102 protein-coding genes and 3 pseudogenes (2 of these 105 cut by a window edge) are annotated in these 113,340 nt (G+C 72.9%); 51 read left to right on the top strand and 54 right to left on the bottom strand.

The window, feature by feature from the left end:
- The 3 genes from AB0C12_RS36165 to AB0C12_RS36155 form a co-directional block, all read right to left on the bottom strand.
- On the bottom strand, positions 1-399 hold the beginning of the coding sequence (locus AB0C12_RS36165) for a zinc-binding dehydrogenase (protein ID WP_360554785.1). The gene continues 876 nt to the left of window position 1, outside the view; 399 of the gene's 1,275 nt are visible here — the first part of the coding sequence; it begins with the start codon at positions 397-399; its stop codon lies beyond the left edge, outside the window.
- A 40-nt stretch (positions 400-439) separates the two neighbouring features.
- Positions 440-1,081: an isochorismatase family cysteine hydrolase gene (locus AB0C12_RS36160; RefSeq protein WP_360554783.1), complete on the bottom strand. Its 642-nt coding sequence runs from the start codon at positions 1,079-1,081 to the stop codon at positions 440-442.
- Between the two features lie 123 nt (positions 1,082-1,204).
- Entirely contained in the window at positions 1,205-2,119 is a 915-nt protein-coding gene (locus tag AB0C12_RS36155; RefSeq protein ID WP_360554781.1) for a nucleoside hydrolase, read from the bottom strand.
- A 67-nt stretch (positions 2,120-2,186) separates the two neighbouring features.
- Between AB0C12_RS36155 and AB0C12_RS36150 the strand changes: the two genes are divergently transcribed.
- Positions 2,187-3,143, top strand: a complete 957-nt coding sequence (locus AB0C12_RS36150) for a TIGR03885 family FMN-dependent LLM class oxidoreductase (RefSeq protein ID WP_360554780.1) — start codon at positions 2,187-2,189, stop codon at positions 3,141-3,143.
- A gap of 3 nt (positions 3,144-3,146) precedes the next feature.
- Here the strand turns inward: AB0C12_RS36150 and AB0C12_RS36145 are convergent, their stop codons facing one another.
- The 4 genes from AB0C12_RS36145 to AB0C12_RS36130 form a co-directional block, all read right to left on the bottom strand.
- On the bottom strand, positions 3,147-3,809 hold the full coding sequence (locus tag AB0C12_RS36145) for a lysophospholipid acyltransferase family protein (RefSeq protein WP_360554778.1): 663 nt from the start codon (positions 3,807-3,809) through the stop codon (positions 3,147-3,149).
- 1 nt (position 3,810) lies between these two features.
- Entirely contained in the window at positions 3,811-4,368 is a 558-nt protein-coding gene (locus AB0C12_RS36140) for a TetR/AcrR family transcriptional regulator (protein WP_360554776.1), read from the bottom strand.
- 132 nt (positions 4,369-4,500) lie between these two features.
- Positions 4,501-5,538, bottom strand: coding sequence for a hypothetical protein (locus AB0C12_RS36135; protein WP_360554775.1), 1,038 nt, complete (start codon positions 5,536-5,538; stop codon positions 4,501-4,503).
- 77 nt (positions 5,539-5,615) lie between these two features.
- Positions 5,616-6,005: a VOC family protein gene (locus AB0C12_RS36130; protein ID WP_360554774.1), complete on the bottom strand. Its 390-nt coding sequence runs from the start codon at positions 6,003-6,005 to the stop codon at positions 5,616-5,618.
- Between the two features lie 85 nt (positions 6,006-6,090).
- Here AB0C12_RS36130 and AB0C12_RS36125 point away from each other — a divergent pair, with 85 nt between their 5' ends.
- The 3 genes from AB0C12_RS36125 (at position 6,091) to AB0C12_RS36115 (ending at position 10,032) form a co-directional block, all read left to right on the top strand.
- Positions 6,091-6,417, top strand: a complete 327-nt coding sequence (locus AB0C12_RS36125) for a hypothetical protein (protein WP_360554773.1) — start codon at positions 6,091-6,093, stop codon at positions 6,415-6,417.
- Between the two features lie 194 nt (positions 6,418-6,611).
- Positions 6,612-7,814, top strand: coding sequence for an alginate lyase family protein (locus AB0C12_RS36120; protein WP_360554771.1), 1,203 nt, complete (start codon positions 6,612-6,614; stop codon positions 7,812-7,814).
- Between the two features lie 16 nt (positions 7,815-7,830).
- A complete protein-coding gene (locus AB0C12_RS36115) occupies positions 7,831-10,032 on the top strand; it encodes an RICIN domain-containing protein (RefSeq protein ID WP_360554769.1) in 2,202 nt (733 codons plus the stop codon).
- A 58-nt stretch (positions 10,033-10,090) separates the two neighbouring features.
- On the opposite strand, the gene AB0C12_RS36110 is transcribed toward AB0C12_RS36115, so the two are convergent.
- From AB0C12_RS36110 to AB0C12_RS36095, 4 genes are read right to left on the bottom strand one after another with little or no spacing between them, the layout of a single operon-like run.
- A complete protein-coding gene (locus AB0C12_RS36110) occupies positions 10,091-10,864 on the bottom strand; it encodes an ABC transporter permease (RefSeq protein WP_360554768.1) in 774 nt (257 codons plus the stop codon).
- Positions 10,861-11,781 carry an ATP-binding cassette domain-containing protein gene (locus tag AB0C12_RS36105; RefSeq protein ID WP_360554766.1) on the bottom strand — a complete coding sequence of 307 codons (921 nt, stop codon included), beginning with the start codon at positions 11,779-11,781 and terminating at the stop codon, positions 10,861-10,863. The genes AB0C12_RS36110 and AB0C12_RS36105 overlap by 4 nt, the downstream gene beginning before the upstream one ends.
- On the bottom strand, positions 11,778-12,644 hold the full coding sequence (locus AB0C12_RS36100) for a DUF4097 family beta strand repeat-containing protein (RefSeq protein WP_360554765.1): 867 nt from the start codon (positions 12,642-12,644) through the stop codon (positions 11,778-11,780). Before AB0C12_RS36100 ends, AB0C12_RS36105 begins: the two co-directional genes overlap by 4 nt.
- 35 nt (positions 12,645-12,679) lie before the next feature.
- Entirely contained in the window at positions 12,680-13,180 is a 501-nt protein-coding gene (locus AB0C12_RS36095; RefSeq protein ID WP_360554764.1) for a hypothetical protein, read from the bottom strand.
- Between the two features lie 121 nt (positions 13,181-13,301).
- Between AB0C12_RS36095 and AB0C12_RS36090 the strand changes: the two genes are divergently transcribed.
- The 4 genes and pseudogenes from AB0C12_RS36090 to AB0C12_RS36075 all read left to right on the top strand — a co-directional run.
- Positions 13,302-14,195, top strand: coding sequence for an acyl-CoA dehydrogenase family protein (locus AB0C12_RS36090; RefSeq protein ID WP_360554762.1), 894 nt, complete (start codon positions 13,302-13,304; stop codon positions 14,193-14,195).
- The gene (locus AB0C12_RS36085; protein ID WP_360554760.1) at positions 14,189-14,911 is read left to right on the top strand and encodes a PIG-L family deacetylase; all 723 of its coding nucleotides are present in this window, start codon (positions 14,189-14,191) and stop codon (positions 14,909-14,911) included. Before AB0C12_RS36090 ends, AB0C12_RS36085 begins: the two co-directional genes overlap by 7 nt.
- Positions 14,908-15,516, top strand: a complete 609-nt coding sequence (locus AB0C12_RS36080) for a class I SAM-dependent methyltransferase (RefSeq protein ID WP_360554759.1) — start codon at positions 14,908-14,910, stop codon at positions 15,514-15,516. Before AB0C12_RS36085 ends, AB0C12_RS36080 begins: the two co-directional genes overlap by 4 nt.
- Positions 15,510-16,094: pseudogene (locus tag AB0C12_RS36075) on the top strand (glycosyltransferase); the annotation flags it as partial. The gene AB0C12_RS36080 and the pseudogene AB0C12_RS36075, both read left to right, overlap by 7 nt.
- Positions 16,095-16,369: 275 nt before the next feature.
- On the opposite strand, the gene AB0C12_RS36070 reads toward AB0C12_RS36075, so the two are convergent.
- Positions 16,370-17,149, bottom strand: a complete 780-nt coding sequence (locus AB0C12_RS36070) for a manganese catalase family protein (RefSeq protein WP_360554757.1) — start codon at positions 17,147-17,149, stop codon at positions 16,370-16,372.
- A gap of 56 nt (positions 17,150-17,205) precedes the next feature.
- Positions 17,206-17,853 carry a sensor histidine kinase gene (locus AB0C12_RS36065; protein ID WP_360554755.1) on the bottom strand — a complete coding sequence of 216 codons (648 nt, stop codon included), beginning with the start codon at positions 17,851-17,853 and terminating at the stop codon, positions 17,206-17,208.
- A 30-nt stretch (positions 17,854-17,883) separates the two neighbouring features.
- Between AB0C12_RS36065 and AB0C12_RS36060 the strand changes: the two genes are divergently transcribed.
- On the top strand, positions 17,884-18,522 hold the full coding sequence (locus AB0C12_RS36060) for a response regulator transcription factor (protein WP_360554753.1): 639 nt from the start codon (positions 17,884-17,886) through the stop codon (positions 18,520-18,522).
- Between the two features lie 36 nt (positions 18,523-18,558).
- On the opposite strand, the gene AB0C12_RS36055 is transcribed toward AB0C12_RS36060, so the two are convergent.
- From AB0C12_RS36055 to AB0C12_RS36035, 5 genes are all read right to left on the bottom strand, one after another.
- Entirely contained in the window at positions 18,559-19,821 is a 1,263-nt protein-coding gene (locus tag AB0C12_RS36055) for an Nramp family divalent metal transporter (protein ID WP_360554752.1), read from the bottom strand.
- 66 nt (positions 19,822-19,887) lie between these two features.
- Complete coding sequence (locus AB0C12_RS36050) at positions 19,888-22,476, bottom strand: NACHT domain-containing protein (protein WP_360554750.1); 2,589 nt, start codon at positions 22,474-22,476, stop codon at positions 19,888-19,890.
- 47 nt (positions 22,477-22,523) lie between these two features.
- Positions 22,524-23,162: a hypothetical protein gene (locus AB0C12_RS36045; protein WP_360554748.1), complete on the bottom strand. Its 639-nt coding sequence runs from the start codon at positions 23,160-23,162 to the stop codon at positions 22,524-22,526.
- Between the two features lie 69 nt (positions 23,163-23,231).
- Entirely contained in the window at positions 23,232-24,011 is a 780-nt protein-coding gene (locus AB0C12_RS36040; protein WP_360554747.1) for a cytochrome c oxidase assembly protein, read from the bottom strand.
- Positions 24,008-24,502: a DUF2243 domain-containing protein gene (locus AB0C12_RS36035; RefSeq protein WP_360554745.1), complete on the bottom strand. Its 495-nt coding sequence runs from the start codon at positions 24,500-24,502 to the stop codon at positions 24,008-24,010. The genes AB0C12_RS36040 and AB0C12_RS36035 overlap by 4 nt, the downstream gene beginning before the upstream one ends.
- A gap of 143 nt (positions 24,503-24,645) precedes the next feature.
- Here AB0C12_RS36035 and AB0C12_RS36030 point away from each other — a divergent pair, with 143 nt between their 5' ends.
- Positions 24,646-25,560, top strand: coding sequence for a manganese catalase family protein (locus AB0C12_RS36030; protein WP_360554744.1), 915 nt, complete (start codon positions 24,646-24,648; stop codon positions 25,558-25,560).
- Here the strand turns inward: AB0C12_RS36030 and AB0C12_RS36025 are convergent.
- Both AB0C12_RS36025 and AB0C12_RS36020 read right to left on the bottom strand, forming a co-directional pair.
- Positions 25,458-26,006 (bottom strand): hypothetical protein, encoded by a 549-nt coding sequence (locus tag AB0C12_RS36025; protein WP_360554742.1) that lies wholly within the window; start codon positions 26,004-26,006, stop codon positions 25,458-25,460. The two genes, AB0C12_RS36030 and AB0C12_RS36025, sit on opposite strands and share 103 nt — an antisense overlap.
- 147 nt (positions 26,007-26,153) lie before the next feature.
- Positions 26,154-26,600, bottom strand: a complete 447-nt coding sequence (locus AB0C12_RS36020; RefSeq protein WP_360554741.1) for a DUF4383 domain-containing protein — start codon at positions 26,598-26,600, stop codon at positions 26,154-26,156.
- A gap of 159 nt (positions 26,601-26,759) precedes the next feature.
- Between AB0C12_RS36020 and AB0C12_RS36015 the strand changes: the two genes are divergently transcribed.
- From AB0C12_RS36015 to AB0C12_RS36000, 4 genes are read left to right on the top strand one after another with little or no spacing between them, the layout of a single operon-like run.
- A complete protein-coding gene (locus AB0C12_RS36015) occupies positions 26,760-28,499 on the top strand; it encodes a hypothetical protein (RefSeq protein ID WP_360554739.1) in 1,740 nt (579 codons plus the stop codon).
- 13 nt (positions 28,500-28,512) lie between these two features.
- The gene (locus AB0C12_RS36010) at positions 28,513-29,193 is read left to right on the top strand and encodes a DUF1326 domain-containing protein (RefSeq protein WP_360554738.1); all 681 of its coding nucleotides are present in this window, start codon (positions 28,513-28,515) and stop codon (positions 29,191-29,193) included.
- Positions 29,190-29,936, top strand: a complete 747-nt coding sequence (locus tag AB0C12_RS36005; RefSeq protein ID WP_360554736.1) for a DUF2182 domain-containing protein — start codon at positions 29,190-29,192, stop codon at positions 29,934-29,936. The genes AB0C12_RS36010 and AB0C12_RS36005 overlap by 4 nt, the downstream gene beginning before the upstream one ends.
- Positions 29,937-29,953: 17 nt before the next feature.
- Positions 29,954-34,534 carry a multicopper oxidase domain-containing protein gene (locus tag AB0C12_RS36000; protein ID WP_360554735.1) on the top strand — a complete coding sequence of 1,527 codons (4,581 nt, stop codon included), beginning with the start codon at positions 29,954-29,956 and terminating at the stop codon, positions 34,532-34,534.
- Between the two features lie 12 nt (positions 34,535-34,546).
- Here AB0C12_RS36000 and AB0C12_RS35995 read toward each other — a convergent pair whose 3' ends face one another.
- The 3 genes from AB0C12_RS35995 to AB0C12_RS35985 all read right to left on the bottom strand — a co-directional run bounded on the left by AB0C12_RS35995 (position 34,547) and on the right by AB0C12_RS35985 (position 38,620).
- Positions 34,547-35,437 (bottom strand): RICIN domain-containing protein, encoded by an 891-nt coding sequence (locus AB0C12_RS35995; protein WP_360554734.1) that lies wholly within the window; start codon positions 35,435-35,437, stop codon positions 34,547-34,549.
- A 199-nt stretch (positions 35,438-35,636) separates the two neighbouring features.
- On the bottom strand, positions 35,637-37,973 hold the full coding sequence (locus AB0C12_RS35990) for a VIT domain-containing protein (protein WP_360554732.1): 2,337 nt from the start codon (positions 37,971-37,973) through the stop codon (positions 35,637-35,639).
- A complete protein-coding gene (locus AB0C12_RS35985; protein WP_360554839.1) occupies positions 37,970-38,620 on the bottom strand; it encodes a MerR family transcriptional regulator in 651 nt (216 codons plus the stop codon). The genes AB0C12_RS35990 and AB0C12_RS35985 overlap by 4 nt, the downstream gene beginning before the upstream one ends.
- 102 nt (positions 38,621-38,722) lie before the next feature.
- Between AB0C12_RS35985 and AB0C12_RS35980 the strand changes: the two genes are divergently transcribed.
- Positions 38,723-40,342: a sensor domain-containing diguanylate cyclase gene (locus tag AB0C12_RS35980; RefSeq protein ID WP_360554730.1), complete on the top strand. Its 1,620-nt coding sequence runs from the start codon at positions 38,723-38,725 to the stop codon at positions 40,340-40,342.
- Between the two features lie 97 nt (positions 40,343-40,439).
- Here the strand turns inward: AB0C12_RS35980 and AB0C12_RS35975 are convergent, their stop codons facing one another.
- Together AB0C12_RS35975 and AB0C12_RS35970 are read right to left on the bottom strand one after the other, a co-directional pair.
- Positions 40,440-41,111 carry a hypothetical protein gene (locus AB0C12_RS35975; RefSeq protein ID WP_360554728.1) on the bottom strand — a complete coding sequence of 224 codons (672 nt, stop codon included), beginning with the start codon at positions 41,109-41,111 and terminating at the stop codon, positions 40,440-40,442.
- Positions 41,112-41,211: 100 nt separating this feature from the next.
- The gene (locus tag AB0C12_RS35970; protein ID WP_360554727.1) at positions 41,212-41,823 is read right to left on the bottom strand and encodes a hypothetical protein; all 612 of its coding nucleotides are present in this window, start codon (positions 41,821-41,823) and stop codon (positions 41,212-41,214) included.
- 103 nt (positions 41,824-41,926) lie between these two features.
- On the opposite strand from AB0C12_RS35970, the gene AB0C12_RS35965 reads away from it, so the two are divergent.
- Positions 41,927-42,727 carry a cyclase family protein gene (locus tag AB0C12_RS35965; protein WP_360554725.1) on the top strand — a complete coding sequence of 267 codons (801 nt, stop codon included), beginning with the start codon at positions 41,927-41,929 and terminating at the stop codon, positions 42,725-42,727.
- Here AB0C12_RS35965 and AB0C12_RS35960 read toward each other — a convergent pair.
- The 4 genes from AB0C12_RS35960 to AB0C12_RS35945 form a co-directional block, all read right to left on the bottom strand.
- Entirely contained in the window at positions 42,700-44,808 is a 2,109-nt protein-coding gene (locus AB0C12_RS35960) for a peptidase M6 immune inhibitor A (protein WP_360554723.1), read from the bottom strand. The two genes, AB0C12_RS35965 and AB0C12_RS35960, sit on opposite strands and share 28 nt — an antisense overlap.
- 86 nt (positions 44,809-44,894) lie before the next feature.
- Entirely contained in the window at positions 44,895-45,161 is a 267-nt protein-coding gene (locus AB0C12_RS35955; protein ID WP_360554721.1) for a hypothetical protein, read from the bottom strand.
- 37 nt (positions 45,162-45,198) lie between these two features.
- On the bottom strand, positions 45,199-45,999 hold the full coding sequence (locus AB0C12_RS35950; protein WP_360554719.1) for an ABC transporter permease: 801 nt from the start codon (positions 45,997-45,999) through the stop codon (positions 45,199-45,201).
- Positions 45,996-46,895: an ABC transporter ATP-binding protein gene (locus tag AB0C12_RS35945; protein ID WP_360554717.1), complete on the bottom strand. Its 900-nt coding sequence runs from the start codon at positions 46,893-46,895 to the stop codon at positions 45,996-45,998. The genes AB0C12_RS35950 and AB0C12_RS35945 overlap by 4 nt, the downstream gene beginning before the upstream one ends.
- 164 nt (positions 46,896-47,059) lie before the next feature.
- Between AB0C12_RS35945 and AB0C12_RS35940 the strand changes: the two genes are divergently transcribed.
- The 4 genes from AB0C12_RS35940 (at position 47,060) to AB0C12_RS35925 (ending at position 50,754) form a co-directional block, all read left to right on the top strand.
- The gene (locus AB0C12_RS35940) at positions 47,060-47,899 is read left to right on the top strand and encodes a formate/nitrite transporter family protein (RefSeq protein ID WP_360554715.1); all 840 of its coding nucleotides are present in this window, start codon (positions 47,060-47,062) and stop codon (positions 47,897-47,899) included.
- A gap of 80 nt (positions 47,900-47,979) precedes the next feature.
- Positions 47,980-49,248: a histidine kinase gene (locus AB0C12_RS35935; protein WP_360554838.1), complete on the top strand. Its 1,269-nt coding sequence runs from the start codon at positions 47,980-47,982 to the stop codon at positions 49,246-49,248.
- Complete coding sequence (locus AB0C12_RS35930; protein WP_360554836.1) at positions 49,212-49,904, top strand: response regulator transcription factor; 693 nt, start codon at positions 49,212-49,214, stop codon at positions 49,902-49,904. Before AB0C12_RS35935 ends, AB0C12_RS35930 begins: the two co-directional genes overlap by 37 nt.
- 145 nt (positions 49,905-50,049) lie before the next feature.
- Positions 50,050-50,754, top strand: a complete 705-nt coding sequence (locus AB0C12_RS35925) for a VOC family protein (protein WP_360554713.1) — start codon at positions 50,050-50,052, stop codon at positions 50,752-50,754.
- On the opposite strand, the gene AB0C12_RS35920 is transcribed toward AB0C12_RS35925, so the two are convergent.
- Together AB0C12_RS35920 and AB0C12_RS35915 are read right to left on the bottom strand one after the other, a co-directional pair.
- On the bottom strand, positions 50,751-51,578 hold the full coding sequence (locus AB0C12_RS35920) for a polysaccharide deacetylase family protein (protein ID WP_360554711.1): 828 nt from the start codon (positions 51,576-51,578) through the stop codon (positions 50,751-50,753). The genes AB0C12_RS35925 and AB0C12_RS35920 overlap by 4 nt on opposite strands.
- A 223-nt stretch (positions 51,579-51,801) precedes the next feature.
- Positions 51,802-53,034, bottom strand: coding sequence for a dipeptidase (locus AB0C12_RS35915; RefSeq protein WP_360554709.1), 1,233 nt, complete (start codon positions 53,032-53,034; stop codon positions 51,802-51,804).
- 261 nt (positions 53,035-53,295) lie between these two features.
- Between AB0C12_RS35915 and AB0C12_RS35910 the strand changes: the two genes are divergently transcribed.
- Positions 53,296-55,071, top strand: coding sequence for a DNRLRE domain-containing protein (locus AB0C12_RS35910; protein ID WP_360554707.1), 1,776 nt, complete (start codon positions 53,296-53,298; stop codon positions 55,069-55,071).
- A 58-nt stretch (positions 55,072-55,129) separates the two neighbouring features.
- On the opposite strand, the gene AB0C12_RS35905 is transcribed toward AB0C12_RS35910, so the two are convergent.
- The gene (locus AB0C12_RS35905) at positions 55,130-56,983 is read right to left on the bottom strand and encodes a diguanylate cyclase (RefSeq protein ID WP_360554705.1); all 1,854 of its coding nucleotides are present in this window, start codon (positions 56,981-56,983) and stop codon (positions 55,130-55,132) included.
- A gap of 232 nt (positions 56,984-57,215) precedes the next feature.
- On the opposite strand from AB0C12_RS35905, the gene AB0C12_RS35900 reads away from it, so the two are divergent.
- Positions 57,216-59,921 carry an EAL domain-containing protein gene (locus AB0C12_RS35900; RefSeq protein WP_360554704.1) on the top strand — a complete coding sequence of 902 codons (2,706 nt, stop codon included), beginning with the start codon at positions 57,216-57,218 and terminating at the stop codon, positions 59,919-59,921.
- A gap of 2 nt (positions 59,922-59,923) precedes the next feature.
- On the opposite strand, the gene AB0C12_RS35895 is transcribed toward AB0C12_RS35900, so the two are convergent.
- Together AB0C12_RS35895 and AB0C12_RS35890 are read right to left on the bottom strand one after the other, a co-directional pair.
- On the bottom strand, positions 59,924-60,415 hold the full coding sequence (locus AB0C12_RS35895; RefSeq protein ID WP_360554703.1) for an anthrone oxygenase family protein: 492 nt from the start codon (positions 60,413-60,415) through the stop codon (positions 59,924-59,926).
- 32 nt (positions 60,416-60,447) lie between these two features.
- A complete protein-coding gene (locus AB0C12_RS35890) occupies positions 60,448-61,653 on the bottom strand; it encodes a helix-turn-helix domain-containing protein (RefSeq protein ID WP_360554702.1) in 1,206 nt (401 codons plus the stop codon).
- An 85-nt stretch (positions 61,654-61,738) separates the two neighbouring features.
- On the opposite strand from AB0C12_RS35890, the gene AB0C12_RS35885 reads away from it, so the two are divergent.
- Positions 61,739-63,397, top strand: a complete 1,659-nt coding sequence (locus AB0C12_RS35885; protein WP_360554701.1) for an FAD-binding dehydrogenase — start codon at positions 61,739-61,741, stop codon at positions 63,395-63,397.
- Between the two features lie 228 nt (positions 63,398-63,625).
- Here the strand turns inward: AB0C12_RS35885 and AB0C12_RS35880 are convergent, their stop codons facing one another.
- Complete coding sequence (locus AB0C12_RS35880; protein ID WP_360554699.1) at positions 63,626-64,123, bottom strand: MarR family transcriptional regulator; 498 nt, start codon at positions 64,121-64,123, stop codon at positions 63,626-63,628.
- A 98-nt stretch (positions 64,124-64,221) separates the two neighbouring features.
- Between AB0C12_RS35880 and AB0C12_RS35875 the strand changes: the two genes are divergently transcribed.
- The 4 genes from AB0C12_RS35875 to AB0C12_RS35860 all read left to right on the top strand — a co-directional run bounded on the left by AB0C12_RS35875 (position 64,222) and on the right by AB0C12_RS35860 (position 68,410).
- Entirely contained in the window at positions 64,222-64,596 is a 375-nt protein-coding gene (locus AB0C12_RS35875; protein WP_360554697.1) for a DoxX family protein, read from the top strand.
- An 81-nt stretch (positions 64,597-64,677) separates the two neighbouring features.
- Positions 64,678-66,309, top strand: a complete 1,632-nt coding sequence (pgi, locus tag AB0C12_RS35870) for a glucose-6-phosphate isomerase (protein ID WP_360554695.1) — start codon at positions 64,678-64,680, stop codon at positions 66,307-66,309.
- A 48-nt stretch (positions 66,310-66,357) separates the two neighbouring features.
- Positions 66,358-67,452 carry a winged helix DNA-binding domain-containing protein gene (locus AB0C12_RS35865; protein WP_360554694.1) on the top strand — a complete coding sequence of 365 codons (1,095 nt, stop codon included), beginning with the start codon at positions 66,358-66,360 and terminating at the stop codon, positions 67,450-67,452.
- A 103-nt stretch (positions 67,453-67,555) separates the two neighbouring features.
- On the top strand, positions 67,556-68,410 hold the full coding sequence (locus tag AB0C12_RS35860; RefSeq protein WP_360554692.1) for an IS481 family transposase: 855 nt from the start codon (positions 67,556-67,558) through the stop codon (positions 68,408-68,410).
- Between the two features lie 22 nt (positions 68,411-68,432).
- Here AB0C12_RS35860 and AB0C12_RS35855 read toward each other — a convergent pair whose 3' ends face one another.
- Positions 68,433-69,386: an FAD-dependent oxidoreductase gene (locus tag AB0C12_RS35855; protein WP_360554691.1), complete on the bottom strand. Its 954-nt coding sequence runs from the start codon at positions 69,384-69,386 to the stop codon at positions 68,433-68,435.
- A gap of 137 nt (positions 69,387-69,523) precedes the next feature.
- Between AB0C12_RS35855 and AB0C12_RS35850 the strand changes: the two genes are divergently transcribed.
- On the top strand, positions 69,524-70,423 hold the full coding sequence (locus AB0C12_RS35850; protein ID WP_360554690.1) for an SCO2521 family protein: 900 nt from the start codon (positions 69,524-69,526) through the stop codon (positions 70,421-70,423).
- 19 nt (positions 70,424-70,442) lie between these two features.
- Here the strand turns inward: AB0C12_RS35850 and AB0C12_RS35845 are convergent, their stop codons facing one another.
- Genes AB0C12_RS35845 through AB0C12_RS35830 form a run of 4 tightly spaced genes read right to left on the bottom strand, consistent with a single transcriptional unit; the run spans position 70,443 to position 74,918 of the window.
- Complete coding sequence (locus AB0C12_RS35845; protein WP_360554688.1) at positions 70,443-71,399, bottom strand: SCO2522 family protein; 957 nt, start codon at positions 71,397-71,399, stop codon at positions 70,443-70,445.
- Positions 71,396-72,307, bottom strand: coding sequence for an SCO2523 family variant P-loop protein (locus AB0C12_RS35840; protein ID WP_360554686.1), 912 nt, complete (start codon positions 72,305-72,307; stop codon positions 71,396-71,398). The genes AB0C12_RS35845 and AB0C12_RS35840 overlap by 4 nt, the downstream gene beginning before the upstream one ends.
- Positions 72,308-72,309: 2 nt before the next feature.
- Positions 72,310-74,157 (bottom strand): SCO2524 family protein, encoded by a 1,848-nt coding sequence (locus tag AB0C12_RS35835; protein ID WP_360554684.1) that lies wholly within the window; start codon positions 74,155-74,157, stop codon positions 72,310-72,312.
- A gap of 32 nt (positions 74,158-74,189) precedes the next feature.
- A complete protein-coding gene (locus AB0C12_RS35830; RefSeq protein ID WP_360554682.1) occupies positions 74,190-74,918 on the bottom strand; it encodes an SCO2525 family SAM-dependent methyltransferase in 729 nt (242 codons plus the stop codon).
- Between the two features lie 398 nt (positions 74,919-75,316).
- On the opposite strand from AB0C12_RS35830, the gene AB0C12_RS35825 reads away from it, so the two are divergent.
- Positions 75,317-76,675, top strand: coding sequence for a glycosyl hydrolase family 18 protein (locus AB0C12_RS35825; protein ID WP_360554680.1), 1,359 nt, complete (start codon positions 75,317-75,319; stop codon positions 76,673-76,675).
- A gap of 40 nt (positions 76,676-76,715) precedes the next feature.
- Here the strand turns inward: AB0C12_RS35825 and AB0C12_RS35820 are convergent, their stop codons facing one another.
- Positions 76,716-77,645, bottom strand: a complete 930-nt coding sequence (locus AB0C12_RS35820; protein WP_360554678.1) for a hypothetical protein — start codon at positions 77,643-77,645, stop codon at positions 76,716-76,718.
- Between the two features lie 196 nt (positions 77,646-77,841).
- On the opposite strand from AB0C12_RS35820, the gene AB0C12_RS35815 reads away from it, so the two are divergent.
- The 3 genes from AB0C12_RS35815 (at position 77,842) to AB0C12_RS35805 (ending at position 80,321) form a co-directional block, all read left to right on the top strand.
- Positions 77,842-78,942, top strand: a complete 1,101-nt coding sequence (locus tag AB0C12_RS35815) for an LLM class flavin-dependent oxidoreductase (protein ID WP_360554676.1) — start codon at positions 77,842-77,844, stop codon at positions 78,940-78,942.
- Positions 78,939-79,553 carry an FMN reductase gene (locus tag AB0C12_RS35810; protein ID WP_360554675.1) on the top strand — a complete coding sequence of 205 codons (615 nt, stop codon included), beginning with the start codon at positions 78,939-78,941 and terminating at the stop codon, positions 79,551-79,553. Before AB0C12_RS35815 ends, AB0C12_RS35810 begins: the two co-directional genes overlap by 4 nt.
- A gap of 204 nt (positions 79,554-79,757) precedes the next feature.
- Entirely contained in the window at positions 79,758-80,321 is a 564-nt protein-coding gene (locus tag AB0C12_RS35805; RefSeq protein ID WP_360554673.1) for a histidine phosphatase family protein, read from the top strand.
- Between the two features lie 9 nt (positions 80,322-80,330).
- On the opposite strand, the pseudogene AB0C12_RS35800 reads toward AB0C12_RS35805, so the two are convergent.
- Positions 80,331-80,795 (bottom strand): annotated as a pseudogene (locus AB0C12_RS35800) (SDR family oxidoreductase); the annotation flags it as partial.
- 11 nt (positions 80,796-80,806) lie between these two features.
- Here AB0C12_RS35800 and AB0C12_RS35795 point away from each other — a divergent pair.
- Positions 80,807-80,971 (top strand): annotated as a pseudogene (locus AB0C12_RS35795) (winged helix-turn-helix transcriptional regulator); the annotation flags it as partial.
- A gap of 79 nt (positions 80,972-81,050) precedes the next feature.
- A complete protein-coding gene (locus AB0C12_RS35790) occupies positions 81,051-81,335 on the top strand; it encodes a hypothetical protein (RefSeq protein ID WP_360554843.1) in 285 nt (94 codons plus the stop codon).
- Positions 81,336-81,449: 114 nt separating this feature from the next.
- Here AB0C12_RS35790 and AB0C12_RS35785 read toward each other — a convergent pair whose 3' ends face one another.
- Both AB0C12_RS35785 and AB0C12_RS35780 read right to left on the bottom strand, forming a co-directional pair.
- Positions 81,450-83,015, bottom strand: a complete 1,566-nt coding sequence (locus AB0C12_RS35785) for an MFS transporter (protein ID WP_360554672.1) — start codon at positions 83,013-83,015, stop codon at positions 81,450-81,452.
- Complete coding sequence (locus tag AB0C12_RS35780; RefSeq protein WP_360554670.1) at positions 83,012-83,602, bottom strand: class I SAM-dependent methyltransferase; 591 nt, start codon at positions 83,600-83,602, stop codon at positions 83,012-83,014. Before AB0C12_RS35780 ends, AB0C12_RS35785 begins: the two co-directional genes overlap by 4 nt.
- A gap of 66 nt (positions 83,603-83,668) precedes the next feature.
- On the opposite strand from AB0C12_RS35780, the gene AB0C12_RS35775 reads away from it, so the two are divergent.
- Positions 83,669-84,265, top strand: coding sequence for an XRE family transcriptional regulator (locus AB0C12_RS35775; protein ID WP_360554668.1), 597 nt, complete (start codon positions 83,669-83,671; stop codon positions 84,263-84,265).
- Here the strand turns inward: AB0C12_RS35775 and AB0C12_RS35770 are convergent.
- Positions 84,253-85,368, bottom strand: coding sequence for an ROK family transcriptional regulator (locus tag AB0C12_RS35770; RefSeq protein ID WP_360554667.1), 1,116 nt, complete (start codon positions 85,366-85,368; stop codon positions 84,253-84,255). The two genes, AB0C12_RS35775 and AB0C12_RS35770, sit on opposite strands and share 13 nt — an antisense overlap.
- A 43-nt stretch (positions 85,369-85,411) precedes the next feature.
- Here AB0C12_RS35770 and AB0C12_RS35765 point away from each other — a divergent pair, with 43 nt between their 5' ends.
- Together AB0C12_RS35765 and AB0C12_RS35760 are read left to right on the top strand one after the other, a co-directional pair.
- Positions 85,412-86,632, top strand: coding sequence for an MFS transporter (locus AB0C12_RS35765; protein WP_360554665.1), 1,221 nt, complete (start codon positions 85,412-85,414; stop codon positions 86,630-86,632).
- A gap of 60 nt (positions 86,633-86,692) precedes the next feature.
- Positions 86,693-87,184, top strand: a complete 492-nt coding sequence (locus tag AB0C12_RS35760; RefSeq protein WP_360554663.1) for a hypothetical protein — start codon at positions 86,693-86,695, stop codon at positions 87,182-87,184.
- On the opposite strand, the gene AB0C12_RS35755 is transcribed toward AB0C12_RS35760, so the two are convergent.
- On the bottom strand, positions 87,177-89,606 hold the full coding sequence (locus tag AB0C12_RS35755) for a glycoside hydrolase family 3 C-terminal domain-containing protein (protein WP_360554661.1): 2,430 nt from the start codon (positions 89,604-89,606) through the stop codon (positions 87,177-87,179). The two genes, AB0C12_RS35760 and AB0C12_RS35755, sit on opposite strands and share 8 nt — an antisense overlap.
- 93 nt (positions 89,607-89,699) lie before the next feature.
- Between AB0C12_RS35755 and AB0C12_RS35750 the strand changes: the two genes are divergently transcribed.
- On the top strand, positions 89,700-90,701 hold the full coding sequence (locus AB0C12_RS35750) for a LacI family DNA-binding transcriptional regulator (RefSeq protein ID WP_360554659.1): 1,002 nt from the start codon (positions 89,700-89,702) through the stop codon (positions 90,699-90,701).
- A 351-nt stretch (positions 90,702-91,052) separates the two neighbouring features.
- Here AB0C12_RS35750 and AB0C12_RS35745 read toward each other — a convergent pair whose 3' ends face one another.
- Positions 91,053-92,036, bottom strand: coding sequence for an asparaginase (locus tag AB0C12_RS35745; protein WP_360554657.1), 984 nt, complete (start codon positions 92,034-92,036; stop codon positions 91,053-91,055).
- Positions 92,037-92,150: 114 nt separating this feature from the next.
- On the opposite strand from AB0C12_RS35745, the gene AB0C12_RS35740 reads away from it, so the two are divergent.
- Positions 92,151-92,615: a hypothetical protein gene (locus AB0C12_RS35740; protein WP_360554656.1), complete on the top strand. Its 465-nt coding sequence runs from the start codon at positions 92,151-92,153 to the stop codon at positions 92,613-92,615.
- Between the two features lie 53 nt (positions 92,616-92,668).
- On the opposite strand, the gene AB0C12_RS35735 is transcribed toward AB0C12_RS35740, so the two are convergent.
- Positions 92,669-93,232 (bottom strand): hypothetical protein, encoded by a 564-nt coding sequence (locus AB0C12_RS35735; RefSeq protein ID WP_360554655.1) that lies wholly within the window; start codon positions 93,230-93,232, stop codon positions 92,669-92,671.
- 167 nt (positions 93,233-93,399) lie between these two features.
- On the opposite strand from AB0C12_RS35735, the gene AB0C12_RS35730 reads away from it, so the two are divergent.
- The 9 genes from AB0C12_RS35730 (at position 93,400) to AB0C12_RS35690 (ending at position 101,734) form a co-directional block, all read left to right on the top strand.
- The gene (locus AB0C12_RS35730) at positions 93,400-94,680 is read left to right on the top strand and encodes an efflux RND transporter periplasmic adaptor subunit (protein ID WP_360554654.1); all 1,281 of its coding nucleotides are present in this window, start codon (positions 93,400-93,402) and stop codon (positions 94,678-94,680) included.
- Between the two features lie 71 nt (positions 94,681-94,751).
- The gene (locus AB0C12_RS35725) at positions 94,752-95,504 is read left to right on the top strand and encodes a response regulator transcription factor (RefSeq protein ID WP_360554653.1); all 753 of its coding nucleotides are present in this window, start codon (positions 94,752-94,754) and stop codon (positions 95,502-95,504) included.
- A gap of 7 nt (positions 95,505-95,511) precedes the next feature.
- The gene (locus tag AB0C12_RS35720) at positions 95,512-97,041 is read left to right on the top strand and encodes a HAMP domain-containing sensor histidine kinase (RefSeq protein ID WP_360554652.1); all 1,530 of its coding nucleotides are present in this window, start codon (positions 95,512-95,514) and stop codon (positions 97,039-97,041) included.
- 69 nt (positions 97,042-97,110) lie between these two features.
- Entirely contained in the window at positions 97,111-98,301 is a 1,191-nt protein-coding gene (locus AB0C12_RS35715) for an HlyD family efflux transporter periplasmic adaptor subunit (protein ID WP_360554651.1), read from the top strand.
- Positions 98,298-99,035, top strand: coding sequence for an ABC transporter ATP-binding protein (locus tag AB0C12_RS35710; RefSeq protein WP_360554649.1), 738 nt, complete (start codon positions 98,298-98,300; stop codon positions 99,033-99,035). Before AB0C12_RS35715 ends, AB0C12_RS35710 begins: the two co-directional genes overlap by 4 nt.
- 73 nt (positions 99,036-99,108) lie before the next feature.
- Positions 99,109-100,305 (top strand): ABC transporter permease, encoded by a 1,197-nt coding sequence (locus AB0C12_RS35705; protein ID WP_360554648.1) that lies wholly within the window; start codon positions 99,109-99,111, stop codon positions 100,303-100,305.
- A gap of 7 nt (positions 100,306-100,312) precedes the next feature.
- A complete protein-coding gene (locus tag AB0C12_RS35700; protein WP_360554647.1) occupies positions 100,313-100,855 on the top strand; it encodes a hypothetical protein in 543 nt (180 codons plus the stop codon).
- 31 nt (positions 100,856-100,886) lie between these two features.
- Entirely contained in the window at positions 100,887-101,318 is a 432-nt protein-coding gene (locus AB0C12_RS35695) for an AraC family transcriptional regulator (RefSeq protein WP_360554646.1), read from the top strand.
- 5 nt (positions 101,319-101,323) lie between these two features.
- Positions 101,324-101,734, top strand: a complete 411-nt coding sequence (locus AB0C12_RS35690) for a VOC family protein (protein WP_360554644.1) — start codon at positions 101,324-101,326, stop codon at positions 101,732-101,734.
- 146 nt (positions 101,735-101,880) lie between these two features.
- Here the strand turns inward: AB0C12_RS35690 and AB0C12_RS35685 are convergent, their stop codons facing one another.
- Positions 101,881-102,387 carry a hypothetical protein gene (locus AB0C12_RS35685; RefSeq protein ID WP_360554642.1) on the bottom strand — a complete coding sequence of 169 codons (507 nt, stop codon included), beginning with the start codon at positions 102,385-102,387 and terminating at the stop codon, positions 101,881-101,883.
- Complete coding sequence (locus AB0C12_RS35680) at positions 102,384-103,169, bottom strand: thioesterase family protein (protein ID WP_360554640.1); 786 nt, start codon at positions 103,167-103,169, stop codon at positions 102,384-102,386. Before AB0C12_RS35680 ends, AB0C12_RS35685 begins: the two co-directional genes overlap by 4 nt.
- A gap of 184 nt (positions 103,170-103,353) precedes the next feature.
- On the opposite strand from AB0C12_RS35680, the gene AB0C12_RS35675 reads away from it, so the two are divergent.
- From AB0C12_RS35675 to AB0C12_RS35665, 3 genes are all read left to right on the top strand, one after another.
- On the top strand, positions 103,354-106,134 hold the full coding sequence (locus tag AB0C12_RS35675) for an AAA family ATPase (protein ID WP_360554638.1): 2,781 nt from the start codon (positions 103,354-103,356) through the stop codon (positions 106,132-106,134).
- 89 nt (positions 106,135-106,223) lie between these two features.
- Positions 106,224-108,455 (top strand): M4 family metallopeptidase, encoded by a 2,232-nt coding sequence (locus tag AB0C12_RS35670; RefSeq protein WP_360554636.1) that lies wholly within the window; start codon positions 106,224-106,226, stop codon positions 108,453-108,455.
- A 255-nt stretch (positions 108,456-108,710) separates the two neighbouring features.
- Complete coding sequence (locus tag AB0C12_RS35665) at positions 108,711-108,956, top strand: hypothetical protein (RefSeq protein WP_360554635.1); 246 nt, start codon at positions 108,711-108,713, stop codon at positions 108,954-108,956.
- A 60-nt stretch (positions 108,957-109,016) separates the two neighbouring features.
- Here the strand turns inward: AB0C12_RS35665 and AB0C12_RS35660 are convergent, their stop codons facing one another.
- The 4 genes from AB0C12_RS35660 to AB0C12_RS35645 all read right to left on the bottom strand — a co-directional run.
- Positions 109,017-110,015 (bottom strand): TerC family protein, encoded by a 999-nt coding sequence (locus AB0C12_RS35660; RefSeq protein WP_360554634.1) that lies wholly within the window; start codon positions 110,013-110,015, stop codon positions 109,017-109,019.
- Positions 110,016-110,120: 105 nt separating this feature from the next.
- On the bottom strand, positions 110,121-110,891 hold the full coding sequence (locus tag AB0C12_RS35655; RefSeq protein ID WP_360554632.1) for a class III extradiol ring-cleavage dioxygenase: 771 nt from the start codon (positions 110,889-110,891) through the stop codon (positions 110,121-110,123).
- Between the two features lie 63 nt (positions 110,892-110,954).
- On the bottom strand, positions 110,955-112,175 hold the full coding sequence (locus AB0C12_RS35650) for a DUF1501 domain-containing protein (RefSeq protein ID WP_360554630.1): 1,221 nt from the start codon (positions 112,173-112,175) through the stop codon (positions 110,955-110,957).
- 52 nt (positions 112,176-112,227) lie between these two features.
- Positions 112,228-113,340, bottom strand: the 3' portion of a protein-coding gene (locus AB0C12_RS35645) for a DUF1800 domain-containing protein (protein ID WP_360554629.1). 177 nt of this gene lie beyond the right edge of the window; 1,113 of the gene's 1,290 nt are visible here — the last part of the coding sequence; the start codon falls outside the window, past its right edge; its stop codon occupies positions 112,228-112,230.

The raw sequence follows: 113,340 nt of genomic DNA, 5'->3' as shown, positions 1-113,340 counted from the left end.
CCGGCACAACGGGAAACCGCGGTGCACGCAGGAGAGCACCGGGTCCACGACGACCCGGTCACCCGCGGACACCGAGGTGACACCCGGCCCGGCCGACTCGACCACGGCGACGATCTCGTGCCCCAGGATCTGCCGTCGCGCGGTGTAGTACGCGCTGAGCACCAGCGACGACCTGGCGCGGGCGACGGCCGTGTCGCTGCCGCAGATGCCGGACAGCTCCGGACGCAGCAGCACCCAGCCGGGGGCGCGGGGCAGCACCGGCACGGGCACGTCCGCGCGCAGGGCGAGCAGGCCGGCCGCGCCCCGGCCGGCGTCACCGCCGAGGCCCCCAGGCAGCGCCCGGGCGGCCGCGGTGGCCAGATAGCGGGGGATCGACAGGTCGGCCAGGACGGCTCGCATGATGCTCCCTTCCGGGCCTCGGCGGGGTCCGCGCCCGGTCTCAGGCCGGCGTGGTGACCCGGGCGACGATCTCCGCGGTGGGCGCGAGCACGACGCCGATCCCCGCGACCTCCCGGAAGCCCTGCTCGGTGGCCTGGGAGATGGCGTCGGTGGCCAGCACGACCCGGTAGTCCCGCTCGGTGGCCTGCGTCATGCTGGCCCGCGGGCAGTTGGGCAGGTTGCACCCGGCGAAGACCACGGTGTCGACACCGCGCTCACGCAGCAGCTCGTCGAGCCGGGTGCGGTAGAACGCGCCCCAGCGCGGTTTGAACAGGGCGTACTCGCCGGGGCCGAGCTCCTGCGCCCGCCCGTCGAGCAGCAGCTTGTCGTCCAGGCCGGGCCCGTCGCCGGGCAGCAGGCCGGGGGCGAGCAACCGGCCGTCGGTGCCGGGGCGGACGAGCTCGCCACCGCCGTCGATCAGGGTGCGCCGCACCCGCTCGACGTCGTCTCCCTGGTACAGCCGGACGATGTGGACGATAGGCCGGTGGGCGGCCCGGAACGCGTCGATCAGCGCGCGCAGCGACGGGATGATCTCGGTGGTGCCGGCCAGCCCGTACGGCCGCCCGGACAGGAAGTCGCGCTGCATGTCGATGGTGACCAAGGCGGACGAATCCCAGTGCGGGGCCAGGTGCGGATCGGTCATGCGGGCCCTCCGATGCGGTGGGACGACGCCAGCAGCATATCGACGGTCCCCGGCGCGCGGCCGTCGTCGGCCGGCGGGTCAGCTCGGCCGCCCGGCCGGGGCCCCCTCGCGCGCGGCCGGTGCTCAGCTCGCGGACGCCCCGAGGATGGTCCGCAGGATGACGGGTGCGGCGTCGGCGGTGAGGCTGAGGACCACCCGGATCCGGTGCGCGGCGGTGTCGTCCTCGACCAGGTGCCCGTCCGGCTCGACCCGCAGCCCGATCAGCGGCGCGTCCGCCGGGTGCAGGAGGCCGACGGCGACACCGGCGGCGATCGGATCGTGCAGCGGCACCCGCCGCTCGCCCAGCACCGGCTCGTAGTAGTCGAAGTAGCCGGTCAGGATCGCGCCCAGCGCCGCCGGCAGCGGCGGGCCGGCCGCCAGCGCGGCCCGGTCGGACTCGTCGAAGCGGTGCCGCATGGTGACGTCGAGCGGCACCACCGTCACCGGCCAGGCCGCGTCGAACACAGCGGTGGCCGCGGCGGGGTCGCCGGCGATGTTGGCCTCGGACCGTCCGGTCACGTTGCCCGGCACCCGGACCGCCCCGCCCATGACGGTGACGTCGCGGACCCGGCCGGGCAGCTCCGGGTCGCGGCGCAGCGCCAGCGCCAGGTTGGTCAGTGGCCCGGTGGCCACGATCCGCAGCTCACCGCTGTGCTCGCGGGCCAGCGCGAGCAGCAGCTCGGCGGCGTCCCGATCCTGCGGCTGCCGGGTGGCAGCGGGCAGCTCGATCCCGCCGATGCCGTTGCCGCCGTGCACCCGGTCCGCGCCGCCGTGGAAGTCGCCACCCAGGGGGTGGTGGGCGCCGACGGCGACGGGAATGTCGTCGTGGCCGGCCAGGGTGAGCAGGTCCAGCGTGTTGCGGGCGGCCTGGCCGGCGGCCGTGTTGCCGCTGACCGTGCCGATGCCCGCCACGACGGTTCCGCGCTGGGCGAGCAGCAGGGCGAGGGCCAGTGCGTCGTCCACGCCGGTGTCGCAGTCGAAATAGACCGATCGGGTCACGGCCTCAGGCTAAGCCGTCCGGGTCCGGGGTGGTTGTCCCCGGGCCGGCCTGGGTACGACCTGCGGCATGACGGACTACGGCATCCATGCCTCGCACGAGCAGATCCCGCCCGCCGAGCTCCTCGCCGCCGTGGTCGCCGCCGAACGCGCCGGTTTCGACGCCGCGATGTGTTCCGACCACTTCTCGCCGTGGAGCGCCCGGCAGGGCCAGTCGGCGTTCGCCTGGTCCTGGCTCGGTGCCGCGCTGCAGGCCACGAACCTGTCCTTCGGCGTGGTCAACGCGCCCGGGCAGCGCTACCACCCGGCGATCATCGCCCAGGCCATCGGCACGCTGGGCGCCATGTATCCGGGCCGGTTCTGGACGGCGCTGGGCAGCGGGGAGTACAGCAACGAGCACATCACCGGCGAGCCGTGGCCCCGCAAGGAGGTCCGCGAGGCCCGGCTGCTGGAGTGCGTCGGCGTCATCCGCGACATGCTCGCCGGCGAGGAGGTCACCCGCGACGGCCTGGTCAAGGTCGACCGGGCCAAGCTGTGGACCCGCCCCGAGACTTCCCCGGCCCTGATCGGCGCGGCCGTCAGCACCAGGACGGCGGCCTGGTGCGCCGGCTGGGCCGACGGCCTGGTCACGGTGAACGCCCCGGAGGAGAAGCTGCGCGAGATGATCGCGGCGTACCGGGACGCGGGCGGGCGCGGGCCGATCAGCCTGCAGGTGCACCTGAGCTGGGCGCCGACCGAGGCCGAGGCCGAGCGCATCGCCCACGACCAGTGGCGCAGCAACATCTTCCCGCCGCCGGTCTGCTGGGACCTGGAGACCGTGGACCACTTCGACGTGGTCTCGCAGAACGTGACGGTGGATCAGGTCCGCGAGGTGGTCAACGTCTCGGCCGACCTGGAACGGCACATCGAGTGGCTGCGCGGGTACGCGGCCCTGGGCTTCGACCGGATCTACCTGCACCACGTGGGCCAGGACCTGCTGCCGTTCGTGGAGACCTTCGGCGCGAAGGTGCTGCCGGCCCTGCGCTGAGCCTCACTGCCCGGCGGACAGCTCGTTGTAGCAGCCGGCGTACTCCTGGCCGGACAACTTCTCGATCTCGGCCATGATCTCGTCGGTCGCCGTCCGCCGGGCCCGCGCGGCGTGGGCCGCCGGGGCGGCGAACCGCAGCGGCGCGCCGAACCGCACGGTGACCCGGCCGGGCCGCGGAAACCGCGCCCCGACGGGCTGGATCCGGTCGGTGCCGATCACGGCCACGGGTACGACCGGCGCCCCCGAGGCCAGGGCCAGCCACGCCACCCCCGTACGCCCGCGGTAGAGCCGGCCGTCGCGGGACCGGCTGCCCTCGGGATGGATGCCGAACGCCCGGCCGTCCCGCAGCACACCCAGCGCCGTCTCCAGCGCCGCCTGGGCGGCCCGGTGCTCACCGCGCGGCACGGCGACCGCGCCCAGGCCCAGCAGGGCCGAGCCGCTGAGCCGGCCCAGCAGGCCGGGCCGGGTGAAGTACTCCGCCTTGGCCAGGAACGCCACCGGCCGCGGGGACACCAGCGGAATCAGGAAGCTGTCCAGGAAGGACAGGTGGTTGGCGGCCAGGATGACCGGGCCTTCACGGGGTACGTGCTCGCGGCCCTCGACCACCGTCCGGAACGCCAGCCGGGACACCGGGACGAGCAGGGCACGGGTCAGCTGCGGCAGCATGTCACGACTCCACGTACGCGTCGATCGCCGTGCGCAGCAGCGCGTCGGCGTCCTCGGTCTCGACCGTCATCTGCAGGCTGCCCCAGGACCACAGCTGCGCGATGCCGTGCAGGTTGGCCCAGAGGGCGCCGGCGGCCACGGCGGCGTCGTCGCGGCCGGGCCGGGCCCGCGCGACGAACTCGACCAGGACGGCGAACAGCGGCTTGCTGGCCGCCCGCAGCCCTTCCTGGTTACCGCGCAGCAGTTCGTGCCGGAACATCAGCTCGAACATGCCGCGGTCGGTGCGGGCGAAGTCCAGGTAGAGCCGGCCCAGGGCGAGCAGCCCGGCACGCGGATCGCGCTGTTCGCCGAGGGCGGCGATCCGGTCGGACAGCCGGTCGTAACCCACCCGGGCCACGGCGGCCAGCAGCTCGCGGTGGGTGGGGAAGTAGCGCCGGGGCGCGCCGTGGGACACGCCGGCGCGGCGGGCGATCTCGCGCAGGCTCAGCGCGTCGGTGCCCTCGGCGGTGACGAGCTCGACGCCGGTGGCGACGAGATGCGCACGCAGGTCCTCCGGCATAGACACTGTCTACCAGACGCCGTAGACAGTGTCTATCACGCGCGTCGGAGGTCGAGCTGCAGGAGGATCGAGCGGTGGGTGGGCCGTAACCCAGCGCGTCGTTGATCGGCGCGTGCCCAGTGGCTCCGAGCCCTACGAAACACGGCCTGGTTGGTCGGCAGAGGCGTCGGTGGTGGTCGCCGCAAGGTAGCGGTCGAGGTGATGGATGGTTGTGCTGATCATGTCGGCCACATCATGGCGGTTGACTCTGTCGACGACGAGGCTGAACTGGGTGGCGAGGCGGACCTGTTTGTCGTGGTAGAAGACCGGCCCGGTACTTGGATGGCTCAACAGCCCGCCGTGCCGGTTGGTTCTCAGCGCGTCCGGATCCTTGATCACTTGCTGGATCGCGTCGAACATCATCGCTGGTCGGAGATGGGTCGCGAGTCGGCGTGCTGCTGCCTGGGCGACCGGAGTCGGGTTGCTGAAGCTGACCTCGACGAAGGGGCGAAACAGCCAATCTCGTTGGGGAGCGTCACGGCCGGCGCATCGCAGATCAACGCCGATCCAGGCGTCGTCAGGTGCGCCCAGGTGTCGCCGATAGGCCAGCACCATCGGGTTGCCGGCTTTGGTGCGCGTCGCTTGGGCGTCATCGCCGAGCGCGGCGGCTATGCGGCGGGTGATCAGGTCCGGGACGTACCAGCCGCGGACCTTGCCGATGGTCCGGTCGGCCTCGGTGTCCCAGCCCTGCAGCACGTCGGTGATCTCGACGCTGAGCCAACGGGCATGGCTGTGCCGACTTTGGTGCCAGGCACCGAACAGCTGGACGAGACTGAGTGGCTGCCATGGCTTCGGTGGCGCGGCGGCGTCTCCGTCGAGGGTGCAATACCGCAGTTGCGCTGCCGCGGCCTCAGAGGCGGCCCAGGTTGCGTACCGTTCGAGCTGGCCGTTGTGCTCGTCGGCAGCTCCCTTCAGTTCCAGCACGGCCAGCGGTTCGGTCCCGCCTGATCGGCGGATCAGAAGGTCCGGTCGGCCGCCGCGGCCCCCGATTCGCACTTCCCGCTGCGCGGTGTATTCGTCAGCCGGCAGGCCCAGAATCTGCGCCAGCGGGAGTGCATCCAGTTCGATCAGGTAGGCCAGCAGATCGCTTGCCGTGTTCTCATGGGCCAGGAGTCGGCCGATCGCGGTCATGTCCGCAGGCTAGCGGCCGGTGGCCGGGGCTCTTGTCGATGGCGAGCAACGGGTCCGGCCGCTCGGAGCGGTGATTCTCATGCTGGCGTTGTCCCGGCCGTGACCGGGGGTGCCCATCCCGGCCGGGGGATGAGGCAGAACGGGTGCCCGGCCGGGTCCGCGAACACGCCCGCCCCGGGCCGGGCGGTGGCACCCAGCGCGAGGACGGCGGCTGACGCTTCGGCGACGTCGTCGACCATCACGTCCAGATGGACCTGCTGGGGTGTCGCCGGGTCCGGCCAGGTCGGCGCCGGATTGCCGGGAGCCCGCTGGAAGCCCAGCCCGGAGGCGCGGTCGCTGCTCGCCACGACCGCGAAGTCGTCGTCGTGGTAGGTGACGGGCAGGCCCAGCAGCGCGCTGTAGAACGTGGCCAGGGCCAGTGGCTCCGGGCAGTCCACGATGACGTGGTGCAGACGGCCGATTGCCATGATGCCTCCCACTCCGGCGGCCCGCGGCGTTCGCGGTCTCCCGCCCATCATGTCGAGAACGGCCGGCCGGCACCGACCCCCCGGTATGACGAAGTTTCTGCTGATCCAGCACCACACCGCGATGGGCACCTGGGCGCCGGCCGACGTACGGCGGCATTTCGACTACCAGCGCGACCTGGACGCCGAGCTCACCGCGGCCGGTGAGCTGGTCGAGGCGCAGGGGCTCGGCGGCCGTTCGCATCAGGTCGCGGGGGAGCGGGATGCCCTGCCCGAGCTCGCCGGCTACCGGGTCGTCGATGTGGAGTCCGAGGAACGGGCGCTGCAGATCGCGGCCCGGGCGTCGGCGGCACCGGGGCCGGGCGGCGCACCACTGGGTCTGCGGATCGATGTACGGCAGCTGCTGACCCCGTGAGAGCGCTTTCTCGCCGTAACCGGTTCCGGTGGTCCGAACATGCGCCCCCGCACCGGAAAGCGCTCTCCGTCCACCGAACCTTTCGTCATCCTTAAGTCCGTCGATACGTCCTTGACCGCGTCCCGTTCGTCACGGTTGAGTTCGGCACTGTTAAGTCACCTTCCGGTTCCCCGTTCCCCCATCCGGAGTCCGCAGTGCCTCACTCCCCACGCCGGCTGCTGCTCGCCGCCGGCACCGTGCTCGTCGCCCTCGTGGCCACCACCGGCGTCCGCTTCGTGGCGAACGCGGAAACGGCCCCGGTCCGTGCCACAGCCGCGGCGTTCTCTCACCCCGGCGTGCTGCTCAGCCGTCCTCAGCTCGACTTCGTCAAGGCCAAGGTCGCCGCCAAGGCCCAGCCCTGGACCGCCGCCTACAACCAGATGGCCGCGAGCCGCTACGCCTCGCTGTCGCGTACGCCGAAGCCCCGCGCGACCGTCGAGTGCGGCTCCTACTCCAACCCGAACAACGGCTGCACCGACGAGCGCGAGGACGCGATCGCCGCGTACACCGACGCGCTCACCTGGTACATCACCGGGAACACCGCGTACGCGACCAAGGCCATCGCGCTGATGGATGCCTGGTCGGCCACGCTCAGAACACACACCAACAGCAACGGCCCGCTGCAGACCGCCTGGGCCGGTTCGGTGTGGCCCCGGGCCGCGGAGATCATCAAGCACGCGTACGGGAACTGGCCCAACCAGGCCCGCTTCGCCACCATGCTGCGCACCGTCTACCTGCCGGTGGTGCTGGCCGGCAGCGCCAGCAACGGCAACTGGGAGCTGTCGATGATGGAGGCGGCCGTCGGCATCGCCGTCCACCTCGACGACCGGGCGAGCTACGACCGGGCCGTCGCCCGCTTCAAGCTGCGGGCCGCCGCCTACATCTACGTCACCGCTGACGGCGCCCAGCCGAAGTACCCGCCGGCCGGCGGCATCGACACCCGGGCCGAGCTGATCGGCTACTGGCAGGGTCAGAGCACCTTCGTCGACGGGCTCTCCCAGGAGACCTGCCGCGACTTCGTGCACACCGGATACGGCATCTCCGCGATCGCGCACGTCGCCGAGACCAGCCGCATCCAGGGCGGCGACCTCTACCCCGAGCTGCAGGACCGGCTGCGGCACGCGCTCGGGCTGCACACCAAGCTCGAGAACGGCACCGCGGTGCCGGCCTCGATCTGCGGCGGCACGGTGACCAAGGGTCTCGGCCCGATCAGCGAGGTCGCCTACAACGCCCTGCACAACCGGCTCGGCATCGCGATGGCCAACACCGGCACCTACACCGAGGCCCGGCGCCCGCAGGGCAGCAACAACCTGTTCGTGGCGTGGGAGACGCTCACCCACGCCGGCAACCCCGCCTGATCCCCGAAGGAAATCGATGACCCCCATCCCCCGGAAGCGACGGCGTGTCCTCGCCGTCTCCGTCACCGCTCTGGTCGTCGGCGTGCTCGGCGTCGCCGGCATCACCAACGCCCTGGCCGCCACCACCGGATCCGTGGTGAGCAGCGCCAACGGCAAGTGCCTGGACGTCACCAACGGCTCCACCGCCAACGGCAACCTGCCGCAGATGTGGTCCTGTGCGAGCGGGCCGAACCAGACCTGGACCTACGGCGACGACAAGTCGCTCAAGGGCCTCGGCAAGTGCCTGGACGTGGCCGGCGGCGCCACCACCGACGGCGCCGTCGTGCACATGTGGGACTGCTTCGCCGGGCTGACCAGCCAGCAGTGGACGTACACGGCCGGGCGGGACCTGGTCAACGTCAAGGCCGGCAAGTGCCTCGATATCAAGGACAACAACCTCGCCGACGGCGCCAAGCTCCAGCTGTGGACCTGCGGCGGCGGCGCCAACCAGAAGTGGACGGTCAACGGTGCCTCGACGCCCCCGACCACCCCGCCGGTGACCCCGACGACGGTCCCGCCGGGCAGCGGCAACCCCGATCTGGGCCCGAACGTGACGATCTTCGACCCGTCGATGTCGCAGTCGACCATCCAGAACCGCCTGAACACGGTCTTCAACCAGCAGGTCCGCAACCAGTTCGGCAACGCCCGCTACGCACTGCTGTTCAAGCCCGGTTCGTACAACGTCGACGCCAACGTCGGCTTCTTCACCCAGGTCGCCGGGCTGGGCCTGACCCCGGACGCGGTGAACATCAACGGCGCCGTGCACGCCGAGGCCGACTGGTGGCCGGACGGCTCGCAGAACGCCACCCAGAACTTCTGGCGCTCGGCCGAGGGCCTGTCGGTGACCCCGAACGGCGGCCTCGACCGCTGGGCCGTGTCGCAGGCGGCGCCGTACCGCCGGATGCACGTCCGCGGCAACCTGGCGCTGTCCGACGGCGGCTGGTCGTCCGGCGGGTTCATGGCCGACACGAAGATCGACGGGCAGATCCAGTCCGGCTCGCAGCAGCAGTGGATCACCCGCAACTCGCAGATGGGCAGCTGGAACGGCTCCAACTGGAACCAGGTCTTCGTCGGTGCCCAGGGCGCCCCGGCCAACAGCTTCCCGACGCCGCCGTACACCACGGTCGGCCAGACGCCGGTGGTCGCGGAGAAGCCGTACCTGTACGTCGACTCGGCGGGCGCCTACCAGGTGTTCGTCCCCGCGCTGCGGACCAACTCGGCCGGTACCACCTGGGCCGGCGGCAACCCGGCGGGCCAGTCGCTGCCGATCGGCACGTTCTTCGTCGTCAAGCCCGGTGAGACCGCGGCGAACATCAACGCGGCCCTCGCGTCCGGCAAGAACCTGCTGGTCACGCCCGGCGTCTACAACCTGAACCAGACCATCAACGTGACCCGGCCCAACACCGTCGTGCTCGGCCTTGGCCTGGCCACCTTCGTCCCGCAGAACGGCATCACCGCGATGACCGTGGCCGACGTCGACGGCGTACGGGTCGCCGGGGTGCTCTTCGACGCGGGCACCACCAACTCGTCGGTGCTCATGGAGGTCGGCCCGAACGGCTCGTCGGCGAACCACGCGGCGAACCCGACCGTGCTGTCCGACGTGTTCTTCCGGATCGGCGGCGCGATCGCCGGCAAGGCCTCGGTCAGCCTGCGGATCAACAGCGACCACGTGATCGGTGACCACGCCTGGATCTGGCGCGCCGACCACAGCGACAACGGCACCCACGGCTGGACCGTCAACCCGGCCGCCAACGGCCTCACCGTCAACGGCGACAACGTGACGTTCTACGGCCTGTTCGTCGAGCACTACCAGCAGTACCAGACCATCTGGAACGGCGAGAACGGGCGCACGTACTTCTACCAGAACGAGATGCCCTACGACCCGCCGAACCAGGCCGCCTACATGAACGGCTCGACGCAGGGCTGGGCGGCGTACAAGGTGGCCGACTCGGTGAACAACCACGAGGCGTGGGGCCTGGGGTCGTACGCGTTCTTCAACGTCAATCCCAGCGTCGTCAACGCCCGCGCCTTCGAGGTGCCGGTGAAGCCGGGCATCAGGTTCCACAACATGGTGACCGTCTCGCTGGGCGGCACCGGCACGATCGCCCACGTCATCAACAACACGGGCGCCGCGGTGAACAGCGGGCACCAGGTGACCAACCTGGTCAGCGGCCCCTGATCCGTACCGCACGCTGCGACGGCCCGCCGGTCTGCCGGCGGGCCGTCCGCTTGCGGGGTCAGCGGGCGTTGTAGCGCTTGCGGGCCCAGAGATAGCCGGCCAGGGCGATGGCGGCGCACCAGGCGGTCGCCCACCAGATCGAGTCGCCGACCGTTCCGCCGGTCAGCAGGGCCCGGATCGTCTCCATGATCGGCGTGAACGGCTGGTACTCGGCGAACTGCCGCAGCCCGTCCGGCATCGACTCGGTCGGGACGAAGCCGCTGCCGATGAACGGGAGCAGGGTCAGCAGCAGCGGCGTGTTGCTCGCCTCCTCCACGGTCTTGGCCACCAGCCCCAGCGCGGTGGCCAGCCACGTGACGGCGAACGAGGTCATCGCCAGCACCCCGAGCACGCCCAGCCACGCCGCCGGTCCGGCGCCGGGCCGGAAACCGATCGCGAGCGCCACGGCCAGCACGATGGCCAGGCTGACCAGGGTCTGGATCATGCTGCCGACCACGTGCCCGGTCAGGACCGACACCCGGGCGATCGCCATGGTGCGGAACCGGGCCACGATGCCCTCGGTCATGTCGGTGGCGACCGAGACCGCGGTGCCGGCCGCCGCCCCGCCGACGGTCATCAGCAGGATGCCCGGCACCACGTACGCCAGGTATTCGGTGCGGCCCCCGCCCAGGCCGGCGCCGAGCGTGCCGCCGAACACGAAGACGAACAGCAGCAGGAAGATCACCGGCATCCCGGCCAGGTAGAAGATCATCGCGGGATAGCGCTGCATGTGCCGCAGATTGCGCCGCAGCATGGTGTTCGAGTCGCGGACGGCGAGGCTCAGGGTGGTCATCGCACGGGCTCCTTCGCGGTCAGGGCCAGGAAGACGTCGTCCAGGTCGGGCGTGTGCACGGTCAGGCTCTCCACCTCGGCGCGAGCCTCGTCCAAGGTGGTCAGCAGGGCGCGCAGCGTGCGCACGCTGCCGTCCCCGGGCACCTGGATGGTGAGCTGGGCGGAGTCGACGGCGGCGGTATCGAGGGCCACCGCCGCCGCCCGCAGCGCCGGTCCGTCGGCGAAGCGCAGGGTGATGTGCCCGCCCGGTACCAGCCGTTTGAGCTCGTCGGCCGTGCCCTCGGCGACCAGCCGCCCGCCGTCGAGCACCGCGATCCGGTCGGCGAGCTGGTCCGCCTCCTCCAGGTACTGGGTGGTCAGGAAGATCGTCACGCCGTCGGCCACCAGCGCCCGGACGGTCTGCCACATCGCCTGCCGGCTGCGCGGGTCCAGCCCGGCGGTCGGTTCGTCGAGGAACACCAGCCGCGGCTCACCGACCAGGCCCATCGCGATGTCCAGCCGCCGCCGCATGCCGCCCGAGTACGCCGACGCCTGCTTGCCGGCCGCGTCGGTCAGGTCGAACTGCTCCAGCAGCTCGTCCGCCCGGCGCCGGCCCCGGGCCCGGCCCAGGTGGTGCAGGTCGGCCATGAGAATGAGGTTCTCCCGGCCGGTGAGCAGCCCGTCGACGGCGGCGAACTGTCCGGTGACCCCGATCGCCGCCCGCACCGCGTCCGGCTCGGTCGCCGGGTCGTGGCCGGCCACCCGGATCTCGCCGGCGTCGGCGTCGATCAGGGTGGACAGGATCTGCACGGTGGTGGTCTTGCCGGCGCCGTTCGGGCCCAGCAGGGCGAAGATCGAGCCCGGTGGGACGTGCAGGTCGATGCCGTCCAGGACGGTGTGGTCGCCGTACGCCTTGCGCAGGCCGGTCACGGTGATCATCGGAGCTCCTCGGAGTCGCCGCGGCGCACGATGATGTCGCCGAAGGAGGTGCGGGCGCGCACCTGGACGTTGTCCTCGCCGGGCTCCGGGGCGCCGGTGCCGTCGAGGTGGTTGAGCACCTTGCCGAACTGGGTGTGCAGGTCGAGGTACGCGGCCGTGCCCGCCGCGATGCCGACCTCCAGCTCACCCATCGAGCTGCGCACCGAGACCGTGCCGCGGTGCACGGCCCCGATCCGGATGCTGCCGTTGGCGGTGGCGGCGTCCACCGAGCCCCCGACGTGCCCGGCGACGACGCCCCCGTTGGCCATCTTGGCGTGCAGGTCGCCGCCGGTGGAGTCCACCTGGCTGTCACCGTTGGAGTTCTTCAGCACCACGGCGCCGGTGACCGTGCCGAGCCGGATCGTCCCGCTCCCGGTCGTGGCCCGGGCGGCACCGGTCACCGAGCGCGCGACGACGGAGCCGGCGCTGGTGTTCACCTCCAGCGGCCCGGTGTGCTGCAGCTCCACGTCACCGGCGGCGGTGCGGACCGCGGTCTCGCCCAGCGTGCCGGTGCAGTGGAACGAGCCGAGGGCCGCGTCGGCGCGCAGCTGCGAGCCGGTCGGCAGTGAGATCTCGATGTCGATCGACCCGCTGCGGCGCAGGATCCCCAGGGTCTTGAGCGTCTTCGGGGTCTTGACCAGCAGCTGCCCGTCGGTCAACTGGACCTGGGTCTGCTCGGCGGCGCGCAGGTCGGCGGGGGCGGAGGGGTCGCTGGGCCGGACCTCGACGACGGTGTCCGCGCGGTCGGTGGCGGTGATCCGCACGTCGGCGACGAGCAGCTCGAGCGTCGCCCGGATCGGCGCGGGGGTGTCGAAGGTGGGCATGTCCTGGTCCTTTCGCGGAGGGGAGCCGGGCACGGTCAGCGGGCCCAGCCGGTGTAGCGCTGCCCGCCGAGCGGGGCGCGGGAGGTGCGCGGCCGGTCACCGGCCTGTACGGCGGCGGTGCTGGCCCGGACCAGCCAGGCGTTGACCGAGAGGCCCTCGCGGCCGGCCGCCTCCTCGATCCGGGTCTTGAGCTGGTCCGGCAGCCGGAAGTTGATCCGCGACACGGCTCCGTCGTCGGGGATGTCGGTGGTCTCGACCGGCTCGGGTGCCGTCGGCTCCACCGGGTGCTCGGCCGGGGGTGGCGTCACGACAAAGCCGGGGGAGCCGCCCCGCAGCCGCAGCTCGACCGAGCCCGGGGCCAGGTCGCGGGTGATCTCGTCCGCCGCCGCGGACAGGGCGTCGAGCAGGGCGAGCCGGAAGGCCGACTCCATCGGCGCGGTCAGCCGCTCGGCCAGCTCGCGGGCGTCGGAGCCGCCGAGCTCGGCCGCACCGGCGAGCTCCTCGCGGAGCCGTGCGACATATGACGTGAGGTCCATGACGCCATGATGGCACCATCGTGGCGCCATGTAAAGCCACCGTGGCATCATCGAAGCGCCAGGGGGTTGCGTCGTTTGCTGCGTCGTTTGCGGCCGGTCCGGCCCGGGTAGGGAAGCGCTCGTGCTCGAAGTCGCTGATCTCCCCCTACCCGGGTCCGGCCGAACCCTGGAACGGTTCGAGCGGCTCGCGGCCATCGCCCGCCGGGACCCGGTCGCGGCCCGGCTCTGCGAAGGCCATGCCGACGCCGTCGCGATCCGGGCCGAGCTCGGTGACTCCGGCCCGCCCGCGCCGGACCAGAGCTGGGGCGTCTGGGCCGCCGCGCCGGCGTCGGTGACCGCCGTCGAGAAGGACGGCGAATGGACGCTGAGCGGCGACCGCCCGTGGTGCTCGGGCGCGGGCTCGTGCACCCACGCCCTGGTCACCGCCACCGCGCCGGACGGCGTCCGGCTGTTCGCCGTATCGAACCGCGCGCCCTGGGCGGTGCCGCTCGACGGGACGTGGCCCGCGGTCGGCATGGCCGGCAGTGACAGCCGTACCGTCCGCTTCACCGACGCCCCGGCCCGGCCGGTGGGCGGCCCCGGCTCCTATGTCGGCCGGCCCGGCTTCTGGCACGGCGGTGTCGGCGTCGCGGCCTGCTGGTACGGCGGCGCCACCGGCGTCGCGGACACCCTGCTGCACCGGGCGCGCGGCCCGCACGCCCTGGCCCACCTCGGCGCCGTCGACGTGCTGTTGCGCTCGGCCCGGGCGGTGCTGCGCGAGGCCGCCGCCCGCATCGACGCCGAGCCGGCCGCGGACGCCGAGCAGCTCGCCGTGCGGGTCCGGTGCACGGTCGAGTCGGCGGCGTCCGAGGTCATCGACCGGGTCGGCCGTGCGCTGGGCGCCGGGCCGCTGGGCCACGACGAGGCGCACGCCCGGCGGGTGAGCGACCTGACCGTGTACCTGCGGCAGAGCCATGCCGAAGCCGACCTCGCCCGTCTCGGCGCACTGCTGAAGGAGGAACCACCCGCATGGTGACCGTGATCGAGGGTGCCGGCACGGACGACACCCGCTGGCGCTCCTGGCCGGCCGTCGGCGGCTGGCCGGCGCTGACCGTCGACCCGCCCGGCCCGCCGCTGGTGGTCGCCCCGCACCCGGACGACGAGGTGCTCGGGGTCGGCGGCCTGCTGGCGCTGCTGGGCGAGGCCGAGGTGGTGGCGGTGACCGACGGCGAGGCCTCCCATCCCGGCTCCACAGTGCACACCCAGGCCGAGCTCGCGGCCCTGCGCCGGGAGGAGACCGCCGAGGCGCTGCGCCGGCTCGGCGTCGGCGGCACCCCCGTGGTGCATCTGGGCCAGCCGGACGGTGGCATCGACGAGGACGCGCTGACCGCTGCCCTGACCGAACGGCTCACGCCCGGCCGCTGGTGCCTGGCCACCTGGCGCGGCGACGGGCACCCCGATCACGAGAGTGTCGGCCGGGCCGCCGCGGCCGCCTGCGCCGTCACCGGGGCCCGGCTGCTGGAGTACCCGATCTGGACCTGGCACTGGGCGCAGCCCGGCGATGACCGGGTGCCCTGGGACCGGGCCCGCCGCCTCGACCTCCCGAACGCCGCGCGCCACGCCAAGGAGGCGGCGATCCAGGCGTTCCCGAGCCAGATCGCGGACCTGGGGCCCGAGCCGGCCGACGCGGCCATCCTGCCGCCGCACGTGCTGGCCCGCTTCCGCCGGCCGTTCGAGGTGGTGTTCGCGTGAGCACCCCCTTGGGCTACTTCGAGCAGATGTACGCCGACAGCCCCGACCCGTGGGACTTCGAGTCCCGCTGGTACGACAACCGCAAGCACCAGCTCACCGTGGCCGCGCTGCCCCGCGCCCGTTACCGTTCCGCGTTCGAGCCGGGCTGCTCGACCGGCACGCTGACCGCCCGGCTGGCCCCGCGCTGCGCCGCCCTGCTCGCCGTGGACGCGGTCGAGTCCGCGGTGGCCACCACCGCGCACCGGCTGGCCGCCCAGCCGCACGTCACCGTGGCCCGGGCCCGGATGCCCTACGACTGGCCCCGGCAGACCTTCGACCTGATCGTGCTCTCCGAGCTCGGCTACTACTTCGACGACACCGACCTGGACGCGCTCATCGCCCAGAGCGTCGCCGCGCTGGAGCCCGGCGGCGATCTGGTCGCGGTGCACTGGCGGCGGCCGGTCGCCGAGCACGCCCGCCCCGGCGATGAGGTCCACGCCCGGCTCGACGCCACCCCGGGCCTGGAACTGACGGCACAGCACGTCGAGGCCGACTTCCTCCTGGAGGTCTACGCGCGTACGCCCCCGGCGGCCCGTTCGGTCGCCGAGCGCGAGGGTCTGTGCTGAGCCGGATCGCCGTCGTCGTGCCCGCCCACGACGAGCAGGAACTGCTCCCGTACTGTCTGGCCGCGCTGCGGATCGCCGTCGCCGAGAGCGCCGCCGCGGTCGAGGTGATCGTCGTGGCCGATGACTGTGCCGACGCCACGGCGGAGGTCGCGGCCGCCGCGGGGGCCGCGGTGGTGCCGGTGGCCGCGGGAAACGTGGGGCAGGCGAGGGCGGCCGGGATGGCGTACGCGCTGCGGCACGGCACCGCGGGGCTGTGGCTGGCCACCACCGATGCGGACAGCCGGGTCGGGCCCGGCTGGCTGGAGTGGCACGCCCGGCACGCGGCGCGCGGCACCGAGGTGCTCGTCGGCACGGTCGAGGTGCCGGACTGGTCGCCGTGGCCGGTCGCCGTCCGGCACGCCTACGAGCAGCGCTACCGGGCGGTGCCGCGGCACGTGCACGGGGCCAACCTCGGGTGCGCCGCGGCGGCGTACGCGGGCCTGGGCGGTTTTGCCGGAGTCCGGCACGACGAGGACCGTGACCTGGTCACGCGGGCCACGGCGGCCGGGTTGCGGGTCGTCTACGACACCGCGAGCCCGGTGCTCACCAGCGCCCGCCGCAGTGCCCGGGCGCCCGCGGGCTTCGCCGCCCACCTGGCCTCGGTGGCCGACGAGGTGTCAGGGCGCCGGCACGGCACGGACCACGCCGCGGTGGCGCCGGGCGTGGCGGATCACCGGCACGGCCCAGACCGCCAGGACGGCCACGGCCAGCACCGCGGTGCGCGCGTCCCAGCGGCCGTGCAGCACCAGGGCCAGCAGGTACGCCAGCGCGACGAACGTGCGGAAGGGAGCGTTGCGCACGACGGGAACTCCAATCACGAGCAGTACAGTCGGGGATCGGCCGGGGGCAGCACCGGTGGCCGGCCCTCGGCGGACGGGGTGGACTCGTACGTCAGCCCGTTGGCCCACCGGCCGGCCGCGGCGTCCTCGCCGTCGGAGAAGCTCAGGTAGGTCCGGGCGTACGCGTCGTCGGGCCCGGCGTCGGGGAACGCCTCCGGCACCGGCATGTGCTCGATGCCGTCCTCGCGCAGTTCCTCGATGGCGGCCAGCCACACGTTCTGGTGCATGGTGTCGCGGGCGAGCAGGTACCGCAGCATCTGCTTGACCCCGGGGTCGCCGGTCATGTGGAACAGCCGGGCCAGCCGCAGCCGGCTCTGCGCCTCGGCGCTGACGTTGAGGTGGAAGTCGGCGAGCAGGCTGCCGCTGGCGGTCACGTAGGAGCCGCTCCACGGCACCCCGTTGCTGTCGGCCAGCAGCGGACCGGACCCGGCCTGCACGAGGTGGGCGGAGTAGATCTCGGCGCACTGGGCCGGGTTGTCCTCGTTCTCGTTCGCGGTCAGCGGCGCGTCCTGCAGCAGCCGGGTGATCATGGTGCTCAGCATCTCCACGTGGGCGAGTTCCTCAGTGCCCATGTCGAGCAGCAGGTCGCGGTACTTGCCCGGCAGCCGGCAGGTCCAGCCCTGCATGAGGTACTGATGGGAGATGGTCAGCGCCCCCCACCGGCCGCCGAGGGCGTCCTGCAGGCGCCGCGCGAAGGCGGCGTCCGGGCCGTCCGGCCGGGCCTCGAACCGCAGTTGCTTGACGTGGTTGAACACGCCTTCACCTTGCCCGTCCGGGCGTCCTCTGCAGGCCAGTGGGTGGCCCGAACGGGTCAACGTCGGCGGCGCGGCAGGATGACCTCCAGGGCCACCCCGCGCGGGGACAGGCCGCGGGCCCGCAGCGTCCCGCCCTGGGCGTCGACCAGGTGCCGCACGACCCACAGTCCCAGGCCTTTCGTGCCCGCCGGGGGCGTGCGCCGGTGCAGTGCGTGCAGCAGGTCCTCGGTCAGTCCGCCCTGGTCGGCCACTGTCAGCCGCAGCCGGCGCCGCCGGACGGCAGCGATCAACCTGATCTCACCGGGGGAGTAGCGGGCGGCGTTCGACAGCAGGTTCAGCAGGATCTGCCGGGTGTGCCGGCCCGGGACCAGGCAGCGGCCCGCGCCGGCACTGACCGACACGGCGAGCCGGTCGGTGGGCACGGTCGCGGCGACCGCCGGCAGGACGCGATGCAGCGGTACGGCGGTGTCAGCCGGCTCGGCGAGTCCGGCCGCGGCGGCGGCTGCCTGTTTCAGCACCGCCTCGGCGTGCGACGCGTGTTCACCGGCGAGCCGGGCGAGTTCGCCGCGGCGCAGCTCCGAGGGCTGCGACTCGAGAGCGCGTACCAGTGCGGTCAGCGTGGCCACCGGCGGGCGCAGTTCGTGGCAGACACTGCGCAGCAGCAGGAGCGCGGGGTCGGGCCGTGGCGTCCGCCTCAGACGCATGACTGGACCTCGGGCGGGCATACGCGCGCCATGCAGAAGGACATTCGCGTCATCGTCGTCGACGACCATCCTCTGTTCGTCCGGGGTCTGGAGCTGCTCCTGCCCGAGGTCAGCGACGGCCGGGCCGAGGTGGTGGCGGCCACCGGGGACGCCGCGGCGGCGGCCGGCCTGGTCCGGCGTACGGTGCCCGACCTGGTCCTGGTCGATCTGCACATGCCGCCGCCGGGCGGGGTCCGGGCGATCGCCGCCATCCGGCGGTCCAGCCCGCGGGTGCGGATCGTGGCGATGTCCGGCGACGAGGACCCGGCCCCGGCGCTGGAGGCGCTGCGGGCCGGCGCCGAGGGCTTCCTGCCGAAGACCAGCGAGGTCGCCGACGTGCTGCAACCCCTGCTGTCCATTCTCGACGGCTGGGCGGTGCTGCCGGCCGAACTGCTCGGCACGCTGCTGGGCGCGGGCCGGGGGAGCCGGCCGGCTCCGGTGGACCTGGATGCGCCCGAGCGGCAGCTGCTGCAGCTCATCGCGGCCGGCGCGACGACCACGGAGATCGCTCTGCAGCTGCACGTCTCGGAGCGGACCGTGAAGCGGTTGACCGCGACCCTGCTGCGCAAGCTGCGGGTGTCGAGCCGCACCGAGGCGGCGGCGCTGGCCGGCAGTGCCGGCATCCTCTGACCCACTGACATGGCGAGCGGTTGCCCGACTAAGTCGTCATGAAACGATGAATGTCCTGATCAACAGGAAGACGTTCAGCGCGACGATCAGGGCCGCGACGATCGCCGCCACAACGGTGGTGGCCGGCCGGTTGACGTGCTCACCGAGGATGTCGCGGCGCCGGGTCAGCCAGACCAGCGGGATCAGCGCGAACGGCACGCCGAAGCTGAGCACCACCTGCGACCAGACCAGCGCGGCGGTCGGGTCGGCGCCGAGCATCAACACCAGCAGGGCCGGGGCCATGGTCAGCGCCCGGCGCAGGGTCAGCGGGATGCTGCGGCCGATGAAGCCCTGCATGACCACCTGGCCGGCGTACGTGCCGACGCTGGAGGACGCGAAGCCCGAGGCGAGCAGGGCCAGGGCGAAGGCGAGCGCGGCGTACTGGTCGAGGCTGAGTCCCAACCCGGCGTGGATGCCCTCCAGGGTGTCGGTGCCGGGGATACCGGAGCCGAAGAACAGCCGGGCCGCGATGACGAGCATCGCGAGGTTCACCAGACCCGCCAGACCCAGCGCCACCAGGGTGTCGACGCGCTGGTAGCGCAGCGCCTCCCGCAGCCGCCCCGGTCCGGTGGTGGCCGCGCCCGTACGGGTCTTGGTCAGCGCCGAGTGCAGGTAGATCACGTGCGGCATCACCGTGGCGCCCAGGATGCCGGTGGCCAGCAGCAGGCTGTCGACACCGGCGAAGGACGGCACCATGCCGCCGGCGACACCGGCCGGGTCGGCGCCGGCCCGCCAGGCGTTGTAGAGGAAACCGAGCAGGATCACGCCGAGCAGGCCGGCGATCACCGTCTCGAAGCGGCGTACCCCGCGCTGTTGCAGCCCCAGCAGGGCGAAGGCCACCACGCAGGTGATCAGGCCGCCGACCGGCAGCGGGACCCCGAAGAGCAGGTACAGCGCCAGCGCCCCGCCGATGATCTCGGCCAGATCGGTCGCCATGGCGACCAGCTCGGCCTGCACCCACAGCCCGCGCGACACCGGCCGGGGCAGGTGCTCGCGGCACAGCTCGGCCAGGTCGCGCCCGGTCACCAGGCCCAGCTTGGCCGACAGCGACTGGATCAGCATGGCCATCAGGTTCGCCGCGACGATCACCCAGACCAGCTGGTAGCCGAACGTGGCCCCGCCGGTGAAGTTGGTGGCGAAGTTGCCGGGGTCGGCGTAGGCGATGGCGGCCACGAACGCGGGACCGAACCAGGGAGCCACCCGCGCGGCACGCCGGCGCAGCGGAAGCATGAGCTGGGCGGCGGAATCCAGGACGACCATGGCCTGTCACCTTCCCCGTACGGCGGCACAGCCGGGCCAGCCGCTGACCCGCGGGGGCCAGCACCCTCAGAAGCGGGTGATACGCACGCCGGCCGGCCTTGCCGCGTCGTCCAGTTTGATCTTTCTGGACAGGTGCACGGTGAGCCGGCGGCCGTGCAGCGGCGTCAGGTCGAGGCCCGGAGCGGGATCGGCGACCCACAGGTCCTTGAGCTCTGGCAGGGCCCGGAGCGGGGTGAGGTCGGGGATCTGCCCGGTGTTGCCGAGATAGAGCCAGCGCAGGCGTGGGAGATGCGCCAGGGGCGTCAGATCGGTCACCGCGGTGTCGTCGATGTCGATCTCGGTGAGGGCGGGCAGCCGGGTGAGCGGTGCGAGATCGGACACCCATCGACATCGCCAGAGGCAGAGCCGGGTGACGCTCGTCCCGCTGAGCTGATCCACCAGCGGCCGCAGGCCGCCGGCCGGTTCGGTGGCCTCGGTCAGGTCCAGCCGTTGCAGGTGGGCCAGCGGGGTGAGGAGGCGGCCGTCCCACCCCGCCGGAGGTGAGATGCGGAGATCTGTCAGCGCCGGCAGGCTCGCGAGGAAGTCTCGGCTGACCGTCGTGTTCGGCACGCCGAGAGCGGTCAGGTTGTCCAGACCGGCGAGGGCGGTGAGTTCCTGCTGGGCCGAGAGCCGGAAGAACTGCAGGCTGGTGAGGCTCGGCAGGGCGGCGACCGGGCCCAGATCCAGGAGTCTCTCGTTCACCCAGAGCTGGAGAAAGGCGAGCTCCGTGTGCTTGGCCAGGCTCGCCAGATCGCCGGTGACATCCGCGTTGGCCGAGAATTCCGTCAGGTGTGGCACGTCGGCGAGCTGTGCGAGATCAAGGTTCTGGTTGAGCCACAACCGGGTCCTGGTGAGATGGCGGAGCTTCGGCAACGCGGGGATGAGCGTGGCGTTGTTGATCAACGCCTCGCCGTGGTCCAGGGGAGCGTCGGCGAGGACCCGGTCGGCGTAGTCGTGCGGGTCGAAGTATTCCCAGGCGGTGGTGAGCGCGCGCTGCACGCGAGGGCGCGGGTCGGTGCGGAAACGGGCCAGAACGGCGATGGCCGCAGGCCCGTTGACCAGGGCGACCGTCCGTACGATCGCGGTGGCCTGGGGTTCGCTCACGGTGCCGAGGTCGGCCGGGAGATCCGCGAGAAGTGGTTCGCCCACGGCGGCCAGGGACCGGGCTTCGGCGATGGACCGCGGAAGCAGCCCCCGCAGACTCGAACGGATCTCGCCGAGAATTCCCGGCTCGACTGTCGGCGCGGTCTCCAGGCACGCCGCGGCGAGCAGCCGTAGTCTCCGGGCCCGCTTCGGTTGCCGGTCGGCCAGCCGCAGCAAGCCGTCCAGCAGATGCGTGCGGACGGGAGCGTTGGCGTGACCGGCGGCCAGAATGACGGTCTCGCGCCAGGTGTCGAGGTGGGCGTGCTCCAGCAACGCGCCCGCGTGGCCTTGTTCGGCCGCCTCGCGCGCGGCCAGGTATTCCTGGAAGGTGCGGTGGACGAAGTCCATCCGGTCGGGCACCGGCTCCCGCAGGATGCCGCTGCGTTGGACGATGTGCTCGAGCACCGCCTCGGCCGGTGCGGAGATGTGCCGGATGCCGGCCAGCCGGTGGCCGAAGCGCTGGGCGGCCTCGGCCCGGCTGAGCTCGGTGCGGCCGTTCTGCGTCATCCACCAGGCGACTTCCTGCAGCAGCTGGGCCTGGTCCCGGCTGGTGAGTTCGGGCAGTGCGGTGGGCACGCGCCGCTGGGAGTCGCGCCGGTGCAGCAGCATGTCGATCGCGGCCTGGTAGATGTCCATCCGGTTGCGCGGCAGATTGCTGTCGCGGTCGAGGTTCAGCGCGCACAACATCGCGCACAGCAGCGGGCTGGCTGCGAGATTCTGCAGATGGGCGCTCCCGTCGAGTTGGACGAGCAGCCGCTGTTCGTAGCCCGGCAGCAGGTGCGCCTCGCACGGCAGGTCTCCGGCTCGGCGGACAGCGTCGTGCCAGTGCCGGATCAGTGCCTTCACGTCGGCCGGGCCCATGCGTTCGAGGAACACCGAGGTGAACCCCTCGGTGTCCAGCCACCGGGCGGACGCCGCGGCCGGGCGGGAGGTGACCACCATCCGGATGTCGGGGTAGGCGGACAGGAGACCGCGGAGCCATTCCCGCACAGCCCGCCGCTGGGACCCGGGCACCTCGTCGACGCCGTCGATGCAGAGGATCGCCCCGGCGCTCAACCGGCGGTGCACCCAGCCGGGCGGCATGAGCCCGGCGATCGAGGACGCGGTCAGTTCCAGGAACCGTTCCGGCGGTGGCAGGGGTTGGGCGACGTGGTCACGGAGCCGGATCAGAAACGGTGTGCGCCCGTTCCAGCTCTCCAGCGGCCCGGTGAATCCGTGCCGGGCCGCCGTGACCGCGATCCACTGCATCAGCGTGGTCTTGCCGGATCCCGCGTCGCCGCGCAGCAGAACCCGCGCGGCGTCGCCGAGAGCCTGCTCGGCCCGGACCGAGGCGCTGTCGTCCGTCCTGTCCTGGTGCAACTGCCCCGGATCCCAGGGATGCGCACCGCGACGAGGCGTGCGGCCGTTCCCGCCGGTGACCGCGAGGCTGATGTAGGCGATGCTCAACGGGGTGCGCAGCCGGTAGCGGTGCACGTCGACGCCGAACAGCTCCAGGTGGTCCAGGGTGGCGAGCAGCAGGCTCAGATAGTCAGATAGCGATCGCGGAACGCGGCGTCGTGCCCCGTGCCGGTCGGCGCGTCCAGGCTGGTGACCGGCAACCGGGCCAGCATCTCGGTCAGCCCCTCCGCGACGGTGGTCAGCCGTTCGAGGATCTGCACGGTGGCCCGGGCCTGGAACGGACCGAGCTGGATCACCAGCTGGGTCAGGCAGGTGCAGCACTCGTCGAGCACCCGGCCGTACAGGTGGGCTGCCGCTGCGTTCAGGCCGGCCCGCTCGGGGACGTCCGGTAGCTGCCGCCGCAGCCGGGAGGCCATCAGCGCCGGGTCGACGTCGTCGGTGAGCAGTGCCGGGTCCGACAGGTCGGCGGTCCGCAGTGTTTCGGCCACCGCGTCCAGCACCGCGGCCACCTCGTTGTCGGGCAGGGCGTGGTTGCGCCCGCGAACCATCGGCCGCAACCGTTCGTACACGGTGTCGACGATGTCGTCCAGGCGCCGGCCGGCCCGGCGCATCCCGAGGTCATCGGTGACGCCGGCGCCGATCAGCTCGATGAGCGGCGCCTCGCGCTCGCGTCGATCGTGGCGGCGTCCCAGCCAGCGCTTCACCACCGGGGTCACCACCGAGCTCGCGGTGCGCAGCAGTGCCGTCTCGATCACACCCACACCTGGCCTCCTCGGCGCGGTACCGACCGGCCGACGTGCCGGTGTCCCTGCCATCGTCGCGGAGACCGGCTACCCGCGCAGCGGGCCGCTGACCGGGATGACCCGAGCGGACGCCGCCAACCGGGAGCGGGAGATCCTGCGGGCGGCGGTGCGGGACTGGACCACCGCGAAGGCGAGCAGCAGCTCGGCCACATCACCGCCGTAGTACATCAGGGTGGCTCCGGCCTGCCGGTCCGCGACGGTCGCCGGAATCTGGACGTAGGCGCCCGCGTAGAGCAGTTGCGACAGGGTGGCGTGGGCCGCGATCGCCACCCCGAGCAGCACCAGCCGGGCGAGCACCGACGGCCGGTGCGGGGCCGGGTCCGCACCCGCGACCACCCAGGCGACCAGGCCGCCGGACAGGATGAAGTGGATCGTGACCAGCTGGTGCAGCGCCGGTTCGGTGAGCGTCCGGGCGTACAGCGGGGTCAGATAGAGGATCGCCAGGCCGCCGGTGGTCAGCAGCAGCGCGGCGACCGGGTGGGCGACGGCGCGGGCCGGGCGGCTGCGCAGCAGCCGGGTCAGGCGGCGGGCCGTCCGGACCGGCAGGGTACGCAGCACCAGCGTCACCGGCGCACCCAGCACCAGGGCCAGCGGCGCCACCATGGCCACCAGCAGATGCTGCAGCGCGTGCCCGGCGAAGTCGTGCACCGGCAGGACCAGCCCGGCGGTCAGGACGGCAGCACCGGTCTGGAACGCGGCCCCCCGCCAGGCATTCCAGCCCGCGATCCGCAAGCTCTGCCACTCGTAGCCGAGGGCGATCAGCAGCACGAGGAGGGGCAGCCCGTAACCGGGGGCGTGTCCCGTCACCGGACCGGCACGCGGTCGTCCGCGCCGCGCTGCACGGCCCAGCCGGCGAGCACCAGCACCGCCCCCACCGCCAGGAACGCGAGGTCCCACCACAGCCGGCCGGCACCCTCCCGCACGTGGTGCACACCCAGGACCTGGTGGTCGATGATGCCCTCGACCAGGTTGAACAGGCCCCACCCGGCCAGCATCCAGCCCCACAGCGCGCGCGACGTCCAGGCGGCCCGCCGGTCGCGGCTGACCCGCGAGTAGAGCAGCCCGATCCCGCCGAGGACGAACAGCCACGTCACGACGTGGAAGAGCCCGTCCCACAGGGTGTTCATCCGCAGGCCGTCAACGGTGTCCGGGGAGTAGTAGCGCACGCCGATGCGGTCCGAGTCGGTGCCGGTCAGCAGGTGATGCCACTGCAGCAGCTGGTGCAGCAGGATGCCGTCGACGAAGCCGCCGAGGCCGATACCGAGCAGGAGCCCGGGAGCACGCAGAAGTCTCGCCATGCGCTGCGCCTACCCGCGCGGCGGCCGTTCATGTGTGCGCGGCGGGACACCGGTCGGCCCCGAAGGGCCGGGGCGGGGCCCGGCCGGGCCATCGGGCCGGGTAGCCGAGTCGTCGTGCCGATCCCACCGCTATGGAGGTTCTGATGTTCAAGCACGTCGACTACCTGCAGTTCCAGGCCAAGCCGGAGAAGCCGGACGCCCTGCTCGCGGCCAAGATGCAGGAGCTGGTCGGTGGCCAGTTCGGTGAGATGACCGTGATGATGCAGTACCTGTGGCAGGGCTGGTCCTGCCGGGTGCCGGGCAAGTACAAGGACATGATCATGGACATCGCGACCGAGGAGATCGGTCACGTGGAGATGCTCACGACCATGCTGGCCCGGCTGCTCGAGGGCGCGCCGGCCGAGGCGACCGAGAAGGCCGCCGCCGCGAACCCGCTGCTCGCCGCGGTGCTGGGCGGCCAGAGCCCGCAGCACGCGATCGTCAGCGGCGGCGGCGCGCTGCCCCGTGACTCGCAAGGCGTGCCGTGGAACGCCGGCTACATCGCCGCCAGCGGCAACCTGCTCACCGACTTCCGGTCCAACGTGGCCGCCGAGGCGCAGAGCCGGCTCATGACCAGCCGGGTCTACAACATGACCGACGACCGCGGGGTCAAGGACATGCTGCAGTTCAACCTGGCCCGGGACACCTACCACCAGCAGCAGTGGTTGCTCGGCATCGAGAACCTGATCGCCGACGGCCTGGTCGAGGACGAGATCGAGGGCTCGAACCGCGAGGACGAGAAGGAGTTCGCCCGCCGCACGTTCTACAGCTTCGACCCGGCCAGCACCGCCGGTGAGGGCCGCTGGGCGCAGGGCCAGTCGCTGCTCGGCGAGCAGATCGAGTACGTGCCGGACGCTCAGCCGCTGACCGACGACCAGCCGCTCGGGCCGGCCCCGGATCCGAAGCTGTACGTCACCTACGACGGCTCGATGGGCAAGGGCAAGCCGGGCACCGGCGCCGGCGCGCACGCCCAGGGTGTGGCCAACGTGGTCAACAAGATCAAGGGAGCCCTGGACTGAGCACCACCGGGAAAGCCAAGGAGCCGGGTCGCCACGGAGGCGACCCGGCTCCTTTGTGTCCGGCGGACCAGTAGGGCCTTGTCGTGGTCCTGCCTGAGTCCGTCGTGTTCGATGCGCCAGCGTAGTTTCGCCAGCCGGATCAGGCTGCGCTTGGCGGTGGTGGCGGGCAGGTTCGACAGCCAGTACTTGACCGGCTCGGCTGCACCGGCCGGCCATTTTGCGATCAGCCACGCCTCGGGCAGGTCCTGGCCCAGATGCGCCGTCCGGACGGCCGGTCCGGCCGGGCGGACCCGCTGGAACACAAACCGCGAGCTCATCGGCACCGGCCGGCCGTTGCGGCGGCGTGAGCTGTCGCGCCAGGTCACCTGTCGTGCGGCTTGCGGGCCGGCCTGCAGGAGCAGGTAGCGGAGCGTGGGCGAGCCCCAGCCGAGCAACTCGTCGATCATCTCCAGGGCCAGGCGCCATTGTGGAGCCGTATCTGGCAGCGGCGCGGCCTGGCCATGCGCACCGACAAGATCGCCGCGCACTACCAGGCCGCGCTCACCCCGGCCGGGATCCTGCTCTGGACCGAACCATGATCCGAGAGACGGTTCCTAGCGGCGGACGGACTTGGGGGACAGGGCCAGGCCCAGCCCGATCATGCCGAGGCCGAGGACCAGGTGCAGCCAGTCGTCGGCCGTGTTGACCGGCACGAAGTTGGCCGAGCTGTCCTGGCCGACGATCAGGCCGTACAGCCACAGCACGAGGTAGATCGCGCCGCCGGCGATGAGGTACGTGCGGGCGCCGGAGACCGTACGGGCCAGCGCGAAGGCCGCCAGCCCGAACAGCAGGTGGACGATGTTGTGCAGGATCGACACCTGGAAGATGCCGAGCAGCTTGGCCTCCGAGTGGTGCCCGGCGAAGCTCATCGTGTCGAAGTCGCTGGTGATGCCCGGGATGAAGCCCAGGATGCCGACGAGCACGAAGACCGCACCGACGGCGAGCGCGGCGGTCTGGATGCGGGTCCGGGTCCGCGCGGATGCGGAAGAAGTACGGGCCATGGGTCACTCCTTATTGCAAGGGAACGCCCGGATGCCCTCCCGAAGTGCGCACAAACGCAGTTTCGGTGGCGCTTCCGGCGGTATTTCCGGTATCAAACGGGACCTCCCGGTGCTCCTTCTCACCGCTACCACCGGTGCGACACCACGGGAGGAACCGGTATGCAGCACAATCCGAGCCGGCTGTCCGCGCGCGGGCCGATCGACCCGCGTCACGGCTTTCCACGCTGGTACAAGGACACGGCCGGGGTCCGCCTCGAGCCGGCCTTCGATCCGCTCGATCCGCGTACCCCGGCCATGGGCGACCTGCCCGACCCGGCCGCGCCGGTCAGTTTCCCGCGCAACTTCCCCGACGAGGCGTTCTACTTCCTCGCCGAGGCGGAGCTGCCGATCGGCGGCTCCGCCCGGCCGGGCCGGGCCCGGGTCGTGCTGGCCCTGGAGGCCGCCTTCGCCGGCACCGGCGCGGTCGCCGACAGACAGCAGCAGGTCTTCGCGCGGGTCCGGGTGCGCCTCGACGGCGGCATCCCCGGCGCCGCCTACACCTTCACCCACCCGTACGGGCAGACCGACCCGCTCGTGGCCGACGAGAACGGCCGGGTGTTCGTCACCGACGACGTCGGCGCCGCGCCCCTGCTGTTCGACACCGCCGTGACCGACGGCGAGGTGGCACCGTTCCTGCGCTGGAACGCGGACGCGCCCGGCGGCTACCTCGGTGACGGCGGGGTGGAGCACACCGTCACCGGCAGCCCGCTGGGCTTCGACTTCTTCCGCGTCGAGGGCCCCGGCGTGGGTGACGTGGCCGGCGCGACCCCGGACCCGGCCGACCCCGGCAACCTCGACAAGGTCTTCACCGACCTGTTCACGCTCCAGGGCCGGATCTCCACCGTGGCCGGCGCCGAGGCGACCCGCGCGGTGTACTCGCGCAGCTCCGGTCGCCTGGTGCTGGACGTGTTCGCGACCAGCGAGCCGGGCCAGACCCTGCACGCGGCCGGCGCCACCATGACCGGCTCGGGCACGGGCTACCACGTCCGGGCCGCCGCGACCGCCGTGCCGGCCACCGTGGACATCGTCAACACCACCGACCTCCCGCCGACCGTCACCACCATCGCGGTCACCGACGCCGTGACCGTGACCGTCGCCGACTACGACCTCGCCCAGCAGCGGCTCAGCGTCGAGGCGGCCTCGTCCGACCTGGACGACCCGCCGGTGCTGACCGTGGCCGGGTTCGGCCCGCTCACCGCCGGCAAGCAGGAGTTCGCCGCGGTCGACGGGCCGCCCACCACGATCACCGTGACGTCCTCGCACGGCGGCAGCGACACCCGGCACGTGCTGGTCACCGGGCCGGCCGCGGACCCCGACCCGCTCACCGCCGCGGCGGGACCCGACCGGCTGGCGACGGCGGCCGAGGTGGTGACCCTCGACGCGGGTGCCAGCACCGGCGCCGGGCTCGCGTACCACTGGGAACAGATCACCGGGACGCCCGTCACCCTGACCGGCGCCGACGAGGTCCGGGCGACCTTCGTGGCGCCCGCCGCGGGGGCGCTGGAATTCCGGCTCACCGTGCAGTCGGCCGCCGGCAGCGCCACCGACACCGTGTCGGTGCAGGTCAGCCCGTCGGTACCGGGTACCGACACGGTCACCGTCGACCGGGCGGAGTTCCGCACCGACTCCCGGCGCTGGCGCATCGAAGGCACCGCCACCGGGCCGCTGCCGGACCGCGTCACGGTGACTCTCGGCGGCCTGGAGATCGGCAGTGCGCCGGTCGGCACCACCTTCGCCTGGGACGTGCGCCGCACGGTGATCCCCGGTGAGACCGGCCTGACCCCGGCGCCGGGGGCCCGCGTGGACATCACGACCAGCCGGGGCGGTGCCGGGTCGAGTCCCGTCACCATCCGCAACTGAGGGGACAGCGACCATGGGCTACTCGATCACCGGCGTCTTCACCGAGGCCTGCGACTGCACCCTGATCTGTCCCTGCTGGCTCGACGACGCCCCCGACGAGGACCACTGCACCGGGCTGTTCGCCTGGCAGCTCGACGGCGCCGCCACCATCGGCGGCACCGCCGTCGGCGGCCTGCGGGTGGTCAGCGTCTCGACCCACTCCGGCGGCCGCCGGGCCGGCGCCACCACCACCGCGGTCTTCGTCGACGAGGCCGCCGACGACGAGCAGTTCGAGTTGCTCGCCGCGGCCTTCAGTGGCCGGCTGGACGGGCCGCTGGCCGAGCTCGCCGCGGTCAGCGGGGCGGTGCTGCAGCGCAGCCGGGCCCGTATCGAGGTCAGCGCCGACCGCACCGGCTGGCACATCTTCGTCGGCCGGCCGGCCCAGGCGCCGGTGGCCGGGGCCGGGCTGGTCGAGGTGACCGGCAACCCGGCGGTCTTCGGCGGCGAGGACGAGCCGCTGACCCTGACCCACACCGCGCTGGACACCGAGCTCAGCGTGGCCGGCCCCGGACAGGTGGTCGCGCACCGCACCGACCAGCTCGCGGTCCGCGTCCCGGCTCTGCCCGGCGCGTACCTGGACGTGCGCGGCCGCTCGGCCATGCGGGGCCGGTTCCGTTACGTCCACGCCGCCGCGACCGCGGTGGGGCCCCGGTGACTTTCCCGCAGCAGCAGGTCCTTCGGGGGAGGGTCCTGCTCTGGGGCGGCGTCACCGTCATCGCCGTGGCCGCCTGGCCGGCGATGACGGTGACGCACCGCTCCGGGCATCAGCACCCCATGACCGCCGGTCCGGCCCTGACCGGCTGGCTGGTCATGGTGGTCGCGATGATGCTGCCGACGACGCTGCCGCTGCTGGAGCTCATGCGCCGGCTGCTGGCCGCGCGGGGAGCCGCGCCGGCGGTCGTGGCGCTGGTCGCCGCCGGGTACGTGGCCGTCTGGACCGGCACGGGGGCGGTCCTGGTCACGGTCCAGCTGGCGGCCGGCGCCTGGCTCGAACGCCGTTCCTGGGTGCTCGACCATCCGCGGGCCCTGCTCGGCGCGGCCCTGGTGCTGGCCGGCGCGTACCAGTTCAGCGCGGTCAAGGACCGGTGCCTGACCGCCTGCCGGAGCCCCCGCGGGGTCGCCATGCTGCGCTGGCGCGGCGTCCACCCGGCCTGGGCCGAGGCCGCCGACATCGCGGTGCGCTACGCGGTGTCCTGTGTGGGCTGCTGCTGGGCCCTGATGGCCGTCGGCCTGGTCGCCGGGGCCGGCTCGCTGATCGCGATGGCGCTGCTCACCGCGCTGATGGCGGCCGAGCGCCTGACCCGCCACGGTGCCGTGCTGGTCCGCCCGGCCGGCGCCGCGGCTCTCATCGTCGGCTGCGCGCTGCTGCTCGGCGTGGACACGATCTTCACCGCCTGACCCTTCCGGAGATCCCGATGCCTGACCTGACCTACGACGTCGTCGCCGTGCAGTTCCCGATCGTCTACACCAACGACGGCGACCACGATCCCGACGGACTGCTCTACACGCTGCGGGCGTACGTGCCGCTGCTCGACTGGGCCCGGGCCCGGTGGGACGACGACGACCGGTTCCTGCCGCGTACCCACGAACGCATCCAGCATCTGCAGCTCATTGTGGACGGGCTGGACCGCTACGAGCGCATGCGCGGGCGGCTGAGCCCGGGCGACCCGCTGCTGACGTACGGGACCGACCCGGCCGACCTGATCAATGAGCGCGACGACAGCGGGCTGGACCCGCGGCGGCACACGATCACGCAGAACCTGCGGGCGACCGTCGACGAACTGGTCCAGGCGCTCGAGCTGGTCACCGGCGGCACCGTCACCGCGCTCCCCCCGGACCCGGCGACCCGGGCCCAGTGGGCGGCGAGCTTCGCCGCTGGGCTGGTGGCGGCCCGGACCGCGTTCGAGGAACGGCTGGCCAAGCTGGAGGTGGACGACCACGTCGCGCTGCGGCACGTCGCCCGGCAGAGCGGCCTCGGCCTCGACCGGGTGCGCCGGCTGCTGTTCAACGACCACCGCACCGACGTCCGCGGCCTGGGCGAGCGCACGCCGGCCCACGACCGGTTCAACCCGCTGCGCCCGGTGCCGGTGGTGCGCCCGCTGGTGCTGCGGGCCGCCCTCGGCGCCCGCGTCGACGTGCACTTCGAGAACCGGATCCGCGATCGCCGGGTCGGTCTGCACCTGCAGGGCGACGGTGCCGGCTCGGTGCGCACCGGCGACGGCGCGGCGGTGGGCCGCAACGAGCCCACCACGGTACGGCCGGGACAGCACCGCACGTACCACTGGCACGCCGCCCGCGAGGGCGTCTGGGTGGTCAACGACCTCGGCGATGTCCGCGGGACCGAACGGGGAACCGACGCGCACGGGCTGTTCGGCGCGTTCGTCGTCGAGCCGGCCGGCGCCACCTGGCACGACCCCGAGACCGGGGAGCTGCTGACCGGCACGGCGTTCGCCGACGGCCCGTACGCGGACGTGATCGTGCCCGGCGACCGGCCGACGGCCGACTTCGTCGACTTCCACCTCGACGGGGTCCCGCACAACCACCGCGAGTTCACCGTCTTCATGCACGACGAGCCCGAGGTGCACAGCGGCCAGATGCTGATCGGCGAGCACACCGTCATGCCGCTGTCCTACCGGGCCGAACCGATGCCCCAGCGCCTGCCGCACCGGATGCGCCGCCACGCGGAGGCGACCGCCGGCCGGCCTCTGCCGCCGCCCGGCGAGATCGACTTCGCCGCCGTCGCGATCGAGGTCGACGATGACCTCAGCGAGATCTTCCACATCGGCCGCGACCACGAGGGCCGCTTCCTCGAACGCGTCGCCGGCGAGGAACAGCACCACAGCTCCTGGCTGTTCGGTGACCCGGTGACCCCGATCTTCCGCGCCTACAAGGGCGATCCGGCCCGGGTCCGGCTGGTGCACGCCGGTGTCAAGGAGACCCACGTCTTCCACCTCCACGTGCACCAGTGGCGGGCGGTCCCGCAGGACACCGCGCAGCCGTCGGTGTTCCGGCCGGGGGAGCCGCGCGGCTCGCAGCTGATCGACTCGATCACGATCGGCCCGCAGACCGCCGTCACCATCGACCCCCTGTACGGCTCCGGCAGCCGCCAGCGGGCGCCCGGCGACGTCATCTGGCACTGCCACCTGTACCCGCACTTCCACCACGGGATGTGGGGGCTGTGGCGCAGCTTCGACCGGCTGGTCGACGGGTCGGTCAGCGCGTACCCGGACGGCACGCCGGTGCACCCGCTGCGGCCGTTGCCGGGGCGGGACCCGGAGCCGCGTACGGATCAGCAGCCGGGCTTCCCGTGGTTCATCGACGCCGAGTTCCCGCAGAAGGCGCCGCCCCCGCCCGCGGTGACGCGGGAGTTCCTCGGCGGTCGCCGCCGGCTGCTGGGCCTGCCGCCGCACTCGGCGAAGGAACTGGCGGCGTTCGCGCCCGGAGTCGTCGCCGACCCGCGTCCCGGCGCACTCTTCGTGGACCTGGACGGCGACGCCCGCGCCTGGAACGACGCGGCCGGGCTGCCCGCACCCCGGACCCTCAGCTACGAGATCCGGGTCCGCGCCGACGAGGTGCCCTACAACTCCCACGGCTGGCGCGACCCGCGCGGCCACCACTACCAGATCACCAAGGTCACAGTGACCGACCCGGCGGCCGGCGACGGCGCCCCGGTGGAGTTCACGCCGCCGGCCGAGCGGATCGAGCCGTTCTTCCCCCGGGCCAACCACGGTGACATCGTCGAGCTGCGGATGGTCAACGAGCTCGGCACGATCGGCCCGGACGGCTTCGACCTGCCCATCCTGCCGGTCGAGTGCGGCCTGCACGTGCACCTGGTCAAGTTCGACGTGCTGGCGGCCGACGGCTCCTCCACCGGCTTCAACTACCTGTCCGGGGCCAGCTGCCCGGAGGCGGTCGCGGACGCGCCGGCCGAGCCCGGTGACCCGCCGGCCAACGTCGGGTTCCACCGCTGGGTGGTCGACGAGGAGTTCGGGCCGTGCTTCTTCCACGACCACCTGCTGGCCAACTACCGGCAGAAGCACGGGCTGTTCGCCGCGCTGATCGCCGAGCCGGCCGGGTCGCGCTGGCTGCGGCCCGATCAGGAGACCGTCGCGTGGTCGGGGCCGCAGGCTGTGGTGCTGCCGCCGGTGGACAGCGGGCTGCCGCCGTACCGGGAGGCCTGTCTGGCCATCGGGGACTTCGTGCCGCTGGTCGACGCGGACGGCCGCCCGCTGAACCCGCCGCACGAGCTGAGCGGTGACGACGACCCCGGTGCGATGGCGGTCAACTACCGCTGCGCCCCGCTGACCTTCCGCGGCGACGACCCCTCGCAGTGGTTCAGCAGCAGCGGGGACCGGGACGACCCGGACACCGAGATCATCCGGACGTATCCGGGGGAGCGGCTGCGGATCCGGCTCATCCAGGGCTCGCACGAGGAGCAGCACAGCTTCGTCACGCACGGGCTGCGCTGGCGCCGGGAGTGGCACAACGACCGCTCGGTGCTGGTCAACCAGCAGACCATCGGCATCTCCGAGGCGTTCACCCTGGACATCGACCCGGCCGACGCCGGCGGCTACTCCTCCGGCGACCACCTGTGGCACTTCGCCGCGCTGGACGATCTGTGGCTGGGCTGCTGGGGCCTGGTCCGGGCGCTGGCCCCGAGCGCCGGCAACCTCGAGGAGCTGCCCCCGCTGCCCGGCACCATCGAGGACAACGATCTGCCACCCCGGCCCGCGGTGCCCTGGGGAGCCGGCGGGGACCGGGTCCGCGAGTTCGTCGTCACCGCCCGCCGGCACGAGCACGAGTACGACGGCCGCCGGCTCACCGACCCGTGGGGACTGATCTTCGCGACCGCCGCGGGCTGGCGCGACGAACCGGTCGAGGAGGGCTCGGAGCGGATGCGCCGGCGTGCCGTCGGCGTGCACGACACCGGTGAGCCGCTGGTGCTGCGGGCCCGCTCCGGCGAATGGGTACGGGTCATGCTGATCAATGAGCTGCTGCCGGACCCGGACGACCCGGTGCTGCCGCCGTTCGGGGTGGAGCCCGCCCCGCCCCGGCTGCCGCTGGAACGCCTCGACGAACTCGGCAACCCGAGCGGGCGCACTGTCTCGCCGCGGGTGTCGCTGCATCCGAGCCTGCTGCGCTACGACGTGGTCAGCGACGACGGCGCCGACGTGGGTACCAATCACGACGGCACGGTCGGCCCGCTGCCCGCCCACGACGGCGGCCACGGCGGTCACGAGGCGACCGGTCAGGTGATCTTCCGTGATCCGGCGTCGCACGGGCACGAGGAGACGAACTGGCGCGAGTACTGGTGGTACGTCGACGAGCACCTCGCGCCGCCGTCGTACGCCGACGGGCCGGGCCAGGTCTGCGGCCTGCAGGACCGGGCGGACGTGCGCAACCACCGCCACCACGGCCTGATCGGCGCGCTGGTGGTCGAGCCGGACGACGTCACCCCGGCCGACCCGGTCACCGGCCGGGAACGCTGGACCGGCCCGCAGGTGCTGCTGCGCGACGAGCACGGCCGGGTGGTCGCCAACGAGCAGGTGCTGCTGGTCCAGGACGGGCTGCGGCACTTCGTGGCGGGCCACCCGGACCTGCCGGTGCGCGACGTGGTCCCGGGTGACGACCCCGAGGACGCGGGCCAGAAGGGCATCAACTACGGCTCGGCCGTGGTCCACCCGCGCGACGTGCTCACCCGCGACGACCCGCCGACGCCGCTCTGGGAGGCCGAGACCGGGCAGGAGCTGTGGCTGCACGTGGTCGGCGCCGCCGACAAGCCCCGCAACCACACCTTCACCGTGCACGGCATGGCCTGGCCGGCGGCGCCGTGGCAGGGCGACGGCCCGTGGGAGGGCTCGTTCTCCGGCCTGACCGCGGGCACGGCCCGGACGCTGCGGATGACCGCCCGGCACCGCGGCGACCACGCCTACCGGTCAGGGGCTTTCCGCTGGTCGGTGGAGAACGGTCTGTGGGGCATCCTGCGGATCAAGTGAGGGCCGGACCGGTCAGGGCAGCTCCCAGCGCTGCCGGTCGGCGCCCGAACAGCTCTCGATCCGTACGCCGGCCCCCGAGCGGGAACCCGAGCCCGGATCGGTGAGACAGCCGCCGCCGGCCAGGGCGACCAGCGTACGGTCGGCGCCGGCCTGCCACTGCCCGGATCGGCGGCCGTCACAGCCGGCGAGCCGGACGGTGCCGTCGTCGGCCGCCACCGCACACTTGCCGACGACCCGCAGGGTGCCGTCGGTGGCGACGGTCCACACCTGGGCGGCGGTCTCGTTGCAGGTGAAGACCTGGATGTGGTTGCCGTCGACGGCGATCGCGCCGTTGAGGTCCAGGCAGAGCCCGCCGAGGCCGTGGATCCGGCCGACCCGGTCCGCCGGGGGCGGCGCGAGCCGGTCGGTCGGGGCACTGGTGGTCGTCCGGGCCGGGGCCGGGCTCGTGCGGGTGGGGGTCGACGCCGGTGCCGAGGTGGGCGTGGAGCTGGTCGTGCTGCGGCTCCGGGTGGGAGGGGTGGTCCGCGCCGTCACGGCCGGCGGCGGATCGGTGGTGGCCGGGGTCGGCTCCGGGACCGCGACGCTGGGCAGCGGGACGTCCGCCGGCAGGGCCGTCCGGGTGCCCGGCTCCGGGAGCATCGCCCACACGATCGCGGCCACGCCGGTCACGGCCAGCACCACGACCAGGGCCAGCACCAGCAACGGGCGGTGGCGCCGCACTCCCCGCGGCGGGGGAGCGGGCGCCGCGCCGGGCGGCGGGGCGTCAGGCGCGGATGGCGCGACCGGCTCCGCCGCGGCCTCCGGCCACGTGTGATCGGAGGGTTGCGGCGGCGCGCCGCCGGGCTCGTCCCGCAGGTACGGACGCACCAGCAGCGGATCGGCCTCGTCGTCCCGGTCGGTCATCGTGTCCCATCGCCAGTGCCGCGCAAAGATCGCTCTGCACGGTACCTCGGGCGGTCACCCACGGCAGCCCGGCAGCTGCGCCGCCCGGCCGCCTGGCCGCCGCTCAGCCCGGCAGCTTGGCCGGCGAGGCCGGGAACAGCCCGTCTCCGATCAGCCGCACCAGCCGGGCCCGGACCGGGACCGCCCAGGGCGGCGGCGGTCAGCGCTTCCAGAAGGCCTTGCGCTGCGTCGGCGGCGCGAAATTCTCCAGCGTCTCCCGGGCCAGGGCCCACTTGTCCGGCAACCCACCGTCGGCCTTGAGCCGGTCGACGAGATCCCGCAGCGCCTTCAACTCCGCGTCGTCGCGGCCCTCCAGCAGCGCACCCAGCCGGCTGGCCAGGTCGGCCAGCAGATCGCGGCGTTCCCGAGCGGACCGTCCCTCGGCCTCGCGCAGCCGGGTCGCCTCGATCGCGACGATGGCCGTCAGGTCGGCCAGGGTCAGCGGTGAGCTGCCCGGCGCCGCCATCTTGCCGCTGCGGCCCGCCGCCTGCAGGCCGGACGGCATCTGGGCGAACGGCTTGGGCCCGGAACGCATCGACGAGGCCCGCGCCGGCGCGAAGCCACCGATCCGGGGTCCGGCGGCCGGCGGTGGGACCGGCGCCGACATGGACGCCAGCACGATGCCCCCGGCCGCGGGCGCGTCGAACATGTCCCAGCCCGACGGCGACTCCACCGGCTGGGTCACCCGGCGCACCTCGCCGCCTTCGGTCACCACCCGGCTGTCCACCGCGACGAAAGCGGTGAACCGGCACAGCACCCGGTAGCGCAGCGACGTGGCCACGATGGTCTGTTCCAGGTCGCGCTGCCCGGTCAGGTACCGGTCCTCCAGCTCGCGCAGCCGGGCCCGGGCCCACTGCGCGGTGACCGCCGGCTCCGCGCTGTCACGGACCGGGATCTCGCGCACGAACTCCTCGTCGTCGCGGGTGCGGCCACGGACGGTCAGCGTGCCGCCGGCGGTCCCGGTGTAGCGGCCGAACACGACCAGCGGCACCCCGGGGAACACCGTCTGCGCGGGCGCCGGGTCGACGCTGAAGCCGGCCGCGGTGACGGTCACGTCGGTGAGCACCGGTGCGGCGATCCGCCGGTGGATCTGCGCCATCGCCTCGTCGAGCCGGTCCTCGCTCTCCACCAGCTCGCAGCGGCCCGCGCCGAGTGCGGCGAGCCGGCCCAGGAAACCCACGTTGACGGCCCGGTCGATGCCCACGGTGTGCACCCGGGTGGTGCCGATCAGGCCGGTGATCTCGGCCAGGATCTGGTCCTCGTTGCCGACCTGGCCGTCGGTGACGAGCACGAGCACCCGCTCCCGCGAGCCCGAGTCGGCGAGCAGGCTCAGCCCCTCGCGCAGCGGGACGAGCATCTCGGTGCCACCGCGCGCGTCGGCGCGCGACAGGTGTTCGACCGCGCGGAACCTGTTGCGGTCGGTCGCCTCGGACAGGCCGGTGCCGAGCGCGTCCGGCCGGTCGACCTGGTGGTCGAAGGTCAGCACGGCGAACCGGTCGGCGGTGGTGAGGGTGTCGACCACGCGGGCGGCGGCGCGGCGCGCGGCGACCATCTTCCAGCCGCCCATGCTGCCCGAACGGTCCAGCAGCAGCACCACGTCCTTGGGCCGGCCGGCGGTCGCGGCGTCGTCCGGCGGCACCAGTACGACCTGGTACGTCCCCTCGGGCCCGTCCGCCGTGGGGTCGGCGACACACACCGCGCCGGAGCCGTCACCGGCGTACGGCAGCCGCAGGATGAAATCCCGGTCCGCGCGCTCGCCGGGCGTGATCTCCACCCGGCCGCCCTCGCCCGTCACCGTGTGCAGACTGGAGCGGACCTCGCCGAGTCCGAGCCCGGCCGGATCGATGTCGACGCCGATGCTGAGCCGCAGCGGGTTCGGGAAGCCGGGCAGCAGCACCGGGGGAGTGATCCGGGAGGCGTCCGGTACCGCGTCGGTGTCCTGCGCCTGGCCGGAGCCGACCGCGGGCCCGGGCAGCGGCGCCCCGGGCACGTAGCGCGGCGCCACCACCAGCGGGAACCGGAACGTCGCCGCGCCGTCCTCCCAGGGCAGCGGTCCGACCAGCGACAACGCGATGGTGACCCGCTCACCGGGCAGGATGTTGCCGACCCGCATGGTGAACACGTCGGGCCGCTCCTCCTCGGCGATCGAGGCGCGCTGACCGGCCGCGACGGCCTGGTCGTAGTTCTGCCGGGCCTGGGCCCGTTCCTGCAGCTCGGCCTCGACCGTGCGGCCGTCGGCGGTCATCGTCATGCCGGTCACCGCGGCCCGGTCCGGCAGCGGGAAGACGTAGGTCGCCTCGAGCGGGGTGTCGTGCGCGTTGACGTACTCGGCGGTCACCGTGGTGCGGGCGACCAGGCCGCTGATCGCGGCCCGCACGTCGAGACGGTCCAGCGGCAGGTTGCCGCGCTCGGTGAGCAGGGCCCCGAGACCGGCGTCGGGCAGGATGCGGACGCGGCCGAGCTCCGCCGGATCCATCGGCTTGACGGACAAGGTCATGACGGGCTCCCATCGTCGAGGGTGTCGCCGGCGAGCAGGCCACGGGCGGCCAGCAGGTCCAGCAGAGGGCGGGCGGCGGTGGCGATGGCTTCGTAGTCGGCGGCGCCGGGGCGTACCGGAAGGACCAGGATCGCGCCGCCGCCCAGCGCGACGCCACCCACCGGGCGTGCCGCCGCGGGTAGCCCGGCCTTCGCAGCCGCGACCTCCGCCCCAGCGGCGACCGGCTGAGCCGCCGCCGATCCGGCCGCCGGCTCCGGTGCCGCATTCGCTGCCGCCGGCGCGGCCGCCCAGAAGCGGGGCCGTGCCGGGCCGTCGGCCACCACGGCTTCGTCGGTCACGATCAGCAGACTTTCCGGTACGCGGGCAGCAACCGCCAGCTCAGCGTCACTGGCACCGGCCAGCTCAGCCTGGATAGCCGCAAGCGAATGCCCCTCCGCCTGCCGCCGCTTGACCGCCACCAGCTGCAACAGGTGCCGCGGCCCGTACAGAGCGGTCCGCCCGCGCATCCCGGCGGGCCGGTCCACCAGCCCGGTGGTCGTGTACCACCGGATCGCCCGGCGGTCGGGCATGTCGCGCACCCGGCCGTTGGGCGCGCCGGGGTACTCGGCCGCCAGGGCCTGGCGTACCCGCTCGACCAGCTCGTCCATCGTCCACACGCCCACCACCATGACACTGTTAACGTGACACTGTCAACGTCAGGCCCGATGCATTTCTCTTGATCCCGCCCCGGGCCTGCCGATGCAGGACGTATGCCCGACGAAGCGATGGATCCGGCCGCCCGCGACGAGGTCTTCGCCGCCCTGCTCAAGCAGCACCCCGACGCGTTCGTCGGCGCTGTCTCGCCGATGGGGCTGGCCGTGCCGCTGCCCGAGGGTCTGGACATCGGCGGGCTGCGGCCGATCGTCGGGGCGCAGTCGGCCCTGGCCCTGGTGGTCACCGAGGATCAGAAGATCACGGTCGACGCCTGGCAGCGCGCCCTCGGCCAGGGACTCGCGAACTGCCTGATCCACCCGGTCGCCGCGCCCACCGAGCTGGTCCGGCTGCACCTGGTCGACATGACCCACCGGTACGGGGTCTTCCTCATGTTCCTCACCGGCCTGTCCGGACACCCGCACGGCCGGTCGCTGGAGCACGAGCCGATCCGGCCCCGCCTGGTCACCGTGCACAAGGACCAGGTCGCCGTGATCACCTCCGCCGACCCGGAGATCGCCCTGGTGCTGGGCTGGACGGCCGCCGAGCTGACCGGCACCCGCACGCTGGACCTGGTGCACCCGGACGACCAGCAGCGCGCCATCGCGAGCTGGATGGACATGCTGGCCAGCCCGCAAGGTGAGGCGCGCCGGGTCCGGCTGCGGCACCTGCACCGCGACGGGCACCCGATCTGGTTCGAGATCACCAACTACAACCTGCTGGCCGACCCCGGGAACCCGCGGGTGGTCGCGGAGATGCTCGACATCTCCGACGAGATGGCCGCCCAGGAGGCGCTGCGGGCGGGCGAGAAGCTCATGCGCCGGCTCACCGAGACCATCCCGATGGGCATCGTGCAGATCGACGCCGCCCGGCGCATCGTCTACCAGAACGAGCGCGCCGCCCGGGCCATCGGTGCGGGCCTCGGTGACGTGCTCGGCGACGACTACCTGCGCCCGATCGTGCCCGGGGACCGGCCGGACATCGACGCCGCGATCGCCGCGGTGCTGGACGCCGGGTCCGACGTCGACGTCGAGTACGGCCACCGCGGCGAGCGCGGCCTGCGCCGGGTGCGGGCCAACCTGCGGTCGCTGACCGCCGAGGGCGGCGAGGTCACCGGGGCCATCATCTGCCTCACCGACGTGACCGAGGACGTCCGGCTGCGCGACGAGCTCAAGCAGCGGGCCAGCTTCGACGCGCTCACCGGCTGCCGCAACCGCGCCTCCACGCTGAGCGCGCTCGGCGAGGCCCTGGCCGGGCCCGGCCGGACCCGCGGCACCGCGGTGATCTTCATCGACCTCAACGACTTCAAGCAGGTCAACGACCGGTACGGGCACGCGGCCGGCGACCAGCTGCTGACCCACGTGGCGAACCGGCTGCGCGGCGCGGTCCGCGACGGTGACGTGGTCGGACGGTTCGGCGGCGACGAGTTCGTGGTGATCTGCGCCGACGTGGCGACCGCCGAGCGGGCCCGCCGGATCGGGGAGTCGCTGCTGACCGCGCTGGGTGAGGGCTGCCTGGAGGTGGCCGGGGCGCAGCTGCTGCCCCAGGCCAGCATCGGCGTGGCTTGGGGCGACTCGGGCACCTGCGCACCGGACGCCCTCATCGCCCGGGCCGACACGGCGATGTACACGGCCAAGAAGACCCGCACCGGCCGCCTGGCCCTGGCCCTCGCCCAGTAAGAGCGGCCCGCAGCGGGCGGCCCGCAGCGAGCGGCCGCGGGAGAGCGGCCCAGGGAAATCGGCCCAGCACGAGCGGTCCAGGGAGCGGTTGACAGCTTCAGGAGCAGCGGCACAGTCCCAGCTCGGTGACCGGAACCTCGCAGGCCGGGCAGATGCCCGGTCCGGCCTGCCGTGGCGCGGGCAGCGACTGTCCCGGAAGGAAGTGCCGCGGTGCGTTCGCCGCCTTGATCCGCCGCAGCGCCCCAGCCACGTCGTCCTGACTCACCCGCCATCCCTCCGCCCGCAGCCCCCGGACGATCGCCGGCAGGTCCGCGCCACTGTTCCGCAGTTCCGTGACCGCCTCCCGGAATTGCGGCCAGGCGCCGTGCGGAGTCCGTCCCGTGCGCCGCGGTGCCGCTCCGGCCGGACGCGGTGCCGCGAATTGCCGGCGCGCCGCGCATTCGATTCCGGCCAGCGCCACCCGCACATCCTCGCGGGTGACCAGCGCCCATCGGCCGCCTCGGCAGCGGAATTGCTGATAAAGCCCGCCGACGTCGATCCGGGGCCGGTCCTCGCGCATTTCCTCGACCGCCGCGATGATCGCCGGCATCCCCGGCCGGCCGCGCTCGGCGCCGCGCTGGCCTGGTGCTCTATTGATCGAAACCCGCGGCTCCGGTGCGGCCCCGGCGCCGGGCAGCCACTTGCCCGCGTTTCCGGCCCGCCGTTCCTGCCGGGGTACGGACCATTCCCGGCTCCGGTCGTTCCACTGCTTCGCGCCCGTCGATTCCATGGCAACCCCCGGTCGTTTGACGTTGCCATGATCGTAAGTTTGCGGATATCGCGGAGCCCGATAACCGAACAGTTCGCGTCGCCTGACCGAATGGCCGTCCTCAGCTGCAGATGATGAATTCGGCGGCGGGATCGTGCGGCAGTGCGGGCCATCCCGCGATGACGAATGCGGCCCGTTCCCAGGTGCGCTCGGCCGCGACGAACGGGTCCTCCTCGGCCATCCACTCGGCGAAGTCGGCCGGGGTGGTCTCGCCCGCGGCGACGCGTTCGGCGTTGCGCCGGTCGACGTCGTGGTTTTCGGCCTCCACCCACACCACCGCGTCCAGCAGCGGGGTCAGCTCCCGGCGGCCCGCGCCGACGCCCTCGACGATCAGCAGCGTGCAGTCCGCCGGCACCTCGATGGCCCCCGGCCGGCCGGCCGCGTCCCATTGCGGCGGCCGGTACGAGACTGCCTCACCCGCCCGTACGGGCGCCAGCACGCCCTCGGTCAGCAAGGCCGTCCAGTCCAGCACCGCGTGCCGCCAGGCGATGTCGTCGGTGTGCACCACGGCGGCACCGTCCCACAGCTGCGCCAGCCGCCCCGCGAAGGTCGACTTCCCGCTGGAACCCCGCCCGTCCACGGCGAGGATCGGCGGCCGCCCGGCCGGCTCACCCACGGCCCGGCGTACCCGTGTGCGTACCTCGTCCGCCGTCGCCACACGCCAACTTCTCATGGCTTCTTGATTGCCCAGCGCACCTGCGTTGACACCGACCGTGGTGCCGCGATAGCAAGAACCGCGTGTCTTGATCGGGCAGGATGACCGGGACGGGGTGCACATGCGACGACGGGCGATGATGGGTGCGGCGGGAGCCGGATTGGCGGGCGCGTTGATCGGCGGGCCGGCCGCGGCCGGTGGCCGGCGGGGGCTCGCCCTCGACCTGATCAGCCTCTCCCACGTCAACGATCCGGCGACCACCAATGTCTACCCGGGCGACCCGGCCTTCGAGCTGGAGACCATCGCCACCATCGAGCGCGACGGCTTCTACCTGCAGTTCGTCCGCGAGGGCGAGCACACCGGCACGCACTGGGGTGCGCCCGGGCACTTCAACGCGGGGGCCGCCCTGGCCGACGACCTCGAACCGGCCGACCTCTTCCGGCCCGCCGTCAAGATCGACGTACGGCGGCAGTGCGCCCGCGACGCCGACTTCGCCCTGTCGGTCAAGGACCTCAAGGCCTGGGAACGGCGGCACGGCCGGATCCCGGAGGAGTCGATGGTGATCCTCTGGACCGGCTGGGAGTCGCGCTGGGGCACCGACGAGTTCTTCAACTTCGACGCCGACGGGGTCATGCACCAGCCCGGCTTCAGCCTCGAGGCGGTGCAGTGGCTGGTCGACACCGGCCGGCTGGGACACCGGGGTGGCACCGGCACCGACACCTTCAGCCCCGACCTGGGCACCGACACCACGTACGCCGTGTCCCTGCTGGTCTATCAGCGGCACCGGATCAGCCTGGAGATCCTCGCCAACCTCGCCGCCCTGCCCGCCACCGGCGCGTACGTGCTGTGCGGCGGGCAGATCAACAAGGCCGGCTCGGGCTCGACGGCTCTGATCTACGGGGTGCTGCCACCGCCGGGCTGAACGACGCCGTTGGCGGTCAGCGTGTAGCGCGCGTACTGATCGACCTGTTCGGTCGGCTCGTCGAAGGCCACGATCGCGACGACCTTGGGGTAGTCGCGCAGGGCGGCGTAGGCGGCCACGCTGACCTGCCGGGCCCGCCGGCGCTTCTCGTCCAGCCCGACCAGCTTCACGTGCCAGCCGTGCACGGTGGCCGGGACGATCTGGGTGGGTGAGCGCCAGCCGGTCAGCGTGCTGCCGTCGCTGACCGTCACCGAGCCCACGGTCACGTCGTCGATGAGCCAGCCGCCCTCGTTGACGGAGGCGTCGCTGACGTAGCGGAAGCCCAGCAGCACGCGCCGGCCGGCGTACGCCTTCAGGTCGTAGATCTGCGGCTCGAAGACGCCGGACTTCCCGCTGAGCGCCGGCCCGAACGGCGCGTCGACGGTGTGGTCCCCGGCGACGGCCTGGTACGTCTTCCCGCCGTCGGTGGACACGGTGACGTAGCCGTAGTCGTAGCCCAGTTCCGTGGTGTACCTGGCCTTCAGCCGCAGCGTCGGATCGGTGGCCGGCACCTGGACGGGGATGACGGCGGCGACGTCGAGGCTGCTGGCGTTGCCGGAGAACAGCGCGCCGTCCTGCACCGTCCATTGCAGCGGCTTGGGCGGCAGGGTCTTCGCACCCTTGAAGGTCACCGAGGTCAGATCCGCTCCGCGCAGGAACTTGCCGGACGCGGCGCGCAGCCGTACGTAATCGGCGCCGTTCGGCGCGGCGCCCGGGTAGTCGAAGGATGCCGGGTTGGCCAGGTTGACGGTGGCGCGCACGCTCGGCGAGGTCACCTTGCTCTTCGGCGCGCCGGCCATCACGCCGTCGGCGGTGTCCCCGACGATCTTGTCGACCAGGTTCATCGTCTGGAAGTCGTGCAGCACCGCGGACAGCTTGACCCCGGGCCCCAGCGCCGCGGCCACCCCGGCCATACCCTGGTGCTCGCGGTCGCGGTGCAGCCGTTCCAGCACCGCCGGGCCGAAGCGGTCGCGCAGGTAGAGCATGAACTGGTACGCGAGCCCGTAGTCGGCGAGCACTTCGGCCGGCGCGCCCTCGTTCCACAGGTTCAGCGAGTTCTGCGCCCCGCCGCAGTCGCGCGGATTGGTGTTGTAGCGGGTGCGCACCAGCCCGAAGCCCTGGAAGCAGGCCAGGTGGCTGTCGTACCCGGGGTGGTACACGGTGGCGTTGCCGTCGACGTAGCCCACCAGCGTCTGCGCGTAGTCGGACAGGCCCTCGTTGACCCAGACGTCCTCGAACGGGTCCGCGTACGACTGCAGCAGGTGCTGCCACTCGTGGGCGAACGTGCCCTCGTACATCCGGGGGCGGGCGGGCCGGCTGGTGCACAGGTCGCCGGTCGGTTCGTCGGGCGGGGTCGCGCCGGAGCGGTGCCGCCAGTCGTACGCGTCGATCGTCATGACGTTGCGGTCGACCAGCTCGTTGATCTGCGCGGAGAAGAACCCGGCGATGTAGGTCGGCACGTCCGGGAAGTCGTAGTAGTTGTCGTCGCGTACGTTGTCGACCAGAGTGACGGTCTTGCCCCCGGCGCCGGTGTAGTCCGCGCCGGCCAGCATCGCCTTGGTGCCGTCCCGCTCGCGGGGGCTGCTGAAGGCAGTCGTCTCGCGCGGGTAGATCGTCTCCTCGAACTCACGGACCAGGGCGTTGACCTGCCCATCGGTCACTTCGGTGGAAGCGGCGGTGCGGCAGTCCCCGGCCGGGAAGGCGACGTCCTCGGCCACCCACACCTCGATGTGGGCACCGACCGCCCGCAGGGTGTAGTCCTTGCGGTAGAGGCTGCCCTTGACGTCGTCCAGGGCCAGCCACTCGCGGACCGTGCCGACCGCCGGCGTGGGCGCGGCGGCCACCGGTGCCCGGCTCTCGGCGGTCCGGCGGCGCATCGGCAGCCCGGAGACGTCGAGATGCTTGCGGGTGAGCTCCCGGACGTCGGAGGCCGGCGGCGGCACCGGGGCGGCGGGTCCCGGCGGCGCGGCCGAGGCGGACGAGGCCATCGGCAGCAGCGGCAGGATCAGCAGGGCGACCGCGGCGAAACGGAGGCGGGCCATGGAACTCCCTTCGGCGCCGCGCCGGTGAGGCGCGCACAGAAGGCGACGCTACCTGGCGTACCGGGCGAAAAGGGGCAAGACGCGGGCTACTCGAAGAGGGAATGCCGCCGGCCGCCGTCCTCGCGGCGCCGCGCCCGCCGCCGCAGCTGCACCACCACCATGTCCACCAGAGCAGCCAGCGCCCAGGCGGCGAGCAGCCAGCCCGGCACTGTCCAGCCCTGGCGCCACAGCACGATCGCCAGGATGGTGCAGACCACGAAGCCGAAAGCGGCCAGCACCAGCCGCAGGTTCAACGCGCTGTACGGCTCGCCGACGGTGCCCCGCCGGCCGGGCGGCTGGGGACCGATCGGCATGGATCGACCCTAACCGCCCGGACCGGCGGGGAACAGCTCAGGCCACCTCGCGGCGCAGCATCCGCACCGTGCCGGCCACCAGCGGCAGCACCACCCAGACCAGGGCCGCCACGCCGAAGCGGGCCCACTGGTCGCCGGTCATCCCCGGCTCGCTCAGCGGCATCGAGGTCACGTTGATGTCGACCCAGCCGGCCGCCGTGTGCAGCCACTTCACCATCTCGCCGAGCACCGACCAGAGCGTCGGGATGGCGAAGTACAACACGATGGCCAGCGGCGAGTTCATCAGCAGCGCGCCGAACGCCGAGCCCATCAGCACGAACACCACCTGGTTGACCAGCAACTGACCGACCAGGGCGGCCTCGATGTGCCAGCTGCCGTCGCCGCCCGTACCGGCGGCGATCAGATTGCCCACGGCCGCCAGCGCGGCCGTCGCGGCCGTGGTCGCGACGGCGATCAGCACCGCCGCGATCAGCTTCGCCACCAGCACCCGGCCCCGCGCCGGGGTCAGCGTGAAGGTGGTCAGCGCCGTGCGCTGCGACCACTCGCTGGTCATCGACAGGATGCCCAGCACCGGCAGCAGCACCGCGGCGGGCACCAGGCCGAAGGCCAGCATGCCGTCGAAGACCTGCTCGTCGGCCGGTGCGGCCGCGATCACCAGCGCGACCGCGCCGGCCGCGGCCAGCGCGATCACGATCAACAACCACAGGCCCGACCGGGTGTCGGCCAATTTGCGCAGCTCGACCAGGGTGAGCCGGGCCAGCGGGATGCCCGTACGGCGTTCCGCGGACGCGGGAGCAGCACCGGGCGCCGAGGTCGGCGCTGTCTGCACGGCGGTCATCGGACAGCCTCCTTCACCGAGTCACCGGCGGTCAGGGTCAGGAACATCTGCTCGAGCCCGCCGCTGCCGGCCGGCCGCAACTCCAGCAGGACGAGACCGGCGTCGGCCGCCGCCCGCCCGATGGTCTCCGCATCGGCCTGCACGACGACGCCCCCGTCGGTCGTCTTCGTGCCGGGATGCCCGATGCGCCGCAGCACCGTCTCCAGCGCCGCCATGTCCAGCGCCCGCACGACCGTGCCGGACTGGGCCAGCAGCTCGGCCTTGTCTCCCTGGGCGACGATCTTCCCGGCGCCGATGACGACCAGCTTGTCGGCGACCGCCTCCACCTCCCGCAGCAGGTGCGAGGAGAGCAGCACCGTGCCCCCCGCGTCGGCGAAGTTGCGCAGCAGCCCGCGCATCCAGTAGATGCCCTCCGGGTCGAGGCCGTTGGCCGGCTCGTCGAGGATCAGGATGCCGGGATCGCCGAGCATCGCGTACGCGAGCCCCAGCCGCTGCCGCATGCCCAGCGAGTACGCCTTGACCCGCCGTTTCGCGGCCGTGTTGTTCAGCCCGACCCGCTCCAGGCTCTCGTCGACCCTCCGCTTGTCGACGCCCATGGTCAGCGCCGCCAGCGCCAGCACCTCCCGCCCGGTGCGCCCCGAATGCTGCGCCGACGCGTCCAGCAGCACCCCGATCCGCCGCCCCGGATTGCCCAGCCGCCGGTACGGCTGCCCGTCGATCGTGGCGGTGCCCGCGGTGGGCGGCGTCAGCCCGCAGATCATCCGCATCGTGGTGGACTTGCCCGCGCCGTTCGGGCCGAGGAAGCCGGTCACCGTGCCGGGCTCGCAGGTGAACGACACGTCGTCGACGGCCGGGTGGCTCCCGTACCGCTTGCTCAGATGTTCGACCGTGATCATGCCTCTCAGCGTGCCGCCGCCGGCCGGCCGGGCGCGTCGGCCGCCGGTCGGTGTCCGCGAACCTTGGTCTAGCTCCGGCTACGACTTTGGTCGGTACACATCGCAGGAGTAGCCGGGCCATCGACGGGTATGCGCGGGGAACCCAGGGTAGGCGGGAGCGCACGATGGCGATCAAGGAACCGTCGGACATCGCCCACACCGCGGTGGCGGCCGGCGTCAAGAAGGCCGATCTGCGGTGGGACAAGACGCTGGTGGGGTCGTTCCTCGCCGGTGCGTACATCGCCTTCGGCGGGCTCGTGGCCATCGCCGTGTCGTCCGGGCTCGACCCGGAGATCTGGGGCAGCCTGCCCACCCTGTTCACCGGCGCGGCGTTCACGCTCGGCCTGGTGCTGGTCCTGATCGCCGGCTCGCACCTGCTCACCGGCAACATGCTGCTGATCCCGATCAGCGCCATGCAGGGCCGGCTCACCTGGGGCGACATCCTGCGCAACCTCACCCTGGTGCTGATCGGCAACGTCATCGGGGCCGTGTTCGTCGCGTACTTCCTGGCCGTGCAGACCGGCGTGATCGGCCACCTCGGCAGCGACGCCGGCACCTCGGGCGCGATGACCTACGACCGGCTCGCCGGGATCGCCCAGGCCAAGGGCCTGCACGAGAGCAACTGGCAGATCTTCCTGCGCGCGGTCGGCTGCAACTGGCTGGTCTGCCTCGCGGTCTGGGTGTCGCTGGCCGCCGACAACGTCTCGGGCAAGATCCTGGCGATCTTCTTCCCGATCATGGCGTTCGTGGCGATGGGCTTCGACCACGTCGTGGCCAACATGTTCTTCCTGCCGGCCGCGATCTTCGCCGGGGTCCCGGGCCTGGGCTGGGACGACACCCTGCGCAACTGGCTGCTGGCGTTCCTGGGCAACCTGGTCGGCGCCGTTGTCTTCGTCGCCACCTCGTACTGGTACCTGTACCTCAAGGAGGAGCCCTCGCGGGAGGAGCCGCGCGAGGCGACCTGAGCCCCGGACGGCCTTCGACTTTGGTCGGTATCGGGCCGGACCCGCCCACCCGTAGCATGACGGCCGTGGGGGAGCTGACGGTGTCGCGGGCCGGCCGGCCATCGGATTATCGCTGGCTGCAGCCGGCCCAGCTGTGGGACGCGGCCGAGCACCCGCACGCCCGCCGTTCGACCCGCGACTGGATCGTCGACTCGCTGTGCTTCCTCATCGCCGTGAGCTGGGCGCTGCTGGCGGGCACCGACCAGCTCCAGCCGAACCCCGATGTCGTACCGCAGTGGGCCGGCACCCCGCTGTGGCTGGCCTGGGCAGACCTCATCGCCGGGGTGGCCCTCGCGGTGTCCCTCTGGTGGCGCCGCCGCTTCCCGGTTCAGCTCGCCATCTGCGCGACGGTGGGCGCGGCCTTCTCCGTCGCGGCCGCCTTCGCCGGCATCATCCTCTTCTTCACCCTGGCCGTGCACCGTCGCTTCGGGGTGACCGCGGCGGTGGCGGTCGGCTCGCTGGGCGCCAACACGGCCTTCTGCCTGCTGCGCCCGGAGGCCGGCACCAGCGTCGTCGAGTCGCTTGCCTGGAGCACTGTCTTCCTGGCCATCACCCTGCTGTGGGGCATGGTCGTCCGGTCCCGCCGGCAGCTGGTGATGTCGCTGCGGGACCGTGCCGAGCGCGCTGAGTCCGAGCAGCAGCTGCGCGTCAGCCAGGCCCGCGCGATGGAACGCACCCGCATCGCCCGGGAGATGCACGACGTGCTGGCCCACCGGATCTCCCTGCTGAGCCTGCACGCCGGCGCGCTGGAGATCCACCCCGGCGCCGCCCCGGCCGAGGTCGCGGGGGCCGCGGGCGTGATCCGGGCCAGCGCCCACCAGGCCCTGCAGGACCTGCGCGAGGTCATCGGCGTGCTGCGCGAGCCGGCCGCCGACGACGCCCCCGAACGCCCCCAGCCCACCCTGGCCGAGCTGCCCGCGCTGGCCGATGAGTCCCGGGTGGCCGGCATCAAGGTCCACCTCGACCTGCGGGTCGACGACGCGGCCGAGGTGCCGGCGGGGACCGGGCGGGCGGCGTACCGGATCGTGCAGGAAGGTCTCACCAACGCCCGCAAGCACGCACCCGGCACGGCCGTCCGGGTCGGCGTGACCGGCTCGCCGGGCGCCGGCCTGACCATCGACATCCGCAATCCGGCCCCGGTCGGCGGCACCCGCCCGGCCGTGCCGATCCCGGGCACCGGGACCGGCCTGGTCGGCCTGGCCGAACGGGCCACCCTGGCCGGCGGCCGGCTCACCTCCGGGCGGGGCGCCGACGGCGAGTTCACCCTCTCCGCCTGGCTGCCCTGGGGCCAGCCGGGAGCGGCGCAGTGACCTCCCCGCTGCGCGTGCTGATCGTCGACGACGACGCCCTGGTCCGGGCCGGCCTGACGATGATCCTGTCCGGCGCCGACGACATCGCCGTGGTGGGCGAGGCCGCCGACGGCAGCGAGGTCCCGGCGGCGGTGGCCACCCACCACCCCGACGTCGTCCTGATGGACATCCGCATGCCCCGCGTCGACGGCCTGGCCGCCACCGAATCGCTGCGCCGCCGCCCGAGCGCCCCGGAGGTCATCGTCCTGACCACCTTCGACGCCGACGAGTTCGTGCTGCGCGCCCTGCGGGCCGGCGCCAGCGGCTTCCTGCTGAAGGACACCCCGCCGGTGGAGATCCTGCACGCGGTACGCCGGGTGGCCCAGGGCGAGGCGATGCTGTCACCCGTGGTGACCCGCCGCCTGATCGCCCACGTGGCGGCGCCGGAGGCCAACGGCGGACGGCAGCGGGCGCTGAGCGCGCTCGAAGGGCTCAGCGAGCGCGAACGGGAGGTCGCGTTGCTGCTGGGCCAGGGCCGCGCGAACGCGGAGATCGCCACGGAACTGTTCATGAGCGTCGCGACGGTGAAGGCGCACGTCTCCCGCCTGCTGGTCAAGCTCAACCTGAACAACCGCGTCCAGATCGCCCTCCTCGTCCACGACGCCGGGCTGGCCTGACCCTCGGGCTGGACTGACCCCCGGCCTGGCCTGACCTCCGGCCTGGCTTTGCTCGGGCCGCGCGGCGATCCGATTCTGCCGGGCCGCGGCCTGGACCCCGGCCGACGCCGGCCCGGGCCCCGGGCCGGGATGAGACCATGCCGGGATGACCGAGGAGACGATCGACGACGGCGTGGCGCTCAGCGCCGCCCACATCTCGGCGGCGGTCGGCGAGCTCGGCTGGCGCTACGTCCTGGGCACCCTGCGCGCCTCGATCCGGCTGGGTCCGCTGTGGCAGGTGGCGGAGGTCGCCACCGAGCTGATCCGGGCCGCCGGCGCCGGCGCCGACGAGAGCCTCTGGCTCGACCTGCGGCCCGGACGGCTGGAGCTCACCCTGCATCCACCGGACCCGGCCGGACTGACCGCCCGGGAGCTGGCCCACGCCCGCATGATCGCCACCACGGCCGCGGAGATGGGCCTGCCGCTCGCGCCGGACGCCGACGGCCGGCGGTCGGTGCAGGCGCTGGAGATCGCGGTCGACGCGCTCGACATCGCGGAGATCCGGCCGTTCTGGAAGGCCGTGCTCGGCTACACCGACGAGCCGGGCGGCGGCGGCCCGCGCGATCCGATCGTGGACCCGCTCGCGCAGGGCCCGGCGCTGTGGTTCCAGCAGATGACCGGTCCGCGGGCCGAGCGCAACCGGCTGCACCTGGACGTCTCGGTGCCGCACGACGAGGCGCCGGCGCGGATCCGGGCCGCGCTGAGCGCGGGCGGCATCCTGCTGTCGGAGGCCCGGGCGCCGTCCTTCTGGATCCTCGCCGACCCCGAGGGCAACGAAGCCTGCGTCACCACCTGGCAGGGCCGCGACTAGTGCGCCCGGCGCCGCGTCGCGAGCGGCGTCGTGGGGCTACCGGCAGCGGTGGCGACGAGCTCTGAGACGGTCGCGAAGCGGAAGCCGCGGGCCCGCAGCCCTTCGATCATCGCCCCGAGCCGGCGCAGCGCCACCAGCCGCCGGTCCGCGCCGACGTCGTGGGCCAGCACGATGTCACCCGGGCGGACCCCGTCGACGATCGCGCGGACCTGGGCGTCCGGGTCGTCGGCGAAGGCCCGTTCGCGCATCTGCTGGGACCACAGCACGATGTCGTAGCCCAGCGAGTCGGCCGCCAGGAGCGTCGACCCGCCCAGGTGCCCGTACGGTGGCCGCATCAGGGTCGGCGCCCGGCCGGTGACCTCGTGGATCACCTCGTGGGTCCGGGTCAGCTCGGCGGTGACCCCGGCCAGGTCGAGGGTGGCCAGGTCGTCGTGCGACCAGGAGTGGTTGCCGACCTCGTGGCTGTCCAGCCGCCCGCGGACCAGGCCGGCGTGCTCGCGCAGGTTCCGCCCCACCATGAAGAACGTGGCCGGCACCCCGGCCGCCTCCAGCGTGTCCAGCACCATCGGCGTCCACCGCGGCCCCGGCCCGTCGTCGAAGGTGAGCGCCACCACCGGTTCAGCGGTCTCGGCGTAGTACCGCACGGTCACGTCGGCGTGCCGGGCCGCGGCCGGCGTGTCGGCGGCCGCCGCGTAGCCGCCGCCGAGCGGGGGCCGGTCCCACCCGCACCAGCGCGGTATCTCGCCGGCGCCCAGCGCACCCATTCCCGCCCCGGCCACGGCCAGCAGGCCACCGCGCAGCACGGCGCGCCGGCTGGGCCGCATGATCCGGATATTCGCTGCCATTGCTGTTCCCCCGTGTCCGCGCCGCGGGAGCGCGGCGCCACTGGGAGCGTCGCGTTTGCCGTTACCAGCGGGTATCCGGCGCGGGCCGGAGATCCACCCGCGCCGGTTCGGCCATTCGGCCGAGGCACCGCTGTGCTACGCCACGCGGCCCGACAGGCCGGGACAGAGACCGGCCGGGCGCGGGGACAGCGCGGGACCCGCGCTATCGAGCGGGGGAGAGCGGCCACAGCGGCTCCTCGGCCGCCTCCTCCGTCTCCCGCAGCACCCGCAGCACATTGCGCCCGGTGAGCTTCTCCAGCTCCTCCTGGCCCCAGCCCCGCCCGGCCAGCTCGGCCAGCAGCCGCGGATACCCGGACACGTCCTCCAGCCCGACCGGCAGCCGGTCGCACCCGTCGTAGTCCCCGCCCAGCCCGACGTGGTCCACCCCGGCCACCGCCCGCACGTGCTCGACATGGTCGGCCACCTGGGCGATCGTCGCCTCCGGCCGGGGATGTCCGGCCAGCCAGGCCCGGAACGGTTCCGGCGGCGGCGCGTCACCGCCGGGCAGGGCAGTGCCGAATGAACCCCCACCGGTACGCGGGACCGGCACAGCCTCGCGGCCCGGCCGGGGAGCGCTGGGCCAGGGAGCCTGTTCGGCCGGCAACCCGAGCCGCTGCCATTCCGCGTCGGCCGCCGCCGTCCAGGCCACGACCTGCTCCGAGACGAAGACCGGTACGAACGCCACCATGCACACGCCCCCGTTGTCCCGCAGCCGGACCAGGACCTCGTCGTCGACGTTGCGCCGGTGGTCGGTCAGGGCCCGGGCCGACGAGTGGCTGAAGATCACCGGGGCGGTCGCCACGTCCAGCGCCGCGTGCATGGTCGTGGTCGCGACGTGGGACAGGTCGACCAGGACGCCGATGCGCTGCATCTCCGCCACGATGGCCCGGCCCTCGTCGTCCAGCCCGCCCACCGCCGGTACGTCCGCCGCCGAGTCCGCCCACGACGTGTTGTGGTTGTGGGTCAGCGTCACGTAGCGCACCCCGAGGCGCGCGAAGGCCCGCAGCACGCCGAGCGAGGTGGCCAGGCTGTGCCCGCCCTCGATGCCGATCAGGGAGGCGATCCGCCCTGCGCGCTGGGCCGCCTCGACGTCGCCGGCCGAGTACGCGACAGCCAGATCCGCGGGGTACGCGGCCACGAGCCGGTACACCGCGTCGATCTGCTCCATGGTCGCCACCACCGCCTCCGGTTCGCTCAGGTCCGAGGGCACGTACACGGACCAGAACTGGCCGCCGACCCCACCGGCGCGCAGCCGGGCGATGTCGGTGTGGAACTCGGGCCGGTCCGCGGCCAGGCCGTCGACGCGGTAGCCGGCGCGCTCGCGCAACGCCATCGGCAGGTCGTTGTGCCCGTCGATGACGGGGGCGGCACGCAGGGCGAGATCAACGACGGACACCGGCGCTCCTCAGGCTCGTGGGCCGCGGCCCGCGCGGGTGGCGCCGGCCCGGTCCGAACGGACGATGATCACCTGCCGGAGCATAGGGCGGCACCGGGCGGATCGCGCGCGGGCCGGTCCGCGGAATCCTCAAGTCCCGCCATTCGGCTCGTTCGCAACCGGGCGGCACCCGCACGGGCACGGTGCGCGCACCGTACGCCCCGGAATCTTCTCTGCATGCCCGGCCGAGACGCGGCCGGACACACGCGGGGGAGATCCGAATTGCGTCGCAAGAAGCTGCAGAAGTCCGTGACCGCCCTGGCCGCCCTGGTGGCCGGTGCCGGCACCGCGCTGGTCGCCGCGGCGCCCGCGGCGGCCGCCGCCGGTCCGGAGCTGAAGCTCACCGCCGGTGACGACACGTACGTGTCCAGCGGCCGCAAGGACGCCACCTTCGGCGCCGAGGACAAGCTGTCGATCGGCCGCCTCGACGGTGACACCAAGATCGCCTTCCTGAAGTTCCTGGTCCCGGCGGGTACGCAGGTCACCGGCGCCCGGCTGCGGCTGATCACCGTGGGTGACGTGGCCGGCAAGGTGTCGGTGAGCCGGGTGGCCGGCAACGCCTGGACCGAGCAGCGGCTCACCTCGGGCAACGCCCCCGCGCTGGGTACGGTCGTCGCGTCCGCCACTCCGGCCCCCGACGCGGAGGAGCTGTCCTTCGACCTCGGCGCCGCGGTCACCGGCCCCGGCACCTACTCCTTCGCCGTGCAGTCGTCGGCGTCCAACGCGGTCACCCGCCTGCGCTCCGCCGAGGGCAAGTGGGGCGGCCCGGTGCTGACGGTGTCCACCGCCGCCGCCCAGTCGGCGCCGGCCGTGCCGCCGGCCACGCCGATCGAGGACGAGGACATGCCGCCGCCGGCCGTCGAGCCCACCACCCCCGCCACCACGACCCCGGCCCAGCCCGCCCCGACCCAGCCGGCCACCACCGAGCCCACCCCGGCCCAGCCCGCCCCCACCCAGACCACCCCGACCCAGACCACCCCGACCCAGACCAACCCGGCCCAGCCGGCCCCGAGCCAGACCACCCCGACCCAGCCCGCGCCGGTCGACCCGCCCGAGGGTGACTGCGTCACCGGCGCCAAGCTCGTGCCGAGCTGCGGCGTGCTGTGGGGTGCCGCTGCCGGTGGCTTCACCGACGCGCCGCGTGACGAGGCGCTCAAGGACTGGGAGAAGCTCAGCGGCCGCACCGCGAGCATCTTCCACGCGTACCACAAGGGTGACGAGCCGTTTCCGACCAAGTCCGAGATGGCCATGGCCCGCGACGCCGCCAAGCCGCGTGTGCTGCTGCTGAACTGGAAGATCGCCTACGGCTCGAGCTGGGCCAAGGTCGCCAAGGGCGAGCAGGACGCGCGCATCGACCGTTTCGCCGCCCGGATCAAGTCGAGCTTCCCGGAGAAGTTCTTCCTCGTGCTCAACCACGAGCCGGAGAACGACGTCGTGGCCAAGGCCGGCTCCGGCTGGGAGGCCAAGGACTTCGCCGCCATGTACCGCCACACGATCCTGCGCCTGCGGGCCAAGGGTGTCACCAACGCGATCAACGTCATGGCCTACATGGGCAACGAGAAGTGGATGGCGCAGTCGTGGTGGAAGGACCTCTACCCGGGTGACGACGTCGTCGACTGGATGGGCCTCGACTCGTACGTGAGCGCCGAGAAGGGCTACTACCACTTCGGCCTGTTCGGTGACCTGCTCGACCGCAAGCCCGCCAACGGTGGCCTCGGCTGGTACGACTGGGCCACCACCAAGCACGCGAGCAAGCCGATCATGGTTGCCGAGTGGGGCGTCTACCACCGCGTCGGCAAGGTGACCGACAAGGCCGCCGGTTTCCGCAGCGTCCTGCCGGAGCTCAAGAAGCGCCCGGGGATCAAGGCGATCGTCTACTTCGACACCAAGCGCGACGACCAGGGTGACCGCGACATCAGCATCGACAGCACCAAGACGGCCCTGGCCGCGTTCCGTACCCTGGCCGCGGACAAGATGTTCGACGTGAAGCTGCGCTGAGCGTCGTCCACTGTGCTCACGAGCCGCCCGGCGGGCCTGCCGGGCGGCTCGTGCCGGGTCAGCTTCCGGCGACGGCCATCGTGCCCTTGCCGCTGCGCTTCGCCTCGTACATCGCCGCGTCGGCCGCCCGCAGCAGCGTGCGGGCCTGGCCGCCGGGGCCGGTCGCGACGCCGACGCTGGCCCGTACGACCAGCACGTGACCCTCGACCGTGACCGGCTCGGTGAGCGCGGCGACGATCCGCTCGGCGGTGGCGGCGGCCTCGGCCGGCGTCGTGCCGGTCAGGATCACGGCGAACTCGTCGCCGCCGAGCCGGGCCACCGTGTCGCTGCCGGCCCGCACGCAGCCGCGCAGCCGTTCGGCCGCCGTGACCAGCACCCGGTCGCCCACGTGGTGCCCGAGCGTGTCGTTGATGATTTTGAAGTCGTCCAGGTCGACGGCGAGCACCCCGGCGAGCGCGTCGGTGTCCGGCTGCCCGGCCGCGTCGGCGATCCGGCGGTGGAACAGGGTGCGGTTGGCCAGACCGGTCAGCGCGTCATGGGTCGCCTCGTGGTGCAGCTGCTCCTGGAACGCGCGGGCGTCGGTGATGTCGCGGGCGTTGGAGATGAGCCCGCGCACGCTCGGGTCGTCGTGCCGGTCGGTGGCCACCACGTCGAGCCAGCGCCAGGAGCCGTCCTTGTGCCGTACCCGGCCCTGCCAGGAACCGCCGGTCCCGGCGGTCGGCAGGTCCTCGGGATGCAGCAGGTCGCGCAGCACCGTGCCGAGCAGCTCCTCGGGCGCGTAGCCCAGCATCCGGGTCACCGCCGGGCTGATGAACGTCGTCCGGCCCCGCCGGTCGGTGATCACCGTGAGGTCCGAGGAGTGCTGGATCAGCGAGCGGAACCGGCGCTCCTGCTCGCCGAGCCGGCGCAGCAGCACCGCGTTGTCGACGAACGAGGTGATCTGCCGGCCCAGCACCACCAGCGTGACCAGCAGCGAGCCGAGGACCAGCCCCCAGCTACGGACCGACAGCCCGTCCTGGGCCAGGCTGAGCAGGCCCGCCGCGTAGGTGGCCAGCGCCGCCGCGTACGGCAGCAGGCTGAAGGGCCGCCGCCGGGAACGCTGCGACGCGGTGGCGGCGAGGCGCATCTCCACTGTCTGCGCCCGCGGGCAGGCCGCCATGATGACGCAGGGGACGAAGCTCGACAGCATGAACACCGCCGGGTTGGCCTGGGCGGCCAGCCCGTCCACACCGACGCCGAGCGCGGTCAGAGCCACGCCGACCAGGGCGATGCCGGCCGCGACCGGCCGGAACGGGGCCTCACCGCCGAGGATCAGCTTGGTGATGCCGAAGAACACGATCAGCATGAGGGCCGCGAGCACGCCGTTGAGCAGCACCAGGCTGATCGCCGCGCCGACCACGGCGCTGAGCATGAACGACCAGATGAAGCCCGCGGCGGCGGTCATCACGGTGGCCGCGTCCAGCCAGAACACCAGACGTTGCCGGCCGGTGGCCCGGATCGGGTGGGTCAGCATCGCCCACAGCGGCACCGAGACGCCGGCGACGACGAAGATCAGGTGCACGTTCCCGCTGACCAGCCCGGTCACCGTCAGGTCGGTGGCCGACTGCACCGTCTGGACGAGGTCGCCGACGGCGAACAGGGCCGCGGCGATGGTCATCGCCCGCCAGAACCGGCGGGTGGTGGCCGAGGCGTCCGGGTGCCGGTGGACCCGCCACGAGCCGAGCGCCAGAACCACGTCGAGGACCACCTGGATGGGCCAGTAGGCGGCGATCAGGACGGGCAGGCCGGCCACCGGCCACGCGTACCAGGCGGCGCCGAGCACGGCGACGGCCAGCAGCGCCTGCATGCCGCGGTCCCGCAGCAGTGCCATCGGCACCGGCGGGGCGGTCCGTCTGCGCGTGCGCGGAACCATCGCCCGTTCCTCCAGCCTGTCGCTCCCGGTCGGGAATCGCAGCCTGTCCATCGTTCGGCGAACCCCGGACCTGAGACATCACGGGCCGCACCCGGCTGTGATGACCGACGCCGCCGGTCCGCGCGACCGACGGCAAGCTGGGCCGCGAACTTCTCAGGTGGCCGCCCGCCCGCCCGATCTCGACGGTGACGTCACCCCGCCAGGGGGTGACCGGAGGCGGGGGAGGGTTCTGATGATCGTCAGGCACCGGCCTTCCGCCACCGTCGTCGTCGGCGTCACCGTGGTCGTGTTCGCCGCCTGGATGGCCACCGGCCTGGGCGGCGGTGCCGTGACCCGGGCCGTCGCCGACGTCGGCACGCTCCTGATGACCCTGGCCGCCGGCCTGGCCTGCCTGCTCCGCGCCGCCCGCCGGCGCGGCCGCATGAAAGTCGCGTGGGCCGCCATCGGCCTGGGCGCGCTCGCGTACAGCTTCGGCGCGGCCGCGTGGACGGTCACCGAGGTGGTCCAGGGCCGCGAGGTCCCGTTCCCCGGGTTGCCGGACCTCGGCCACCTCGCCATGGTCCCGCTGGTCGCGGCCGGTCTGCTGGCGGTCCCGGTGGGCCGGCAGTCGATGGCGCACCGGATCCGCAGCATCGTCGACGGGCTGATGATCGCCGCCTCGCTGCTGCTGGTGAGCTGGATCGTCGTGCTGGCGCCGCTGCTCGCCGCGGGTGCCGACAGCCGGCTCGGCCGTCTCGTGCTGCTCGGCTATCCGATCGGCGACGTCGTGCTGGTCACCGTGGCCCTCTACGTGCTGGCCCGGCTGCGCCGCGGCGGCCGGGACACCGGGCCGCTGCTGCTCATCGTGGGTGCCACGGTCACGCTCGGCGTCGCCGACAGCGCCAACCTGTACGTGTACCTGCACCAGGACCACCGCGCCGGCGGCATCCTCGACGTCGGCTGGTTCGCGGGCTTCGCACTGGTCCTGCTGGCCGCGCTGCGCCCCGGCACCGCTGTCCACGAGCCCGGTCCGGACGGCGACGCCGCGGGTGACCGGCAGTCGTTCGCGCTCCTGCTGCCGTACGCGGCTGTGCTCACCGCGCTGGCGTGCAGCGTCGTCCACTACGCCGTGTCCGGTGAGGCGGACTCGTTCTTCGCCGGCTGCCGCACCCTGCTCATCGTGCTGATCATCGCCCGCCAGCTGCTGACCCTGCTGGAGAACCGGCACCTGACCCGGCACCTGGAGGCCCGGGTCGCCGAGCGCACCGCCGACCTGCAGGCCAGTGAGCTGCGCTTCCGCGCGCTGGTGATGCAGAGCTCGGAGTCGGTCGCGGTGATCGACGCCGACTCCACCATCCGGTTCCAGAGCGAGTCGGTGGAACGGATCTTCGGCTATCCGGCCTCGGTGCTGCTCGGCCTCCGGCTGCTCGACGTGGCCGGGCGCCGCGCCGCGCCCCGGATCGCCGCCGCCCTGGAGTCGGTCCGCGACCAGCCGCTCGGTGTCGTGGTGGCCGAGGTGCCGCTGCGACACCGGGACGGCCGGATCCGGCTCGCCGAGATGACGATCACCAACCTCGTGCACGACCCGTCGGTCCGCGGCTACGTGCTCAACACCCGCGACATCCACGACGCCACCGAGCTGCAGGAACAGCTCGTGCACGAGGCGTACCACGACGCGCTGACCGGGCTGGCCAGCCGGGCGCTGTTCCGCGAGCGGGCCCTCGAGGCCCTGGCCCGGGACCCCGCCGGCATCGCTGTGCTCCTGCTCGACCTCGACGGCTTCAAGGAGATCAACGACAGTCTCGGGCACGCCGCCGGTGACGCCCTGCTGGTGCAGATCGCCGCCCGGCTGCGCACCGCCGTGCGCGACGGTGACACCGTGGCCCGCTTCGGCGGCGACGAGTTCGGCGTGGTCATCGAGTCGCCCACCGCGCGCGCCGACGCCGAGAGCGTCGCCGGGCGGATCGCGGCGGCCATGGAGGAACCGGTACGGGTCGGGGAGCGGGACCTGCGCGTCGCGGTCAGCATCGGCCTGGCCTGCGGCGCCGACGCCGGCGACATCGACCAGCTGCTGCGCAACGCCGACCTGGCGATGTACCGGGCCAAGGCGGCGGGCGGGGCCGGGCTGGCCGCGTACGATCCGGAGATGCTCGCCGGCCTGGTGCAGCGGCTGGAGCTGGAGGCCGACCTGCGCCTCGCTTTGGAACGCGGGGAGCTGGCCCTGCACTACCAGCCCACCGTCGACCTGCGGACCGGCGAGATCGTCGGCTTCGAGGCGCTGGTCCGCTGGCACCATCCGGCCCGCGGCATGGTGTCCCCGCTGGACTTCATCGGCATCGCCGAGGCGACCGGCCTGATCGTGCCGCTCGGCCGCTGGGTGCTCACCGAGGCGTGCCGGCAGGCGGTGGCCTGGGGCGCGGGCCGCACCCGGCGGCTCAAGATGGCCGTCAACGTGTCGGTGCGGCAGTTCGAGCACGGCGACCTGTCCGAGATGGTGGCCGAGGTGCTGGCCGAGACCGGCATGCCGGTGGACCAGCTGTGCCTGGAGATGACCGAGAGCGTGCTGCTCACCGACACCGACGAGAACCTCACCCAGCTGCAGCGGCTGAAGGCGCTGGGCGTCACCGTGGCCATGGACGATTTCGGTACGGGCTACTCGTCGTTGGCGTACCTGGGCCGCTTCCCGATGGACGTCCTGAAGATCGACCGCTCCTTCGTGGACCGGCTCGGCGGCGACCGCGAGGACGAGGCGCTGGTCCGTACGATCGTGCGGCTGGCCCGCAGCCTCGGCATGAGCACCGTCGCCGAGGGCATCGAGGACGCCGCCCAGCTCGCGGTCCTGCGGGAGCTCGACTGCGACCTGGCCCAGGGCTTCTTCCTGTCCCGCCCGCTGCCCGCCGCCGAGGCGGGCCGGGTGCTCGCCGAAGGCCTGGCCCGGGCGCTGGCCGTCCCGGCCTGAGGTCAGCGGACCTGCCCGCGGACGACCAGCGCCCAGCACAGGCTGCCGAACGCCGCCGTGGTGGCCAGTGCGCGGACCAGGTTCCAGGTCGTCCAGCGGGCCGCGTCGAAGCGCTCGCGGATCTCCGCCAGGTCGGTGATCCGGTCCGGGTCGCCCGCCGCCTTGAGCGCGTCGTTGAGCGGTACGTGCACCACCACGGTGATGACCGCCACCAGGACGTTCAGGGCGACCGCCACCAGCAGCCACGGCAGCAGGCGCCGGTCGGTGTTCAGCCCGGCGGCCGCGGCCGTGCACAGCACTGCCCCGACGAAGCCGGTCATGAACCACGGGTTGATGATGGCCCGGTCGACGGCCTGGAAAGCGCCGACGAACGTGCGGTCGTCGGTGCTGCCCAGCCCCGGCATGACGGTGTGCTGGTAGAGGCCGTAGACGCCCGCCATCAGACCGGTGGTCATGGTCGCTGCCACGAGCGCCGCCACCCTCAGTGTGTACATGTGATCAGTCAACCGGTGCGGTGCCGGGCAGGCTATCGCCGGGACTCCACACTGCATACGCGAGCGTCCAGGCGCTGCTGGTGCAGGGCGATCTGCAGCGCCAGCCGCGCGTCCGGGTCGTCCAGCGAGTCGCCGAACAGCCGCCGGAGCTTGCGCATCCGGTAGCGCACGGTCTGCGGGTGCGCCGGCAGCGCGGCGGCCGCGGCGAGCACCTGCCCCTGGGCCCGCAGCCAGGCCAGCAGGGTGGCGGACAGCACCTCGCGGTCCGCCGGGGCGAGCGGTCGCAGCGGCGTCAGCCACCGCGCCGCGAGCCGGTCACTCAGCCCCGGCTCCCACGCCGTCACCAGTGCGACCAGGTGCTCGTCGCAGCGCAGCAGCGCCCCGGCCGGCAGCATCCCCTCCTGCTGCAACTGCAGGGCCCGGCGCGACAACCGGTACGACAACCGGGCCTCACCCAGCGGAACCGCCGGTCCCAGCGCCGCCCGCCGCCCGGCCAGGGCGGCCGTCAGGTGGGCGAGCCGGCCCGGGGTCGCCGGCTCGGGCAGGATCAGCCGGGTGGCGTCGGCGATGACCGTGGCGATCGTGCCGCTGCCCGCCCGCCGGGCCAGCTGCTCGCCGTCGGTGCCCTCCACGCTGACCACCGCGACCGAGGCCGGCACGGGCCAGCGGGCCGCGTCCGCGGCGGCCGCGATCGCCGCGCCGCCGGGCGGGTCCGGCTGCACGAGCAGCGTGATCAGCCGCCGCCGGGTGGTGTCCCAGTCGCGGCCGTGCTGGCGCTGCTCGTCGAGGTAGCCCTCGGCCGCCGCCCCGGCGAGTGCGTCGATGAAGCCGAACAACGCCGAGGCCAGGACGTACAGCACGGCCGGGGGCAGCTCCCGCTCGACCAGGTACGCCCAGATGGCGCGCCCGCCCAGGGTGAGGATCGAGCGCAGCGCGTCGACGTCGTGACCCTCGCGGAACTCGGTGCGGCCCAGCCCGACGAACACCGCCCGCGGACCCGCGAGCTCCCGGGCCGGCTCCGCCACCGCCCCGACGAACGCGTCCACCGCCGTCTCGACGCCCAGCGTGAGGCCGCGCCCCTGGCCACCGGTGAGCGACCGGCCCTGAGCGCTCATCGCCGTACGCATCGTGCGCAGCACCCGCTCGTGCAATCCGGCGCGCTCGGCCCGCAACCGCTCACCGACGCCCGCCGGCAGCTCCGCGACGCGCGGCTCGATGTCGAGGAAGGCGTCCGGCACGGTTTGTCACCCCGGTGATAAAGCGTGGGCGGAAATCCGCCTCGGTGGACCACCATCTTGGCACGGTGATGCCTAGCGTGAGGGCATGGACGCAGATGTGATCGTGGTCGGGGCGGGACTGGCCGGACTGGCGGCGACCGCCGAGCTCGCCGACGCGGGCCGCCGGGTGCTGCTGCTCGACCAGGAACCCGAGCAGAGCCTGGGCGGGCAGGCGTTCTGGTCGTTCGGGGGCCTGTTCCTGGTCGACTCGCCGGAGCAGCGGCGCATGGGCGTGCGCGACTCGGTCGAGCTGGCCTGGCAGGACTGGCTGGGCAGCGCCGCGTTCGACCGCGAGGAGGACCACTGGCCGCGGCAGTGGGCCCGGGCGTACGTGGACTTCGCCGCCGGTGAGAAGCGGGCCTGGCTGCGGGCCATGGGGCACCGGCTGTTCCCCGTGGTCGGCTGGGCCGAGCGCGGTGGCGGCACCGCCGAGGGGCACGGCAACTCGGTGCCGCGTTTCCACCTGACCTGGGGGACCGGACCCGGCCTGGTCGAGCCGTTCGAGCGCCGGGTGCGCGCGGCGGCCGAGCGGGGACTGGTCCGGTTCGGCTTCCGGCACCGGGTGGACGGCCTGGTCAAGACCGGCGGGGTGGTCACCGGGGTGCGGGGCCGCACGCTGGCGGCCAGCGGGGTCCGGCGCGGCGAGTCCAGCTCGCGGGAGGAGACCGGCGATTTCGCGTACGAGGCGCAGGCGGTGATCGTCACGTCGGGCGGCATCGGCGGCGACCACGACCTGGTCCGCAAGGCCTGGCCGGCCCGGCTCGGGGCCCCGCCCAGGCGGATGGTCGCCGGCGTCCCGGCACACGTGGACGGCCGGATGCTGGGCATCACCGAGCAGGCCGGCGGGCGCGTCGTCAACCCGGACCGGATGTGGCACTACGTCGAGGGCCTGCGCAACTGGGACCCGATCTGGCCGCAGCACGGCATCCGCATCCTGCCCGGCCCGTCGTCGCTGTGGCTGGACGCGACCGGCCGCCGCCTCCCGGCGCCGCTGTTCCCCGGCTTCGACACGCTCGGCACGCTCAAGCATCTGATGGCCACCGGCTACGACTACAGCTGGTTCGTGCTGACCCAGAAGATCATCGAGAAGGAGTTCGCGCTGTCGGGCTCGGAGCAGAACCCCGACCTGACGAACAAGAGCATCCGGCAGGTGCTGGGCCGGGTCCGGGCGGGCGCGACCCCGCCGGTGGAGGCGTTCAAACAGCACGGCGCCGACTTCGTCGTGGCGCCGACGTTGGACGAGCTGGTCACCGGGATGAACAAGCTGGCCGCGGAGAGCGACGGCCCGGCCCTGGAGCTCGACGCGGTACGCCGCACGATCGAGTCCCGCGACCGCGAGATGACCAACCCGTTCAGCAAGGACGCACAGGTCACCGCCATCCACGGGGCCCGGCGCTACCGCGGCGACCGGCTGATCCGGGTGGCCACGCCGCACCGGCTGCTGGACCCGGCGGCGGGCCCGCTGATCGCGGTCCGGCTCAACATCCTGACCCGTAAGACCCTGGGCGGCCTGCACACCGACCTGTCGGCCCGGGTCCTGCAGGCGGACGGCTCACCCCTGCCGGGCGTGTACGCGGCCGGCGAGGTCGCGGGCTTCGGCGGCGGGGGCATGCACGGCTACAACTCCCTGGAAGGCACCTTCCTGGGCGGCTGCCTGTTCTCCGGCCGCACCGCCGGGCGCGCCGCAGCCGCCGCAACCGCCTGACGCCACGGCCGCCGCAACCGCCTGACGACGCGGCCCGCCGCCCGGGGCCGCGTCACGGCGGCCTGGCCGCCCCGGGGCCGCGTCACGGCGGCCTGGCCGCCCCGGGGCCGCGTCACGGCGGCCTGGCCGCCCGGGGCCACCTCGATCCGCCGGGGCGATCAGCCGGCGGCGCGCCCGGTAGCGCGCCGCCGGGAGTCGTCGGACCCGTTGCGGCCGGTGGTGCGGTTGTCAGCCGCGTTCGCCGTACCGTGGGGGTCCTGGGCAGTTTCCCGGTGTGACGCCGCGCAGCACCCGCTCGCTGATCTCGCCCAGCTGGCGCAGCTGCGCCGGGGTGAGCGCGTCGACGACCAGCCGGCGCACGCCGGCCACGTGCTCCGGGGCGATCTGGACGATCTTGGCGTAGCCCTCGTCGGTGAGGATCGCGTTGGTGTAGCGGCCGTCGGCCGGGTCCAGCTCGCGGCGCACCCAGCCGCGCCGTTCCAGCCGCTTGATCAGGTGGGACAGCCGCGACAGCGAGCCCTGGGCGAACTCCGCCAGGGCGCTGATCCGCATGGTGCGCCCGGGGGCCTCGGACAGCCCGGCCATGACGCCGTACTCGAACTGGGTGATGCCGGCCAGGCGCTGCATCTGGCCGTCGAGGGTGGCCGGCAGGACCACCATGAGGGCGGCGAAGCTCTTCCATGCCCGTAGCTGCTGCTCATCGAGCCAGTTCACCTCGTCGCCCACCCGGCCATCGTAGCTGAACGTTCACGTCACTCCAGGTTGACCGTTCAAGTCCCAGGGCCTACGGTTCACTAGAACGTTCAACTTTCGAAGGGCTCTCCATGAACACTGTGCTGTGGATCGTCGCCGGTCTGCTGGCTGCCGCCTTCCTCGTCTCCGGCCTCATGAAGGTCCTGCGGCCCAAGGAGGAGCTCAAGAAGGCCGGCATGGCGTGGGTCGACCTGTTCTCGCCCGGCGCGGTCAAGGCCATCGGCGCGGTGGAGGCCCTCGCCGCGATCGGGCTGATCCTGCCCGCGGCCCTGGACATCGCCCCGATCCTGGTCCCGCTGGCCGCGCTCGGCCTGGGGCTGGTGATGATCGGTGCGGCCATCACCCACGCCCGGATGAACGACTACAAGGGCATGGCGCCCAGCATCGTGCTGTTGCTGCTGGCGGCCTTCGTCGCCTGGGGCCGATTCGGACCGTACGCGTTCTGAACGGTTCCAGTTCGCGGCGAGCCGCTTCGATCCGTGCCACGATGAACGCGATAGTTCTGGTCCAGGCGGGAGTCAAAGGCAATGAGCGAACACGTTTCCGACAGCGCCGAATGGCAGGCAGTGCAGGGGCACGCCGAGAAGTTCTCGAGTGTGCACCTGCGCGAACTGTTCGACAGTGATCCACGGCGCGGCGAGCGGCTCACCGCCCAGGTGGCGGACCTCTACGTGGACTACAGCAAGAACCTGGTCACCGACGAGGTCCTGGCCGCGCTGGTCGCCCTGGCCGAGCGGGCCGGGCTGCGCGAGCGCACAGCGGCCATGTTCGCCGGCGAGCACATCAACGTCACCGAGGACCGGGCCGTGCTGCACACCGCGCTGCGGCTGCCCCGGGACGCCACTCTGGTCGTCGACGGCCAGGACGTCGTCCATGACGTGCACGAGGTGCTGGACCGGATGGGCGCGTTCACCGACCGGGTCCGCTCGGGCGAGTGGACCGGCGCCACCGGGCAGCGGATCAGGACGATCGTCAACATCGGCATCGGCGGGTCGGACCTCGGACCGGTCATGGCGTACGAGACCCTGAAGGCGTACGCCGACGCGGGCCTGGAGTGCCGCTTCATCTCCAACATCGACCCCACCGACCTGTACGCCAAGACCCACGACCTGGACCCGGCCACCACCCTGTTCGTGGTCGTGTCCAAGACCTTCGGCACGCAGGAGACGCTGACCAACGCCACCGAGGCCCGCAACTGGCTGCTGGCCGGGCTGAGCGGCGACCAGAGCGCGGTGGCCAAGCACTTCGTCGCGGTCAGCACCAACGCCCAGCGGGTGGCCGACTTCGGCATCGACACCGAGAACATGTTCGGCTTCTGGGACTGGGTCGGCGGGCGTTACTCGCTGCCCTCGGCGGTCGGCCTGTCGGTGATGCTGGCGATCGGCAAGGAGCGTTTCGGCGAGTTGCTGGCCGGCTACCACGCCGTCGACGAGCACTTCCGCACCACGCCGCTGGAGCGCAACGTGCCGGCCCTGCTCGGGCTGCTGAACGTCTGGTACGACACGTTCCTCGGGGCCCAGTCGCACGCGGTGCTGCCGTACTCGCAGTATCTGCACCGCTTCCCGGCGTACCTGCAGCAGCTGACCATGGAGAGCAACGGCAAGCACGTCCGCCTGGACGGCTCCGCCGTGGACTTCCAGACCGGCGAGGTCTTCTGGGGCGAGCCCGGCACCAACGGCCAGCACGCCTTCTACCAGCTGATCCACCAGGGCACCAAGCTGATCCCGGCCGATTTCATCGGCTTCGCGGTGCCCAACCACGACACCGGCGAGATGCACGACCTGTTCATGTCGAACTTCTTCGCCCAGACCAGCGCGCTGGCGTTCGGCCGCACCGCCGAGCAGATCGAGGCCGAGGGCGTGCCCGCGGAGATCGTGCCGCACAAGGTGATGCCGGGCAACCACCCGACCACCACCATCCTGGCCGAGAAGCTGACCCCGTCGGTGCTGGGCCAGCTCATCGCGCTCTACGAGCACATCACCTTCACCCAGGGCACCATCTGGCAGATCAACTCGTTCGACCAGTGGGGCGTGGAGCTGGGCAAGGTCATGGCCAACCAGCTGGCCCCGCTGCTGACCGCGGCCGAGGCCCCGGGCGCGGACAACGACTCCTCGACCGACACGCTCATCGCCCGGTATCGCACCCAGCGCGGACGCTGACGGCTCAGGGCGCCCCTTTCTGTCGCAGGGGCGCCCTAAGCTGCGTCTGTGGATCTGACGACGACGCAGGCGCTGGCCCTGCGCATGCGCAGTTTGCTGCTCACCCCGCCACACCCGGTCGCGGACGTCGCCGGGGTGGTCGAGTGGTTCGGCGCCATGCAGGCGCAGGACATGGCGAGCGGCCTGTGGTCGCTGGGCGTGCGCCTGCCCGGCTGGACGGTCGGCGACGTCACGGCGGCTCTGGAGCGCCGGGAGGCGATCCGGACGTGGCCGATGCGCGGCACCGTGCACCTGGTGCCGCCGGCCGACGCACGGTGGATGCTCGAGCTGATGGGCGTGCGCGCCCTGGCCGGGGCGGCGAAACGCCGCCAGACCATCGGCCTGTCCGAGGCGACGGCCGAGCACGGCGTCGAGGTCCTGGCCGCGGCCCTGAAAGGCCACCGGCTGACCCGCGCCGAGTGCCTGGCCGCTCTGGCCGAGGCGGGCGTCGAGCTCGGCCCGAACATGGGCTACCACCTCCTCTGGTACGCGAGCCAGAAGGGCGTCTCCTGCATCGCCCCGCACATCGGCAAGGAGCAGACGTTCGTGCTGCTCGACGAGTGGGCGCCCGAGCCCAACCGGCCGGAGCGCACCGAGGCGCTGGGCATCATGGCGCTGCGCTACTTCCGCAGCCACGGGCCGGCGACCCGGGCCGACTTCGCCCGCTGGACCGGCCTGACCATGACCGACACCCGGGCGGGCGTCGCCGCGGCCGGCGACCGGCTCACCACCGTCCGGGTCGACGGCACCGAGATGATCGCCGACCCGGCCCTGCTCGACACCACCCCGGCCGACGTGGCCGGCGACTGGGCCGCCCTGCCCGGCTTCGACGAATACGTCCTGGGCTACAAGGACCGCTCGCTGATGATGGACGACGAGCACCTGGCCGCGGTTGTTCCGGGCGGCAACGGCGTCTTCCGCTCCACCCTGGTCCGCGGCGGCCGGGTGGTCGGCACCTGGACCCGCACCCTGGGCAAGAAGGCGGTGACCATCGAGATCCAGCCGCTGGCCGACCTCGGCCCGGCCGAGCGGGCCCGGGCGGAGGAGATCCTCCAGCCGTACGCGGCCTTCGTCGGCCTGCCCGCCCAGATCCGCTGGCCCTAGCTCTAAAACTGCCGGATATTGTTGACACTTTCGGGTCTCCTATCCGTAGGAGACAGCGTGCCCCCGTCACTCGAACAGAAGCTGGAACGCCAGGCGCAGCCGCTTGGCGGTACTGCGCCACGCCGAGGAAGTCACTGGCAACGTTGCCCGGACCTGCCGCTACTACGGGATCAGCCGGCAGACGTTCTACAAGTGGCTACGCCGCTATCAGGACGAAGGACTGGCAGGCCTGCGTGACCGCTCGAGCGCCCCGCGCCACTGCCCGAACGCCACCCACGCCGACATCGTCAACAAGATCGTCCATCTGCGGCAGAATTATCACTTCGGCCCGGTCAAGATCCAGATGTACCTGAAGCGGTACCACGACATCACGATCACCAGCTCAGCGATCTCCAACATCCTGGTCCGTCTCGGCCTCAACCGGCTTCCCGCATCGCAGCGCTACACCAGCCGCGAGAAACGCTGGAAGCGCCATGAGAAGCCACTGCCCGGCAACCGGCTCCAGATCGACGTGAAGTTCATCGAACCGATCGGTGTTCCCGCCGAGGCGGCCCCGGCCAAGACACCGGTCCTCGGCGCACTGCCTAAGCAGCGACGCCGCGCGAAGTATGACCAGTTCACCGCCATTGACGACTGCACCCGGCTACGCGTGCTGCGCATCTATCCCCGCTGCGATCAGAAGACCGCCATCCACTGGCACGTGCTGGACAAGGGCATCGCGCACACCTACATCAAACCAGCGTCGCCGCACCTCAACGGCAAGGTCGAGCGCTCGCATCGCATCGACGCCGAGGAGTTCTACCGCATGCTCGCCGGTGTCGTCATCGATGACACCGGCGTCTTCAACGACAAGCTGCGCGAGTGGGAGGACTACTACAACTACCATCGCCCGCACGGCGCCCTGGACGGCCAGACGCCCTACGAACGCCTCAAGTGGAAGACCCAGACCCCGGTGTAAGCGATCTTAGGCAGTTGCACACCTAGACCAGGGCCCGGACGATCTCCAGCACGCTGTCCGCGCAGCCCCACGACAGGCTGACCCCGGCGCCGCTGTGCCCGTAGTTGTGCACCACGTGCCGTCCGCCGAGCGGCACGTGCTCGAGCCGGATCTCCGGTCGCTGCGGCCGGATGCCGGTGCGATGCCCGAGCACGCACGCCGCGGCGATGGCGGGCACGATCCCGGCGCACCGGGCGATGATCCGCGCGGCCACCTCCGGATCCGGCTCCGGGTCGCTCTGTCCCTTGTCGGCGTTGCCGCCCAGCAGCAGCACGTCACCCTGGGGGAGCAGGTAGGTCATCTCCTCCAGCTCCTCGGTGTGCTCGGCGAAGAACTCCCGCACCCCCGGATTGCGGACCGCCACGAGCTGCCCGCGGATCGGATCGACGGCCGGGTCGGGCACCAGCTCCCGCGCCCCGACGCCGGTGCAGTTCACCACCACCGGCACCGAGCCCTCGTCGAGCGAACGCACGTAGCCGATCTCCACCGTCCCGCCCGCGGCCACCAGCCGCCGCTCCAGATAGTCCAGGTAGGGCGGCATGTCGATGATCGGCGCGGTGTACCGCCAGCCGCTGCTGAAGTCGTCCGGCAGCTCGGCGGCCGCACACTCGCGGAAGCCGGGCAGGTCGTGCGCCCAACCGGGGGACGGGATGCGCCGGCGCGACGCCTCCACACCGGGCACGAGCTTCACCTCGGGTCGGCCCGCGTCGACCAGGTCGCGGAAGACGTCGTAGCTGCGGGTGCTCCACTGCGGCACCAGCGGGTGGTTGGCGTAGAGGGGGTCCCAGATAGCGCCGGCGGCGGCCGAGGTGGTGTGCTCGGGCCGGCACTGGGTGCGGACCCGCACCCGCAGGCCGGCTTCCGCCAGCGTCACGCCCGTGGTGAGGCCCAGGACGCCGGCGCCGATGACCATGACTTCCGGGCGGACGGGGCTCATGCCTTCACCGTAGAGTCGGAAGGCGACAGCACCCGCCCGCGGCGCTGCTCGTTGCGGCGGCCGGGGGTGATGCGGTCCAATCGCGGATCGGGCGGCGCGCGGGGCGCGGCCGCGACCGGCCTGCCCTGGGAGCGCCGATGCTGATGACCGGCGAGGTCCACACCGCTCTGCTGCGCGGGCCCGGTCCGCTGGGCCCCGGTCCGGCCCGCCGCCTGGTCGACCTGGTGGTCGGCGAGCCCGTGCTGATGTCGCACCGGCCGATCGCCTACGTACGCTCGCCGGCGATTCCGGTCGGTGTCGACTGTGCGATCGCCCCCGCGCGCCGGGAACGAGGGGTCGGCACCGTGCTGCAGCACGCCTCGGTCACCGGCGGCCACGTCGTGCAGGGCTCCGCCGCCGCAGTCCTGGTCCGGGCCGAGGGCAGCGCCCGACGCCCCTGGTCGCACTACCTGACCCGGCCGGGTGTGATCGAGACGCTGGGCCGAGCCACGGGCCACGAGCTCGCCGCCGCCCTCGCCGGTACGGACCGGCCCGGCGACGCCCTCGACCTGGGCGCCATCGCGGGCCGGGTGGCCGACCGCGTCCAGCGGTCGGCTCCGAGCGGCGGCCCAGCCCGGCTCCGGGCCTCGCGGACCCGGCTGCGATGGACGGCCCGCACCGGTGCGGAGCCGGTGGTCCGGTTCTCGGTCCGCTCCGACGGGCTGCGCCTGCTGGAGCTGTCGACCGGCGACGACCCGCTCCAGCCCGCCGCAGCGACCGCCCTCGCCGAGGACGTGGCACTGCACGACTGGTTGTTGAGCACCCTGCTGGAGATGGTCGAAAGGAGCGCGATCGGGGTGATCGAGCGCCGGGCGTCCCTGGAGCGGCTGCTGCCGGCCATCGACTACCTGCTGCACCTGTGGATGCCCGGCGCTCGCGGTCCCGACGTCGTCAACGCGGTCTGGACCGCCCTGGACCGGCGGCCCGGCTTCAGCCGCCACTGGGACACGCTGGTGCACCGGATTCGGGACCAGCTGTCGGTCGCGAGCGGACGGTGACGCCGGCGGCGACCCGCCGCTACAAGAACGCGTAGCGGATCCGGTCGACCACCTCGTCCGGCAAGGTGATGCCTTCCGCACCGGCCCGCTCGCGCACCGGCCCCGCGACGGACGCGGCCACCGCGACCTGGCTCAGGATGGTCCGCACGGCCAGCTCGACCGGCAGGAAGCGGGCGGCCAGCGCGGAGAACGTCCGGTAAGCGCGGAACGGCGCCGCGCCCGCGTTCAGCTGTACCACGGCCGGCATCCGCGACCAGTCGTCCGACCCGTCCGCCGGGTCCCACGGCTGCGGGTCACCGACCGGCTCGCCGAGGTGCCGGATCAGCCCGAGCCGTTGCAACTGCCAGACCGCCGCCAGGAACGGGCACGACCAGCGCGGCTGGTCGGCGGGCCCGTTCCACAGCTCGATGTCGACGAAGATCGAGTGGTGCCGGGCGGCACTCTGCCGGGGTGGCTGCCAGGGGCTGGGGACCGCCATCGCCGATGCGGGCGCCTGTCCGCTGCGTTCCCCGTTGCTCAACCAGCCGCTCACGGCCGTCGGTGGCCGGCTGCCATTGTCATTCTGGGGCGGCTCGGCCACCAGATGCTGCCGCACCAGGGTCGCCACGTCGACGCCGTCGGACACGGCACACCCGGATTCCCGGGCGACGTAGTCGATGGTCAGTCCGGCGGCCGCCGCGGCCGCGATCAGGTCGGCCAGCACCACCCGGGGCGTACTGAACCGGGTGAAGTAGTCGTCGATCAGAAAACAGGTGCTCACCCGCGGCGGTCGTTCCCCGAGCTCGTCGGCGCAGGCCTGGACGGCGGCGGCGACCCATGGGCGAACGGCCTCGAACTGCGCCCGCAGCCGGGCCGGGCCGGCCGCGAAGTCCTCCATGTACAGATGTCCCAGCTCGATGGACAGGTGGGAGAGCGGGACCGCACGCGTCACCGGCGTGGCACTTTCCTCGGTGAAGACGCTGTCATAGGTGCTCACAGGCCGATCCAGGCTTCGTCGTCGACGAGCTTCCCGGCGAGCAGATCGAAGGCGTGCACGGTGCGCTCGTTGGCGATGCGGTGCAGCCACATGTCATCGTCGGAGAGCAGCTGCTCCTGCCACTGCAGCACCGGATCGAGCGGGATCTCGCCCAGCACGGCGCCACGGCCCACGCGGTGCCGGGCCGCCAACTCGTGCAGCCGCTGGTCGCAGAAGTCCAGCCAGGCCAGCTGCTCCGGTCGCAGCCCCGCCTGGTCCGGCGACGAAGGATCGGGCACCGCGGTGCGGACGAACCGGATCGCCGCCGCTAGCGTCGCGGGATCGTGCCCGAGCTGGGCGCCGGACCGCAGGATGCCCTGCTTGCCGTGCACCAGGGAGCTCGCCGCGATGATGTGCTGACGGGTCCAGCGGTGGAACACCAGCCAGCGAGCCTGGATGTCCGGCCGGGTGGCAGTGGCGGCGAGCACGATCTCGGTGGCGTACGACCGTCCCGCGCTGAGGTCCACGATGACGAGGTCGAATTCCTCGTCGGCGCGGATCAGCAGGTCGGCGCAGCGCTCGACGATGCCGGGATGCGCCGGGAACTCGCCGCGGCCCCGGTCGCCGGGATACAGAGCCAGCCGGCCGGCCCCCGCCGGGCGCCCCCGCAGCACATCCCGCTCGGAATCGGCCCAGACGTCGAGACGTCGCGGGGCGGGCCGGCCGTCCATCAGATAGCTGTGCAGCCCGCCGTCCGGTACGCCGGCGAGGGCGCCGGGTAGATCGAAGATGGCGCCGGCGGTCGGCGACCCGAAGTCGAAATCCAGGTAGCAGCAGTCGCCGCCGCGCAGCGCGTGCCGGTAGACCACGTTGCTGCTGGTGACTGACCGACCGGTGCCGCCCTTGTCGGAGGTCGCGAAGACGAGCACTGTCAGAAACCCCCGCCGTCGGCGCGCCGAGCCGCCGACAGCCGGTCGAGCCTGCGCAGCACCTCCTCGGTGACCGCGAGCGCGACACCCGGTCGCTCACCGCGTACCGCCCGGGCCCGGCGCAGTTCGACGCCGAGCCGGTCGAGTTCGAGGCGCAGCTGGGCGCCGCTGTTCGTGGAACCGCGCAGCAGCTCGCGGTCGTAGAGGTGGTCGGCCTCGTGGAGCAGCTCAGCGGCGATCTGGGCCAGCAGGCCGCTGCGCAGCGGCGGTGCGTCGACGATCCGGGCCGCGGTGACCAGGCAGTCCACCACCCGTTTGGTGTAGTACCAGGAGACCTCGGTGCAGTCGACGTCGAGCTGCGGGAAGGCGCCCGCCGGCTGGTCCCACAGACCCCGGGCCGGGCCCTGCCGGATGATCCGCTTGGTCAGGTGGTCCCAGAGCTGGTCGGACAGGTCCAGCAAGCGGCTGCGGGAGCTGCCTTCCGACAGGAGGCCGGCCAGATCGAGCGTGCGCTTGAGCAGCAGCGGCGAGATGTCCGCAACCGTCCAGCAGAGCTGATGTCCGCCCGCGTCCTCGCTGCCGACCAGCGGGAACCGCAGCCCGGGATGATGCGCGGTCAGGGCGGCTTCGCGGTCGGAGGACCGGCGGGTGATCCGGCTGCGGTTCGCGATCTCCTCGAGCACTGCCGCCACCCGGGTCAGGTCGGTGTTGGAGGCGCGGACCGACACCATGTGCTGCAGGACCATGCCGCTGACCATCAGCGTGTAATAGTCGAACTCGATCCCGTCGGTCGTCCGCCAGGGCAGATCCTCCAGCGGCCAGCGGCCCGGGCCGAAGGTGGCCACCGTCGTCCAGTACGACCGGGTCAGCTCCCACCGCAGCTGCAGTGCCTGCGCCAGTTTCGACTGTGCTTCGTCCAGCAGGCCGAGCAGCCGGGTCCGTTCCGAGAACAGCGCCTGGATCGCGTCCAGTGCGACGGTGGTGAAGTAGAGGTACGGCGCGTTCTCGGCGACGCCGTCGCGTTGCCTCCCGATCTCCGCGGTGGTCTCGATAGCCGGCGCCGCTGTGACCAGGCCCCAGGACCAGCCGCATTCGAAGAGCCGGTTGGGATTGTCGAGCTCGCTGCCTTCCGCGGCACCGGATCCGATGGTGACGTCGTCGCGCAGCCGGGCGTTGATCTCCCGGAGCGCCTCCCGCAGGTCCTCGACCACCTGCCGGGTGGGCCGGCGCTCCTGGTTGACCGTGCGGATCAGTTCCCGGCCGAGCTCATCGTCGGCCGAGAAGACATTGACGGCGAAGCTGCGCAACAGTCCGACCATCGCGGCGGTCAGCCGGGTCTTCGCCATCGCCTCCAGCAGGTCCACCTGCGCCACCAGCGCCGGACGGGCGACCACCGTGCGGAAGACCTTGGTGAAACCGATGACGGCCAGCATCAGCGTCACGGAGACGGAATACGAGTCGACGACATCCAGTCCGCGTTGGTGGGCGTCCAGCTCTTCGCCTTCGGACCCGGGCCGGAAGTAGCTGTCACCGGAAAAGACCGGGGTGCCGTCAGGGGCGGTGTAGCGCACCAGGTAGTCGGTCAGGATCCCGACGAGTCGCTGAGGGATCTGAACGTGGTCACCGAGCTCCGACAAGGCGTCGATCACGTCGTTCGCCGCGGCGTCGGGCTGATCCAGCCGGAGGAACGGCACCTCGGTGGCCGGAGCCATCAGGCACAGCAGCTGCTCGGCGTCGCTGATGGAGTTGCTGCCCTCGCGGCCACCGGGGTGCCACCGGCCGTCGGAATAGGAGAGTCGCGCGGTTGCGCGCCAGGCGTCGAGAAGTTGTTGACGAGGCTGGATCCGCATCGGTGTGCCGTCACCTGTCCGTCCGTGAGCCGTTACGCCTTCTTGCGGCCGGTCGCCACCATCATCCCGCAATAGCCGTCCCGCAGACCGTGGCTCTGCACTGTTTGGATCCGCACCTTTTCGGCCACCGGCGCCAGCGCCTGTTGCACATCCGCCTCGTCGACGGAACACGCGGGAAAATCCCGGTTCGCCACCCGATAGCCGGAAGAGTTGCGCATGAAGGCGGCCGCGAAAGGTGCGCGGGGCATCAGCGAGTTCACGAAGGACTGGGTCGCCCGCTCGAACTCGTCGCTGCGAGTGGTGATCGACTCGGCGACGAAGAACATGGTGCCCATATCGTACTCGTCGGGTGTCAGGTGGAAGATGTTTCCCTTCTCCACCTTGGCGCGCCGGCTGAGCAGGTCGAAGGCGTTCCCGACCCGGCCGTAGGCGGCGCGGTCGGCGGCCATGTGCTTCCAGAACTCCCACCAGGACGGGCGCGGCCGCTCGACCTCCTCCTCCAGCCAGGAGCGGTTGGTGACGGCTCGTTCGTAGAGCATGATCTCCGCGGCGAACGGCAACATCGTGAGTGCCGGGTACAGGTTGGTGCCGGCCCCGATGTCGATGGCGCGGGACCGGATCCGCCGCGGAATGTCGTGGGACTGGAAGAAGTCGGCGACGATCTCGATGATCTCGCCGTCGTCGGACCGCAGGACGCTGTAGTTGTGATCGAAATAGGCAGCTGAATCGAACGTGTCCCACGCGAAGTCGGAGTTCGCCACCTGCGTTGCGACGTCTACAGGGGAATCGCGAGGTGGGTCCGAGAAGGTCACGGCATTGCCTCCGGCCATGAGGTACTTCGCTCTTAGGATAAGCCGCCCGAATCGGACACCTTCCTGGATGTGGGGATCGGCCCGCTTCGGGCTGCAAACTTACGACATCAGGGGCCCCGCTCGGTTCGCGCCGCGCAAAAACGGCGTCTGCATTCTGGCCTGGCGCGCCAACGGGTGTCCCCCGATGGGGAACATCGGTGCCGGCCGCGCAGCCCGGAGCGAATCACTTTCGGCGGCCGGCGTCAATCGGCGTCAACCTCCGGGTACTGTTAACAACCCTTGATAATTGATGGGGCGGCCGTGAAGATGTGAAGACCTAGCTGGTCTTCAATACGTCAGGAGCGGCCATGAGTAGACGTCGTACCGTATTCGCGCTCGTAGCCGGTGCCGCCATGACCGTGGCGACAGCCGTTGCTTTCGCCCCGACCAGCATGGCGGGAGTGTCCGGAGCTCCGCTGCAGGCCGCCGCGGTGGTCTGCTCCGCGCCAGGCTGGGCGGAGGGCAACACCTACACCGCCGGCACGCAGGTGACCTACGGTGGCCGCCTTTATTCGGCTCTGGTGACGCACACCGCGTACGCCGGAGCAGGCTGGAACCCCGCCGCCACCCCGTCTCTCTGGCGGGACCTCGGCGCCTGTACCGGCGGAACCCCGACGACGCCGCCCCCGACGACGCCGCCCCCGACCACTCCGCCCCCGACGACGCCGCCGCCCACCACTCCACCGCCGACGACCCCGCCGCCCGGCAGCTCCACCTGCGCGGTCAAGTCGCGGCCGGCCGGCAAGGTGCTCGTCGGCTACTGGGAGAACTGGGACGGCGCGAGCAACGGCGTGCACCCCGGCTTCGGCTGGGTCCCGATCAACGACAGCCGGCTGGGCCAGCACGGCTACAACGTCATCAACGCGGCGTTCCCGGTGATCCGCTCGGACGGCACGGTGCTGTGGGAGGACGGTATGGACGCCGGTGTGAAGGTCTCCACCCCGGCCGAGATGTGCGCGGCCAAGGCCGCCGGCGCGACCCTGCTGATGTCGATCGGCGGCGCGGCGGCCGGTATCGACCTGAGCTCCAGCGCGGTCGCCGACCGGTTCGTGACGACGATCGTGCCGATCCTGCAGCGGTACAACTTCGACGGCATCGACATCGACATCGAGACCGGGCTGACCGGCAGTGGCAGCATCACCACGCTGTCGGCCTCGCAGGCCAACCTGATCCGGATCATCGACGGCGTGCTGGCGCGGATGCCGGCCAACTTCGGGCTGACCATGGCGCCGGAGACCGCGTACGTCACCGGTGGCAGCGTCACGTACGGCTCGATCTGGGGCTCGTACCTGCCGATCATCAAGAAGTACGCGGACAACGGCCGGCTCTGGTGGCTGAACATGCAGTACTACAACGGCAGCATGTACGGCTGCGCCGGTGACTCGTACGGCGCCGGCACGGTCCAGGGCTTCGTCGCCCAGACCACGTGCCTGAACAACGGCCTGGTCATCCAGGGCACGACGATCCGGGTCCCGTACGACAAGCAGGTCCCCGGCCTGCCCGCGCAGGTCGGAGCCGGCGGCGGATACATGACGCCCGCGTTGGTGACCCAGTCGTGGAACAGCTTCAACGGCAGCCTCAAGGGCCTGATGACCTGGTCGGCCAACTGGGACGGCTCGAAGGGCTGGACCTTCGGCGACAACGTGAAGCGGTTGCAGGGCCGCTGATCTCCGGCCGGCCCGCCGTGTGTGGACGGCGGGCCGGCTGTCATTCCTCGCGTGCCGCGTTCCACATGGAGGCGAAGCGCTGCCGGCGTTCCTGCAGCCGGCGCGGTTCCACGACGAGCGTGACGCTCACGTTGGCCTCCCGGTCGAGCCGACTGTCCAGCCGCGACGAGGCGTGCAGCTCGTAACTGGCTGCGTCGTCGAAGAGGATGAAGTCGACGAGGTTCATCTGCAGCAGCGGATCCAGGTCCGAGTGGCGCAGCACCCGGGTCTCGATGCCGATCCGGCGGTGTGGTTCGCGCAGTTCCCGGAGTCGCTCCTCGTTCATGGCGTCCTCGTCGCTCAGCAGGAAGACCCGTCGGATGCGGACGTCGCGTTCGGTGATCGCACGGCGCTGGGCGTGCAGATACTGCTGTCCCAGCCGGCTGGACCAGAATTCGTCGTCGACGTAGGCGGCGGGCCGGGTGAACGAGGTCATGCTGGTCGCGTCGATGGACCGGCTGCTGCACTCGGTCAGGCCCAGCAACCAACTGGGGTCCTCGCCGTCGTCCACGGTCACGCCGTTCTGCAAGCCCTCGAACAGGGTGCTCAGCCGGTTGATCTGATGGTCTGCGAAGCGGCGCGAGAGTTCGTCGTGGGGACTGATCCGGGCCGCCGACTCGACCAGCCGGGTGACGTTGTCGGCCTTGAGGGCGGTGGCCTCGACGCTGGCGTACAGGGCCGTAGCGGCGCTGATGGCGGCGAACCGCCGGTCGACGATGTCCTCGGTGCGGCGGGCGTGCGCACTCTGCTCGCCCGCGAACTGCAGCATCCGGTTGTCGTAGTCGATCAGGACCTGGACGACGAGCACGATGCCGCCGACGAACATCGACATGGTGAGCTGCCAGATCTCGGGCTGCCCGGTGGCGTTGGTCAGCAGGTAGGTGAGTCCGCCGGCGATCACGGTGAACAGGATCCGAGTGCTGATCTTCACTGCCGCTCCTCACGCATCGTGATCGAATCGATGCACTTAGTCAGTCTCACGGAGCGACTGGTGCGATGCAACGGGGCAGGTGTGACCGGGACCCCACTTCCCCCAAGTTCTTTGAATCTGAAATAGTTGACGAGTCAAAGGCGTTGTGCGGGGCAGTGCGGGACGTCAGGTTCCGCCCCGGAGCTCAGGAGCGGTCATGCAGTTCGGGATCTTCACCGTCGGCGATGTCACGCCGGACCCCACCACCGGGCGGCAGCCGACCGAGCACGAGCGGATCAAGGCCATCGTCGCCATCGCGGAGAAGGCCGAGGAGGTCGGTCTCGACGTCTTCGCGCTGGGTGAGCACCACAACGAGCCGTTCGTGCCGTCGTCGCCCACCACCCTGCTCGGCCACGTCGCCGCGCGTACGCAGCGGCTGCTGCTGTCCACGTCCACGACGCTGATCACGACCAACGACCCGGTCAAGATCGCCGAGGACTACGCCATGCTGCAACACCTGGCCGACGGCCGCGTCGACCTGATGATGGGCCGCGGCAACACCGGCCCGGTCTACCCCTGGTTCGGCAAGGACATCCGCGCCGGCATCCCCCTGGCCATCGAGAACTACGCCCTGCTGCACCGCCTCTGGCGCGAGCACACCGTCGACTGGAAGGGCAAGTTCCGCACCCCGCTGCAGTCGTTCACCTCGACCCCGCGCCCGCTCGACGGCATCCCGCCGTTCGTCTGGCACGGCTCGATCCGCAGCCCCGAGATCGCCGAACAGGCCGCTTTCTACGGCGACGGCTTCTTCGCCAACCACATCTTCTGGCCCAAGGAGCACACCCAGCGGATGGTCGCCCTCTACCGCCGGCGCTACGCCCACTACGGCCACGGCTCCGAGGACCAGGCCATCGTCGGCCTCGGCGGCCAGGTGTTCATGCGCAAGAACAGCCAGGACGCGGTCAAGGAGTTCCGGCCGTACTTCGACAACGCGCCGGTCTACGGTCACGGCCCGAGCCTGGAGGACTTCACCCGGGAGACGCCGCTGACCGTGGGCAGCCCGCAGCAGGTCATCGACCGCACGCTGGGCTTCCGCGACTACGCGGGCGACTACCAGCGCCAGCTGTTCCTGCTGGACCACGCCGGGCTGCCCCTGAAGACGGTCCTGGAGCAGCTCGACCTGCTCGGCGAGGAAGTCGTACCGGTGCTGCGCAAGGAATTCGCCGCGCTCAAGCCGGTCCACGTGCCGGACGCGCCGACCCACGCCTCGCTGCTCGAGGCCGCGCGGGCGGAGACGAAGGAGAAGGTGCAGGCATGAAGCAGCGCACCCTCGTCGTGGTCTCGGCGGGGCTGAGCCAGCCGTCGTCCACCCGCCTGCTCGCGGACCGCCTGTCCGCGGCGGCGGTGACGGCGGCCGCCGGCCTCGGCGTCCAGCTGTCGGTGCAGGTGATCGAACTCCGCGACCTGGCCCACGACCTGATGAACCACCTGCTCACCGGCTTCCCGCCGGCACCGCTGAAGCGAGCCCTCGACACGGTCGAGTCGGCCGACGCGATGATCGCGGTCACGCCGATCTTCAACGCGTCCTACAGCGGCCTGTTCAAGTCGTTCTTCGACGTGCTGGGCCAGGACGCCCTGACCGACAAGCCGGTGCTGATCGCGGCGACCGGCGGCTCGGCCCGGCACTCGCTGGCGCTCGACCACGCGGTCCGGCCGATGTTCGCCTACCTGCGGGCCGTCCCGGTGCCGACGGCGGTCTACGCCGCGTCCGAGGACTGGGGCGGCGACGAGAGCGAGGGCCAGCTGCGCGGCCGGATCAGCCGGGCGGCGGGCGAACTGGCCCGCGAGATCGACCGGCGCGAGCCGGTGACGGTCCAGGACCCGTTCGCGCTCACCACCTCGTTCGAAGATCTGCTGGCCGGCGGCTGAGACCGGGAATCGCTGAGATCAAGATCTGAGATCAAGATCTGACCGCGGTCGTGCCTGGTTGCATGGTGCTGACCGTCGCTCCCGCCGAATGCCAGGTCCGTGCATGCTCGGCCGACGGCCGGGCCCATCCATTCCGCCGCCGGGCCGGCGGGATGGATGGGGCGTGGGTGGGGTAGGAACAAGCGGGACCGAACAGGGGGCGTCATGGCGGAGATCGTGCTCATCCGGCACGGGCAGACCGAGTGGAGTGCGGTCGGCAAGCACACCTCGTACACGGATCTGGATCTGACCGGAGCGGGGGAGCAGCAGGCCCGGGTCGCCGGTGAACGCCTGGCCGGCCGCAGCTTCGCGGCCGTCATCTCCAGCCCGCGCAAGCGGGCCCTGCGCACCGCCGAGCTGGCCGGCCTGGCTGTCACGGAGACCACCGAGGACCTCGCCGAGTGGAACTACGGCGAGTACGAGGGCATCACCAGCGCCACCATCCACGAGACCAGCCCGGCCTGGTCGCTCTGGACCGACGGCGCGCCCGGCGGGGAGTCGCCGGCCGAGGTCGGTGAACGGCTGGACCGGGTGCTCGCCCGGGCCCGCACCTTCCTGGACCGGGGCGACGTGGCGCTGATCGCCCACGGGCACTCGCTACGGGTGGCCGGTGCCCGGTGGATCGGGCTGCCGGCCGGCGGCGGCGGGCTGCTGAAGCTGGGCACGGCGACCCTGTCGACGCTGGGCTTCGAGCACGGCAACCAGGTCATCGACACCTGGAACGGCTGAGCGCCGGCCTCAGTCGAGCAGTTCGCCGCAGGTCACGTTGGTGATCGACGCGGTGACCGCGGCGGCCCGGTCACTGGCCAGCCACACGGCGACCTGAGCGACCTCGGCCAGGATCGGCAGGCGCCGCAGCAGCGTCCGGCCGGCCTTGGCGGCGTCGAAGTCCTCGCGGGTGGTGCCCGCGTTGCGGGCGTGGACGTCGAAGACCCGGTCGACCCCGCCGGCGTCCGGTGAGCCCGCGGACCGCAGGCAGGCGACCCGCACCCCGTACGGTCCCAGCTCGATCGCCAGCGCCCGGCTCAGCGCCTCGACGGCCGCGCACTGCACCCCGAAGCTGCCGGCCATCGGGATGCCGGTGCGGTCCGGGCTCGCGGTGAGCATGAGGATCGTCCCGCCACCCCGCGCGGTCATCGGCCGGGCGGCCGCGGTCGCCGTGATGAAGTGGGTGCGCGCCCGGGCGTCGAGGCCGCGGGCGAAATCGTCGGCGGTTGCGGTTCAGCGATCTGCGGGCCGGCCTGCCCGGAGCGAGCCCGAACGTACTGTCCCAGGGGCTGCGCGACCTCGAGCACGTCGGCGTGATCCGGCGGCGCCGCCTGCCGCCGCCGGCCGCCGCGAACATGCATGAGCTGACCGAGCACGGCGCCGAGCTGGAGCCGATCCTGGTCGCCCCTCGGTTCCTGGGCGCTGCGCTCCCCGCTCACACCGTCCGGACACCTGAGCGCCGTGTCGGCCATGCTCACGTTGCGGACCTACTACCGCGCGACCGACGACTGGGCCACGACGCTTCAGGTGCACCTGGGCGACCGCTCCTACGTGGCCCGGATCGCCGGGGAGCGCGTCGAGGTGAGTGGCGGTCAGGCCGCAGCGGAGACCACTGTGGAGATCGATCCGGGCACGCTGGTCGCGCTCCTGGTCGGGGAACGGGAGCTGGCCGACGCGGCGGAGGTGCGGGTTACCGGGGATGTCGCCGCGTTCCGGCGGGTGCTGGCCGGCATCAACATGGCCGGCGGCCGGTGAGCGTGGCCGGCCGGCCTTTGCCGGCGTTCGGCGCGGTGGGCCCGGCCGGCCGTGGCGGCGTTCGGCGCGGTGGGGCTCGCCGGCCGTGGCGCCGGTCGGCGCGGTGGGTCCGGCTCATCGGCCGACCGCGTCGCTGGTCGGAGCCGCTGCGGGTGACGGGCCGGCCGGCGCGGTGCGCAGGGGCCCTCGTGCCAGGACGTAGACGAACAGCACCGCCATGACGCCGACCCCGGCCCACATGGACTGCTGCCAGCCCTCCACGAAGGACTCCTGGGCCGCCCGGACCAGTTCCGGTGCGTGACTGCCGGCCCTGTCGGCGGCGGCGAGAGCGTTGGCGATGCCCTCGCGGGCGGGGCCGGCGGCGTCGGCCGGGAGGGCGTCGAGCCGGGAATCGACAGCGTTGCGGTAGCCGGCGGAGAGGACCGCGCCGAGCAGGGCGACGCCGAGTGCCGTACCGAATTCTCTGGTGACGTCGTTGAGCGCGGACGCGACGCCCTGGCGTTCGCGGGGCAGGGCGGACGTGATGGCTTCGGTGGCGGGCGTCTGGGTCAGGCCCATGCCGAGCCCCATGGCCAGCATGCCGGGCAGCACCGAGAGATAGCCGTCCTCGATGGAGACTGACGTGGCCATGAGGGCCAGCCCCACGCCGCCGAGCAGGATGCCGGTCGCCATCGTCGAGCGGCCACCGACGCGGGCGGCCACCCGCGGCGCGAGACCGGAGGCCAGCATCATCATCGCGGCCATCGGCATGAGCGCCAGCGTGGACCGCAGGCCGGACCAGCCGAGCACCGCCTGCAGGAACGGGAACAGCACCACGAAGATCCCGGCCTGTACGCCGAAGACCGTCAGCAACGCCAGAGAGCCACCGGCGAGGCCGCGCTCGCGGAACAGCCGTACGTCCAGCAGCGGAGCCGTCCGGCGCAGTTCCCACGCCACGAAGCCGGCGGTGCCGAGTACGCCGATCACCAGGCTCACCAGGGTCACCGGCGTCGTCCAGCCCTGTACCGGGCCCTCGTGGAGGACCAGGACCAGGCCGACCACGGCGACCACGGAGGCCAGTGAGCCGACGATGTCGAAGCTGTGCGCCGATTCCTCGCGGGAGTCCGGCACCGACCGCAGCGTCAGGGCGACGGCCACCGTGACGAGCATGACCGGCAGCACGAAGAGCCACCGCCAGTCCGCCAGGTCGACCAGGACCGCGGACAGGTACATGCCGAGGATGCCGCCCCCGCCGGCGACCGCGGTCCAGATGCCGATCGCCTTGGAGCGTTGCTCCTCCGGGAACGTCGAGGTGATGACGGCCAGGGTGACCGGCATGATCATCGCGGCGCCCACGCCGCTGAGCAGCCGGGCCGCGATCATGATCTCGGTGGACGGGGCCAGGCCGGCCACCGCGCTCGCCGCGCCGAAGACGACCAGGCCGGCCAGCAGCACCGGCCGCCGGCCCCAGCGGTCGCCCAGGGCGCCGAGCGGCAGCAGCAGCGCGGCGAGGCTGATCGTGTACGTGTTGATGATCCACAGGACGGTGCTCTGCGAGGCGTCGAACGCGACCGCGATCTCCTGCTGCGCGACGTTCAGTCCGGAGACCGAGGCGATGACCGCCATGAGGGCGATGCACACCGCGACCAGGATCGCGCGGCGGCGGCGTGGGTCGTGGATCGTCGTGCCGGTGGCGCTCATCGTCCGGACCGCCGGGTGGCGCGGACCACGACGTCCTGCCGAGGGTGCTCGCTGACCGTACGCGCGTGTTCCTCGGCGGTCGCGATGTACCACTGGGCGCTGTCCAGGCTCGCGGTGATGTCCGCGAGCTTGACCGCCGCTTCGGCGGGCGGGTGGTGCCCGTGTCCCGGTGCTGCCGAGGAGTGCAGGTGGCCGACGATCAGCAGGGTGCCGCCGGGGGCGACCCAGTCGGAGATGCGCTGGTAGAACGCGAGCTGCGGCATCGCCGGGTGCGCGTAGTGCGTGGTGACCAGGTCGAATCGCAGGTCCGGGCGCCAGGTGGTCAGATCGGCCTGGACCCATCGCACGTTCTGGGCGGCCGGCCGCTCGGCGGCGCGGGCGAGGGCGGCGGCGGAGATGTCGGCGGCGGTGACCTGCCAGCCGTGGGAGGCGAGCCAGACCGCCTCGGCGCCGGTGCCGCATCCGGCGTCCAGTGCCGTGCCGGGGATCAGGCTGCTCGTCTCCCGGGCGAGGTAGGGGTGTGGGGCCGGAGCCCCCGGGTGCGCCTGGTGCCAGTGGTGTTCCCAGTAGTTCTGGTCGAATTCCATACCCGTGAGCGTGCGGCGCGACCAGGCAGATGTGCAAAGATCTTTGCCGAATGGAAAACTGAGGGCATGGATGAGGAACTGGACCGCACCCTGGACGCCGTCGGGCCCCGGCTGAAGCAGCTCCGGATGCGCCGCGACATCACGCTCACCGCGCTCGCGGAGGAGACCGGCATCTCGGTCAGCACGCTGTCGCGGCTGGAGGCGGGCCTGCGCCGCCCGACGCTGGAGCAGCTCCTGCCGCTCGCCCGCGCGCACGGCGTCACGATCGACGAGCTCGTCGACGCGCCCCTGACCGGCGACCCGCGGGTCAACCTGCGGCCGATCGCCGGCCGGGACGGAGCCGTCGTGCTGCCGCTGACCCGCCGGCCGGGCGGTATTCAGGCCTACAAGTTCGTCCTGCCCGCCGGCGACGACGACCGGGAGCCCGACCTGCGCACCCACGAGGGCTACGACTGGGCCTACGTCCTGAACGGCACGCTGCGCCTGGTCCTCGGCGAGCACGACCTCATCCTGCAGCCCGGGGAGGCGGCCGAGTTCGACACCCGCACCCCGCACTGGTTCGGGGCCACCAGCGCCGGGCCCGTCGAGTTCCTCAGCCTGGTCGGCCGGCAGGGCGAACGGGCGCACATCCGCGCCGCACCCCGGTCCGCTCAGCCGGACTGAGGTGGCCGGGCGCCCGCCGGCTCCAGCGGGGCCAGGTCGGGGATGCCGTAGCGGGAGTCCAGGACCTGCATCGCGGCGCCGGCCGCGATCACGTCCGCGCCGAGGCTCGACAGCGTGATGCCGGCCGTCTGCCAGTCGGCCCGGGGGACCTGCGTACGGATCGCCGCCTCGGCCTCGGCCCGGTAGATCTCCGCGTGGGTGAGCAGGTTCGCGCCGGCCAGCACCACGTGGGCCACGTCCAGGGTCTGCACCAGGTTGACGATGCCGACGGCCAGGACCCGCGCGGCCGCCCGGATGTCCCCGTCCGCCACCGCCCGGTCGTGGACCGCCTCCAGGCAGCCGCGCCGCCCGCACACGCACGGCGGGCCGGACAGCTCGATGACCGTGTGGCCGAACTCGCCCGCGTTCGTGTGCGACCCGCGATGGGCCGCCCCGCCCAGCCACAGACCGGCCCCGACTCCGGACTCCACCATGATCAGGGCGGCGTCCCGGAAGGCCGGGCCGCGCCGCCAGGCCTCGGCGGTGACCCCGGCCGTGACGTCCTTGTCCAGGTGCACGGGCCGGCCCAGGGCCTGCTCGGCCAGCTCCCGCAGCGGTACGTCGTGCCAGTGCCGCAACCGATGGGCGTCCCGGACGGTGCCCTGGGCATGGTCCAGCGGCCCGATCATGCCGATGCCCACCCCGGTCAGCCGCGCGCCGAGCCGGTGCGCGGCGGCGATCCGGTCCACGCCGGCCGTCAGCTCGTCCAGCAGCGTCCCGGGAGTGAAATCCGCCGGCAGGGGAGTCACCACCGAGTGCCGGACCGCGCCGGCCAGGTCGGTCAGGACCAGCCGGAGGGTGTGGCGGGCCACGTGCGCCCCGATCGCGTACCGGCTGTGCGGGACCAGCTCGTACCGGCTCGCCGGCTTGCCGATCGCCGGTCGGCGCACGCCCGCGGGCGCGATCAGGCCGTGCTCGACCAGCCGGCCCAGCACCTTCGACACCGCCTGCGGGGTCAGCCCGGTGGCGTCGGCGATCGTCGTGCGCTCGAACGCCGGCCGGGTGCGGGCGACGGCCATCACCAGGGCCTCGTTGTAGTCGCGCAGGAACGTGAGATCCGCCATGTCGACACTCTATTACGCAACGGCGTTGCTAAAGTCGGCGCTCGTGGAAGATCTGAGCCGTCGGCACCGCTGGGCCGCCCTGCTCGCGCTGGCCCTGGGCGGGGTGGCGATCGGGCTGACCGAGTTCGCCGCCATGGGGCTGCTGCCCGAGGTGGCCCGCGACCTGCTGCCCGCGGAGTACGCCCGGTCGGCGCCGGACGCGGTCGCGCAGGCCGGGTGGACGATCACCGCGTACGCGCTGGGGGTGGTGGTCGGTGCGCCGACGATCGCCGCGCTGACTGCCCGCGTACCCCGCAAGAAGCTCGTCCTCGGCCTGCTGGTGTTGTTCGCGGCCGGGACCGTCGCGTCGGCGATCGCGCCGACGTTCGAGCTGGTGCTGGTCGCGCGGTTCGTGGCGGCCCTTCCGCACGGGGCCTACTTCGGCGCGGCCGGCCTGCTCGCGGCCACCCTGATGGGCCCGGGCAACGCCGCCCGCGGGTACGCCGCCGTGCTCAGCGGGCTGACGGCGGCCAACGTGGTCGGCGTACCGCTGGTCACCCGGCTCGGGCAGGCAGCCGGCTGGCGGGTCGCGTATCTGGTCATCGCCCTGGTTTTCGGGGCGACCCTGGTCGCCGTGCTGATGATCGTGCCGGCGGTCGCCGCGGTGGCCGACGGCTCACCGCGGGCCGAGCTGCGCTCGCTGCGCAAGCCGCAGGTCTGGCTGGTCGCGGCCACCGCGGCGGTCGGCTTCGCCGGCTTCTTCGCCGTGGACAGCTACATCGCGCCCGTCACGACCGACGTCACCGGCCTGGCCGCGAGCACCGTGCCGTGGGTGCTGGTCGCGGTCGGGCTCGGCATGACCGTCGGCAACGCCCTGGGCGGCTGGTTCGCCGACCGGGACCTGCGGCGCAGCATGCTGATCGGCTTCGGCTCGGTGATCGCCGCGGTGATCTTCTTCGGGCTGGTCGCGGACACGACCCCGGGCCTGTTCGCCGGGGCATTCCTGATCGGCGCGACCAGCCTGTTCCTGGGTCCGGCGCTGCAGGCCCGGCTGATCGCGGTGGCCCCGGGAGCGCAACTGATGGGCGCGGCGGTGAACCAGTCCGCGATGAACGTGGCCAACAGCCTGGGCGCGGCTCTGGGCGGGGTGGTGATCGCGCGCGGCTACGGCTACCTCGCCCCGACCTGGGTGGGGGTGGGCCTCGCGGCGGCCGGGCTGGGGCTGGCGGCGCTGAGCTTCACCGCCGAACGCCGGGCCCGGCGCCCGGTCCCGGCCCCCGTCTGACCGGCCGGGAACCTGGCGGGCATCTCGCGGTGTCACCCATGGAAAGCTCACACTCCAGGGGTGACCATGCGACGGACGGGTTGGGCGGCGCTCAGCGCCACGAGTCTCCTGCTGGCGACGGCTGGATGCACGTCCGACAGCAGCGCGGCCACCGCACCGACGGCATCGCCCATCCCGGGGCCGTGCCGGTCCGAGATCACCCGTGACGCGCTGCCGGTCTGGGCCCGGGCCGGGTTCAGCGACGACGGTTCCGGCGTACCGCATGTCTTCAGTGAGCACGGCGACCTGCTCGCCGTGCTCTTCCGGTACCCGCCCGCCTCCTCCGCCGATCCGCAGGACGGCACGAAGATCCTCTGGGTGTCCCGGCTCCCGCAGGAGCCGATGCAGCCGCTGGTCATCGAGGCGACCCTCGACGGCACGACCACCACCCTGACCCGCGAGGTCCCCGGCGGCCCCGGCCCTTCCTCGATCCAGCTGCCCACCGCCGGCTGCTGGCGGCTGGCTCTGAGCTGGTCCGGGCATCAGGACCGGATGATGCTGCAGTTCAGCTGACCGGCAGTTCGACGGTGGCCCGGATGTCGCCGAGACCCCGCGCGATCAGCAGTTCGCCGCCGGGGCCGACCGAGTCCCACGCTGCGGCCGCGGTGTCCCACCGGCGCCACATCCGGGCGTCCGGCGTGATCGTCACCCGGGTCGAGCCGCCCGCGGGGACGTCGACGCCCTGCCAGCCGACCAGGCGCACCGGCTCGTCGGGGCCGGCCGGCTGGAAGTAGACCTGCACGACCTCGCGGCTGTCCCGGGCGCCCGTGTTGGTCACCGTCACCGTCACGGCCGGGGCTTCGCCGGAGATCAGCCGCGCGTCCGCGTACTCCCAGGTGCTGTAGCCCAGACCGTGACCCAGCCAGAACGCCGGAGCCGCCGGTGCCCGGCCGGCGTAGTGGCCGCGGTAGCCGATGAACCGGCCCTCGGCGTACTCCAGCTTGCCGTCGACCGGGGTGACCGACCACGCGGGTGACGTGCCGTCGGCGGCCGGGAACGTGGTGACGAGCCGGCCCGCCGGCTCGATCTCGCCGAGCAGCGCCGCCGCGATCGCGTGGCCGCCCTCCTGGCCGGGCAGGCCCGCCCAGAGCACGGCGTCGACCCGCGACAACCACGGCATGATCACCGGCGTCGCCGCGTTCACCACCACGACGGTACGGCGGGCAGCCCCGGCCACCGCCTCGATCAGAGCGTCCTGCGCGCCCGGCAGCTGCAGGGTGCTCTTGTCGACCGCCTCGGTCTCCTGCTCCTCGGTGAGGCCGACCACGACCACCGCCACGTCGGCGCCGGCGGCGGCCCGGACCGCGTCGTCGATCACGTCCACGGTCTCCCGGGAGGCCCGGTGGCCGATGAGCCCGAACAGGCCCGCCCCGGCGAACTGGTCGCCGTTGAGCAGGGTGACGGTCGCCTCCAGCAGCTCGCCCTCGCCGACCTCGTAGAGCCGGGTGTGCCACGGCGGCGTGAGCACCTCCTCGCCGAAGCCCTGGCCGGAGACGCGCAGCTGCGGACGCGATTCGGTGTGGCCCACCCGGATCCACCAGTCGCCGACGCCGAGCACGCCGAGCTCGACCCGGCCGGCCCGGGTGATCCGGCCGTGCAGGACCACGGTGGCGACGGTGCCGGTGAAGTCGTCGTCCATGCCGACCATCGTGGTGGCGTTGGCCGCGTGCCGTTGCTCCAGTTCGTTGCCGTCCGCGTCGAGCAGCGTGACCCGGATGCCGGGCTCGCCGGTGAGCGGGTCGACCAGGAAGCCGCCGCGGGCCGGCACCGGCTTGGTGCGGACCTCGACGCCGTCGACGACTGTGACGCGGTCGCCGAGCCGGGTGCTCAGGCCCTCGGCCACGCTCACCTGGTACGGCGGGTTGACCTGGGCCGAGCCGCCACCCATGTCGATGGTCTCGACAGCGTGCCGGCCGATCAGGGCCACGGTCTGCGCCGGCGCCAGCGGCAGGACGGCGTTGTCGTTGCTGAGCACGGTGATGCCCCGCGCGGCGAGCCGGGTCAGCTGCTCCTTGCGGACAGCGCTGTCCGGCGCGGGCAGGCCGGCCGGGTAGTCCCGCGGCGTGCCCAGGGCGCCCACCCGCTCGGCGAGCAGCAGCAGCCGGCCCAGGTGGTCGTCGATCACCGCCTCGTCGACCTCACCGGCGCGGACGGCGGCCACCAGCGCGTCGCCCCACGGGCCGCGCGGGCCGGGCATCACCAGGTCGAGGCCGCCGTTGGCCGCGGGGCCGGCGCTGCGGGTGGCGAACCAGTCGGACATGATCAGGCCGCGGTAGGCCCACTCGCCCTTGAGGATCTCGTTGTTGACGTGGACCTGCTCGGTGGCGGCCCGGCCGTTGACGTCGTTGTAGGCCGCCATCATCGACCAGGCGTCCGCGTCGGTGACGGCGATCTCGAACGGCAGCAGGTACAGCTCGCGCAGCGTCGCCTCGTCCACGACGCTGTCGACGGTGTTGCGGTCGGTCTCGCTCTCGTTGGCCACCAGGTGCTTGAGGGTGGCGCCGACGCCGAGCGCCTGCATGCCGCGCACGTACGCGGCCGCCAGCCGGCCGGTCAGCAGCGGATCCTCGGAGTACGCCTCGAAGAGCCGGCCGCCCAGCGGGGAGCGGTGCAGGTTGATGGTCGGGCCGAGCACCACGTGGATCTGCTGGGCCAGTGCCTCCTCGGCGAGCAGTCGCCCGGTCTCCTCCAGCGCGCCCTCGTCCCAGGAGGACGCCAGCAGGGTGGCGTTCGGGAACAGCGCGACGATCCGGCCGCCGGTGAACTTCAGCCCGCGTACCCCGGTGGGCCCGTCGGAGAGCCGCACCTCGCTCAGGCCGATGGCCGGCTCGGCGGCCAGGGTGAACGAGGTGGCGCCGGTGAGCAGCGCGACCTTGGCCGGCAGTTCCAGGGACTCGAGGAGCGCGGCGTGCTCGGACACGGGTGCTGTGGTCATGGAAGCCTCTTCGCCAGGGGGAGCTGACACGTGTAACTTGCTCGTGTCGGTAACGTAAACGGCAGCGGCCGCGCACGGCAAGAGGTGTCCGTCATGACAGACAGCACGATCCGCCGGGTGACCAGCGCCGACGTCGCGAAGCTGGCCGGGGTCTCCCGGGCCACCGTCAGCTACGTGCTCAACGACACCCCGCACCAGACCATCTCGGCGGCCACCCGCGGCCGGGTCATCGACGCGGCGACCAGCCTCGGATACGCGCCCTCGGCGGCCGCGCGGGCCCTGCGCACCGGCCGTTCCGACGTGGTGCTGTGTCTGCTGCCGGACTGGCCGATCGGCCCCGAGGTCGGCACGCTGCTCGGCAACCTCTCCACCGAACTGGCCCGCAGCGGCATGACCTTCGTGGCGCACCCGGGCAGCCAGGCGGACCGGCCCATCGCGGACCTGTGGAAGGCGATCACCCCGGCCGCGGTGCTGGCGTTCACCGACTTCTCCCCGGCCGAGATCGACGCCATGCGCGCGGCCGGGGTCGCGCTGGTCGTGGGCCTGCTCGGCCGCAGCACCTCCCCGCGCCGCGAGCTGGAGGTGCCCCAGCAGCGCGTCGGCCGCCTGCAGGCGGAACACCTGGTCACGGCCGGGCACACCAGGATCGGGTACGCGTACCCGGACGACGACCGGGTGCGCATCTTCGCCGAGCCCCGCCTCGAAGGCGCGAGGCTGACCTGCGCCGCCCGCGACGTGACCGGGCCGGCGGTCCGCGTCGTGCCCCTGGACGCCGAGGCGGCGGAACCGGCCGTGCGGGCCTGGCACGACGAGGGCGTGACGGCGGTGTGCGCCTACAACGACGACGTGGCGATGGCGGTGCTGGCCGGGATGCGCCGGCTGGGCCTGCACGCCCCGGCGGACCTGGCGATCATCGGTGTCGACGACATCCCGGCGGCGCGGCTGGCCGTACCGGCGCTGACCACGGTGACCACCGACCAGGCGGCGGTGGCCGCCCACCTGGCCACGACGGTGCTGGCGGCGATCAACGGCCGCCCGATCCCGCCGTCCGAGCTGTCCGGGATCGTCCAGGTCGTCCAGCGCGAGTCCGCCTGACCGGCCGCCTGCCGGAACCGGCCCGCCCCGGCCGGGCCGCGTATCGGCCGGGCCGCGTCTTGGCCCGGGTCTTGCACCGGGCTGGGGATCTTGGTTTGGTTCACTGTGCGGCCGGGCCGGGCCGGGTCTTCTTGGTCCGGGCTCGGGTCTTGGTTCGGTTCGCACTGCGGCCGGGCCGGGTCTTGGTCCGGGCCCGAAGTCCTGGTTTGGTTCGCTGCGCGGCCAGGCCGCGTCTTGGTCCGGGCCGGGGTCTTGGTTCGGTTCGCTGCGCGGCCGGGCCGCGCCTTGGTCCGGGTCCTGGACTGGGCCGCGTCACGCTCGGGCCGCGGTCACAAGCCGGCGCCGGACCGCTCAGGCTGCCGAGCCCGCGGCCTCGACGAAGGCAGCCGCGACGCGCTCCCGGTCGCCGCCCCCGGCGAGGACGGCGAGCAGCAGGATCCGGGCCTTGGCCGGATCGAGGAAGCCGGCCGGGATCAGCGCCCGCCCGATCAGGTCCCGCTCGGACCCGGGATAACTGTAGGTGCCGGTCAGCACCGGCCCGGCCGACGTCCGCGACGCCAGCACCACCGGCATCCGCCCGGCCAGCTCCGCGAGCGGCTCCGCCCACCAGTCCGGCAGGTGCCCGGCCCCCAGCGCCGCCACCACCAGCCCGTCGGCTGCGAGATCCCGGTCCGGCGCGTCGGCGCCCAGGGCCGCGACGATCAGCGGTACGCGGGGCAGCACGTCCCCGTCCGGCCGGGCCAGCACCACCCGGCGCCCGGCCGGGGCGAAGAACCGCGCCCGGCCCTCGACGACCTGTCCCACCGGCCCGCCCGTCGCCGACACGAAGGCCGCCACGCTGGTCGTGTGCGTCTTGCGGACCCGCGCCGCCGCGTGGATGTCGTCCGCGAACGTCACCAGCACACCCCGCCCGCGCGCCTGCGGGTCGGCCGCGACCGTCAGGGCCGCCAGCAGGTTCGCCGGCCCGTCCGCCCCGGCCACCAGCGCCGGGCGCATCGCCCCGGTCACCACCACCGGTTCCGGCCGGTCGTGCAGCAGATCCAGCAGGTACGCGCACTCCTCGAGCGTGTCCGTGCCCTGCGTGACCACCACGCCGTCCGCCCCGCCCGCCAGCAGGTCGCCGATGCGCCGCGACAGCGCCACGATGTCCGCCGGGCGCAGGGAGGCGCTGGGTACGTTCGCGACGTCGACGAGCGCCAGGTCGAGTCCCAGCGCGGCCGCTCCGGGCACCGCCGAGACCAGCTCGCCGGCGCTGAGAGCCGGTGCGGCCCCGCCATCGGGCGCCGCTGTCATCGCGATCGTCCCGCCCAGCCCGCACACCACGATCTTCGTCACGGCCGCCACCCTACGCACTGACAACAGACGCACAGGCTGGGCACATGGCCGGCCCAGGCGGACAGCGTTGGGTGGTAGGCAGCACGCGAAGAGCGAGACCTGGGGGTCATTGAGATGCTGGTGCAGCTGAACCGGAACCAGACCAACCGTACGTTCACCCCGAACTCCACCGCGGTGCCGGTGCCCGATCTGAACTCGCTGCGGCGCAGTCCGGTCGTCGCCGTTCTCGGGCAGCGGAGCCGGGTCGCCGCGTTGCGGGCGCACCTGCCGGCCGGGTGGGTGCTGCGCTATCCCGGCAGCCTGGACGGGGTGCGGCCCGGTGAGATCGTGTTGTTCAGCGGGGCCGGCGAGGCCGATGTACTGGCCGCGCGGGCGTTGCTGCCGGTGCGTACCCGGGTTGTCGCGCTGGTCGACGAGGACGCCCCGGCCGCGCTGGTCGCCGCCGTGCTGACCGCCGGCGCGGACGTCTGCGTCCGCGGCGGGCTGGCGGCCATCCTGGCCAGTCACCTGGTCGCCTGTCGCCGCCGGCAGCTCGCCGAGCGGTGGGGCGACCTGCGGGATTCCTCGCCGGCCCACTGAGCCCGGACCGGCGCCGCACGGGGCGACGCCGGTCCGATCGTGGGGACCCGCGATCAGTTCGGGGGAGCGGCGCTCGCGGTGGGGGCCAGGGCCCGGCAGGCCTCGACCGCCTTCCGGACGGCCGGGTCGTTCGTGGCCGGTGCGCCCTGACCCAGGGTGACGCCGTTGTCCTGCAGGCAGTTGCGGTAGGCCGCGCTCATCCCGTTGCCCCGGCCGTTGCCGCCCGGCCGGCCGCTCGGCAGGACCGAGGCGCACGCCTGCCGTGCATTTTCCCACGTCGCGTCGTCGACTCCCGCGGGCTTGCCGAAGCCCCCACCGGGGAAGCCCCCGCCACCGGGGCGGGCGCTGCCGGAGGGTCGCGGCAGGCCGGACGGACCGCCCGAGGGACGGACCCGGGGGCCGCCGGAGGGCATGGTGATCGTGACGCCGTTCTCGGCCAGGCACTCGGTGTACGCGGCGAAGGCGGTGTTGCGCCCGCCGCCGTCCTGGTTGTCACCTCCGGTGGCCGGGGTGCCGTCCGATCCGCCGCCGCACGCGGCCACGGAGAACAGCAGCGCCGCGGATGCGACGACCAGCCCGGCGATGCCTCGGGGGGACGTGATTCTGAGCTGCGGCACGGTCTCTCTCCTCGTTCAAGCGGACACGACGGTCCAGACAAGACCGCTGACCTCGCCGCAACCTCCGGCCGTCCTCGGAATCAGCTATGAGAGTGCGGCCCGGCTCCGAGGCAACTCCGAGGTGGGACCGAGCCGGCGGCGAGGAGCTGCGGCAACACTTCCCGACCATGGGTAACGGCCTGACCGCCTGGCGCGGAGTGAACCGGCGGTGGGCGTGGCTGGTGGCCGGGGCCGTGGTGGCCCTGCTGCTCGCCGCCGGAGTGAACCGCGCGTTGACCGCGGGCGCGGACGAGCGGCCGGCCACCGTGAGCACGGTGCAGGTGGACCGGGGCGCGGTGACGACCGAGGTGGCCACGACCGGCACTGTCGAGCCGGCGCAGACCCGCAGCCTCTCGTTCGCGGCCGACGGCACCGTGGAGAGTGTCAAGGTCCGGGCGGGCACGGTCGTCACGGCCGGGCAGGAGCTCGCCTCGATCGACGACACCGACGCCGCTGAGGCTGTCGACTCCGCGCAGGACACGCTCGCCGACGCACAGGACGCCCTGCCCGACGCCAAGGAGAGCGCCACAGCGAGCCCGGACTCCTGCGGGGTCCTGCCGGCGGCGTATGCCGTTCCGCCGACCACCACGAGCAGCCCGGCGCCGGCCACGACGAACACACCGTCCCCGACCCGTACCGGAGCACCGACCCGGACCGCCACGCCGTCCCGGACCGCCACTCCCGCCCGGACCACCCCGCCGAGCCGCACCACCGCGCCGGCCCGGCCGGGCGGCGCCGCGACGACCTGCGCCCAGGGCGGCGGCGCGAACTCAAGCGGCCGGAGTTCCGGGGGCCGGAATTCCGGGGGAGACCCCGTGCTCAGCGCCCGGCAGCGGGTCAACCAGGCCGAGGTGGCGTTGCGGACCGCCGAGGACCGGCTCGCCGGCACCACCATCACCGCGCCGATCGCCGGGCGGATCCTGTCGGTCGCCGGCCAGGTCGGCAGTCAGGTCAGCGGGGGCGGCGCCTTCCTCACCCTGGCCGACGTCTTCGACATGCAGATCAGCGCCGACTTCCCGGAGGCCGACGCGGACCGGCTGGCGGTGGCCCAGAAGGCCACCGCGACCCTGGCCGGCCGGGCCGGCCAGGACTTCGGCGCGACGGTGGTGCAGGTCGACCCGGTCGGCACCGACGACGGCACGATGGTCCGCTACGGCGTGCTGCTCTCGTTCACCGACGCCCCCGAGGACCTGCTGGTCGGGCAGAGCGCCGCGGTCCGGGTCACCACCGGTTCGGCCGATGAGGTGCTGCGGCTGCCGAGCACCGCCGTGCACGACATCGCCGGTGACACCGGCACGGTGCTGCGCGCGGGACAGCGGGTCACGGTCGGGGTGGGGCTGCGCGGCGACCGGTACACCGAGATCACCTCGGGCCTCGCCGAGGGCGCCGCGGTGGCCCGCAGCTGGTGAGCGCCGCGCGGCCCAGCTCCCTCCTAGCGGATTCATACGCAATTCAAAGGAAGCGCTGATACTTCTTTGCGGTGCATTCCGACAACCGCGGTTCCGTGGCCCTCAGCGATCCGCCGGCCGCCCGGGCGACCCGGGTCCTGGTCGTCGACGACGAGCCCAACATCTCCGCGCTGCTCTCCGCCACGCTGCGGCTGGTCGCCTTCGACGTGCGGGTCGCCGAGTCCGGGCACGGCGCGCTGGTCGCCGTCGAGGACTTCGAGCCGGACCTGGTGGTGCTCGACGTGATGCTGCCCGACCTGGACGGCTTCGACGTGGCCCGGCGGCTGCGCGCCTCCGGGCGGGCCACCCCGGTGCTGTTCCTGACCGCTCGCGACGCGGTCGAGGACCGGGTGGCCGGGCTCACCGCGGGGGCCGACGACTACGTGACCAAGCCGTTCAGCCTGGAGGAGGTGGTGCTGCGGATCCGGGCGATCCTGCGGCGCAGCCGGCCCGAGCTGGTGCCGGGCGACGCCGGGGTGCTGCGCTACGCCGACCTGGAGCTCGACGAGGACGCCCACGAGGTGCGCCGGGCCGGCCGGCTCGTGGACCTCTCGCCGACCGAGTTCAACCTGCTGAAGTACCTGCTGATCAACGCGGGCCGGGTGGTCAGCAAGGCGCAGATCCTGGACCGGGTCTGGAAGTACGACTTCGGCGGCGACGGACGCATCGTCGAGTCCTACGTGTACTACCTGCGCCGCAAGATCGACAAGACCGATCCGCCGCTGATCCACACCGTCCGCGGCGTCGGGTACGCGCTGCGCCTGCCCCGCGGCGGCGAGGAGTGAGCAGGCCATGAGGGCGGGGCTCCGCTGGCGTCCGCGGCGGTGGGGCCACTGGACCCTGCGCTCCCGGCTCGTGCTGGTCGTCGGCGCGCTGGCCGCGATCGCCCTGATCGTGGCCAACCTGGCCGGCCTGGTGCTGATCCGCGGCTACCTGCAGGACCGCATCGACGAGCAGCTGGTCGCCATGTCCCGCCCGTTCGCCGGGTCGCAGCGCCAGGCCCTGCCACCGCCGACCGGCGCCACGCCCCGCAACCGGCAACTGCGCTTCGGCGCCGACTCGGTGGTCTACGTCTACACGCCGGCCGGCTCGCTCGACCCGGACCGCAGTTCCGTCGCCGAGGCGCAACGGCCCGCGGTGGCGTCGCCGGCCGAGGTGCTGGCCCACGCCCGGACCGGGCGGCCGTACACGGTCGCGGCCTCGGACGGCAGCGCGGACTGGCGGCTGCTCGCGGTAATCGTCGCCGACACGGGCGGGGTGGCGGTCATCGGATCGTCGCTGGTCGAGGTGGAGCAGACCGGCGACCGGCTGCTGCTGATCGACGCCGGGGTCACCGTGCTGGTCCTGGTGCTGCTCGGCGCCGGGGCGGCGTTCGTGGTGCGGCTCGGGCTGCGGCCGCTGACCGAGATGCAACGCCTGGCCACCGACATCTCCGCGGGTAACCTCTCCGGCCGGGTGGCCGACACCGATCCGCACACCGAGCCGGGCCGGCTCGGCGGGGCGCTCAACCTGATGCTGGCCCGCATCGAGGCCGAGGTCTCCGCCCGTACGGCCTCCGAGCAGCGGCTGCGGCAGTTCGTCGCGGACGCCTCGCACGAGCTGCGGACCCCGCTGACCTCCATCCGGGGCTTCGCCGAGCTCTACCGGCGCGGCGGCGCCCCGCCCGGACCGCAGCTCGACGAGACCATGAGCCGGATCGAGGGCGAGGCCGGCCGGATGGGTGTCCTGGTCGAGGACCTGCTGATGCTGGCCCGGCTCGACCTCGAACGGCCGCCGGTGCTGCGCCCGGTGGACCTGCTGGAGATCGCCGCCGACACGATCAGGGACGCGTACGCGCGGATGCCGGACCGCCCGGTGCGCCTGGCCGCCCTCGACGACGACTCCGACACGTTCGTGCCGCCGACGGTGCTGGGTGACGAGCACGGGCTGCGCCAGGTGGCCACCAACCTGGTCGCCAACGCGTTGCAGCACACCACGGCCGGGGCCCGCGTCACCGTACGGGTGGGACGCGTCGCCGGGCACCGGCCGGCGCCCGGGGCCGTGCACGCGGGGACGGTCGTCACCGGCGTACCGCTGGCGGTTCTGGAGGTCGGCGACGACGGCCCGGGGGTGCCCGCCGAGCACGCCCCGCGGGTGTTCGAACGGCTCTACCGGGCCGATTCCAGCCGCAGCCGGGGCCGGGGCGGCGGTTCCGGGCTGGGCCTGTCCATCGTCGCGGCGATCGTGCGCGGTCACGGCGGCTGGGTCGAGCTCGACCCGCCCCGGGGTCGCGGGGCCACGTTCCGGGTGCTGCTGCCGACCTCGGATGCCCACGCGGGCTGACGCGGGTTCCGAGGTGGCTCCCAGCCAACCCCGAAGCTCCTCCGAGCAGGTGTCGCCACAGTGTCCGTCATGCCTGTGCCCCGTCTGGGTTCCCTGCGCCGTCCCGCGGTGGCGGTCAACGCCGCCCTGGTTCTCGCGCTCGTCGCCGGTGCCTTCTGGGCGTACGAGACCGTGTCCGGTCCGGACACCGGCAACGCGGCCGCCGCATCCGTGCGGTCCGTACCCGTCCAGCAGGGCACCGTCACCGCCACCGTGACCGCCGACGGCTCCCTGGAGAGCGCCAGCTCGGCCGGCGCGAGCTTCACCACCGGCGGCACCGTCACGTCGATCTCGGTCCGGGTCGGTGACAAGGTGACCAAGGGCCAGGTGCTGGCCAAGGTCGATCCGGCCGCCGCCCGGCGGACCCTGGCGGCCGCCGAGGCCGACCTGGACGCGGCCCGGGATGCGCTGGACCGCGCCGAGGACGCCGGCTCCGACACCTCGTCGGCGCGGAACGAGGTCACCCAGGCCGAGCTGGCCGTGGCCGAGGCCGAGGCGGCGGTGGCCGGGACGACCCTCAAGGCGCCGATGGCCGGCACCGTGGTCGCGGTCAACGGGACGCTCGGCAGCTCGTCGTCGGGCTCTTCCTCCTCGTCGTCCGGGGCCGGCACGCCCGGCGACGGCTCGTCCTCCTCCTCGGCCACCTCGTCGAACAGCGGCTTCATGGACATCGCCGATCTGGGCAAGCTTCAGGTCACCGCCGCCTTCGCCGAGGCCGACGCGACCAAGTTGAAGGAGAAGCAGGCGGCCACCGTCACCTGGAACGCGCTCAGCGGCACCCGGCAGAGCGCCGAGGTGGTCGCCGTCGACCCGCAGGCCACCACGTCCGACAACGTCGTCACGTACGGCGTCACGCTGAGCCTCGACAAGGTCCCCACCGGCGCCAAACCGGGCCAGACGGTCTCCGTCTCGGTGGTCACCGGTGAGGTCAGCGACGCCGTCTACGTCAACGCGGCCGCGGTGATCACGGTGGGCAACCGGCACACCGTCACCGTGCTGGCCGACGGCGTCCAGGAGGTCCGCGCGGTGGAGATCGGCCTCGAAGGTGACCAGGCCACTCAGATCACCTCCGGGCTGACCCCGGGAGAGCAGGTCGTGATCACCACGAGCAGCACGACGACCGGCGGGACCACCGGCGGCTTCCCGGGCGGCGGCTTCCCGGGCGGCGGTCCGCCGGGCGGCGGCTTCCCCGGCGGCGGTACGGGCCGGGGCACCCGATGAGCCGGCCGGTCCTCGACGTCTCCGACCTGACCAAGATCTACGGTACGGGTGAAGCCACCGTGCACGCCCTGCGCGGCGTCTCGATGCTGGTGGAACGCGGCGACTACGTGGCCGTCATGGGCTCGTCCGGCTCCGGCAAGTCCACCCTGATGAACATCCTGGGGGCGCTGGACGGGCCCAGCGCCGGCACGTACCGGCTGGACGGGGTCGACGTCAGCCGGCTCGCCGACCGGCAGCTGGCCCTGGCCCGGAACCGCCTCATCGGCTTCGTCTTCCAGGCGTTCAACCTCATCCCGCGGACCTCGGCGGTGGCCAACGTCGAGCTGCCCCTGGCGTACGCCGGGGTCCGGCCGCGGCAGCGCCGGGAGCGCGCGATGGCCGCCCTCGAGACCGTCGGGCTCGCCGACCGGGCCCGGCACGAGCCCAACCAGCTCTCCGGCGGCCAGCAGCAGCGCGTCGCGGTGGCCCGGGCACTGGTCACCGAGCCGGCCCTGCTGCTGGCCGACGAGCCGACCGGCAACCTGGACACCCGCTCCACCGCCGACGTGCTGGAGGTCTTCGACCGGCTCAGCGCGGCCAGCCGGACCATCGTGCTGATCACCCACGAGCCCGAGGTCGGCGACCGGGCCAAGCGGCTGGTGCGCCTGGTGGACGGCCGGATCGTCACCGACGTACGCCAGTCACCGCTGGACCGGATCCCGGTCGGCGCCCGGCCGGGACGGCACAGCCGATGAGCGAGCTTGCGAGCGAATCATCAACTCTGCGTCCGACGAATGTCATCGCCGGAGCGCCAGCGGAGGCGATGGCATGAGCTTCTTCGAGGTCGTCCGGTTCGCCCTGCGCGGGCTGTCGGCGAACAAGCTGCGCTCGGCGCTGACCATGCTGGGCATCCTGATCGGGGTCGCGGCGGTGATCCTGCTCGTGGCGGTCGGCAACGGCTCCGCGCAGGCGATCAACCAGCGGATCGAGGCGCTGGGCACCAACACCGTCACGGTGATGAGCGCCGGCCGGGGTGGCGCCACCAGCACGGCGCTGACCACCACCATCGCCGACGCGCTGATCGACCCGACGCTGGCCCCGGACGTCGCCTCGGTCTCGCCGGTGGTCAGCGCCGCCGCGACGCTGACCCACGAGGGCACCGACCACGACGTCAGCCAGTTCGTCGGCACCACGCCGAGCTGGTTCGCGTCCTCCAACACACCGGTCGGCACCGGCGCCGGCTTCACCGCCGACGACGAGGCCCAGGGCCGTCGGGTGGTGGTGCTGGGCCGGACCGCGGCCGAGGAGCTCTTCCCCGGCACCGACCCGCTGGACAAGCAGGTCACCGTCGGCGGCGCGCTGTTCACGGTGGTGGGCGTGCTGGCCGAGAAGAGCTCGACCGGTTTCCAGGACGCCAACGACACCGCGATCGCCCCGCTGTCCGCGGTGCGCCAGGTGCTCACCGGGTACGGCGCCCTGACCTCGATCCTGGTGCAGGCGCGCAGCCCGGACCGGGTGGACGCCGTGCAGTCGCAGGTGGCCACGATCCTGAACCAGCGGCTCGACGTCCCCGCCGGGGCCACCACGCCGTACCGGATCCAGAACGCCTCGCAGCTGCTCGCCACCCAGACCGAGACGGCCGACACCTTCACGACTCTGCTCGGCGCCGTCGCCGCGATCAGCCTGCTGGTCGGCGGGATCGGCATCACCAACATCATGCTGGTCACCGTCACGGAGCGGACCCGTGAGATCGGCATCCGCAAGGCTCTGGGCGCACCCCGCCGGGTGATCCTGACCCAGTTCCTGATCGAGGCGACCCTGTTGAGCGTGCTGGGCGGTGCGCTCGGCGTCGCCGCCGCGCTGATCGGCAGCAGCTTCTCCATCGTCGGCGTGAAACCGGTGATCGTGCCCAGTTCGGTCGGGCTCGCGCTGGGCGTGTCCATCGCGATCGGGTTGTTCTTCGGCGGCCTGCCCGCCGGCCGCGCGGCCCGGCTGCGCCCCATCGACGCGTTGCGCTACGAGTGAGGACCCCGTGACCCCTTCTTCCGACGACACCGCCGTCCTGTCCGCCGTCCCGGCCGTCCCCGAGCCGTTCGACGACCGTGACGACGGCCTGGCCAGTGCCCTCGCCAAGGCCGCCCCGCGGCGCTGGTGGAATCGCGGCACGCTGGTGCTGGGTGCGTTCGCGCTGCTGCTGGGCGGCTTCCTCGGCGGCCTGGAGGTGCAGAAGCACTACGGCACCGGCACCGCCACCGCGCCGACGGGCCGCGGCGGCGCCCGGACCGGCGGTTTCCCCGGCGGAGCCTTCGGCGGCGGTGCCGCCCCGACCGCGGCCGCGCCGGCCGGCGCGGGACCGACCACCGGCAAGGTCAAGCTGGTCAACGGCACCACCGTCTACGTCGAGAAGGCGGACGGCGAGGTGGTGACCGTACGGACCGGCGCCGGCACGACGGTGCAGAGCGCCACCAAGGGCAAGCTCAAGGATCTCAAGGCCGGTGACACGGTCAGCGTCCAGGGCACGGCCGACACCGAAGGCACCGTCACCGCGACGACCGTCACGGAGAGCAAGGGCTGACCCGGCCGGTGATCCGTGGTGTCATGGCCTGGTGAGCCGCGCTGTCGAGCAGAGCAACCGCCGGATGCTGCGGGCCCGCGACGCCATGGACCGCGCGTACGCGCAGCCGCTGGACGTCGCCGCCCTGGCCCGGATCGCGCATGTGTCGCCGGCGCACTTCACCCGCACGTTCCGGGCCACCTTCGGTGAGACGCCGCACAGGTACCTGCAGCGACGCCGGGTCGAGCGGGCGATGTTCCTGCTGCGCGAGACCGGCGAGAGCGTGACCGACATCTGCTTCCGGGTCGGCTTCGGCAGCCTGGGCACGTTCAGCCGCACCTTCCGCGACATCGTCGGCCGGTCGCCGCGCGACTACCGCCGGCAGGTCACGGCGACCGGCGTGCCCACCTGCTTCACCAAGGTGTGGACCCGGCCGAGTGAGCAGTTTCGGAGAAGTCCCGCACCGGTCGGGCCGCTAGCGTGAAACCTATGTTCACCGCGATCACCCATTCCCAGATCTACGTCCTGGACCAGGACGAGGCCCTCGGCTTCTACGTCGGCCGGCTCGGCCTGGAGGTCAGCTCCGACGTCGACCTCGGCTTCATGCGCTGGCTCACCGTGCAGGTCCCGGGCCGCCCGGAACGCCAGATCCTGCTGGAGAAGCCGGGCGGCCCCTCGATGTCCTCCGAGACCGCCCACCAGGTCCGCGAGCTGCTGAGCAAGGGTGCCGCCGGCGGCCACCTGATCTTCAGCACCGATGACTGCCGCAAGACCTACGAGACCCTCAAGGGCCTGGGCGTCGAGTTCACCGACGAGCCCACCGAGCGCCCGTACGGCATCGACTGCGGCCTGCGCGACCCCTTCGGCAACGCGATCCGGTTCACCCAGCCGTTGTCCTGACCGACCGGCGTGCGGCCGCGGGCGCCACGACGGAGCTGAGCGCGGACGCGCTCAGTGCCGAGGCCGGCGCCGGATCGAAGGGTGAGCCCTCCGCACGCTCCGGGCCGCCGCCCGCGCGAAGTCCAGCCGGGACAGTCGTCACACGGCTACCAGGGCCAGTCGGCGACCAGGTCCTCGGCGCGTTCGCCGGACCGGACCACGAACACCTCGTCGGCCGAGTCGTCGTAGACGAGCTGGGCCCCGGCGACCGGCGTGAGCGCGCACATCGCGGCCAGGACCGCCGTGCCGTCCGGCTTCCGGAACGACAGGGAACGGACCGCCGCGTCCAGCGGGAGCGGCCGGTCACGGTCGGCGTGGTCCTCGGCCCGGAGGCTGACCTCGCCCAGGTCGCGTCCGTCGGTGCGGGGACAGGCCGACGGGTCAGGACACTCCTCGAGCTGCTCGGCGGCTCCCGTGGCGTCGACGATGAACCACGGCGTCCCGTGGCACCCCGCCGTCCGGAACGCGCGGAGGACATCGCCGACGGACGGCAACGGGCGCGGCGGCGGCGCTTGATCGGGCACGCCGCGGCTGAAGCTCGTGGACTTCGCCCAGTCCGCCATCCCGTCCTCGGCGAGATCGTGCAGCGGCACGGCGTACAGGGACCAGCTCACCGCCGCGGCGCCGGGCGGACCGTCAGGATCTGCTCCGCGCGGCCGACCGGCCCGTCCAGGTCGTGCAGCGTGGTCGTGGTCAGGCCGTGTCCCCGCGGCCCGAACACCACCGACGTGTCCAGGCCGACCCAGCGCCCGCGGGGCTGCCGGTGCAGGTGGATCGTCAGGTCCAGGTTGGGGAAGAGCCATTCCTTGGGGGACTCGCGGATCGCGATCCCGTTGGCCGTGTCCACCAGGGCCAGGTAGCTCGCCAGGTCGCTGACCGGCTCACCGGCCACCAGGTCCAGCCCGGTGGAGATCCAGGCCGTCGTCCGGCCCGGCCGCACCGGGCCGATCGGGCGTACGTCCAGCGTGGTGATGAACTCGCCGGGCCACGCGTCGGACATCGGCCACCGTGGCACCGACTCCGGGCCGGGCAGCGCCGCGACCTCGCCGCCGGCCACCCCGGCCGTGTCCGGCTCGGCCAGGCGCCAGACCCGGGCCCGTACGGCGGGCCGGCCCCGGGCGATCACGACGGCTTCCAGGAGCTCGATGGTGCGTCCCGGCCGTACCGTCTCGACGTGGATCTCGAAGTCCTCCAGCTTGAGCACGCCGAGGATGTCCATGCTGACCCGGGCGACCACCAGGCCGTCGGCGCCGCGGGCGGCGGTGAACTGCTCGACCGCGTGCACGATCAGGCCGGTCATCGGGCTGATGTGCTGCTCGTCGACGGCCCAGGCGCCGCCGGTCGCGGCGGTGGGCCGGAACCGTCCGACGCCGGCCCGCTCGAAGTAGCTGATCATTGCCTGACCCTACGGGCCGTTCCCGGCGTGGATCCGGCCGCCCGGGGACCCGCGGCCGGGAAGAACCGGGGCGCCGGCCGGGTCCGGCCGTAAGAAAAATGACATATGCGCAAGCATTGATGCTTGGCGGCCGGGTTCCTAGGCTGAGCATGCTCGATCAGGCCCAGGGGGTGTTTCGGAGATCATGGCGTCGCCCACCCTCTTCGGCCGGGCGTCGCTGCTGGCCGCGGTCGAGGCCCGGCTCGGCGCCGGCGGCGGGGTGGCGTTGCACGGCCCGGAGGGCATCGGCAAGACCGCTCTGCTGGACGCCGTCGCCGCCGCGGCCTCCGCGCGGGGAGAGCTGGTCGTGCGGCTGCGGCCCGCGCCGGCCGAGCGCCGTCTGCCGTACGCGGGCATCGCCGACCTCGTGGCGCAGCTGCCGCCGGCGTCCCTGGCCGCCCTGCCACCCGCCCACCGCACCGCCCTGGCCGTGTTGCGCCAGGGCACCGCTCCGCGCGCCGGCGCCCCCGCCCTGGCCCGCCGTCTCGTGCTGCCCGGCCTGCTCGCGCACTGCGCCCGTGCCCAGTGTGTGCTGCTGGTGATCGACGACGTGCAGTGGCTCGACGCCGAGTCGGCCGAGCTGATCGGTTTCGCCATGCGGCGCCGCCCGGGTCCGCGGGTGCGGGTGGTCGCCGCCCAGCGGTTCCCCGACCCGGTCGGGCGGCACCGGGCGGCCCGGTTGTGTCCCGCGCCGGTCGCCGATCTGCTGGTCCCGCCGCTGGCCGCCGACGAGCTGACCGCGTTGCTGGAGGCGCGCGGCCTGCCCTGCCGGACGGCCAGCCGGCTGCACGAGGCCAGCGGCGGCAATCCGTTCCTGGCGCTGGCCCTGGGCGGGGCCGTCACCGCTGGTCCGGCCTGGCGCCCGGCGCCGCTGCCCGAGCCGGCCCGGGCGCTGCTGCGGCGTCGCCTCGATGCGCTGCCCGCGCCGGTCATCGGCACGCTGCTCGTCGCCGCGCTGGCCACCGAGCCGACCGTCTCGACGCTGATCCGGGCCGGTCACGAGGACGCGGACCGGGATCTGCGCGCCGCCGCGGCCGCCGGTGTGATCGAGGTGCACGGCGGGACGATCCGGTTCGTGCCGCCCGCGCTCGCCGCCGTGCTGGCCGAGGATGCCGGGGCGGCCCGCCGGGCGGGGGTGCACGACGCTCTGGCGAACGCGGCGCTGGACGAGACCGACAACGTCCGGCACCGGGCGCTGCGCAGCGGGCGGCCGGACGCCGATGTGGCCGTCGATCTGGTGGCCGCCGCCGAGCGGGCGCTGGGCCGTGGCGACGGGCGCACCGCCGCCGAGCTCTATCTGCTGGCCGCCGACCGGTGCCCGCGCAGCCTGGCCGCCGAACGCTTCGACTGGCTCGCCGCCGCGGCCGGCACCGCCCTGACCGCCGGGGTGCCCGCGCTGGCCGGGCGGGCCGCCGAGGCGGTGCTGGCCGCCGCCGACTCGCCGGCCCGGCACCGGGTCGCCGCCCGGCTGGTGGTGATCGACCTGGCCGGGCAGGCGCTCGCCGACATGGGGGAGACCTTCGCCGCCGCGCTGCACGAGGCCGGGGACGACGTCACCCTGATCGGGCCGGTGCGGTTGCGGCTGACCTGGGCCGCGATGCTGGCCGGGGATCCGGGCACCGCGGCGGACTGGGCGGTGGGCGCGGCCGCGGCGGCGCGGCAGGCCGGTGACCCGGCGACCGGGGCGATGGCGCTCAGCGCGCTGGCCCAGATCCAGCGGATCCGCGGCGAAGCGCGCTGGACGCGGACGCTGGAGCAGGCCCTGGCGCTGCCGGCCCCGCAGGCGCCCGGCTGGCTGCACATGGGCCCGCGTTACCTCGCCGCGCGTTTCGCCATGGTCGACGACCGGCTCGACGAGGCCCGGGCCGAACTGCTCACCCTGCTGGCCCTGGCCGAGCACGACCGCACCGGGGAGGCGCTGGTCGAGGTGCTGCGCAGCCTGGCGGAGGTGGCGACCCGGGCGGGCCGGTGCCGCGACGCCCTGCGGTACGCCCACCGGGCCGTCGCCGCCGCCCAGCGGGCCGGGCTGAGCCCCGGACCGACCTGGTACACAGCGGCGGTGGCCGAGCTCGCCGGGGGCAGCCTGGCCGCCGCGGCCGGGTACGCCCGCCGCGGGGTGCGCGCCTCCGAGCAGGAGGGTGACAGCCTCTACCTGCGCCGCAACCTGCACGCCCTGGGCCAGGCCGAGCTGCGCGCCGGTGAGACCCGGGCCGGGGTGGCGGCGCTGCGCCGGCTGCGCGAACCGGCCGGTGGCGCGACCGATCCGATGATCGTGCGCTGGCGCGGTGACCTGGCCGGTGGGCTGGCCGCGCTCGGGGAGCACGACGAGGCGGCGCGGATCCTCGCCGAGGCGCGGGCGGCGGCGGCCCGGCTGGGCGAGAACCCGGGCGTCACCGGCTATCTGGACCGGGCCACCGCTGTCGTGCTGTCCGAGAGCGGCCAGGCCGACGCGGCGGTCGAGCTGTCGGCGGCCGCGGCGGCACACTTCGCCGAGCTGCGCCAGCCGATCGAGCAGGCCCACGCGTTGCTGGTGCAGGGTGGTGCCGAGCGGCGGCGGCGCCGGTACGCGGCCGCCCGGGTGGCGATCGGCGCGGCGCTGGCGCTGTTCCTGGCGGCCGACGCCCGGCCGTGGACCGAGCAGACCGAACGGGCGCTGGCCCGCACCGAGGGCAGTTCCGCGCCGCCGGCCGACCTCGGGCTGACCTCGACCGAGGCGCGGATCGCCGGGCTGGTCCGCGACGGCGCCAGCAACCGGGAGATCGCCAACCAGCTGTACCTGAGCGTCAAGACGGTCGAGGCCACCCTCACCCGGGTCTACCGCAAGCTCGGCGTACGCTCGCGCACCCAGCTCTCGTCCCGGCTGCCGGCGGCCGAGCTCGCACCGACAAGGGTTTTCCCTGATTCGGTGACCGTCGTCGATGCATAGCGTCACTGCTCAGTCAGCCTGGTGCCTCCCGACCCCGGGACACCGCGCCCAGGCCTCGCCCTGACCGGGTCGAGTTAAGGAGTACGAGCGTGGGACGTCAGAAACTCATCACAGCCTCGGTGGCCCTGGCCACCGGCGCGGCGCTGGCGCTGGCGGCGACGCCCGCCGGCGCGAGCCCCCAGCAGGCGCCCAGCCCCAGCCCCGCCCCCGCGGCCCTCGCCGCCGCCTCCGCCGACAGCCTCGTCGACAGCGCCGGCAAGGCCGCCGCACTCCGGCGCTCCGCCGGTGACGACCTCAAGCGCACCGGTGTCGTGCAGGGCACCCGCGGCCTGCAGTACGTGACCTACGCGCGCACCTTCAAGGGCCTGGCCGTGGTCGGCGGCGACGTCGTCGTCACCACGGACGCGGCCGGCACGGTCAAGGACACCGCGGTCGCCGAGACCGCCGCCATCTCCGTCGGCACCACCGCGAAGATCACCGCGGCCCGGGCGGCGGCCATCGCCAAGGCCCGGCTGGCCAAGGTGGACAGTGCGAGCACGCCCGAGCTCAAGGTGCTCGCCGGGGAGAGCCCGAAGCTGGCCTACGAGGCCGTCGTCGAGGGCCGTACGGCGCAGAACAAGCCGAGCAACCTGCACATCTTCGTCGACGCGGCCACCGGTGCGGTGCTCGACGAGATCGACTACGTGCGTGAGGGTTCCGGCAACGGCTACTACTACGGCAACGTGACCATCAACACCTCGGGCTCCGGCTCCTCGTTCTCCATGACCGACTCCACCCGTCCGGGCCTGAAGTGCGGCGGGCAGAACGGGTCGGCGTACACCGGCACCGACGACGCCTGGGGGACGGGCTCCGGCACCAACCTGGAGACGGCCTGCGTCGACGCCCTGTGGGGTGCTCAGCGTGAGGTCGACATGTTCTCCTCGTGGTTCAACCGCAACGGCATCCTGGGCAACGGCAACACGCCGCCGATCCGGGTCGGGCTCGCCGACGTGAACGCGTACTGGAACGGCTCGTACGTCAACTTCGGCCACAACCAGGCGAACACCCGCCAGGCCACCCCGATCGACGTGGTCGGTCACGAGCTCGGCCACGCCGTCTTCCAGACCACCCCGGGCGGCGCGGGCAGCGGCAACGAGAACGGCGGCCTGAACGAGTCCACCGGCGACATCTTCGGCGCGCTGACCGAGGCGTTCGCCAACAGCCCGCTCGACCCGCCGGACTACCAGGTCGGCGAGGAGGTCGACCTGGTCGGCCAGGGCCCGATCCGGTACATGTACAACCCGTCGCTCGCCGGCGACCCGAACTGCTACTCGTCGTCGATCCCGTCGACCGAGGTGCACGCCGCGGCCGGTCCGCTGAACCACTGGTTCTACCTGACCGCCGAGGGCTCGAACCCGACCAACGGCCAGCCCGCCAGCCCGACCTGCAACTCGAGCACGGTGACCGGCCTGGGCATCCGCAAGGCCGGCGAGATCTACTACAACGCGATGCAGTCGAAGACCTCGACCTGGAAGCATGCCGGGGTCCGGACCGCGACGCTGGCCGCCGCGAAGAACCTGTACGCCCCCAGCTGCGCCGAGTTCAACGCCGTCAAGGCGGCCTGGGCCGCGGTCAGCGTCCCCGCGGTGAGCGGCGAGGCCACCTGCACCACCGGTACGCCGACCAACGACTTCTCGGTGTCGGTGTCGCCCACCTCGGGCACCGTCGCGGCCGGCTCGTCGGCCACCACCACCGTGGCCACGGCGACCACCTCCGGTTCGGCGCAGAGCGTGGCGCTGACCGCCGCCGGCCTGCCGAGCGGGGCGACCGCCTCGTTCAGCCCGGCCTCGGTGACCTCCGGCTCGTCGTCGACCCTGACGATCAGCACCACGGCGGCCACGGCGTCGGGCAGCTACCCGATCACCGTCACGGGCACCGGCTCGGCGACGCACACCGCCACCTACACGCTGACGGTCACCGGCGGCACCGGGGGCGGCTGCGCCGGCACCAACGCCACCGACGTGTCCATCCCGGACGCCGGGTCGGCGGTGACCAGCACGATCACGATCGCCGGCTGCGCCCGCTCGGCGTCGTCGACCTCGACGGTCGCGGTGAACATCGTCCACACCTACCGCGGTGACCTGGTCGTCGACCTGGTGGCGCCGGACGGGACCGCGTACCGGCTGAAGAACAGCAGCAGCTCGGACAGCGCGGACAACGTGGCCACGACGTACACGGCGAACCTCTCCTCGGAGGCCGCCAACGGCGCCTGGAAGCTCCAGGTCCGTGACGTCTACAGCGCCGACACCGGCTACATCAACACCTGGACCCTGACTCTCTGATCCGACGCACCACTCCGGAGGCCCGCGGCGAGCGCCGCGGGCCTTCGTTGTGTCCGGAAACACGGCCGCCCGGCGCAATGGTCTGACCAGGACATTGGCGACGGAGAGTGACCTGGGCTACAGAGATCCGGTGGCCGCCATCACTTCTGTAGCTGAGGTTTTACCTGGTCGGTTTGGTGTGGAAGCCCAGAGCCCGGATGGTTGTTGCAGGAAGCGACGACGCTTTCGCCGTCACTCATCGTGAGGAGAAGGATCATGCCTTTCACCACCCAGCTGCGCGACGTCCGCGTGAACCTGGCGAACCGTCGCACCGAGCGGACCGCCCGGCGCCGGCTCAGCGCCGAGCTCGCGGCGTTCCAGACCCCGGCCGAGCGCGCCGAGCTCGACTTCATCCTGGGCCGGCACACGCAGGAGGAGACGCGGGAGATTCGCGAGATCCTCAACCAGCAGGACTACGAGCGGCAGCGGGCCGGCAGCGGCATCGGCGGCTATCGCGGCTGATGCACCACCCCGCGCACACAGAACGGCCCCGGCACTGTCGCCGGGGCCGTTCTCGTCATGTCACTCCTGGTCGGACCGGTCCTCGCGGGCGCGCAGGGCGCCCGCGTGGGCGATCGTGTCCGGGTCCTTGCGCACCTTGATCAGGCTGGCCACGGTCGTGATGACCAGCACCGCGACGATGACGCCGAGCGAGACCGGGGTGCTGACCTCCGGCACCGCCGTGCTGATGTCCTTGTGGGCCCAGTGCAGCACCAGCTTGACGCCGATGAAGGCCAGGATGATCGACAGTCCGGTGGAGAGGTAGACCAGCCGGTCCAGCAGGCCCTTGACCAGGAAGAAGAGCGCCCGCAGGCCGAGCAGGGCGAACGCGTTGGCGGCGAAGACGATGAACGCCTCCTCGGTGACGCCGAAGACCGCGGGGATCGAGTCGAGCGCGAACAGCAGGTCGGCGCTGCCGATCGCGATCAGCGTGATGAACAGCGGGGTGGCCGTCCGCTTGCCGTCGATGCGGGTGAACATCTTGCCGCCGTGGAAGTCCTGGGTGACCGGGAAGAGCCGCTTGGCCCCGCGCACCACGGCGTTGTCGGGATCGGGGTCCTCGTCGCGGTGCCGGAACAGTTGCACCGCCGTGTAGATCAGGATCAGGCCGAAGATCAGGAACATGAACGAGAACAGCGACAACAGCGTCGCGCCCAGCGCGATGAAGATGACCCGCAGCACCAGCGCGATGATGATGCCGAAGGTCAGCACCTCCTGCTGGTACTTCTCCGGCACGGCGAAGGTGCCCATGATGATCACGAAGACGAAGAGGTTGTCGACCGACAGACTCTTCTCGACGATGTAGCCGGCGAAGTACTCCGTGCCGTAGTCCCAGCCGGCGATCGCGGCGAAGACGAAACCGAACGCGATGGCGATCGCGATGTAGAAGACCGACCAGGCGGTGGCCTCACGGAAACCGACGGCGTGCGGGCGCAGCACGCCGAGGGTCAGGTCGAGGGCGAGCAGGGCGACGATGACCGCGATGGTCAGCGTCCAGCCGAGCGCGGTGACCTCCAGCATGGGGAAGGAACCTCCGGGCGTGAGTCAGCAAGGGCGGTTGGCGGAATGTACCCACAAGGTTCCCTGGTCAGGCTGGGAACATCCTGAATTCCCCTCGCCGGTGGCTCAGGCGACCTGGAACGAGCGCTTGGACAGGCCCATCCAGAAGCCCTCGATCGGCTGCTCCGGGCTCCGCTCGGGGTCGGCCGCGGCGCCCAGGGTGAGGAACATCGGCGCGAAGTGCTCGATCGTCGGGTGCGCGTACGGCATCCCGGGGGCCCGCTGCCGGAAGTCGGCCAGCTCGTCGATCGCCCCGCGGGCCAGCGTCTCGGCCGTCCAGGCGTCGAAGTCCCGCGACCAGCCCGGCGCCGCCGCCTCCGGCCGGAAGTCGCGCAGGAACGGCAGCCCGTGGGTGGTGAAGCCGGAGCCGACGATGAGCACACCCTCCTCGCGCAGCGGCGCCAGCCGGCGGCCGATCTCCAGCAGCCGGTCGGGCTCGAGGGTGGGCAGCGACATCTGCAGCACCGGGATGTCGGCGTCCGGGTACATGACCGTGAGCGGCACGTACGCCCCGTGGTCGAGCCCCCGGCCGGTACGGGTGACGCGCTCGCGGTCGGGCATGAGCTTCTCGATCCGCGTGGCCAGCTCGGGTGCGCCGGGCGCCCGGTACTGCACCTCGTAGTAGTGGCGGGGGAAGCCGCCGAAGTCGTAGACCAGCGGCACCGTCTCGGTGGCCCCGAGCATCAGGGGCGCCGACTCCCAGTGCGCGGAGGCCATCAGGATCGCCTTGGGCCGGGGCAGGTCCCGGGCGAGCTCCTGGAGCTGGCCGACCCAGGTGGGATCGTCGACCAGCGGCGGCGCGCCGTGGCTGATGAACAGGGCGGGCATGGCGCTCATGGAGACCTCCGAACTTGACGCTTCAACTACCAGGCTCCACGATACGGCGCTTTAGTTGAGCCGTCAACTAAATGTGAGGCGCCCGCGCCAGCCGTCCAGGATCCGTTCCGGGTCGGCGCCGAGCACGTCGGCGAGCAGCATCGCGTACACGTCGCGGAAGTCGACCGTGTGCCGCAGGTCGCCGTCGTCGAGGTCGGTCAGGCTCGGCGCCTCGCCGTACAGGCCGCCCTTGATGCCGGCGCCGAGCAGCAGGACGTTGGAAGCGGTGCCGTGGTCCGTGCCGTCCGAGGCGTTGGCCTTGACCCGGCGGCCGAACTCCGAGTAGACCGCGACCACCACGTCGCGCCCGGCCTTGGTGCCGGCCATCCGCTCCACGAACGCGGCCAGCGGCTTGTCGAGCTTGGTCAGCAGCGCCTCCTGGGCGGTCTTCTCGTCGGCGTGCAGGTCGAAGCCGCCGAGCGACACCGAGTAGACCCGGGTGGCCGCACCCGCCTCGACGCAGCGGGCCACCAGTGCCAGCTGCTGGTCCAGCGGTGGCGCCTGGCCGCCGGTCGCGGTCGCCTGGCCCTCGGCGTCGTCCTCCTCCGCCTCGGCCGCGACGTCGGTCATCAACCCCTGCACCCGGACCAGGTCGGCGAAGCAGCCCGCCGCCCGCGCCTGGGCCGGCGACTCACCGGCGGCCGCGGTGCCGAAACCGTCGAGGACCGGCTTCGTCACGCCCTTCGGCAGGGTCAGCGCGCCGCCCGGCACGGTCGCTCCCGCACTGGTGGCGCCGGCCAGCAGCGGCGGCAGGACCGGCTCGAACGAGATCGCCAGCCGCGGGTCCCCGCCCGCGGTGTCCAGCCACCGGCCCAGCCAGCCGGTGGTGCCGGGGCGCTCCGGGGCGGCCGTCTGCCAGATGTCCATGGACCGGAAGTGGCTGCGGTCCGGCTTCGGGTAGCCGACGCCGCGGACGACGGCGAGCCGCTGGTCGCCGTACAGTTTGTGCAGGCCTTTCAGTCCTGGGTTGAGCCCGACGCCGTCCTCGAGCGCGAGTACCTGCCCGTCGTCGTAGGCGAGGCCGGGCCGGGCCGCGGCATAGGCCGGATCCGTGTACGGGATGACGGTGTTCAGGCCGTCGTTGCCGCCGTAGAGCGTGACCAGCACGAGGATCCGGCCGGGCTCCCGGTCTCCCGCGGTGGCGAGGATGTCGCGCAGGGCGTAGGCGGAGCCGCCGGCGGCGAGCGCGCCGGCCCCGACGACGCCGCTGGCGGTCAGGAAGCGGCGCCGGGTGATGGTGTCCATGGTTTCGCCTTCGGTCCTTTCAGGGGTGGGGAGCAGCGGTCGGCCGGTCCCTTCAGTGGACGGCGTATTCAGGGCTGGCCAGGCCGAGGGCGAGCAGTCGGCGCGGGTCCGCGGCCGCCGCGCGCAGCACTGCCGCGGTCCGGTCGGTCCAGGCGTCGACGACGAGCAACCGGCCGAGGGCCTCGACGCGGTCGTCGCGGCCGGTGTCCGCCAGGTCCTCGACCGCGGCGCCGGCCAGTGCGGTCAGGGTCTGGCCGTGCTGGAGCCGGGATCGGGCCGACGAGGTCGTCAGCCAGGCCGCGCCGACCGGCCAGCCGCCCACACTCGGCGGCCGGAACGGCACCTGTCCGAGTGCCCGCAGCCCGGCGAGGAGCTGCTTCTGCTTGTTCTCCGGCAGCTTCGCCGGGTTGACGCCGAGCTGGCGGACCGCGCCGACCAGCCACTCGACCGGCTGCTTGACGAGCTGTCCGGTGGTGGCCGCGAAGGCCGGATCTGTGGCCAGCGCCCGCAGCATCGCGCTGGTGCCGGTGCGACCGGCGGCGGCCAGCCGGGCGGTGGTCTCCGGTCCCGGTGCGGTGCCCGAGCCGTAGCGCACCCAGAGGCGCTGGGCCAGGAAGGGCGCGTGCGCCGGGTGCCGGACCAGCAGGTCGGCGTAGGAGTCGACGTCGAAGCGGCCGGTGCTGCCGAGCAGCGTGACCGGCGCGTCGTCGTGGCGGCGGGGGAGCAGCTCCGCGGTGCCGGCCGCCCGGTCGACCTGCCAGCCGGTGAGCACCCGCGCCCCGGCCTTGACGTCGGCCTCGCCGTAGCTGCCGACGCCGAGGGTGAACAGCTCCATCAGCTCCCGGGCGAGATTCTCGTTCGGGGCCTTGCGGGTGTTCTTCTGCCCGTCGAGCCAGAGGATCAGCGCGGGATCACGCAGCATCGCCCGGACCAGCGGCCCGGTCGCCCCGCCGCCGTAGCGCCGGAACGTCTGCTGCTGGGCGAGCATCAACGGCGCCGAGCGGACCTTCTGGGCCGAGGTGGCCCAGTGGCCGTGCCAGAAGAAGGTGAGCTTCTCGGCCGCGCCGGACTCCGTGGCCATCCGGCCCAGCCACCATCGGGTCGCGGTGGTGAGCTGGGCCCGGGCGGCCTGCCGGGCCTTCTGCTTCTCCTCGCGGCTCGCGCC

This window comes from Actinoplanes sp. NPDC048967 (assembly GCF_040649415.1).
GTDB lineage: Bacteria > Actinomycetota > Actinomycetes > Mycobacteriales > Micromonosporaceae > Actinoplanes.
The sequence above is the reverse complement of the archived record's forward strand: the minus strand, read 5'-3'. Positions and strand labels throughout refer to the sequence as shown.

Bases quoted from the DNA above. Each gene is read 5' to 3' on its own strand.
- AB0C12_RS36135 (WP_360554775.1), bottom strand. From the start codon at position 5,538: ATGACCGCGATCGGCCGACTCCTGGCCCATGAGAACACGGCAAGCGAT.
- AB0C12_RS35905 (WP_360554705.1), bottom strand. From the start codon at position 56,983: ATGGTTCCGCGCACGCGCAGACGGACCGCCCCGCCGGTGCCGATGGCA.
- AB0C12_RS36035 (WP_360554745.1), bottom strand. From the start codon at position 24,502: ATGGCGAGACTTCTGCGTGCTCCCGGGCTCCTGCTCGGTATCGGCCTC.
- AB0C12_RS35925 (WP_360554713.1), top strand. From the start codon at position 50,050: ATGACCGAGGAGACGATCGACGACGGCGTGGCGCTCAGCGCCGCCCAC.
- AB0C12_RS35850 (WP_360554690.1), top strand. From the start codon at position 69,524: ATGCTGATGACCGGCGAGGTCCACACCGCTCTGCTGCGCGGGCCCGGT.
- AB0C12_RS36015 (WP_360554739.1), top strand. From the start codon at position 26,760: ATGCAGCACAATCCGAGCCGGCTGTCCGCGCGCGGGCCGATCGACCCG.
- AB0C12_RS36055 (WP_360554752.1), bottom strand. From the start codon at position 19,821: ATGGTCGTCCTGGATTCCGCCGCCCAGCTCATGCTTCCGCTGCGCCGG.
- AB0C12_RS35960 (WP_360554723.1), bottom strand. From the start codon at position 44,808: ATGGCCCGCCTCCGTTTCGCCGCGGTCGCCCTGCTGATCCTGCCGCTG.
- AB0C12_RS35875 (WP_360554697.1), top strand. From the start codon at position 64,222: ATGAACACTGTGCTGTGGATCGTCGCCGGTCTGCTGGCTGCCGCCTTC.
- AB0C12_RS36105 (WP_360554766.1), bottom strand. From the start codon at position 11,781: ATGATCACCGTGACCGGCCTGCGCAAGGCGTACGGCGACCACACCGTC.
- AB0C12_RS36115 (WP_360554769.1), top strand. From the start codon at position 7,831: ATGACCCCCATCCCCCGGAAGCGACGGCGTGTCCTCGCCGTCTCCGTC.
- AB0C12_RS35705 (WP_360554648.1), top strand. From the start codon at position 99,109: ATGAGCTTCTTCGAGGTCGTCCGGTTCGCCCTGCGCGGGCTGTCGGCG.
- AB0C12_RS35710 (WP_360554649.1), top strand. From the start codon at position 98,298: ATGAGCCGGCCGGTCCTCGACGTCTCCGACCTGACCAAGATCTACGGT.
- AB0C12_RS36030 (WP_360554744.1), top strand. From the start codon at position 24,646: ATGTTCAAGCACGTCGACTACCTGCAGTTCCAGGCCAAGCCGGAGAAG.
- AB0C12_RS36100 (WP_360554765.1), bottom strand. From the start codon at position 12,644: ATGCCCACCTTCGACACCCCCGCGCCGATCCGGGCGACGCTCGAGCTG.
- AB0C12_RS35955 (WP_360554721.1), bottom strand. From the start codon at position 45,161: ATGCCGATCGGTCCCCAGCCGCCCGGCCGGCGGGGCACCGTCGGCGAG.
- AB0C12_RS36125 (WP_360554773.1), top strand. From the start codon at position 6,091: ATGACGAAGTTTCTGCTGATCCAGCACCACACCGCGATGGGCACCTGG.
- AB0C12_RS35650 (WP_360554630.1), bottom strand. From the start codon at position 112,175: ATGGACACCATCACCCGGCGCCGCTTCCTGACCGCCAGCGGCGTCGTC.
- AB0C12_RS35775 (WP_360554668.1), top strand. From the start codon at position 83,669: ATGGATGAGGAACTGGACCGCACCCTGGACGCCGTCGGGCCCCGGCTG.
- AB0C12_RS36025 (WP_360554742.1), bottom strand. From the start codon at position 26,006: ATGATCGACGAGTTGCTCGGCTGGGGCTCGCCCACGCTCCGCTACCTG.
- AB0C12_RS35790 (WP_360554843.1), top strand. From the start codon at position 81,051: ATGCTCACGTTGCGGACCTACTACCGCGCGACCGACGACTGGGCCACG.
- AB0C12_RS36095 (WP_360554764.1), bottom strand. From the start codon at position 13,180: ATGGACCTCACGTCATATGTCGCACGGCTCCGCGAGGAGCTCGCCGGT.
- AB0C12_RS35740 (WP_360554656.1), top strand. From the start codon at position 92,151: ATGCTGGTGCAGCTGAACCGGAACCAGACCAACCGTACGTTCACCCCG.
- AB0C12_RS35995 (WP_360554734.1), bottom strand. From the start codon at position 35,437: ATGACCGACCGGGACGACGAGGCCGATCCGCTGCTGGTGCGTCCGTAC.
- AB0C12_RS35660 (WP_360554634.1), bottom strand. From the start codon at position 110,015: ATGCTGGAGGTCACCGCGCTCGGCTGGACGCTGACCATCGCGGTCATC.
- AB0C12_RS35920 (WP_360554711.1), bottom strand. From the start codon at position 51,578: ATGCGGCCCAGCCGGCGCGCCGTGCTGCGCGGTGGCCTGCTGGCCGTG.
- AB0C12_RS36085 (WP_360554760.1), top strand. From the start codon at position 14,189: ATGGTGACCGTGATCGAGGGTGCCGGCACGGACGACACCCGCTGGCGC.
- AB0C12_RS35835 (WP_360554684.1), bottom strand. From the start codon at position 74,157: ATGCGGATCCAGCCTCGTCAACAACTTCTCGACGCCTGGCGCGCAACC.
- AB0C12_RS35990 (WP_360554732.1), bottom strand. From the start codon at position 37,973: ATGACCTTGTCCGTCAAGCCGATGGATCCGGCGGAGCTCGGCCGCGTC.
- AB0C12_RS35785 (WP_360554672.1), bottom strand. From the start codon at position 83,015: ATGAGCGCCACCGGCACGACGATCCACGACCCACGCCGCCGCCGCGCG.
- AB0C12_RS35810 (WP_360554675.1), top strand. From the start codon at position 78,939: ATGAAGCAGCGCACCCTCGTCGTGGTCTCGGCGGGGCTGAGCCAGCCG.
- AB0C12_RS36010 (WP_360554738.1), top strand. From the start codon at position 28,513: ATGGGCTACTCGATCACCGGCGTCTTCACCGAGGCCTGCGACTGCACC.
- AB0C12_RS35945 (WP_360554717.1), bottom strand. From the start codon at position 46,895: ATGATCACGGTCGAACATCTGAGCAAGCGGTACGGGAGCCACCCGGCC.
- AB0C12_RS35885 (WP_360554701.1), top strand. From the start codon at position 61,739: ATGGACGCAGATGTGATCGTGGTCGGGGCGGGACTGGCCGGACTGGCG.
- AB0C12_RS36150 (WP_360554780.1), top strand. From the start codon at position 2,187: ATGACGGACTACGGCATCCATGCCTCGCACGAGCAGATCCCGCCCGCC.
- AB0C12_RS36020 (WP_360554741.1), bottom strand. From the start codon at position 26,600: ATGGCCCGTACTTCTTCCGCATCCGCGCGGACCCGGACCCGCATCCAG.
- AB0C12_RS36130 (WP_360554774.1), bottom strand. From the start codon at position 6,005: ATGGCAATCGGCCGTCTGCACCACGTCATCGTGGACTGCCCGGAGCCA.
- AB0C12_RS35805 (WP_360554673.1), top strand. From the start codon at position 79,758: ATGGCGGAGATCGTGCTCATCCGGCACGGGCAGACCGAGTGGAGTGCG.
- AB0C12_RS35975 (WP_360554728.1), bottom strand. From the start codon at position 41,111: ATGGAATCGACGGGCGCGAAGCAGTGGAACGACCGGAGCCGGGAATGG.
- AB0C12_RS35855 (WP_360554691.1), bottom strand. From the start codon at position 69,386: ATGAGCCCCGTCCGCCCGGAAGTCATGGTCATCGGCGCCGGCGTCCTG.
- AB0C12_RS35815 (WP_360554676.1), top strand. From the start codon at position 77,842: ATGCAGTTCGGGATCTTCACCGTCGGCGATGTCACGCCGGACCCCACC.
- AB0C12_RS35665 (WP_360554635.1), top strand. From the start codon at position 108,711: ATGCCTTTCACCACCCAGCTGCGCGACGTCCGCGTGAACCTGGCGAAC.
- AB0C12_RS35675 (WP_360554638.1), top strand. From the start codon at position 103,354: ATGGCGTCGCCCACCCTCTTCGGCCGGGCGTCGCTGCTGGCCGCGGTC.
- AB0C12_RS36110 (WP_360554768.1), bottom strand. From the start codon at position 10,864: ATGACCACCCTGAGCCTCGCCGTCCGCGACTCGAACACCATGCTGCGG.
- AB0C12_RS35750 (WP_360554659.1), top strand. From the start codon at position 89,700: ATGACAGACAGCACGATCCGCCGGGTGACCAGCGCCGACGTCGCGAAG.
- AB0C12_RS36145 (WP_360554778.1), bottom strand. From the start codon at position 3,809: ATGCTGCCGCAGCTGACCCGTGCCCTGCTCGTCCCGGTGTCCCGGCTG.
- AB0C12_RS35690 (WP_360554644.1), top strand. From the start codon at position 101,324: ATGTTCACCGCGATCACCCATTCCCAGATCTACGTCCTGGACCAGGAC.
- AB0C12_RS35970 (WP_360554727.1), bottom strand. From the start codon at position 41,823: ATGAGAAGTTGGCGTGTGGCGACGGCGGACGAGGTACGCACACGGGTA.
- AB0C12_RS35895 (WP_360554703.1), bottom strand. From the start codon at position 60,415: ATGTACACACTGAGGGTGGCGGCGCTCGTGGCAGCGACCATGACCACC.
- AB0C12_RS36060 (WP_360554753.1), top strand. From the start codon at position 17,884: ATGCAGAAGGACATTCGCGTCATCGTCGTCGACGACCATCCTCTGTTC.
- AB0C12_RS35720 (WP_360554652.1), top strand. From the start codon at position 95,512: ATGAGGGCGGGGCTCCGCTGGCGTCCGCGGCGGTGGGGCCACTGGACC.
- AB0C12_RS35655 (WP_360554632.1), bottom strand. From the start codon at position 110,891: ATGAGCGCCATGCCCGCCCTGTTCATCAGCCACGGCGCGCCGCCGCTG.
- AB0C12_RS36065 (WP_360554755.1), bottom strand. From the start codon at position 17,853: ATGCGTCTGAGGCGGACGCCACGGCCCGACCCCGCGCTCCTGCTGCTG.
- AB0C12_RS35825 (WP_360554680.1), top strand. From the start codon at position 75,317: ATGAGTAGACGTCGTACCGTATTCGCGCTCGTAGCCGGTGCCGCCATG.
- AB0C12_RS36160 (WP_360554783.1), bottom strand. From the start codon at position 1,081: ATGACCGATCCGCACCTGGCCCCGCACTGGGATTCGTCCGCCTTGGTC.
- pgi (WP_360554695.1), top strand. From the start codon at position 64,678: ATGAGCGAACACGTTTCCGACAGCGCCGAATGGCAGGCAGTGCAGGGG.
- AB0C12_RS35900 (WP_360554704.1), top strand. From the start codon at position 57,216: ATGATCGTCAGGCACCGGCCTTCCGCCACCGTCGTCGTCGGCGTCACC.
- AB0C12_RS35730 (WP_360554654.1), top strand. From the start codon at position 93,400: ATGGGTAACGGCCTGACCGCCTGGCGCGGAGTGAACCGGCGGTGGGCG.
- AB0C12_RS36000 (WP_360554735.1), top strand. From the start codon at position 29,954: ATGCCTGACCTGACCTACGACGTCGTCGCCGTGCAGTTCCCGATCGTC.
- AB0C12_RS35770 (WP_360554667.1), bottom strand. From the start codon at position 85,368: ATGGCGGATCTCACGTTCCTGCGCGACTACAACGAGGCCCTGGTGATG.
- AB0C12_RS35715 (WP_360554651.1), top strand. From the start codon at position 97,111: ATGCCTGTGCCCCGTCTGGGTTCCCTGCGCCGTCCCGCGGTGGCGGTC.
- AB0C12_RS35965 (WP_360554725.1), top strand. From the start codon at position 41,927: ATGCGACGACGGGCGATGATGGGTGCGGCGGGAGCCGGATTGGCGGGC.
- AB0C12_RS35780 (WP_360554670.1), bottom strand. From the start codon at position 83,602: ATGGAATTCGACCAGAACTACTGGGAACACCACTGGCACCAGGCGCAC.
- AB0C12_RS35755 (WP_360554661.1), bottom strand. From the start codon at position 89,606: ATGACCACAGCACCCGTGTCCGAGCACGCCGCGCTCCTCGAGTCCCTG.
- AB0C12_RS35985 (WP_360554839.1), bottom strand. From the start codon at position 38,620: ATGGACGAGCTGGTCGAGCGGGTACGCCAGGCCCTGGCGGCCGAGTAC.
- AB0C12_RS35980 (WP_360554730.1), top strand. From the start codon at position 38,723: ATGCCCGACGAAGCGATGGATCCGGCCGCCCGCGACGAGGTCTTCGCC.
- AB0C12_RS36140 (WP_360554776.1), bottom strand. From the start codon at position 4,368: ATGCCGGAGGACCTGCGTGCGCATCTCGTCGCCACCGGCGTCGAGCTC.
- AB0C12_RS35940 (WP_360554715.1), top strand. From the start codon at position 47,060: ATGGCGATCAAGGAACCGTCGGACATCGCCCACACCGCGGTGGCGGCC.
- AB0C12_RS35950 (WP_360554719.1), bottom strand. From the start codon at position 45,999: ATGACCGCCGTGCAGACAGCGCCGACCTCGGCGCCCGGTGCTGCTCCC.
- AB0C12_RS35680 (WP_360554640.1), bottom strand. From the start codon at position 103,169: ATGATCAGCTACTTCGAGCGGGCCGGCGTCGGACGGTTCCGGCCCACC.